The sequence below is a fragment of the Viridibacterium curvum genome, from assembly GCF_039544165.1.
Lineage (GTDB): Bacteria > Pseudomonadota > Gammaproteobacteria > Burkholderiales > Rhodocyclaceae > Viridibacterium > Viridibacterium curvum.
The window spans coordinates 56,727-170,766 of sequence record NZ_BAABLD010000017.1 but is presented as its reverse complement, the minus strand read 5'-3'; the positions used below and the strand labels follow the sequence as shown (position 1 = coordinate 170,766).

The window sequence follows — 114,040 nt, the reverse complement described above, 5'->3', positions numbered from 1 at the left end:
ATCGCTGCGATGGCGCTTGAGTCGAACAAGTTCAAGCCCGGCAGCCTCATCGACACACAAGGCGGTCGCATGACGCTGGATGGTGCGACCATCAACGACTCGCATGCACATGGCGCGCTGACTGTCGCCGAGGTCATCGAGAAATCGTCGAACGTCGGTGCCGCGAAAATGGCGCTGACCTTCCCACCCGAACACATGTGGAAGCTGTTCGACAACCTGGGCTTTGGGCGTCCGCTGCAGATCGGTTTCCCCGGGGAAGCCGGTGGTCGGCTGCGCGCCTGGAAGACCTGGCGCCCCATCGAGCAGGCCACGATGTCCTATGGTCACGGCATCTCTGTGACGCTGATGCAGATGGCGCAGGCCTACATGGTGCTCGCGCGACAGGGCGAGATGGTGCCGCTGTCACTGACTCGCGTTGATGCGGCACCCATGCATGGCCAGCAGATCTTCAGCCCCGAGGTGACGCAGCAGGTGCGCAGCATGCTCGAGCTGGTTGTTTCAGACGGCGGCACCGCACCGCAGGCGCGTATTCCCGGCTATCGCGTGGCGGGCAAGACCGGCACCGCGCACAAGCTCGAAGGTGGTCGCTACGTGAACAAGTACGTGTCGTCGTTCATTGGCTTCGCGCCGGCGTCCGACCCGCGTCTGGTCGTCGCCGTGATGATCGATGAAGCGAGTGGTGGGCAGTACTACGGTGGTACGGTTGCTGCACCGGTGTTCGCGCAGATCATGAGCGGCTCGCTGCGCGCACTGGGTGTGCGTCCGGATGCTCCCCTGGTGCCCACGCAGATCGCGCGCCAGACAGCCGTTCCTGTCAAGGAGGATATGTGAGCACCCGCCTCGCTGCAGCGATCCTCGCGCTGCTGGAGGCAGAGGGCATCACACCGCGTCGCGTCTGCGCAGACTCACGCCGCGTTCAGGCGGGCGATATCTTTCTGGCCTATCCAGGGCACGCCAGCGATGGCCGTCTCTACATCGCAGATGCCATCGCACGCGGTGCGGTTGCTGTGGTGTGGGAGCGTGAGGGCTTCGAATGGCAAGCCGGATTCGGCGTACCCAACGTGCCGGTCGACCAGCTGCGCTGGATGGCGGGCGACCTTGCAGACGAAGTGTTCGGTCGCCCCTCGCATGACATGTGGGTTGTCGGCGTCACGGGCACCAACGGCAAGACTTCCGTGTCGCAATGGCTGGCACGTGCCTTCAACGACCTGGGCCGCAAGTGCGCCGTGGTCGGCACGCTGGGCATGGGTTTCCCCGGCCGACTCGATCCCTCTCCCAACACTACCCCCGACGCCATCATCCTGCACGAGCAGCTGGCGAGCTTGCGCGGACAAGGTGCCCAGGCTGTGGCAATGGAGGTCTCCTCCATCGGGTTGGACCAAGGCCGCATTACTGGCGTGAAGATGGACGTCGCAGCCTTTACCAATCTCACGCGCGATCACCTCGACTATCACCGCACAATGGATGCCTATGCGGCCGCCAAGGCGCGCATTTTCGAGCAACATGGCCTCAAGTCCGTAGTGCTCAACTTCGACGACATCATGGGTGTGGCCCAGGCGCGCAAGCTGGAGCACAGTGATATTGAAGTGGTCGGCTATACACTCATCCCCGACAACGCCAACGCCGCACCCGCTGCACGTGTGCTGGTGGCTGAGCACCTGCGCAGCATGCCGCAGGGCATCCGCGTGCTGGTGGCTTGCGAAGGTCAGCGCGAGGAGCTGACGGTGGGTGTGGTCGGGCAGTTCAACGTTTCCAATCTGCTCGCCGTGATGGGTGTGCTGATGCAGTCGGGCTACAGCTTCTCGCAGGCTGCGGCGGCTGCGCGTCGTTTGACGCCGCCTGAAGGCCGCATGCAGACCCTCGGTGGCGTAGGTGCGCCGTTGGTGATCATCGACTACGCCCACACTCCGGATGCGCTGGAGCAGGTTTTGATGGCGCTGCGCCCCACCGCCAATTCGCGCGGTGGCCGTTTGACCTGTGTGTTCGGCTGTGGTGGTGATCGCGACCCGGGCAAGCGCCCGATCATGGGGGAAGTGGCACATCGCCTCGCCGACCGCGTCATCGTCACCAGCGATAATCCGCGCAGCGAGGCGCCGCAGGACATCATCAACGCCGTATTGGCTGGTGCGCCCGGTGCCGAGCAGGAGCTGGACCGCGCGGTAGCGATCGCCCGTGCGATTGCCGAATCGGTGGCCGACGACATCGTGCTGCTGGCGGGTAAGGGGCACGAGACTTATCAGGAAATCAATGGCCAGCGCGACCACTTCAGCGATGCTGAACACGCGCGCAAGGCTTTGTCAGTCTGGCGGGAACCGGAGGGGAATGCCTGATGCTCGCATTGTCTGAAGCCGCCCAAGCCTGTGGCGGCGTGCTGACGGGTAGCGATGTGACCTTCAGTTCGGTCGGCACTGATACGCGCGCCGATCTCAGTGGCGGACTCTATGTCGCCCTGCGCGGTGAACGTTTCGATGGCAATGCCTTCCTGGCTGAGGCAAAGAAGGCTGGTGCGATTGCCGGGCTGGTCGACCGTCGCGGCGTCTTCAACATCCCGCCGGACTTCCCCCTCATCGGGGTAGAAGATACGCGTCTCGCTCTGGGCACGCTTGCGGCGTACTGGCGCAACCGCTTCCGCATCCCCGTTATTGGCGTGACGGGCAGCAATGGCAAGACCAGCGTGAAGGAAATGTGTGCGGCCATCCTCGCTGCATGGGCGCAGTCCAAAGGGCTTGCACCGCAGGCCGCCGTGCTGGCGACACAGGGCAACCTCAACAACGACATCGGTCTGCCGCTGATGATGCTGCGACTGCGCGAGTCGCACATCGCTGCTGTCTTCGAGATGGGGATGAATCACCCCGGCGAGATCTCCTACCTGACCGGCCTGGCGCGACCGACCGTTGCCCTCGTCAACAACGCCCAGCGTGCCCACCTTGAAGGCATGGGCGAAGTCATGGGCGTGGCGCGCGAAAAGGGACAGATCTACTCCTCTTTGGGCGCTGACGGCGTGGCCGTGGTCAATGCCGACGATCCGCATGCAGACTACTGGCGCTCGCTCAATAATGGCCGCCGCATCGTGAGCTTCGGCCTTGGCGCACAGGCAGACGTATCGGCCAGTCACAGCATGATGGCCTTCGGCAACAAGGTGCACATGACGGCGCTGGGTGAAGTGCGTGACTTCGTGCTCAACGTGCCGGGCATCCACAATGTGCGTAATGCGATGGCCGCCGCGGCCGCAGCGCTGGCTGCGGGCATTCCGCTGGATGTGGTGGTCAGCGGGCTGTCCCAATACTCGGGAACCAAGGGCCGCCTGGAAGTCAAACGCACGGCCGAAGGGGCCGTTGTGCTCGATGACACCTACAATGCGAACCCCGATTCGGTCCGTGCCGGCATCGATGTGCTGGCCGCAACGCCGGGACGCAAGCTGCTGGTGCTGGGTGACATGGGCGAGATCGGCGACACCAGTGCGCAATGCCACGACGAGATTGGCGGCTACGCCAAGAGCCAGGGTATCGACCGCCTGCTGGCGCTGGGTGAGTACAGCGCAGTGGCTGTGCGCAACTTCGGCGCCGGCGGCGAGCACTTCGAATCGGTGGAAGACCTTGTGGCGGCATTACGCTCGATGCTTGGCGACGACGTGGTGGTGCTCGTCAAGGGCTCACGATTCATGAAGATGGAACGCGTGGTGCAGCTGATTGCGCCCGCGACGAAATAAGGAAGCTTTGAACAATGCTGCTTGAACTCGCACGCTGGCTGGGTACCGACATCCGCACGTTCAACGTGTTCGGATACATCACCCTGCGCACCATGCTGGCTGCACTGACCGCGCTGGTCATCTCTTTCGTGTTCGGTCCCGCCGTGATCCGCTGGCTCACCGCCAAGAAGATCGGTCAGGCCGTGCGCAGCGATGGTCCGCAGACCCACCTTGTCAAGGCGGGGACGCCAACCATGGGTGGCGCGCTGATCCTCATCGCCATTTCGGTCACCGTGCTGCTGTGGGGTGACCTCAAGAATCGCTACCTGTGGGTAGTGCTTTTCGTGACGCTGGGCTTTGGTGCCGTCGGTTGGGTCGACGACTGGCGCAAAGTCGTGCATCGTGATCCCAAGGGCCTCGCCAGCCGCTGGAAGTATTTCTGGACATCGCTTATCGCGGGCCTCGCCGCCGTCTATCTGGCCCTCATTGGCGGGACGACGCAAACCGAGCTGATCGTTCCGTTCTTCAAGACCGTGGCCTATCCGCTGGGCATGTTCGGCTTCGTGGCGATGAGCTACTTCGTCATCAACGGCACCAGCCACGCGGTGAACCTGACCGATGGCCTCGATGGCCTCGCCATCATGCCGGCCGTGCTGGTGTCGGCGGCGCTGGCGATCTTTGCCTACGTGGCCGGCCACGTAGGTTTCTCCAAATATCTCGGCTTGCCTTATGTGCCGGGCGCGGGGGAGCTGGCGGTGTACTGCGGTGCCATGGCAGGCGCGGGGCTCGGCTTCCTCTGGTTCAACGCTTATCCCGCCGAAGTGTTCATGGGTGACGTCGGCGCGCTCGCGCTGGGGGCCGCGATGGGTACCGTGGCCGTGATCGTGCGTCAGGAAATCGTGCTCTTCATCATGGGCGGTGTGTTCGTCGCCGAGACCCTGTCGGTCATGCTGCAGGTGGCGTACTTCAAGTGGAGCGGCGGCAAACGCATCTTCCGCATGGCGCCGCTGCACCACCATTACGAACTGAGCGGCTGGAAAGAAACCAAGGTGGTCGTGAGGTTCTGGATCATCACCATCATGCTGGTGCTGTTCGGGCTCTCGACGCTCAAACTCAGATAGCGAATGCCAAGTTTAAAAAGAGAAGTGAAAAACGCAGCGCAACGCCCACCGGTTCAGGCCGGTGGGCGTCAGCGTTTCACGGCTCCTGGAAACAAGACGTCATGACGGACTTCTACGCCAACAAGCGGTGCCTGGTTCTCGGCCTTGGTGAGAGTGGCCTGGCGGCGGCTGCCTGGTTGGCGCGCAACGGCGCGACGCTGCGTGTGGCCGATTCGCGCAGCAATCCGCCGGGGCTCGATGCCTTGCGTGCACAGGCCCCGGATGCCGAGATAATCTGTGCACCGTTCACCGACTCGCTGCTCGATGGTATCGAGCAGCTGGCCATCAGCCCGGGCCTCGACCCCCGCGAGCCTGTGGTGCAAGCGGCACGCCAGCGCGGCATTGCCATCACGGGCGAGATCGAACTCTTCGCGCAGGCGCTGATCCAGCTGGGCTGGCGGGCTGCGTGCAAGGTCATCGCCATCACCGGCACCAACGGCAAGACCACGACTACGGCGCTGACCGGCGCGTTGTGTCGCACTGCCGGTTTGCAGACCGTGGTCGCCGGCAACATCTCGCCTGCTGCGTTGAGCGAGTTGATGCGCTGCCTCGATGAGGGCGTGCGTCCCGACGTGTGGGTGCTGGAGCTGTCGAGCTTCCAGCTGGAAACCACCCGCTCGCTGGCTGCTGAAGCGGCGACCATCCTCAACATTACCGACGATCACCTTGACCGACATGGCAGCATGGCTGCCTATGCCGAAGCCAAGGCGGCGATCTTTGCAGGGCAGGGTGTGCAGATACTCAATCGTGACGACGCGCTGGTGCGTGGCATGGGCATCGCTGGTCGTGTGGTGCGCGACTTCGGGTTGCAGAAAATGGCGGGCGAGACGCATTACGGACTGGGTGAGCACGCAGGGACGACCTGGCTGATGCGTGGCGAAGAGCCATTGCTGCCGCAGGCCGAGTTGCAACTCGCGGGCTCGCACAATGCCGCCAATGCGCTCGCGGCACTGGCACTGTGTGAGGCCATCGGGCTGCCGCGCGTTGCCTTGCTTGCGGGTCTGCGCGCATTTCGCGGCTTGCCGCATCGTGTCGAACTGGTCGCACGGCGCGAGGACGACGTGCGCTTCTACGACGACTCCAAGGGGACCAATGTCGGTGCCACACTCGCCGCGCTGCAAGGCATGGGCCGCAAGGTCGTGCTGATTGCTGGCGGCGATGGCAAAGGACAGGACTTCCGGCCGCTGAGCCCGGCGCTGCGTGAGCATGCGCGCGCCGTGGTCCTGATCGGGCGTGATGCGCAGCGCTTGCAGCAGGAGACGGCCGATTGTGGCGTGCCGATGGAGCACGCTGTCGACATGGACGCAGCCGTGTTCGCCGCCAACGCGCTGGCCCAGACTGGTGATGTCGTATTGCTGTCGCCCGCTTGTGCGAGCCTGGACATGTTCCGTAACTACGCACACCGCGCAGAGGTGTTCTGCAACGCGGTAAAGGTTCTGCCCGGAGTGATTTCCGCATGAGTATCAGCAGTCTGATCGGCAATCTTTTACCGGGTGCCGGCGCCCACGTCTCGATGCCCTCGACCAGTCGTGTTGGCAACCGTTTTGCCGAACCGGCGCGCAAAGGCGAGATGGACATGCTGTTCATCTGGTCCGCACTGGGGCTGTTGCTGCTGGGCCTCGTGATGGTCTATTCCTCGTCCATCGCCTATGCCGAGGGCAGCAAGTTCACGGGCTACAACGCCAACTACTTCCTGATGCGTCACTCCGCCTTTCTCGGCATCGGCCTGACGGCAGGCTTCGCAGCCTTGCAGGTGCCCATGGCGACCTGGCAGCGCATTGCGCCGTACCTCTTTGTTGTGGGCGTGGTGTTCCTCATTGCCGTGCTGATTCCGCATGTCGGGCGTGAAGTGAACGGCGCGCGTCGCTGGCTGCCGCTGGGGCCGATCAACATGCAGCCGTCCGAGTTCATGAAGCTCTTTGCCGTGCTGTATGCCGCGGACTACACGGTGCGCAAGCTGCACGAGATGGGCAGCTTCAAGCGCGCTTTCGCGCCGATGGCTGCAGTGATCCTGCTGGTCGGCTTCCTGCTGCTGCGCGAGCCGGACTTTGGTGCCTTCGTGGTGGTGTGCACCATTGCCTTCGGCATCCTGTTCCTCGGCGGGCTGAATGCGCGCATCTTCGCGCTGTTGTTCGTCGTCGCGCTGGTGGGCTTCCTGCTGCTGATCTGGCTGTCGCCGTATCGTCGCGAGCGCCTGTTCGGCTTTGCCGACCCCTGGCGCGATGCCTACGGCAGCGGCTATCAGTTGTCGCACGCGCTGATCGCTTTTGGTCGCGGTGAGTGGATGGGCGTGGGCTTGGGCGCCAGCGTCGAGAAGCTGTTTTATCTGCCCGAGGCGCACACCGACTTCCTGCTGGCCGTGATTGCCGAAGAGCTGGGTTTCGCAGGCGTAATTGTGGTGGTGGCGATGTTCACGCTGCTGGTGCAACGCGCATTTGCGATCGGTCGCCGCGCGCTGCTGCTGGACCGTTACTACAGCGGCCTTGTCGCACAGGGCATCGGCCTGTGGCTGGGTTTCCAGGGCTTCATCAACATGGGTGTGAACATGGGCCTGCTGCCCACCAAAGGTCTGACGCTGCCGCTGATGAGCTTCGGTGGTTCAGGCATCGTTGCCAACTGCATCGCGCTGGCCATCCTGCTGCGCATCGATCTCGAAAGCCGCCACGTCATGCGCGGGGGGGGCAGCTGATGCCGCGCCTGATGATCATGGCTGGCGGCACCGGTGGCCACATCTATCCGGGGCTGGCTGTAGCCAGCGTGGCACGTCAGCGCGGCTGGGACGTCGTCTGGTTGGGCAACCCCGAAGGCATGGAGGCGCGCCTGGTGCCAGAGCAGGGCTACGAGATGGCCTGGGTGAGTTTCGGGGGCCTGCGCGGCAAGGGGTTGGTGCGCAAGCTGATGCTGCCGGTGAACCTCTTGCGTGCGTTCTGGCAGGCTTTGCGGGCGTTGCGCCGCACGCGTCCCGATGTGGTCATCGGTATGGGCGGTTACATCAGCTTTCCCGGCGGCATGATGGCGGCCTTGATGGGCAAGCCTCTGTTGGTGCATGAGCAGAATTCGGTAGCAGGCCTCGCCAATCGCGTGCTGGCCAGCGTGGCGGACAAGGTTCTGAGCGGCTTCCCCGAGGTGATTCGCTCCGCGCGCTGGATCGGCAATCCGGTGCGCCACGAGATCGAAAGCCTGCCGGCGCCTGAACAGCGTTTCGCGGGGCGGGAGGGGCCGTTGCGGATTCTCGTCGTGGGGGGCTCGCTGGGTGCGCAGACGCTCAACGATACCGTGCCACGCGCCCTGGCGATGTTGCCGACCAATCAGCGCCCGCACGTGGTGCACCAGTCGGGTGCCAAGCAGATCGACGCTTTGCGTGCAGCCTATGCGGCCGCTGGTGTCGAGGGGGAACTGCTGCCCTTCATCGATGACATGGCTGCGCAGTACGCCAGGGCTGACCTCGTGATCTGTCGTGCCGGTGCGCTGACGGTGGCCGAGCTGGCTGCTGCGGGCGCGGCGAGTCTGCTGGTGCCGTATCCGCATGCCGTGGATGACCATCAGACGGGTAATGCGCGCTTCCTGACCGAACGCGGGGCGGGTGAGTTGATCGCCCAGAAAGATCTGACGCCGGAGCTGCTGGCAGCTCGCCTGGCGACGCTGGACCGCGGCAAGCTCTTGCAGATGGCCCAATCGGCACGCAAATGCGCCCGCCGGCAGGTTGCCGTGGCCGTGGCGGACGCCTGTGAGGCGGCGTTGAAATCATGATTGGTCGCTGCGCAAAAAATCCCGTTTCCGGCGCGCTCAGGCAGCAAGCCATGGAGGCTGTCCCGGGCCACAAGTCAAGACGTGTGCGAGTGCGGCAAATCTGTAACACTGCCGGCTTTTTTGCGCTCACTGCGCCCAGTCAAAGCATTCAGATGATCATTTGCGCAGCACACATTGAGCGGGCAGGAGGCCTGTCCGCATGAAGCACAAGATCAAGAACATCCATTTCGTTGGCGTCGGTGGTTCCGGCATGAGCGGCATCGCCGAGGTGCTGGCCAACCTCGGCTTCGGCGTCAGCGGTTCCGACCTCGCCGAGAGCGCCACGACGCGCCGCCTGCAAGCGCAGGGTGTCAAGGTCATGATCGGCCACGCGGCCGAAAACCTCGTCGACGCCGACGCCATCGTCACCTCGACGGCTGTCCGCAGCGACAACCCCGAAGTGCTGGCTGCGCGTCAGCGCCAGATTCCGGTGGTACCGCGCGCCCAGATGCTCGCCGAATTGATGCGCCTCAAGCAGGGCGTGGCGATTGCCGGCACGCACGGCAAGACAACGACGACCAGCCTCACGGCTAGCATCCTTGCCGAAGGGGGGCTGGACCCGACCTTCGTGATCGGTGGGCGCCTCAACTCTGCTGGCGCCAATGCCAAGCTGGGCAGTGGGGAGTTTCTCGTCGCTGAGGCCGACGAGTCCGACGCGTCCTTCCTGCTGCTGACGCCCGTGGTGTCGGTCGTGACGAACATCGACGCCGACCACATGGAGACCTATGGCCACGACTTCGCACGTCTGCGCCAGGCTTTCGTGGAGTTCCTGCAGCGGCTGCCGTTCTACGGCGTGGCCGTGCTGTGCGTCGATGATCCGCATGTACGCGAGATCATGCCCTTCGTGTCCAAGCAGATCGTGCGCTATGGCACCGATGCGTCGGCGCAGGTGCGTGCCGAGAACATCCGTGCCGTGGGTGCGCAGATGCACTTCGATTGTGTGCGCCGCAACGGCACGACCACGACGCTGCCCATCGTGCTGAACCTGCCGGGTCACCACAATGTGCTCAACGCGCTGGCGGCAATCGCCGTGGCGACCGAGCTGGGCGTCGACGATGCCTCGATCCAGCGCGCACTGGCGGGTTTCAACGGCGTGGGACGTCGCTTTCAGCGTTACGGTGAAGTGGCTTTGCCGAATGGGGGCGCCTTTACCCTGGTCGACGACTATGGTCACCATCCGGCCGAGATGGCGGCGACGATCGCAGCGGCGCGTGGCGCCTTTCCGGGCCGTCGTCTGGTGCTGGCCTTCCAGCCGCACCGCTATACCCGTACCCGTGATTGCTTTGAAGACTTTGTGCGTGTGCTTGGCACCGTTGATGCCTTGTTGCTGGCGGATGTGTATGCCGCGGGCGAAGCTCCCCTCGTGGCGGCTGACGGCCGCAGTCTGGCCCGCGCCCTGCGTGTCGCCGGCCGCATTGAGCCGCTGTTCGTTGAAGACATCGCTGACATGCCTGCCCGCGTCATGGAAGTTGCCGCCGATGGCGACGTGGTCCTGACCATGGGTGCAGGTTCGATTGGTGCCGTGCCCTCAAAACTGGTGAGGAGTGAGGAGAGATGAGTAAGGAGCAAAATCTCCATTGCGCGCCGCAATATCTTTTCCGACCCAATTCGTTGTGCTTGATTGAAAGCCCCGTGCTGTGACCGACCGACTCCTCACTCCTCACTCCTCACTCCTCTCTGGGGGCATGGGCAAGGTCGCCGTCCTGTTGGGGGGCAATTCGGCCGAGCGCGAGATTTCGCTGATTTCTGGCCGCGCCGTGCTGGCCGCATTGCAGAGCCAGGGTGTTGACGCCCATGCCTTCGATCCGGCCGAGACGCCGGTGTGGGAACTGCGTGCTCAAGGCTTCGAACGCGCATTCATTGCGCTGCATGGCCGGTTTGGCGAAGACGGTACTGTGCAGGGCGCACTGGAGGCTCTGGGCATTCCCTACACTGGCAGCGGTGTGATGGCCTCCGCGCTGGCGATGGACAAGTGGCGCACCAAGCTGGTCTGGTTGTCGACAGGTGTGCCGACGCCGCGCTACCGCTTGCTGTCGCCGGGCGTCATTGCCGCTGACGTCATTGACGAACTGGGCTTGCCGCTGATCATCAAGCCGGCGCGCGAAGGTTCGTCTATCGGCGTTGCCAAGGTGAACACCGCAGCGGAATTCGGTCCTGCACTTGATGCGGCGCTGAAGCTCGATCCGTTGGTGATTGCCGAAGAGTTCGTACGCGGCCGCGAGCTGACTGCTGCCGTGCTGGGCGACATGGCTCTTCCGCTCGTGCGGATCGAAGCGCCCGAAGAAGGCTACGACTACCAGAACAAGTATTTCACCGATGTAGTGCAGTACCACTGCCCGTCTGGTATCGCGCCGGAGGCCGAAGAGGCGATCCAGCAAGCCGCATTGCGCGCCTTCCAGGTGCTCGGCTGCAAGGGGTGGGGCCGGGCCGACGTGATCCTGCGTGATGACGGCAGCTTTGTCCTGCTCGAAATGAACACGGCGCCGGGCATGACCGGACATTCGCTGGTGCCCATGGCTGCACGCGCGGTAGGCATCGGCTTTGAAGCGCTGTGCGTGCAGTTGCTTGCCAGCGCGGCGCTGGGATGAGGCCATGAGTTCGCGAGTCCCCGCCTACTCCAGTCAGCCGGCCGAGGGCAAGAAGCCTGCGGCTGGCGCGGCAGGCACGCGCGACAACGAAGGTTTCGGTTTCTGGCATAGCCCGGAGTGGATGAATCTGGTCTCGGACATCCTTTTGTTGGCCGTGTCCGTGGCGATTGGTTATGCGGCTGTCAAAGGCGTGCTGCGCATGCCCTTCTTCGAGCTGCGCCAGGTTGTCGTGACATCTCCGCTGGGTCAGGTCACCAGCGCACAGCTGGAATATGCGGCGGTGTCGTCGCTGCGTGGCAACTTCTTCACTGTCAATCTAGATCAGGCGCGACAGGCATTCGAAAAGCTGCCCTGGGTGCGCAGCGCACAGGTGCGTCGTCGCTGGCCAGCGACCATCGAAGTCAGCCTTGAAGAGCAGGAGGCCGTGGCTTACTGGCGCGTGGTCGACACCGGCGACATGCGTCTCGTCAATCGCCAAGGCGAGATCTTCGATGCCGCGAGCAACGCCAGTATGCCGATGTTCTCCGGCCCGCCGGAGCGCGCAGGCGAGATGCTGACCAGCCTGCGCAACATCAATACGTTGCTGCAGCCGATTTCGCGCACTGTTGCGAGTCTGCAGCTCTCTGAACGCGGAGCCTGGCAGCTCAAGCTCGATGACGGTTTGCAGATCGAGCTGGGCCGCGACCAGGCCAAGGCGCCGCTCGAAGATCGTCTCAAGCGCTTCATCGCTGCATGGCCCGAGGCGCATGCAAAACTGGACGGCAAGTGGGCCGTCGCGGATCTGCGGTATCCCGCCGGCTTTGCCGTCAGGGTGGCCGCATCCTCAACATCCAATCACAACGAAGCAGGGAAAAAAGGCACGCCATGAGCAGGGATAGCAAGAATCTCATCGTCGGTCTGGATATCGGCACCTCGAAGATCACCGCCATGGTGGCTGAGTTGCGGCCAGACGGCCGACTTGAGGTAGTCGGCATCGCGTCGCAACCCTCCAATGGCCTGAAGAAAGGCGTGGTGGTCAATATCGAGGCCACCGTCGACGCCATCTCGCGCGTGATCCAGGAGGCCGAGCTGATGGCCGACTGCAAGGTTCAGCACGTCTATACCGGTATCGCCGGCAGCCACATCCGCAGCTTCAACTCCAACGGCATGGTGGCGATCAAGGACAAGGAAGTGTCGCCGCTGGACGTAGAGCGCGTCATCGACGTGGCCCGCGCGATGCCCATCCCGGCGGATCAGCAGATCCTGCACATCCTCACGCAGGAATTCATCATCGATGGGCAGGACGGAGTGCGTGAGCCGATCGGCATGAGCGGCGTGAAGCTCGAAGTGAAGGTGCACATCATCACCGGTGCGGTGTCTGCTTCGCAGAACCTCATCAAGTGCGTGCGCCGCTGCGGGCTGGAGGTGTCGGACCTCGTGCTGCAACCTCTGGCATCGAGCTTCGCCACGCTGTCAGAAGACGAAAAAGAGCTGGGCGTCTGCCTGGTTGATGTAGGTGGTGGTACGACTGACCTGGCCATCTTTACGCAAGGCGCTATCCGCCATACAGCGGTCATTCCCATTGCTGGCGACCAGATCACAAACGACATCGCCATGGCGCTGCGTACGCCAACGGCCGAGGCCGAGGAAATCAAGATCAGTCACGGTGTGGCGCTGCAGGCGCTGATTGATCCGGCGGACATGATCGAAGTACCCAGCGTCGGCGATCGTCCGCCGCGCCGCCTGTCGCGTTCGTCGCTGGCCGACGTGATCGAGCCTCGCGTGACGGAGCTGTTCGAGCTGGTGCAGTCCGAACTGCGCCGCAGCGGCTACGAAGAACTGCTCTCGTCGGGCCTCGTGCTGACGGGGGGCTCCGCCACCCTGGCCGGCATCTGCGAGCTTGGCGAAGAGGTGTTCCACTTGCCGGTGCGTGCCGGTTCGCCGCAATACCAGGGCAGTCTGGCCGACGTGGTTTGCCAGCCTCAGTACGCCAACGTGATGGGGCTCGTGCTGGAGGGTGCAGCGCAGCGCAGACGCGGAATGCAGGCGCGCGAAGGACAAAGCTTCAAGCAGGTCTTCCAGCGCATGAAGTCCTGGTTCGAGAAAAATCTTTGACAGGTCAACATCTTGCAAGCGCTTGTCCGCAAGGATATGAAGTGATGCAAACCTGCCTTGAAGGGAAATGTAAAAACCTTGTGTGCGGACGGGCTATTTAGTAGTACACTTCGCCCCCAATACCATATCTAGGGGTTCAATCCGGTGACAAACCGGAGTGAATTCCAAGCAAGCAGAGAGCTGTCTGGCGCATCAACCTGGGAGTGCACGCATGATCGAGATCGTTGAGAAGGAAACCAGCGGTACGGTGATCAAGGTGGTTGGAGTGGGTGGCGCAGGCGGCAACGCAGTCGACCACATGATTCGCGAAGGCGTGCAGGGCGTGGAATTCATCTGCGCCAACACCGACGCCCAGGCACTCAAGCGCTCACTGGCGCCGACCAAGATCCAGCTCGGTGGTAGTGGCCTCGGTGCAGGTGCCAAGCCTGAAGCCGGCCGCGCAGCCGCCCTCGAATTCCGCGAGCGCATCGCTGATGCCTTGGCAGGTTCGCACATGGTTTTCATCACTGCCGGTATGGGCGGTGGTACGGGCACTGGCGCAGCGCCGGTGGTGGCCGAAGTGGCCCGCGAATTGGGCATTCTGACGGTGGCCGTGGTCACCAAGCCCTTCGATTTCGAGAACCGCATCCGTGTTGCCGATAGCGGCGTGGAAGAGCTCTCCAAGCAGGTCGACTCGCTGATCGTCGTGCTCAACGACAAGCTTATGGAAGTCTACGGCGAGGAAGCCAGCTTCGTGGATTGCTTCCGCAACGCAGACGAAGTGCTGCGCAAGGCAGTCGGCGGCATCGCCGAAATCATTAACGTGCCTGGCCTCGTGAACGTCGACTTCCAGGACGTGCGTACGCTGATGGCTGAAATGGGCCGCGCCATGATGGGTTCCGCCGAAGCGGCCGGTCTCGACCGCGCGCGCATCGCTGCCGAGCAGGCTGCCAACAGCCCGCTGCTGGAAGGTGTCGAGCTCGAAGGCGCACGCGGCGTGCTGATCAACATTACCGCCAGCCGCTCGCTCAAGATGGCCGAAGTGCGCGAAGCCGTGCAGACCGTGCGTGCCTTTGCCATGGAAGACGCCAGTGTGTTCTACGGCACCGTATTTGACGAAAGCATGGAAGACCGCATCCGCGTCACCGTGCTGGCGACCGGCCTCGGTACGCGTCGCGCCGTGGCACGTCAGCAGCCGGTCATGCAGGTCATCAACCGCACGGGTACCGACAACATCGGTACCGAAGTGAACTACGGCGACCTGGAACTGCCCGCCGTGATCCGTCGCCCCGAGCGCCGTACGGTTGAAGCCATGAGCGCCAATGGCTTCGGTACTTACGACATCCCTGCCTTTCTGCGGAAGCAGGCAGACTGAGCTTGCCGTGAGGCAAAACACCAGACGGGCCGCCAGTTAGCGGCCCGTTTTTGTTTGTAGCACCATGTATCGCCGCCTGTCAGCGCTTTGCAAGCTATTGCGTTGATAAACAGGGCTTTGATTTCAAGGGGTGTATACTTGTTGCAGCACACAAAGAAGGCTCTAGGAAGGAATTCTCGGGCATGACCATGATTCGTCAGCGCACCCTTAAATCCATCGTCAAGACTACAGGCGTCGGCCTGCACAGCGGCAAGCGCGTCGAGATGACGCTGCGCCCGGCTGCACCAGACACTGGCATCGTCTTTCACCGCGTCGATCTGGATCCGGTGGTCGATCTGCCGTCCGATCCGTATTCGGTTGTCGATACGCGCATGTGCTCGGGTCTTCAGTGTGGCAATGCCAAGGTGGGTACCATTGAGCACCTGATGTCGGCGTTGGCCGGGCTGGGCATCGATAACTGCCACGTGGACGTGGATGCGGCCGAGATCCCCATTCTCGATGGCAGCGCTGCGCCTTTCGTCTTTCTGCTGCAACAGGCGGGCATCGAAGTACAGAACGTGCCGCGCAAGTTCATCCGTGTGAAGAAGGAAGTCGAAGTGAAGGAGGGCGACAAGTGGGTGAAGTTGTCGCCGCACGATGGCTTCAAGCTGAGTTTTGCAATCCGCTTCAATCATCCTGCCATCGACAGTACGCCGACTGAGGTGAGTGTCGATTTCGCACACGACGTCTATGCTCGCGATGTGGCGCGTGCGCGCACCTTCGGTCAGGTTCAGGAGCTGGAAACCTTGCTTAGTGCTGGTCTGGCGCGTGGTGGCAGTCTCGATAACGCGATCGTGGTTGATGAGTACCGGGTGCTGAATGCCGACGGCTTGCGTTATGCCGACGAGTTCGTGAAGCACAAGGTGCTGGACGCCATCGGTGATCTCTACATTGCGGGCAAGCCCTTGTTGGCGGCCTACAGCGCCAACAAGTCGGGCCATGCGCTGAATAACCAGATCCTGCGTGCCCTGCTGGAAGACGAAACGGCGTGGGAGATTGTGAGCTTTGACGCTGCCACGCCGGTGCCCGATGCACTGCAAGAGCAGATCGCGCTGCAGCCGGTCTGAGCATGCTGATTCTGCGCGTCGTAGGTCTGTTGCTGCTGCTTGCCATTGCCTTGTGCTTTGGCGCCGCTGTGCTGACCGGGCAGAAGCACTATATGCAGTGGGCCAAGATGCTCCTGCGCATTGGCGTTGCTGTGGCTGTGGTGTTCATGGCGCTCCTGTTGCTTGAACGCCTGATCGCACCAATCCTCTGATCGTCTCGCGCCGAGGCGAGCGACCCGTCAGGTGTTCTGCACGACGATGTTCGGGAATTTGTGGCGCAGGTCGCGCTGCTTCTCTGCAATCGCTATTGCCACCTTGCGCGCAATGCTGCGGTAAGCCTCTGCAATCGGGCTCTCCGGCGCCGCAACGACGGTAGGCGTACCGCCATCGGCCTGTTCGCGGATGCGGATGTCGAGCGGCAGGCTGCCGAGGAAGGGTACGCCATAGTCAGCGCACATTTTCTCGCCTCCGCCACTGCCGAAAATGTGTTCGGCATGACCGCAGTTCGAGCAGACGTGGATGCTCATGTTCTCGACGATACCCAGGATGGGGATACCGACTTTCTCGAACATCTTGAGACCCTTGCGGGCGTCGAGCAGGGCAATGTCCTGAGGTGTTGTGACGATGACCGAGCCAGTGACCGGCACGGTCTGGGCAAGCGTGAGCTGGATGTCACCCGTGCCCGGGGGCATGTCGATGATCAGGTAATCGAGGTCGTCCCAGCGTGTGTCGTTGAGAAGCTGTCGCAGTGCCTGTGTGGCCATTGGGCCACGCCACACCATGGGTTGTTCGGTATCGATGAGGAAGCCGATGGAATTGGCTTGCAGACCATGCGCAAGCATGGGCTTCATGGTTTTGCCGTCTTCCGACTCGGGTTGCTGACCCGCTATGCCCAGCATCTGTGGCTGACTGGGGCCATAGATGTCCGCGTCGAGCAGGCCGACGCGGGCGCCCTCTTGTGCGAGTGCCAATGCCAGATTGATCGAGGTCGTGCTCTTGCCGACCCCCCCTTTGCCGGAGGCAACGGTAATGATGTTGCGTACGCCGGGTAGCAGCGGCACGTTGCCTTGCACCGTATGGGAGAGCACTTTGGAGGTGACGCGAACTGCGACTTTGGTGCCGACATGCTGCTCGACAGCGTCCGAGATCTGCTTGGCGATGATCTCGTGCTGGCTGCGTGCGGGATAGCCTAGCTCGACGGCGACCGAGGCGGCGTCGATCTTGATGGTGGCGCGGCCGTCGGCGTAGCTTTTGCCTGTGTTGGAGTCGATCAGGTCACCGACGAAGGCTTGGAGTTCTGCGGGGGAGAGGTTCATGCTGCGTGTGAATACTTGATGAATTTACTCAAGCTTATCACGCGGCTTCGTGGCAACAATCAGGCCGTGATAATCGGGGCAGGTGTGCTGAGCAGTTTGGAAAGCACTTCGCGCAGGTGTGCGCTTGGCGTGGGTTTCTGCAGAAGCGGGAAGCCGCTGGCGCGCGCTTCGGCAATGCGGTGCGGGTCGGTGTCGCCCGTGATGATGGCGGCCGGAATCGAACGGCCGAAGCGCCTGCGTACCCCTTCGATGGCCTCTATGCCGGTGCGGCCTTCTAGCAGGCGATAGTCGGCCAGTATGGCGTCGGGTGCCGTGTCGAGCTGTGCCAGTGCATGTTCCAGCGATTCCGCTGCTATGGGGCGGCAGCCCCAGGCTGTCAGCAGCGCGGCCATGGCCTGCTGGATGACCGGCTCGTTGTCGATGATCAGCACGCGGCTGAGATTCTGCGGCAACGGGACGGGCTGGATGCGCGTGATCTCCTTGGCGGCTTCGCTGGTGTCGAGCGGCAGCTCAAGCATGAAGACCGAACCGCGGCCTTCAATGGATCGCAAGGTCAGGCGTTGGCCGATCAGGCGGGCGAGACCATCGACGATGGCAAGACCAAGACCGAGGCCTTTGCGCTGATCCCGCTCCGGGTTATCGAGCTGGTAGAACTCACGGAAGATCTCGGTCTGCTGATCGCCGGGGATCCCGACGCCGGAGTCCCAGACCTCTAGCCGCAGGTTCTTGCCGCGGCGTCTCGCGCCGACGAATACGCCGCCACGCGGCGTGTATTTGACGGCGTTGGCAACGAGGTTGCGCAGGATGCGTTCGACCATGCGTGCATCGCTCAGCACACGTGCGGGCATCTTGCGGACCGTCAGCCGCAAGCCCCGTTGGCGAGCCAGCGGGGCGAACTCGGCCTCGATACGGATGAGGATCTGTGCGACGTCGAAAGATCGGAATTCCGCCTTCAGTGACCCCGTGTCGATCCGCGAGTAATCCATCAACTCGTCCATCAGCTCGCCCATGCTGGTGCTGGCTTCGCGCATGCTGGCCAGGAGTTCTTGCGCGAGAGGGGTCAGCGGTTCGGCCTGCAGGGCATCGGCCAGCAGGGTGATGGACTGCAGGGGCTGCCGCATGTCGTGGCTGGCTGCCGCGAGGAAGCGCGTCTTGCTGGCATTCGCTGTCTCGGCGCCGAGGCGCGCCGCTTCTGCCGCTTCGGTATGCACCTGGAGCTGACGCAGCAGGGCAAGGTTTTCGAAGCGCAGCCGGATGCTGTCACGCGTGAAGCGATTGGAGATGCGGCCAAACATCAGCGTACAGAGGTAGTAGCTGACGGCGATGAAGCCCATGCCGTAGGCGAGCTCGTTCGACTCAAGGAAACAGCGCAGGGCAAAAGGCAGCAGAGCCGTGCTGGCGTAACAGAGGTATGCAAAAAAGAAAGTGCCCAGTGCCGGCACTGCGCCGCCTAGCAAGCCCGCGAGAATCATGCCGATGGCAGCCAGGGTCATGGTGTCGGCGTCAGGGATCAGCCAGGCCAGCACACCCCAGCAGAAGCCGGATACACCCGTGCCGGCTACGAACAGCCAGCCCCAGCTCTCCACGCTGAGGCGGTCATGCATGGCGCCGTTGTGGGCGCGGAACATTGCGATGCGCGCGAGGCTCCAGATTGCCACGACGCTCAGCCAGATCAGCAGGATCGTGCGATCCATCGTGTTCCACAACAGTGCCGTGGTGGCAACAACACCGAGCGTGTTGCCCAATAGAACGGAAGAGCCGTGCGAGTAAAGCAGCTCTATCTGCTCTCTGCGTATCTCCAGCTCATCGGGATTGGGGCTCGTTGGGACGGCTTGGGGGCGATTCATGGCGCACCACGACTAGTTTGTGCCGAGTTTGCCTGCAGGAAGAGGGGCGCACCATATGGATCTTCGGGCAGTTTTCGGGTTTGCTAGAATCACGGGCCTACGAAGAAGCCGGAAATTCCATGTCCCAGCGCAAGATTTTTGTCACCAACGCCCTTCCATACGCTAACGGGGATATCCACCTCGGTCACCTGGTGGGTTACATCCAGGCCGACATCTGGGTGCGTTTCCAGCGCATGTGCGGCAACGAGGTGCATTACGTTTGCGCCGATGACACGCACGGCGCACCGGTGATGCTGCGCGCCGAGAAGGAGGGCATTACCCCCGAGGCGCTGGTGAATCGTGTGCGCGTCGAACATTTGCGTGACTTCACCGACTTTGGCGTGGTCTTCGACAACTACCACTCGACGCACAGCGAAGAGAACCGGGTGCTCGCCGAGGACATCTACAGAAGGCTACGTGCGGCCGGCATGATCGCGACGCGTGCCATCGAGCAGTTCTATGACCCGGTCAAGCAGATGTTCCTTGCGGACCGTTTCATCAAGGGGGAGTGCCCCAAGTGTGCGGCAAAGGATCAGTACGGCGACAGCTGCGAAGTCTGCGGTGCGGCCTATGCGCCGACCGAGCTGAAGAATCCGTATTCGGCGGTGTCGGGTGCGACGCCCGAGCTGCGTTCGTCCGAGCATTATTTCTTCAAGTTGTCCGATCCGAAGGCTGTGGCTTTCCTGCGTGAGTGGACGCAATCGGCGAATGCTGATGGCGCGCGCCGCATGCCGCCGGAGGCGTCGAACAAGATGCGCGAATGGATTGGCAGCGAAAGCGAGAACAAACTGTCGGACTGGGACATCTCGCGCGATGCGCCGTACTTCGGCTTCGAGATTCCGGACGCGCCGGGCAAGTATTTCTATGTCTGGCTGGATGCACCTATCGGGTACCTCGCGAGTTTCAAGAACTACCTCGATCGCACCGGCAAGGCGGACATTGCGGACTATATCGATCCCGCACGCGCCGCGGCGGCCGGTACCGAGATGGTGCACTTCATCGGCAAGGACATCCTGTACTTCCACGCGCTTTTCTGGCCGGCGATGCTGCACTTTGCCGGGCTGCGCACGCCGAACTTCCTCAACGTCAACGGCTTCCTCACCGTTGATGGCGCGAAGATGAGCAAGAGTCGCGGCACCTTCATTACCGCGCGCTCCTATCTTGAACAGAAGCTCAATCCGGAGTGGCTGCGTTATTACTTCGCTGCGAAGCTCAATTCGAATATCGAAGACCTCGATCTCTCGCTCGACGATTTCGTCGCCAAGGTCAATTCGGATCTGGTCGGCAAGTTCGTGAACATTGCCAGTCGTTGTGCAGGTTTCATCAGCAAGCGCTTTGAAGGAAAGCTCGCGGCAAGTGACGCTGCTGCGCTCGCGCCCTTTGTGGCCACCGAAACGATTGCTGCGCTGACCCGTGCGTTCAATGATCGTGACTACAGCACGGCGCTGCGTGAAGTGATGCGTCTGGCCGATGTGGCCAACGTCTACGTAAATGACGAGAAGCCCTGGGAGCTGGCGAAGGACCCCGCACAGGTCGACCGCCTGCATCGTGCCTGCAGCACGGCATTGAATCAGTTCCGCGCGCTGACCATCATGCTCAAGCCCGTATTGCCTGCTTTGGCTGAACAGGTCGAAGCCTTCTTCGGTGTGCAGGCTTTCGTGTGGAGCGATCTGGGTTCGCCGCTGGCGGCAGGGCATGCCATCAACATTTATGCGCACCTCATGACGCGCATCGAACGCAAGCAGATCGATGCACTGATCGACGCCAACAAGGAAAGCCTCGTGACCGAAGCGCCCAAGGTGGCCGCCGCGCCAGCCCTCTCCCCCAGCCCCGCTCCCGCAAGCGGGCGAGGGGAGCAGGATGCGGCCTCGCCGGTTATCAATATTGACGACTTCGGCAAGGTTGATCTGCGCATCGCGAAGATTGTCGCGGCCGAGCATGTCGAAGGCGCTGCCAAGCTGATCAAGCTGCAACTCGATATCGGTGAAGCCCAGCCGCGTCAGGTTTTCGCGGGCATCAAGTCGGCATACGACCCGGCTTTGCTGGTTGGTCGCTTGACCGTCATGGTGGCCAACCTGGCGCCGCGCAAGATGAAGTTCGGCATGAGCGAGGGCATGGTGCTGGCGGCGTCCGACGAGTCGGGCGAGGTGCCGGGGCTGTTCATCCTGTCGCCCGATTCGGGCGCCCAGCCTGGCATGCGGGTCAAGTGAGCGCGTGGCGATGAGCGGGCGCTCAGGAAAGTCGCAGGGCCGTCCCAAGACTTTCCTGGCCCCCTTGGGGGGCGGGCTGGACTCGCCGAGTCCAGCCGGGGGGGGGCTTTCTCCGCGCCGTCGTTGGTTGATTCAGCATCTGCACGCGCCTGACCGACGCTGAAAGAGATTTTCTCTTTCCGTGTCTGTCAGGAGCGTTCATGAGCATTGCATTCCGATTCAAACCCAAACTGCTGGAAGCCCTCAAGGGCTACGACCGTCCAGCTTTTCTGCGCGATGCGTCGGCAGGCTTCACCGTCGGTGTGCTGGCGCTGCCGCTGGCCATGGCATTCGCGATCGCCAGTGGTGTCAGTCCGGCGGCCGGGTTGTGGACGGCCATTGTTGCCGGTCTGATCATTTCGGCCTGCGGGGGCTCCCGTGTGCAGATTGGCGGCCCCACCGGGGCTTTCATCCCTATTCTGTACAGCATCGTCGTGGCTTACGGCGTAAGCAACATGCTGGCAGCCACCTTCCTGGCTGGCTGGCTGCTCGTTGCGCTCGGGCTGGCAGGGCTGGGCAGCCTGATCCGCATGATCCCTGTTTCGGTGGTGATCGGCTTCACCAACGGGATTGCAGTTGTCATTGCCATCTCGCAGCTGCGTGATTTCTTCGGCCTTCCCGTCGATAGCGTGCCGGCCGAGTTCTTTGCGCGCTGGCGCGTGTTGTCGCAAGCGGCGCCGGATCTGGACCCGCTCACTACGCTGCTGGCCGCTGGCACCTTTGTCTTCATCCTGCTGTGGTCGCGAGTCGTGAAACGCATTCCGCGTCTCGGCGTGATGCCGGCGCAGCTTGCGGGGCTGCTGCTGGGCACGCTGGTGGCGAGCCTCTGTGGGCTGGAAGTCGAAACGCTGGGCAGCCGCTTCAATGGCATTCCCCAAGGCTTGCCGGCGTTCGGCTTTCCTCTGCCCTCATTGGAGCACGTCGGCAAGCTGCTTGCCCCGGCGATAACGATTGCCTTGCTGGGCGGCATCGAATCACTCTTGTCTGCGCGCGTGGCCGATGCGCAGATCAATGATCGCCACGACCCCAACCAGGAGCTCGTGGCGCAGGGCCTGGCCAACATCGTCTCTCCCATGGTGGGTGGCGTTGCTGCAACCGGAGCCATAGCTCGCACGGCTACAAACATCCGCTCTGGCGGACGCACACCGGTGGCGGGTATTGTGCATGTGCTGACCCTGCTGATCATTGTGCTCGTAGCGGCGCCGCTGGCTGCCTATGTGCCCGTTTGCGTGCTGGCCGCCATCGTGATGGTGACGGCCTGGGGGATGGGGGAGTGGCACGAGTTCGCGCGGTTGCGGCACTTCTCCTGGAACTACCGCATCATTCTCGTCAGCACATTCCTGCTCACAGTGCTGTTCGATCTCACGATTGCGGTAGAAATCGGCATGGTGCTGGCCAGCCTGTTCTTCATCTACCGCATGCAGGACCTGACCGCCGTGCGACGTCTTCATGACGGTGATGGGATTGCGATGTTCTCCCTGCATGGCTCTTTGTTCTTCGGCTCAGTGGTGAAGCTCGATGCGCAGATGGCTGCGCATCAGACGGTAGCGCAGGTCACCGTGCTGGATTTGCGTGATGTCCTGAACATCGATACTTCGGGCGTGGACTGGTTGAATGGTCTGCGGCGTGACCTGCATGGGCGGGGTGGGAAATTGTTGCTATGTGCCGCCGGTGAGCAGCCGCGGTCCTTGTTGCAGAGGTCCGGTTTCATTGACTTGCTGGGAGCGGAGAATGTCTTGAGCGATCGGGAAGCCGCTCTGCTGCATGCGAGCCTGTTGATCGCTCAGCGCGAGGCCGGGGGCAGCGCCAGACAGAATGGCGCTGAACCGTCCGGCGACGGGCCTGGAAAGAGTGGGGAAAACGCATGACGCAACGGGTGATCCGCCGGCTACGTATCCGTGGCCTGGTGCAAGGTGTTGGATACCGCTGGAACATGGTGCAGGCCGCCAACGACCTGAGCTTGCAGGGATGGGTGCGGAACCGCAGCGACGGCAGCGTGGAGGCCCTTGTCGGCGGTACGCATGCTGACGTTGTGGCGCTGATTCATTGGGCTGGCAGAGGTCCGGCCGGAGCGCGTGTAGAGAGCATCGAGGTGGAAGAGGGGGCCTTGGCGGAACTGGCAGCGCTTGGCGGGGCTTTTGCGCAGGCCGCAACGCTGTAATCGTTTACCGTGTGATGTGTCGCGATGCTGCAATGCCACAATGATGCACAGCCGTCCTGATGAGGTATTCTGGACGGACAAAACTATCCCTGAAGTATCAATGAGCTGCGTAATAAACAGGGCCTGGGTGTTGCAGGGTCCGGATAGCTGATAGCAGGGGTATGCAGGGCGCATGATGACTCTGGCATCGTTGTGGCGATGACAATGCACGAAGGGGGCGTGAGTGAGTAAACGGTTTCCCGGTCTGGCACTGCTGCGCGCATCCGTAACCGCGGTTGCGCTGGCCGTGCCGTGCTGTCCTGAAGCTGTGGCCCAATCCTCAGAGGACGCCGCCTTGTCACCCGGTGTGGTCGGCCTGACTTCGTTTGTCGCAGCTATCGTGCTGCTGGTTGCCGCACTGGCCTATCGACGTCAGCTGCGTGGCATGCGCTCACGCGCCGAAGCATTGGAGCTGTCGGAGCAGCGTTACCGGCTCCTGATTGAGGGCACCAACGTCGTTGCCTGGGAGTACGAGGCACGCACCGATTCCTTCACCTATGTTTCCGCGCCGGGGGCGCGCTTGCTCGGCTTCAGCATTGCGGACTGGAAGTGCCCCGGGTTCTGGCGCTCACGCCTGCATCCTGAAGACGTAGGCATCGCAACCAACTTCCTGCTCGAGCGCTCCATGATGAGCGGCTCGCACGAATGTGAATACCGCATGCTGCATGCTGATGGCAGCGAGGTCTTCGTACGCGATCTGCGCACGCTGGTCTCGGGTGATCGTGGACATGTCACGACCATGCGCGGAATATTCATCGACATCAGCGCGCACGGTGCTTCGGAAGCTGCGCTGGAAGACAGCGAGGCGCGCCTGCGCAGTGCATTCGAGCAGGCCGCTGTGGGTATGGCCTTGTGTGCAATCAACGGACGACTGCTGCGCGTCAATCTGCGTTATTGCGAGATCGTCGGTTACACCGAGGCCGAGTTGCTGCGTCGGGACTTTCGCGAGATCACCTATCCGGACGACATCGAGCCGAATGAGAGCCTGCTGGATCAGCTGGTGCTGGGCGAAGAGAAAAGCGTTTCGATGGAGAAGCGCTTGCGCCGCGCCAACGGCGAGATCGTGTGGGTAAACCTGACGCTGTCGCTGGTGCGCACGCGTCGTCAGGGCTCCAGTCAGTTCGTCGAGGTTATCGAGGACATCACGGCGCGCAAACAGGCGGCGGCCGAGTTGCGCGAGAGCGAAGGGCGGATGCGTCTGATTCTTTCCGCAATGCGTGAGGGCGTCGTGATGCGCGATGCGTCCGGTCAGGTGATCATTGCCAATGCCGCGGCACGGCGCACTTATGGTCTGGCGCCGGACGAAACCTTTCCGCCTCTGTTCGACCCCATGGGTCTGCGCTACTTCCATGAGGATGGCTCGCCATGTCCCATCGACGAGCTGCCTGGTGCACGCGCGATGCGCACCGGGCGCTCGACCTCTGCGGTGGTCGGTGTAGAGCGGCGGGACGCTTCTCGGGTGTGGTTCGTGGCGCGTGCCGAGCCTTTGGCGCGTGATGATCGCACCGGCCTGCACCCGGTCGTGTTCACCATGAGCGACATCTCGGCCCAGCGTCGTGCCGAAGAAGAGCTGCGCCTGGCGGCGACTGTGTTCGACAACAGCGTCGAGGCCATCATGATTACCGATGCGCAGCGCCGCATCCTTTCGGTCAATCGCGCCTTCTGTGAGCTCACCGGCTTTGAGGCCAGTGAGGCCGTCGGACAGATGCCGCAGATGTTGTCGGCAAGCCGTTTCGATGCCAGTCAGATCCAGCTGGTGTGGAACAGCACGGAGCGCAATGGTTCGTGGCAGGGTGAGTCAATGATTTCCCGTTACGACGGGACGGAGTTCCCCGGCTGGCAGTCGATCAGCGCGGTGCGCGATCGCGCCGGTACGCTGACCAATTTCGTGGCCGTGTTCTCTGACATCACCGAGCGCAAGGCCAGCGAGGCGCGTATCGCGTTCCTGGCCCACCACGATCCATTGACTGCCTTGCCCAACCGCACCTTGTTTCAGGATCGCCTTGAACAAGCCCTCGCGCGTGCCGAGCGCAGCGAGCAGAAAGTCGCGCTGCTGTTCCTCGATCTCGATCGTTTCAAGACCATCAACGATTCGCTGGGGCATATCGCCGGCGACCGCCTGCTGCGCGCGGTGGCCGAGCGGTTGAGCTTCTGCGTGCGTGATACCGACACAGTCTGCCGGCAGGGCGGCGATGAGTTCCTTATCGTTCTCTCTGACCTGCTGGATGCCGAGGTGCCCGCGCGCATTGCGGAAAAGATCCTGCGCAAGCTGGCTGAGCCTTTCGACCTCGAAGGTCACACGCTCGGCACCTCGTTCTCGATCGGCATCGCGGTCTATCCGGACGATGGCCGCAGCGCCGACGTGCTGATGAAGAACGCCGATACGGCGATGTATCACGCCAAAGAGAGCGGCCGGAATACCTACCGCTTCTTCACCGAGCAGATGAATGCCAATGCGCTGGAGCGGCTGCAGATCGAAAACCATTTGCGTCTGGCGCTCGATCGCGGCGAGCTGTTGCTGCACTACCAGCCGCAGGTTGATCTCACGAGTGGCGAGATCGTGGGTGCCGAGGCGCTGATCCGGTGGCAGTCCGACACGCTGGGCTTTGTGCCGCCAGGCCGCTTCATTCCGATTGCGGAAGAGTCCGGCCTCATAGTGCCCATCGGCCGCTGGGTTCTGCGGCAGGCTTGTCTGCATGCGCGCGCCTGGCAACTGGCGGGCCATCAGAACGTGGGTGTGGCGGTGAACATTTCTCCCCTGCAGTTCCGCCGCGATGACATCGTCGCGACTGTGCGCGAGGTGCTGCGCGATACGGGACTGCCCGCGGCGTTGCTGGAGCTGGAAATCACCGAGTCCCTGATCATGCAGCATGCCGAAAGCGCGCTGGAGACCATGCAGAACCTCAAGGCGTTGGGCGTGCGGCTGTCGATCGACGATTTCGGCACGGGCTACTCCTCGCTGTCCTACCTCAAGCGTTTCGCCGTGGATCGTCTCAAGATCGACCAGAGCTTCGTGCGCGACATTGCGGAGGATCCTGATGACGCTGCCATCGTGCGGGCCATCATCCAGATGGGCAAGAGTCTCAAGCTGGATGTAGTGGCTGAAGGTGCCGAGGCGCGCGCCCAGGTTGACTTCCTTGTGCGCGAAGGCTGTCGCACCGCGCAGGGTTATTTCTTCTGTCCGCCGGTGACCTTCGACGTGTTCAGCCGCGTGATGCAGACCGGCATGCACGTGCGTGCCGAAGACTTTCGCCAGCCACCCGCGCTGCGCGTCGTCTGATCACCACCAGCGCAGCACCCCCTCGTCAAGGCGGAATGCGTGGGCCAGCATCACGTCGCCATCAATACCGGCGGGTGCCTCTGATGTCAGGGCCGCAGCATCGCTGCGTAGAAACAGCCATTGGCTGCGCGCCGGCAGTGTGGGCGTGGCTTCGTCCAGCCAGCCCAGGAGGATGTCCCCGCCGCACGTAGCCTGTTCGCAGAGGGCCAGCCGGATCAACGCAATCGGGTCGCGCTGAGTGACGATGCGGGCATCCCCTTGCCAGTGCAGCGCCGCAGCCAGCCGTGCCAGCAACTGTGAAGGCTGGCTCTGCAGGAAACTGAAAGGCATGGGTGTGCCGCTATCCAGGCTCTCCGACAAGGCTTTTTCTATGGCCTGACGCGGGCCATCCAGTGACGAGATGCGGATGATCAGGTCGTCGCCGGGCTCAGGAACCCCTGCCTGACGCATGCAGCGTAGCGCGCCCCACAGACCGAGCTCAACCCAGCTGCCCAGGCGTCGCGGGCGGCTGCCCAGCATCGTGTAGAGCTCGTTCTGCCAGTCTGCTGACTGTGCGTCGGTCTGGCGACCAATCACTTTGTAAGTGCGTGTCGGGATAGGTGGAGACGGGGTTGTGACGTCCGCGTCTTCGAGCCGCACTGCCGCATGGCTGCCACCAAAGCCGATGATGCTCAGCAGTGCCCTGCGCACACTGGCTGCCGGGGCAGTCGTCAGCGTCAAAGGGAGTGTTGTGTCCAGTGGGTAGTCTGGCGCGGAGCAGGTGCCGGCTTCGAGGCATGCGCTGAGCAGGGCGAGCTCCGCCGCACCCGATGCGCCCAGACTGTGGCCCAGCAGGGCCTTGAGGCTGGTGAGCTCCGGCGTGGGCTTCAGCCCCAGTCTGGTGACGGCGTCGACCTCTTTCTGGTCGTTCATCGGGCTGCCTGATGCCTGAAGCTTGATGAGGTCGACGGATTCGACCGGCGTGCCGAGAGCGTCCTGCCAGCAGCGCACGATGGCGTCTACGCTGGCTCCCGTCGAGTCGGCGCCGTCGACGATATGCGCACCGGGTCCGATCTGCCAGCGGGCCGGGGCGCTGGATAGATGAAGGGCCGCAATGGCTTCGCCGAGGACGAGGCCATCGCGCGCAGCCCCCAGTGGTTGTGGCCGGGTTGGCGACAGCAGCTGCATGGCGGCAAAGCCGCGCGTCGTGAAACGATTGGGTAGCTCCAGGCCCAGCACCATCACGTCGTCATGCAGGCCATTGGCAATCAGGCTACGGGCGGCAAGCACTGCATTGAGTGCACTCGTGCAGGCGGTGTTGATCCAGTACAGCGGCCCTTGCCAGTCGAGTGCTTTGGCAAGCTCTTCGAGCTCCGCGAAGGCGCTGTCGCGTTGCCAGCGAGAGCCCAACTCTAGTGCGCCGATGTTGATCGACGAGCTGGCGATGAAGAGCGGTGCGTCTGGCTTGTTCGTCAGCCCTGCTTCGGCCGCTACCTGCCGTATCTGTACGCGCGTCTGCAGATGCCATTGCTCGGCGTCCTGCGCGGTGTTGTTGCTGAGGCTGAACAGAGGGAGCGTGCCGAGGTCGCCGCAATCGACCAGGGTCCTCAGCGCCGGCTGCGTCAGGCGGGCGAGGCTTTCAGCAAGTGAGGCACCGAGTGGGCACGAGAGACCGCGCCCGGCGAGCCAGACCGGCCGCATGGTGGTGCTCATGGCACACGTGCGCCTTTGGTGTGCAGATACTCGGCCATATCCTGCAGCGTGGCGAGCGCGCGGCGCGTTTCCTTGCTGTCGGTGATGCGGATACCGAAACGTTTCTGGATCGCCATCGAGATCTGCAGTGCGTCGAGTGAATCGAGCTGCAGGCGCGACTCGCTGCTGAAGAGGATCTCATCGGGCGCGAGGCCACCTTCGGGTTCGCTCTTTTCGCTGGCGTCCAGCACCAGCACGCGCAGGGCTTCGCGCAGGGAAGTCAGTTCGTCGATCATGCGCGAGTCCGTCGCGAGAAGAGGAAGGTCGCCAGCGCCAGCATGACAACTCCGAAGAGAGCGAGGCGCAGAATGTCGCCGCCGATCTCGGCGACGCTGGCGTGACGCAGTATCACGGCGAGCAGGCCTTCCAGCGCCCAGTTCATGGGCGACAGCGCGGCGATGTCCTGCATGAAGGGCGGCATGATGAAGCGCGGCACCATGACGCCGCCAATGGCGGCCAGCAGCACGTTGACGACAGGGCCGATGGTGCTGGCTTGCGCGTGGGTCTTCATGAGGCTGGCGAGGGCCAAGGCCATGCCGATGGCTGCGAGACTGATCGCAGTGATCATGACGATGAGCGCGAGCCAGTTGATGCCGGCGAGTGACAAACCGTCGCTGCCGAACAGCGGCATTGCCCATACACCTACCGCCAGCATCAGCGCGGCTTGCAGCGCATTGACGCCAAGGTAGGGCAGTCCCTTGGCCGCAAGTTGGGTAAGTGGTGAGACGCCGAGGCTGATGAGGCGTGACAGGGTGCCGTTGTCGTGCTCCTGCACCAGCAGGCTGGCGATGGCGCTGAGCACGAAGAACATGCCGAAGACCAGCCAGGCCGGCACGTTTTGCTGGACTGCCGTGGGGCGACCACCGAAGGCCAGTCGTTCGGCTGCAACCAGCAGACGGATCGATTGACCACCTTCTCGGCTGATGCCGGTGAAGCGCTCTTGCAGTGCTTCGGCGCGCAACTCACCGACCATCGCAGCAAGCTCGGCCTCTGTGCCACGGAAGATGCTGTATTCGAGTGCCGGGTCGGCGATCACGCGTGCGCGCACGGCCTTGGGTGTCTGTGGTGAAGCGAGATCTTCCGAGAAGCCCCTCTCGATGACGATGAGATAGCGCAGCTTGCCCTGGCGAAGCTGTTCTATGGCCGCATCGCGTGTGGCGGGTGAGGCTTGCGGTGTGCCGCGCACTTTCGTCCAGCGCTGCGTGAAGGCGCTGCCGAGCTCGCCCTGATCCTGCTGGTCGATGGCATAGGGCAGGTTGCCGATCTTGGGGCTGTACACGTCCTTGAGCGCCAGCGACATGATGATGATGAACAGCACGGGCATCAGGAACAGTGACACCAGCGCGTGCATGTCGCGGCCAAGGGCCAGCAATTCCTTGCGAACGAGGGCGAGGAGAATGGTGGCGCGCATCGTCAGTCGTCTCGCAACGAGCGTTGGGTGAGTGCCATGAACAGATGTTCAAGGTTGTAGTGGCCGTAGTCGATCTCGCGGATCGTCGCACCGCTGGCGGCGACACGGTTGATGGCCAGCTCGGGCGTCGTGCCGGCAGCGAGGCTGATGACCAGGCATTCGCCTTCCGCATGGCATTCGCCCATTGCCTCAAGCTGGCTCGCGAGCCTTGTTGCGCTGTCCTTGCCGATCAGCAGACGCAGACGCGGCGCGCCTTGCGATATCAGCTCGCTGAGCGTGCCGGCGCGCAGCACCTTGCCGTGATCCATGATCACCACCTGATCCGCTATGGCCTCGATTTCTTCCATGTAATGCGTCGTGTAGATCACGGCCGTGCCGTTGCGTGCGAGGCTCTTCACTGCATCGATGATGAAAGCGCGCGATTGCGGGTCAACGCCGACCGTGGGCTCGTCGAAAAGCACCAGCTCGGGTTCCGGCAGCAAGGCGATGGCGAGGTTGAGGCGACGCTTGAGACCACCGGAGAGCTGGCTGGCACGCTTGTCGCTGAAGCGTTCGAGCTGGGCGAAGGCGAGGCAGTTGGCGATACGTTCATCGCGCTTGCTGCCACGCAGACCACAGACGCCGGCGAAGCATTCGAGGTTCTCGCGTACGCTGAGGCTGGGGTAGAAAGCGTACTCCTGTGGTGCGATGGCAATGCGCGTGGGGCGCTGCCGGCGTGCGGTATCGAGTGCCGCACCGTCGACGAGGATCTGTCCTCGCTGGATCGGCAGCAGACCGGCGAGGTGCGAGATCAGTGTGGTTTTGCCAGCGCCGTTAGGACCCAGCAGGCCCAGCACTTCGCCACGCCGTGCGGTGAGCGAGACGCCATCGAGCGCAGCACGCTGGCTGCCTGCGTAGAGGTGGGCGAGGTCGCGCAGTTCCAGCATCAGGCGGCGAGCTTTCGCAGATCGCGGAAGAAGGCTTCTTCCCTGTCGGCCTGCGCGCGCAGCAGATCGGCCATGTGCTGCGGGTTCATGGCGTCACGGCCGCGCAGCATGCGTGCTGCGGCGAGTGCGAAGGCACGCCAGTCATCGCCGATGGCGAGCATGCGTTCGGCCATGTTTTCCAGGGCTGTGCGCTTCTCGGCAGGTGCGAACTGCGCGGCTTCCTGCAGAAAGGCGGCATACAGGAAGCGGAAGCCACCGCCGCCGGTGCCGATCTCTTCCTGCATGCGAATGACGTTGCCGATGAAGTGCCCGGTGTTGCTGTGTTGGGCATCCAGTTTTGCGAAGCGCCCCGCCAGCAGTCGCATGCCGCGCACGCCGACGAGGGGGAAGGGGGCGAGCATGCCGCGGCAGGTTTTCTTGAGCGCACGTTGCACGGCGGGCCAATCGGCCTGTGCGCGTGGCGTGTTGTCGGGGTAGTAAAGCAGGCCTTTTGGGGCCAATGCACCCTTCGCGAAGCGCGCGCGGTTGAGGTCGGCTGTCGCGCAGCGCACGGGCACATCGCCGATGGGGTCAGAGATCAGGTACTCGTCACCCTCCTTGCCGTACACGAGCAGGTTGTGTGCGTTGAAGTGGAAACGCATGTCCTGCGGGAAGTAGGGCAGCCAGAACACCGAGGTCTGCAGGCCGACGATGGTGCCCTGCGCAAGCAGATCATCCAGGCGTGCTTGTCCAGCTTCGACCGAGCGGAAAGTCTCGAAACGGAAGCGGATGGCGAAAGCCTGGCGGATGCCCTTGATGATGGCGCGCGGCGGCATGCGGTACGACACGAGCGGCAGGCCGCCTACCTTGATGAAGGGCAGGTAAGCAAAAGCCAGTGCGGCAGAGAGGCCGAACACCATGGGCTCGCTGGCATTCGCGCCATGGTGGCGCAACAGGCTGCCGATGACGCCGCTCTCGCAATGCGCAGCGTGGCTATGCTGGAATGTTTGTTGCGGAGCAGGAGCGCTCATGGCAGGCGCACCAGTTGTGCGACGGGAATGTTCAGTGCGCTGGCGTAGCGTTCGAGCATGGCTGGCGACAGGGCGGCGAAGCGTTGCGGCTTGAAGTGGCGACGCACGCGCCAGCGCCACAGGCCGGCGTTCTGAGCGAGCAGGGTGAGATCCATGCGTCGTACGTGCATCCAGTATTCCAGTGGTGATGTCAGACCAGCTTCAACACGCGTACGGGTTTCGTTGGCCAGGGCATTGAGCTGCTCGACGGCGTCCTGGTTGGTGATCTCTTCGACCTCCCAGCCCGTGCTGGCGGCGAGCACCATGCGGCCATCCGCATCGCGCGCATAAACGGCGCGGCGATAACCGCCGAGGCTGGGGTTGTCGTCCTGCGGTACCTCATCGATACGCATCTCAGACGGCTGTGAGCATCACGAAACCGCTGGAGAAGCGGCCGCTCTCGGGCACGAACATGAGGATGCGCTGGCCACGCTGGATGCGGCCGGAGCGGAAGAGTTCGTCGAGCATGATGTAGGGCGAGGCCGAGCCGGTGTTGCCGTAACGCGTGAGGTTGGTGAACCAGCGCTCGCGCGGAATCGGCAAACCGATGTCACGCAGCGCCTGTTCGACGGGCTCTGCGAAGTACAGCGACGAGAGGTGCGGAAGGAACCAGTCGATCTTGTCGGCCTTGAGGTCGCGCTTGGCGATGACGGCCAGCAGCGGCTCCTTGAGCGTGGCGCGCACGATGTGTTCATTGAGCAGCTTGACGTCCTGCTTGATCGAGAAGATCGACTTGTCAGCCCATTCCTGTGCGCTGTAGCTGAGCCAACCGCGAAAGGTGCCATCGGCATCCTTGTCGGCGCCCACGTACATGCAGGGCGGCAGTTCGTGCGCGGCAGACGAGAGGTCGATCCAGTCGATACGCAGGCTCAGTGGCGCGCGCGGCTGGTTTTCGAGCAGCACGGCGCCGGCGCCATCGGACAGCATCCAGCGCAGGAAGTCCTTCTCGAACGCTATCTGTGGCTCGGCTTCCAGTGCGCGGATCTGGTGATCGGTTTCGGCATCGAAGAATTCGCCACGCAGGCCGGGCGAGGCCACTTCGGAGCCCGTGGCGATGGCACGTTTTGCCTCGCCGCTCTTCACGTCCAGCCAGGCGTGCTTGAGTGCAGCAGTGCCAGCCAGGCAGATGCCGGCGAAGGAGACGGCTTCGAGGCGTGGCCAGCCGAGCTCTCCATGCACCATGACGGCATGGTTGGGCATCATCTGGTCGGGCATGGCGGTGCCGGTGGCAAGACATTCGACATGCGAGATGTCGTCGCCGAGCGCGCGGATGGCCTGCGCGGTGAGCTGCGCGTTGCTCATATTCTGCTTGCCGGTATTGCGGTCCAGTGCGTAGTAGCGCGTCTGGATGCCATTACTGCGCAGGATCAGCCTGCGCGCGCGCGAGGGCTTGCCGCCCACCATGCCCAGTACGGTCTCGATGGACTCGTTATCGACGGGCTCGTTGGGCAGGGCTGCTGCGGTGCGGGTGATGAAAACTTCAACGCTCATGTCGGGAAAGCCGTTCCGTGCCGGAGCCGGAAGGTTGTTCGTAGTGTTCCTTGATACGCGCCAGCCGCTTGGCCAACAGCGGACGCAGTGCGCGCTGCAGCAACAGGCTGACGGGGACGACGGTGATGATCAACGCCACCAGAAAGACCGCATAGAGTACCAAGAGCGGCATGCGCTGCGGCGATCCGGCCGGGCCGGCGGTGTGAAGCAGTTTGCCCCACAGGAAGAAGCTGCGCGTACCGGCTTTCTCGCTGGTCATCAGATGCGGATTGACTTCGACGGCGGCCAGCCCAGTCAGCAAGGGGGCCGTGCCGCGTTCGAGGTTGCTTGCCAAGGCGTCACGCAGGACCGGGCCGAAGCGCGCGGCATCTGCGATATCAGCATCGCTGATGCCGGCCGGTGGCAGGCTGCGCAGCACATCGCGGCGGCCGGTCAGCATCCATAGCGGCGTGGTCAGCAGGGTGGCGAGTGTCGGCGCGCGGTCAGTGAAGACGACGTTGTCGATGAGGCGTGCCCCAGCGGCAGCCAGTAGTCCCTTGAACTTCTCATGCGCCATGATCCACATGTTGCGGCAGGCGATGACGCTGACGACCGGTGTGTCACGCAGCACGCGCTGCGCCGCCGGGTGCTGCAGGAAGGCTGTCATGGGCTGGCTGGGAGCGAGGAACCAGACTTGCCAGGGCAGGATGATGAGGTCGAAGCGCTCGTCACCCGTCAGCGCAAGCGGTGCGATGGGCGCGGGCTTGAGCAGGGCAGATTCAGGGAAGGTGTCGAAAAAACGGCGCAGCGACCACGGGAACGGGAACGGTGTCGCGGGATGCAGCGTTTCGACTTGCAGCGCTATGCGCGGATCGTCGCGCAGGGCTTCGAGCATGCGCTCGACGATGCGCGACAGCTGCCCGGTCTGCGAGTACATGACGACCAGGACTTTCTTGCGGACGTCATCGGCAGTCGGCTGGATGCTCACGAGACAGGGCTGCTGGAAGGAGTGCCGGATTGTAGCACCCCCGGCAGCTCTGCCAGCCGCATACAGCCTAGTTGGCGGGCCTCTTCGGGCGACCGGTTTTCGGCGCTTCAGCCGCTTGCAGCAAGGCGTTGAGGTAGATCTCGAGGTTGGTGTAGCCGCTTTGATCCTTGCCCGGGAGGGCGCCATCCTTGCCGTCCCTGGGGTTCAAGCCGTTGGCCCGTTCCCAGGTGTCGGGAATGCCGTCGCCGTCGCTGTCGACTGGAGCCGGCGGCGAGGGCAGGACAGGCCAGCCACCAACGTCGTCCTGTGAGTCGATGAGTTTGCCAGTGTTGTCGGCCACTTGTTTGACGATGCGGGCATCGACGCTGTCGCGCAGGGGGAAACTGGCGCCGACCTTGTCCAGCACGCGCTCCATCAGTTCGCTCGTGGGCCAGGTGGTGACGCGCGGAGTCGCAAAGGGTTCGGACATCAACAGGAACTTGCCTGGGGCAGTCGACAGGGTTTTCGGCGGAGCTCCCCAGGCTGCGAGCTTGTTGTTGTCCCCCGTCCAGGCTGCGTTGCCCGGTACGAGGTTTCCCGCGATGTAGAGCTTCGTATCTTCGCTGCCCTTGTCCGTCATCACAATTGGTTCGACCGTCGAGCTGAAGGCGGCCGGGCGGATGATGTTGTCGACGTAGTTGATACGCATGCTGCCGTCGTTGGTGCCCGAGGCATAGTCGCCCCAGGAGGCAACGATGTTGTTGCGGAAGTCGTAGATCGCCGGTTCGCTGTTGCGACCGTAGTTGTCACCGAAGCGCGGATTGCGGCCACGGTGGAAGGCCCACACGTTGTGATGGAGCGAGACGCCGCCGGTGGCGCGCAGCAGGCTACCGTAGCCATGCGCGCCCTTCAGATGCACGCTCTTGTTGAGGCTCTCGGCGATCAGGCACCACTGGATGGTGACGTTCTGGATATCACCGGAGGGGGACAGCGCTTCGTCGGTGGACCAGGTTGCGGTGACGTGGTCGAGGATCACATTGCGTGCGCCGTCGCGGATGCTGATCGCATCGTCTTCAGATTTGGTGGTGCTGCCCAGACGCGATCGGATGTAGCGGATTACCACGTCCTGCGCATCAATGCGAAGGGAGTGGTCGCGCAAGGTGATGCCGCCCCCCGGTGCGGTCTGCCCGGCGATGGTGATGTTGGGATTCCTGATGGTCAGGGGCGAGCGCAGCGCAATGGTGCCGCTGACGGCGAACACCACCATGCGTGGGCCGTTCGCCTCGATAGCCGCGCGCAGACTGCCTTCGCCACTGTCTTCCAGCGTCGTGACTGTAAACACCTGGCCGCCACGACCACCGGGGGTGGCGGCACCGAAGCCTTCTGCGCCCGGAAAGGCAGGCAGGGCGTGGGCGTTGTGGGCAAAGGCCAGCAGGACGCTGACAGCGATAACGTTGAGGGCGCGAAGCGGCATGGATATGGGGCAGTCGGCAAATGAAAGGGCGCACCCCGACCGGGGTGCGCGGCAGGTCAGGCGCAAATCAGCAGTCGGAACTCAGACGCAGCTGAGGTTGGCGCTGTCGATGACGACAGTTGAGGCGGAGTCGGCACGGATCTGCATGAAGGACTCCCCCGTGAAGCTAGCCTTGGGGATGGACCATTTGAAGATGTTCTGGCCCTCGGTCAGCGAGCTCGCACCAACGTTGACGACGCGAGACACCTTGCCATGGGGGGAGTTGTCCTGCGAGGTCGTGTTGTTGTCGACATATACGTAGAAATTGCCTGTGCCGGACACGCTGCGAACGTTGAGCGTCAGAGCACAGGTCTTGCCGACCATGTTGAATACGCCGCCGGGGGTTGCTGACGAGGTAGGTGTGGAGCCCAGAGCGCCAACCGTGAACCGGGCGTTGGAGAGCGTAAGCGCGCCATCGGCCACACGCAGGCTTCCGGGAGAGGGTGTGGCATAGAGAGGTTTGCTGCTGTCGGTCGGGATGGCGGCGTAGGCGGGGGTCAGGAAGAACGTGCTGTCTCGCGCCGAGAACTGCTCGCTCCAGGTTGTCGCTGTCAGGGACGTGCTTGCGCCGTTTGCTGAGGCCGGCGCTGTAGCAGCCGGTGTCGCCACAGGTTTGACAGGGGTTGCTGTTGCCACCGGGGTGGTCGGGGCAGGTGCAGGCGACGTGACGACATTTGCCGATGCTACGGCCGGCGGGACATTGAGGTTGACGGTGCAAGCCGACAGGGCCAGCGCCAAGCCAGCAAGGGATACTGCCCCGTTGAGACGGGACGGAACGGAATGGGACATCTGACTCTCCTCCATTGAAACCTTGTTTTTATGCTGTCCGCAACGATGTGACCGTTATCAGTCCATCGAAAATGGCCTAAAGGCGATATTTTCGGAATAACAGCGCGCAATAATCGCACGAGTTACCGGGAACAGGCTATTCGCAGTGCAGAAGAATCTGGGTGTGAGGACTTGTGGCTTCGCGGGCGGTTGCAGGCGGCGAACGGAGACTTCGGTGCGTGGCTCAGAACTTCAGTTCAATACCCACGTTGGCTTGCGGGGCACGCTTGCCACGGTTAAGCATGTCGGCCAGTTTTTCCTGGTCACTCTGCAGGTCGGCATTGGTGTCGCAGGCATCGCTACCCGTCTTGGTGCAGGCACCGAAAAGGGCGCTTTTGGGGGCGCCGGGGACGCTACGGGAGAGCTCGAAACGGAACAGGACGTCGCTGCGTTTCGTTTGCTCGCCGATACCAAGGCAAGGCGTAATGCGGCCACGTGTGCGACTACAGCCGTCGTCCAGTAAGCCCGGGGCATCTGCCGGGGGCGACTCACTGCTTGCCTGCAGGTCGGCGCGCTTGTCTGCGGGTAGCTGGTTCAGGCTGCTGATCAGTTTCTTGGGCGGCGCAGCGGGCGCTACTTTGGTGGCAGGTGTCGGTTTGCGGTTTTTCTTTTTCGTACTGGTTGTGGCGGCGTCCGCTGCGTGCAGGGCAAAGAGCAGGCAAAGGCCCAGGAGAATCGCCGGTCGGGCTGCCATGTCTGATCAGTAGAAGAGGCTGGCGCCGATGCTGATATAGGGATTCCAGCGGATACCTTCGCCGCTGCCGCCCGGTCGCAGGCCGGCGCCGCTCTGGCTGGCGCATTTGCCGTAGCGGCCGCAATCGCTGAACAGGCCACGGCTGGCGCCGACATCAGCGTTCAGCTGCCAGCCGCTGCCCGTGCTCGAGCTGCTGGCCGAGGCTGTCCAGCCCAGACCGAGAAAGGTTTCGTTGCGCCAGTTGGCAGTGGTGTTGCCCGAGATGCCTGGGTCCGCCCAGAGCATGCCGGCCGAGGTGCGCAGGCCGCTGCCGAAGGGGTACCAGTCCGCGCGCAGCGTCGGCTGGACGAGGTTGATGTCCGTTGTGCGACCAATTGTGAAGCTGCTCCAACGGTCGTTCGAGAAGGGGTAAGTGCTGTCCAGCGCGGAAACGCGTAACTTGCCCGGGAACCCGTCATCAGCCGGGCGGGTCGTGAGGCGGAGTCCGCTGTCGGCGTGGGCGTAGGCGCTCAGCCAGAGCGTGGCAAGGAGGGCGATGCCGGATCGGGTGCGCAAGGTCATCATCGACTGTCGTCCGTTTTGGGGCCGGGCCCACTCAGGGTGAGCGTGCTTCTGCAGAACGTGCCTCGGCCAACGAATTAGTAGAGTTTCGCAATTTTCCTGAACTGGCAAGTGCCTGCCAGGAAAGTGTTGCATCCACGCATCAGGCGTAGAGGATTTCTACGCTTTCTGAGGATAGCCAATCCCGCAGGGATTCCAGCAATTTGTCGTCCAGCCGGACGCACCACCGGTCGCCCAGTGGCAGGTCGGCCTCGGCCTGGCCATTGCGGTAACGCAGACGTACCGGGGCAGCCCCGTCGGCCGGTGCGCCACGGTAGGCGGCCAGCAAGCCCTGTAGTTTGTCTGCTGCAGCCCGCGGGCCGCCACTGCTGGCGACCTCGCCGTTGATCTTGACGGCCAGGCCACGGGCGTAGCGGCCACGCGCTTCGGCAAGGCTCAGTACCTTGTCGACCACGACGCGCAGCCCACCCGAGAAGTCGTCGTGGCTGATCTTGGCCTCGACGACCAGTACTTCGTCGGGCTGGATCTTGTTCTTCGCGGCTTCCAGGGTCTCGGAATAGACGGTCACGTCAAGCTGGGCGCTGCCATCGTCAAGGGTCAGGAAGCACATCTTGCCGCGCTGGCCAATCTTGGTACGGATGCCCGAGACGACTCCAGCGAGCATTTGCGGCTCTTTTTTCGGCTCGGCCTTCACAAGGGGGGTGCGCACGAAACGTCGAACTTCGTCGCGATAGGTGTTGAAGGGGTGGCCGGACAGGAAGAAGCCGATGGCTGTCTTCTCCTCCATCAGCTGCTGTTTCTCGGACCAGGGCTTGACTTCGATGTATTCGGGGGCAATGGCCGAGGGCCCGTCACCCATGTCGAACAGGCCCCCCTGGCCTGCGCTGGCTGCGGCCTGATCAGCGGCCTCCATGGCCACGCCAACGCTGGCAATGAGCTTGGCGCGGTGGGCCTTGCCGTCGGGTTTCTTCGGTGCGATTTCGTCGAGCGCGCCAGCACGGATCAGGGCTTCGACCGAGCGACGATTGACTGCACGGCGGTCGATGCGGTTGCAGAAATCGAAAAGATCCTTGAACGGGCCGCCGGCTTCACGCGCCGCGATGATGGATTTGACGGCGGGCTCGCCGACGCCCTTCACGCCTCCAAGTCCGTAGCGGATGGTTTTCGGATCAGTGGGCTCGAAGCGGTAGGCGGAGAAATTGACGTCGGGCGGCAACACGACGACACGGTTGGCAATGGTGTCTTCAAAGAAGATCTTCACCGTGTCCGTGTTGTCCATGTCAGACGACAGGGTGGCGGCCATGAAGGACGCGCAGTGGTGCGCCTTGAGCCAGGCCGTGTGGTAGGTGACCACGGCGTAGGCGGCGGTGTGCGACTTGTTGAAGCCGTACTCCGCGAACTTGGTCATCAGGTCGAAGAGCTGCTCGGCGAGCGCCGGGTCGTAGCCCTGCTTGGCCGCGCCCTCGGCGATGGTCGCGCGGTGCTTGGCCATTTCCTCAGGCTTCTTCTTGCCCATTGCCCGGCGCAGCATGTCCGCGCCACCGAGCGTGTAGCCGCCGATGATCTGCGAGATCTGCATCACCTGTTCCTGATACACGATGACCCCGTAGGTCGGTTCAAGGCAGGCTTTCAGGTCCGGGTGAAAGTAATCGATCTCCTGTTTGCCCTGTTTGCGCAGGATGAAGTCGTCGACCATCCCGGAACCCAGCGGGCCGGGACGGTAGAGCGCGAGCACGGCGATGATGTCCTCGAAGCGGTCGGGGCCGAGCTTCTTGAGAAGCTTCTTCATGCCGTCCGATTCAACCTGGAATATCGCGGTGGTGTTCGCGTCTTTCAGGATCTGGTAAGCCGCCGGGTCTTCGAAGCCCAGCGCCATGAGATCGAGTCGTTCGCCGGTCAGTCGCTCCACGTAGTCGAGCGCGAGATCGATAATCGTCAGGTTGCGCAGGCCGAGGAAGTCGAACTTGACGAGGCCCACAGCCTCGACGTCGTCCTTGTCGAACTGCGACACCGTGGTCGCGTCGGCGCCATCGGCGAGGTAGATCGGGCAGAAGTCGGTGATCTTGCCCGGCGCGATGAGCACGCCACCGGCGTGCATGCCGACGCCGCGCGTCATGCCTTCGAGCGGCAGGGCCAGCTCCCACAGCTCGCTGACCGATTCGCCGTCGCCTTCCTCGCTCATCATCTGGTTGATGGCGGGCTCCTGCTCACGCGCTTCTTCAAGGCCCAGTGGCTTGTTCTGTACCACCGGGATCAGCTTGGAGAGCCGGTCGCACAGGCCGTACGGCAAGTCGAGCACGCGGCCCACGTCGCGCACCACGGCTTTCGAGGCCATGGTGCCGAAGGTGGCGATCTGCGAGACGGCGTCGTGGCCATAACGGTCGCGCACGTAGTCGATCACCATGTAGCGCTTTTCCTGACAGAAGTCGATGTCGAAGTCGGGCATCGACACGCGTTCGGGGTTCAGGAAGCGCTCGAACAGCAGGGCGTAGGCGGTCGGGTCGAGATCGGTGATCTTGAGCGAGTAGGCCACCAGCGAGCCCGCTCCCGAACCCCGGCCCGGACCGATCGGCACGCCGTTGTTCTTGCCCCACTGGATGAAGTCCGCAACGATCAGGAAGTAGCCGGGGAAGCCCATCTGGATGATGGTGTCGGTCTCGAACTTGAGACGCTCTTCGTAGCGCGGGCGCTCGCGGTTGCGCGTTTCTTCATCGGGGTAGAGTTGTACAAGACGCTCCTCCAGCCCGCGTTTTGCCTCGAAGACGAGGAAGTCGTCCAGCGTCATGCCCTCGGGGGTCGGAAACTGCGGCAGGAAATTCTTGCCCAGCGTGATGGTCAGCGAGCAGCGGCGGGCGATCTCGACGGCGTTGGCGAGCGCTTCCGGCAGATCGGCGAATAGTTCGACCATTTCGGCCTGGGTCTTGAAGTACTGCTCGGGTGTGAAGCTCTTGGGACGGCGGTTGTCGGAGAGCACGTAGCCCTGTGCGATGCAGACACGCGCTTCGTGCGCCTTGAAGTCATCGCGTTTGAGGAACTGCACCGGATGCGTGGCGACCACCGGCAGTTCGAAGCGCGCGGCAACCTGCAGGGCGTCGTTGATGTAATTCTCGGTGCCCGGGTGGCCGGCGCGCTGGATCTCGATGTAGAAACTGCCGGGGAAGCGGCTTGCCCAGTCTGCCGTCAGCTGCTCGGCGAGCTTTTGATTGCCGGCGGCCAACGCAACGGCAATGTCACCCTGCATGGCGCCCGAAAGGCAGATCAGGCCCGAGGCAGATTCCGCAGTCAGCCACTCCTTCTTCAGCTCTGCGTGGCCGTGGTGTTTGTTCTCGAGGTAAGCGCGCGACAGCAGTTCGCACAGCTGCTGGTAACCCGCGCGGTGCTTGACGACGAGCATGACGCGGGTGGGCTTGTTCCGGTCTGTCTCGTTACTGATCCAGGCGTCTATCGCAACGATGGGCTTGAGGCCCGCGCTGCGACAGCCTTTGTAGTGCTTGACCATGCCAAACAGGTTGCCCAGGTCCGAAATGCCGAGAGCAGGCATGCCGTCGCTGGCGGCTGCGGCAATGGCGTCGTCAATGCGCGTGATGCCGTCCTCGATCGAGAATTCGGTATGCAGGCGCAGGTGGACGAAGGCGGGCTGATGTGGGGCGATGGGCGTGTCCGGAAGCATCGGGCGATTTTACCGGTTTGGCGTCCGTGGAGCGGAGGAGATCCCGGTCAAAACCTTTCGCAGTTATTCACTGTATGTTCCATCCGGTAACACGCTTCATGAGACACTACGCATCCTTCATGAGACCTGCCCCGATGTCAGACACGCCTGTAGTGCCGGACAGCAGCAATTCCCGCCTCGCTTTGTTGATGCTCGTTGCTGGCGCCATGTGCATCGCGTTCGCGCCGATCTTCGTGCGTCTGGCCGATGTGGGCCCTGTCTCGGTTGTGGCCTGGCGCCTGGGTTTGTCGATTCCCTTTGCCTTGTTCTGGTGGTGGCAGATCCGTCACCGCCCGGTCACGCCGGACCGCCGACGTGATGGCGGGCGACCCGGTCGGTTCTGGCTCGTCGTATCAGGCGTGTTGCTGGCCATCGATCTGGCGCTGTGGCACATCTCGGTGCACTACACCTCGGTTGCCAATTCGACCTTCATTCTCAACCTGGCCCCCATTTTCGTGACTATCGGAGCCTGGATGCTTTTCGGCGAAACCATAGGTGGGGGCTTCGCCTTGGCTCTGGCGGCGGCCATTGCCGGTGCGGCCTTGTTGGTGCGTGCCAGCTTCGATGTGTCGATGCGCGATCTCACCGGCGATCTCATTGCCCTTGCAGCTGCGGTCTTCTATGCGGGCTACCAGCTTTCGGTGAAGCACTGTCGCAAGTACTACGCGACGGCGCACATCCTTGCCGGTACGGCCATCGTCACCCCGCTGGTGCTGGCGCCCGTGATTTTTCTGCTGGATGAAAAGGTGATCCCCACCTCCCTGCAGGGCTGGGTGGCTGTCATCGGCATCGCCCTGATCTGCCAGGTCATCGGTCAGGGGCTCATCACCTCGGCCGTACGCCATGTCCGCGCCAACCTGGCCTCGGTGGTGCTGCTGGTGCAGCCAGTCACGGCTGCCTGGCTCGCTGTCATTCTGTTCAACGAGCAGATTACCCTGTTGCGGCTTATTGGCTGTGGATTGGTGCTTGCAGGCATCGTCCTGGCCAGGCGCAGCAACCGCTGATCTGCACCAGGCGACGCCCGGCGCCCCGGCAGTCCACCGGCTGCTCCTCAGCGGCCATTCATCCACGGCCGAGAAAACCTTTACCAGGATTTACCTAGAATCCGTGCGGACGCAATGGCACCGTGCCGGTCATTGCCAACAGAGAGCATGGAGTCGGCTGTGAAAACAATACTATCTATCGGGCTGCTGCTGATGCTCGCCGCGTGCGGAGGCGGGGGCGGAGGCAAGAGCGGAGGCGATGCGGCGGCGCCGGCCTGTACCTACAGCGCCTCGGTTGAGGTCGATGTCACGGACAGTAACGCGCATCCCACGGATGCCGAGGCGTCACGCTTCCTGCATCAAGCCAGTTTCGGGCCTTCGTCCGCCTCGATCACGGCGCTCAAGAAGGGGAGTTTCCCGACCTGGCTGGCTCGCCAGATGGAGCAGCCTCAGGTGTCGCACCTGGACTGCGTGAAGATGGAGCAGGCGCGACTCGGTGCTGTAGACCAGACGCACTTTCTGCAGAGTTTCTGGGGGCAGGCCATCACGGGGCGTGACCAGCTGCGTCAGCGCGTCACTTTTGCATTGTCGCAGATCCTTGTCGTGTCATTCGAGGGCGTGTTGTCGGAGGATGTCCGCAGCGTCGCGTCCTACTACGACATGCTCGGAAAGAATGCCTTCGGTAACTACCGCAACCTTCTGCAGGACGTCTCGATGCATCCGGCAATGGGCGCCTATTTGTCGCACCTGCGCAACCAGAAGGAAAACAGCAGTGGCCGCGTGCCGGACGAGAACTACGCACGCGAAGTGATGCAGCTGTTCTCGATCGGTCTGTATCAGCTCAACAACGACGGCACGCTCAAACTCGACGGCAACGGCAAGCCCATCGAGACCTACACGAATGCTGACGTATCAGGGTTGGCGAAGGTCTTCACGGGCTTCAGCCATGGCGGTGCCGATACGACCAACAACCGTTTCTGGGGCAGCGTGCGTGATCCCAACTACAACGTCATCCCGATGCAGGGCTATCCGCAGTATCACTCGGTGTCGGCCAAAACTTTTCTTGGGGTGACGATTCCTGCCTCGGGCACGGCAACCACTGCGAACATCGCGAGTGAGCTCAAGACGGCACTGGATACTTTGTTCAACCATCCCAACGTTGGCCCCTTCATCGGCAAGCAGCTCATCCAGCGCCTAGTGAAGAGCAATCCGTCGGCAGCCTACGTCAATCGCGTCGCGACAGCATTCAACACAGGCTACACGGCACTGGCGCCGACCATCGGCAGCGGCCAGCGTGGCGATATGCGCGCCACCATCGCAGCCATCCTGCTGGATGCCGAAGCACGTCCGGCTTCGCTGCCGAGCAATGAAGGCAAGTTGCGCGAGCCTGTTGTCCGCCTCGCCAACTGGGCACGTGCGTTCGACGTTGCTTCGAGCACGGGACTGTGGCGCATCGGCAATACGGATAGCACGACCAACTCGCTGGGGCAGAGCGCCATGCGTTCGCCGTCGGTGTTCAACTACTACCGACCTGGCTACGTGCCGCCGAACACGCAGACAGCAACGCTGGGGATGGTATCGCCGGAAATGCAGATCACGCACGAGACTTCCGTCGCGGGTTACCTGAACTACATGCAGAGCACGGTCCAGAACGGTGTAGGGCCCACGGTGAGCGGGGCACGCGAGAACCGCACAAACTACGTGAACGAGCTGGCTGTGGCGGATGACTCGACCGCGCTCATCAACCGCGTGGACCTCTTGCTGACGCGTGGTGCGATGAAGGCGCTGACGCGCACAAGTATCAAGAATGCAGTGGATGCGGTGGCTATTCCGACGGGTTCGACGAGTAGCGCATCCAGCGCAGCTAACCTTGCGCGCCAGCGGCGTGTCTGGCTGACGGTGTTCCTCACCATGGCCTCTCCCGATTACCTCGTGCAGAAGTGAGGACAAAGCCATGACACCTACCCGTCTCTCACGTCGTGAATGTCTCAAGCGTCTTGGTGCCTTGTCTGCGTTAGGCAGCGCTGCGCCGTTTGCCCTGAATCTCGCCGGTCTTGGTGCTGCCAGCGCGCAAAGTGCGCCGGCGGATTACCGCGCTATCGTCTGTCTGTTCATGTTTGGGGGCAACGATCACCACAACATGATCATGCCCTACGACCAGACAGCCTATGACACCTATGCGGCTGCGCGCGGCGGAGCCCGTTCGGTTGGTGGTATTGCTTACGATCGTGCCCAGCTTACCGCCACGAAGTTCAGTCCGCTGACGCCGCAGGCCATCGGTAGCGAGTTTGCGTTCTGCCCCAGCATGGCGGCCCTGCACAGCCTGTATGGCGCGGGCAAGCTTGCCGTGCTGCCCAATATCGGTCCGCTGATTACACCTACCACGCGCACGACCTTCAACGCAGGCAGCGTGCCGTTGCCGCCCAAACTCTTCTCGCACAATGACCAACAGTCTGTCTGGCAGGCCTTTGCGTCAGAAGGGGTCAAGCTCGGCTGGGGCGGTCGCATGGGTGATCTGCTGGCGAGCAGCAATTCGCAGAGCATCTTCACGGCGATTTCGGCATCAGGGAACGCCGTGTTCCTTGCTGGCCAGAGCATCTTCCAATACCAGGTGGGTACCAGCGGCGCGACCGCCATCAACGGCATTACCGGTTCGTCGATGTTCGGCCTCAGTGGAACAGCCAATACTGCGGCGAAGCAGGCGTTGACTGAACTGTCGACAGACAGTATCAACGCCTCGACACTGGCCGTCGAGGCCGACCATGCCGACGTTGTCGAGCGTTCAGTGGGGGCTCAGAGTACGGTGACCGCGGCGCTCGCGTCCGTGCCGACGTCGACCTCCGGCATCACCTTGCCGACGAATCTGGCCAACAATCGTCTGGCGCAGCAACTGCAGGTTGTGGCGCGTCTCATCGGCGCACGGGCGACGACGGGCGCCAAACGTCAGGTGTTTTTTGTCAGCATCGGTGGATTCGACACGCACGACAACGAAATCACGACATTGGAAGACAATGCGAATGGCGCGCTCGGCCTGCATGGTCAGGTGTCGCGTTGCATGGACTACTTCTACAACGCGACGGTGGCGCTGGGAATCCAGAACAATGTGACTTTGTTTACCGCATCAGATTTCGGCCGCACGCTCACCTCGAACGGCGACGGCTCTGATCACGGCTGGGGCGCACATCACTTCGTGTTGGGCGGTGCGGTCAAGGGCGGGGACATGTACGGCACCATGCCCGATGTCCGTTTGCATACGACGGCGAATCCCAATCTGCAGGACTCGGGCTCGGGGCGTCTCATTCCGACGACATCGGTCGACTCGCTCGCCGTGACGCTGGCGCGCTGGTTCGGCGTGTCGGGCAGCGACTTCGGGTTGATCGCGCCCAACATCGCCAATTTCACCAACGACCTCGGTTTCATGAGCTGAGGTCGAGCCTGCAGTGCCCGGCCTGTTGTGCCGGGCACCAAATCAGGCCGCGTTGGCTGCGGCGTTCGGAACTACCTTGCCGGCGGCTTCTGCCGCGCGTGCGGCACGGGCTGCGCCGATGTGTCCCAGCATCGCAGCCGTCAGCGCTTGCAGGTCGTACTGCGGCTGCCAGCCCCAATCACGGCGTGCGGCACTGTCGTTCAATCCCTCTGGCCACGAAGCGGCAATGGCGTCGCGATGATCCGGCACGTAATCGATAGCGAAATCCGGCATGCGCTGCTGGATGGCTCCCGCAAAATCGGCCGGTGCGCCAGAGAAGCCGCCAAGGTTGTAGCCACTGGGCTGCAGGATTTTTTCTGCGTCGGCTTCCATGTATTCGATGGTGCCGCGTACGGCATCAGCCATTGCCAGCATGGGCAGGGCGCGTTGCGCTGAAAGTGGGCAGCGGAAGCGTTGTCCGTCGACCGCAGCGTGGTAGATCTCGACCGCGTAATCGGTGGTGCCACCGCCCGGCGCGCTCTCCCAGCCGATGATCCCGGGGTAGCGCAATACGCGCACATCGAGGCCGTGCTTCTTGCGGTACCAGGCGGCAAGATTTTCGCCAGCCGCCTTGGCAATGCCGTAGATCGTCGTCGGGCGTGTCGGTGCATCGTCCGGCGTGGCTTCACGCGGGGCGTCCGGGCCATACACCGCGATGGTACTGGGGAAAAACACGCGCTCCACCTTGCACGCCACAGCGGCTTCGAGCACGTTGAAGTAGCCATTGAGGTTGACCTGCCAGGCGCGCACGGGGTCGCGCTCTCCGGTTGCGGAGAGCACGGCGGCCAGGTGGTAAATCATGGTCGGGCGGATTTCCTGCACCAGCTTGAGCAAGGCCGTCGTGTCGGTTACGTCCAGATGGATAGGTACATCACCCCGGACGTCGCTGTGAAAGACATTTTGCTTGCCGTAGCGCTGCTGCAGCGCTGGCACGAGGACCTGACCTATCTGGCCATTGCAGCCGGTCACCAGAATGCGTTGCTGTACCTGCATGGAATCTCTCCCTGAAGACTGTCGCTCTCTTCAGCAAATGCTGATGGAACGGGGAGATTTAAAGCGTTGGTGTTGCAGTTCTGCCAGCCGATAAGAGGCAGAAATTCCGGCTATTCGGGTTTCCCCGTTAAAAGCGCACAAATTTTACAAAGTCATAGTCGAATTCATTGAATTCGTCCGCCTTGCCAACCATGCGTTCGGCCTCTTTCCAGCGTCCGGGGTCCGGCGCCGGGAAGAATGTATCCCCCTGCGGTGCACAGTGCACATAAGTGCAGTGGATGCATTCGGCGAGAGGAATGGCCTGTAGGTAGATTTCGCCACCACCAATGACGAAAACACGATCCTCGGCGCTGCAGCTTGCCAGGGCCTCGTCCAGGGAGCCGACGCGCTCGGCGCCTTCTGCCACGTAATCGGTCTGGCGTGTGATGACGATATTGCGGCGTTGGGGCAGGGGGCGACCGATTGACTCCCAGGTCTTGCGACCCATGATCACCGGGCTGCCCAGTGTCAGCGCCTTGAAGTGGCGCATGTCTTCACGCTGACGCCACAGAAGGCGGTTGTCGCGGCCGATCACGCCGTTGTCGGCCACGGCGACGACGATGGAGATCGGCGGGTTGTGCAGCGGGCCGTTCATACCGCGATGGGAGCCGAGATGGAGGGGTGGGGGTCGTAGCCTTCGAGCTTGAAGTCTTCGAACTTGAAGGCAAAGATGTCTCGCACCGCCGGGTTGAGATGCATCGTCGGCAGCGGACGGAAATCACGCGACAGCTGCAGGCGGGCCTGATCGAGGTGATTGAGATAGAGGTGCGCATCGCCCAGCGTATGTACAAATTCGCCCGGCGCCAGATTGCAGACCTGCGCAATCATCAGCGTCAGCAGCGCGTAGCTGGCGATGTTGAAGGGCACACCCAGAAAGATGTCAGCACTGCGTTGGTAAAGCTGGCAGGACAGCTTGCCGTCAGCCACATAGAACTGAAACATCGCATGGCAGGGCGGCAGAGCCATGTTGTGGACTTCGCCCGGATTCCAGGCACAGACCAGGTGACGGCGCGAGTCAGGGTTCTTCTTCAATCCTTCGATCAGTTGGGTGATCTGATCCACTGTGCGGCCATCCGCTGTCTCCCAGCGGCGCCACTGCTTGCCATAGACGGGGCCGAGGTCGCCGTTTTCGTCCGCCCACTCGTCCCAGATCGACACGCCGTTTTCCTTCAGGTAACGGATATTGGTGTCGCCCTGCAGGAACCACAGCAGCTCATGAATGATGGAGCGCAGGTGCAGCTTCTTGGTCGTCAGTACCGGGAACCCCTCAGCCAGGTCAAAGCGCATCTGCCAGCCGAACACGGATAGCGTGCCCGTCCCGGTACGGTCCGTCTTCTTGTGGCCGTGCTCAAGCACGTGGCGCATGAGGTCGTGATACTGGCGCATGGAGTTTCCGTGTGGTGGTTACTTGAAGCAGATGGCTTGAAACAATGGTTTGGCAGGATGCCGGGTGTCCGGCGACAGGCCACTGAAGCACCGTGATAGCCCACCGATTCTACAGCCTGCTGCCCTCCGGGGCAGTTCCGCGGGGGGGCGGGGCGTCGCTGCTTGGCAAGCGCGAAGTCACGGGTAAAATGGAATTTGTTGATTTACATAAATTAACCAGGAGTGGGGGGAGGTGCTGGTGCAGAACATGCCGACGCTCAACGTGCCTCGACAGGACGAAACCCTGCTCGTCGGTATTGCGCAGATGGAGCCCGCCCGGGCGCTGGGCGCAGTGGCCGAGCTCGTAACTGCGGTGCTTGGGCGCCGCGAGATCAGCGAACAGGAGCGCCTGCGCACCCTCTTTGCGGCAGATCAGGCCGTGCAACGCCAGGCACGTGCGTGTATCGAGCACTACCTTTCCGCCGTCAACATCGGATCGGCCGCGCGCCATAGCCTGTGGCGCTGTGCCCACGACCACTGGACCCTGATGTTCGACACGTATGGCGCCTGTCTGGCCAAGGCCGAGGGCAGCCCGGACCCACTGGGCGATGCCTTGATGGCCGAGCTGGGTGTGCGCGCCATCCGCGCTGGTGCCCAATGCGTCAAATGGGACGCTTTCCGCCACGGTCCGGTTACAGATGCGCTGTGGGGGCGCCTCAACCGTGCCTATCGGCTGGCGGCCGAATGCCGGGTTGCCCGCAACAACGTTCGACTGCGGACCGATCGCGCCACCGAAACGACGGTGGAGCGCGAATTCCTGCGCGTCTTTGCGCTGCACAGCCTGGGCGTAGACCAGCTCGACCCTTACCGGCTGGAGCTGGCGTCACGGCTGATCCAGTACGTTCTACCCTGGCTGGAACTGACAGTGCATCCCGACGCTGCCAGCCTGCACTGGATCGACGTGGCGACACGCAATCCGCCGGCGCGGCTGGTCCGCACGCCCGAAAACGCCGGTCTGCCACGCTTCTTCAGTGGCATGGTCGCAACCCAGCCCCTGCAGGAAATGCTCGAACTGGTGGTCGCAGGCGACATTCCCGCGCCCCTGCTGGGCATTGGTGAGAAAGATGCGGACGAAAGCGTGGCTGGCAAGGTGGCCAGCGTGCTGTCGCACATGGTGCGTAGCTGGTCCAGCGAGCCGCCCGTACGCCGCAATCGCCGCCACGGCATGCTCGGTACTCTGTACGTCGTGGAAGGTCTGATGCAGTTCGCCAATCGCCTCGCCGGTGGAGGCCAGCATGGACAGACCACCTGGCAGATGCGCGACGCCAGCCTGCGAGGCGTGGGTGCTGAAGCCCGCCTGGATGATGACGATGATCTGGCGGTTGGCATGCTCGTGGGCATGCACCTGCCGGATGGCAACAAATGGTGTATCGGTACGATCCGCCGCCTGTGGCGCACATCCGAACATTCCGGCCAGGTGGGTGTCGAGTTGCTGGGGGGGGACCCCGTGGTGGCGCTGGCCGAGGATGGTTCCGGCGAGTCCCGCGTCATCGTGATGGATACCGTCAAGCGCGGCCACCCCTTACGCCTGCTGGTGCCGACGCCGGGTTTGCGGGGCGGCGTGCCGGTCTATCTGCTCTCAGGCGCGGCGCCGCTCAAGCTCACGCCTCTGAGTACCCTTGAATACGCGACGGATCACGAGATCCGCATGTATCTGTGCGGCTGAGCGGGCTGGCATCCAGCGTTTGAAACGCTGTGCAGGGGAGTGGATTGGGCCTCAAAGACCAATCGGTTACAATGCCGGCCTCCGCATTCCGGCCGTCAGGCATTTCGTTACGTGAAAACCACCTTCCTTGAATTCGAACAGCCCATCGCCGATCTGGAAGCCAAGATCGAAGAACTGCGTTTCGTGCAGGACGAGTCGGCTGTCGACATCTCCGAAGAGATCGCCCGTCTGGAAGTCAAACGACAGGCATTGACGAAAGACATCTACGCCAAGCTGTCCCCTTGGCAGATCGCCCAAGTCGCGCGCCATCCCCAGCGCCCCTACACCTTCGACTACGTGCAGCACATCTTCACCGACTTCCAGGAACTGCACGGCGACCGCTCCTTTGCCGACGACAAGGCCATCGTCGGCGGTCTCGCCCGTTTCAACGGCAACAGCTGCGTCGTCATTGGCCACCAGAAGGGCCGCGACACCAAGGAAAAGATCCTGCGTAACTTCGGCATGCCGCGCCCCGAGGGCTACCGCAAGGCTTTGCGCCTCATGAAGCTGGCCGAGAAGTTCAACATTCCCGTCTTCACCTTCGTCGACACCCCGGGCGCCTACCCCGGCATCGACGCCGAAGAGCGCGGGCAGTCCGAGGCCATCGGCCACAACCTCTACGCCATGGCCGAGCTGCGCGTACCCATCATCTCCACCATCATTGGTGAAGGTGGCTCCGGCGGCGCCCTCGCTATCGCCGTGGCCGACCAGCAGCTCATGATGCAGTTCTCCACCTACTCGGTGATCTCGCCCGAAGGCTGCGCTTCCATCCTCTGGAAGAGCGCCGACAAAGCCTCCGAAGCGGCCGAAACCATGGGCATTACCGCCGCCCGCCTCAAATCGCTGGGTCTGATCGATAAGATCATCAACGAGCCCGTCGGCGGCGCCCACCGTGACCACCGCGCGACCGCACAAACCCTCAAGCGCGCGCTGATCGATTCGCTCAAGCAGTTCTCGGAACTGCCTGTGGATGAGCTGCTTGAGAAGCGCTTTGAGCGACTCATGGCCTACGGCAAGTTCAAAGAGCTGAATACGGCCTGAACGTGGCATGAAGCTACTGCGCGGGCCGATCTTGCGCCTCCGGTGCTCAACGTACTGACGTACGCCTCCGCTCCTCGGCGCAACCTCGACCCGCTCGCTACGCTTCCTGCCGCATTCAACTGAACCTGTCGATTGATGGCTTGTTTTCTGTAGGGCGGAGCAGGACTCCGCTTTTTGCTTCGCGGAGATAACTCGGCATGCCGAACTTCAAGAATTTCGCGTGGTTGGTAGCGCTGCTGTGTTGTCTGACTGGCTGCGCTAGCAACGCACTGCGATTTCCGAAGTCTTCCCCTGTTTGCATTGATATCGACACCAAAGACACTCTTTGGACTGCGATAGTGACTCCAGAAATCATTCAACGGATATCGCTACGGATCGAGAAATATGTCGTTCAGTACTTGGCTGATGAAAGCATCTCAACTGCTGTTGGCGACAGGTGCAAGGCAACTGACGTCAAATTGACGATTGCGCTACCAACGGTAGAAAGCTCCGTGCGAAGCAAAATTGGAGTCTTCGCGAATAGTAGTTACAACAGCTATGAAATTCGCCCTTTGGTGACATTGCGTGCCCCGGACGGCTCAGTGCTGTGGACTGATAGTCATGGCTTCGACAATGAAAGCCTTGATAACGTAGCTTCGTCGATAGCTAGCCGCGCGGCCTCTCGCGTGTCAAAGCACTATCGCTCGAAGTAGGGGCGGCGTAAGGCGCATTTGCCACAGTACTTTGCGCCGGACGCTTGAGGGTTCAAATGCTCACCCCACAATCCTGGCAACTACTCGCCAACCTCACCCTCATCCTCCACATCGCCATCGTCCTGTTCGTAGTCGGTGGCCTGTTACTCGTCCTGGTCGGCAATTTGCGCGGTTGGCGCTGGGTCAATGCTTTGTGGTTTCGTCTTGTGCATCTGGCGACCATCCTGTTCGTAGTGCTGGAGTCCTGGGTTGGCGTGGTATGTCCGCTGACGACGCTGGAGATGTGGTTGCGGCGGCAGGCGCGGCAGGAGGGCTATGCCGGGGGCTTCATCGAGCACTGGTTGCAGAGCCTGCTGTACTTCAATGCGCCGCCCTGGGTGTTCACGCTGGCTTATTCCCTGTTCGGTCTGGCTGTGCTGGCGAGCTGGTGGTACTTTCCGCCGCGTAGCGGGCGCAAGGCGCCGCGCGCCTGAGCCTACTCTTCATGCCCCCTGAAAATCTGAGTTCGCGTTTGCAAGCTGCGCTGGCAGTGCATGCCGAACAGCGGCTTTGCGTCGGTTTCAGCGGAGGGCTGGATTCTTCGGTGTTGTTGCATCTGTTGGCGAAGCTTGCGCCGGTTTGCGGCTTTTCCGTTTCAGCCTTGCACGTGCATCACGGCCTGAGTCCGCATGCCGATGATTGGGCTGCGCATTGCGAGCGCGTGGCGCTGAGCCTGAATGTGTCTTTGGCGGTGCAGCGTGTTCAGGTGACGGTGGCGGGAGAGGGGCTGGAGGCCGCAGCGCGGACGGCGCGGCATGTGGCCTTCGCGGGCGTGGATTGTGACTGGATCGTGCTGGCCCACCACCGTGGCGATCAGGCGGAAACCGTGCTGCATCGATTGATGCGGGGTACGGGCGTGCATGGTGTCGGGGCGATGCGGGCGAGGGATGAAGCGCGACGCCTCCTGCGTCCGCTGCTCGATGTGCCGCGCAGTGCGCTGGAAGCGTATGCGCGGGCGCGGGGTCTGCACTGGATCGAGGATGAGAGCAACACCGATACGGCGCTGACGCGCAATTTCCTGCGGCGCGAGGTGTTGCCCGTGTGGTCGGCGCGGCAGCCCGCGCTGGAGGCGAATCTGGCGCGCGCTGCGGGCCTGTTTGCCGAGGGCGCGCTACTGCTCGACGAGCTGGCTGCGGAAGATGCCCTGCGTGTGGCACCGGGCGAGGCTGATTCGCTGCTGCGTCTGCGGGCGTTGTCAGTGCCGCGTGCGCGCAATCTGTTGCGCCATCTGCTGGTCCGCGCTTGCGGTTTGTCGCCGGAGGCGGATCGTTTGGGCGAAGCGTTACGCCAGCTGTGCGAGGCGCAGGAGGGGGTGCGTCTGGTGCTGGTGGAGCAGGCTTTGTGCGCCTGGCGTGAGCGCTTCTGGCTGGAGGCTGCGGTGCAGGCAGAGCCCGTGCCTCAGGTCTGGCAAGGTGAGGCCAGTCTGCCTTGGGGAGCAGGCGTTGTGCGCTTCGCGCAAGACCGCGGACCACGTGCGCTGCGTATCGCGCCGGGCGCCGTACGTATTGCAACGCGGGCTGGAGGCGAGCGATTGCGCCCCCTGATGGACGGGCCTTCGCGAGCCTTCAAACAACTGGCGCAGGAGGCGGATATTCCACCCTGGCAGCGCGATGGCTTGCCCTGTTTGTGGCAGGGCAATGACTTGCTGTGGATTGGTGGGCTCGGCGTCGCAGCAGAGCATTGCTGCGCGCCAGACGAGCAGGGCTGGCAAGTCGCCTGGGTGCCCTGGTCAGACCAGGGCCAAAGAAAAAGCCCGGGGCGCAGGCTCTGACTGCCGCAACAGCAAATCGAGCTGCTGTGCGGCTAAGTCATTGTTTTATTGAAAACACATTGGTTTTCAGAGGGGCCAGACCATCATCAGCAGCGGCAGGACGAGGGAGGTGAAGATGCCGTTGAGGCTCATGCCAAGGCCAGAGAACGCACCGACACGCGTCGAGATCTGGAAGGCGCGCGTCATGCCGATGCCGTGTGAGGACAGGCCGATGGCAAAGCCCTGCATGGCCTCGTCGCGGATGCCTAGCCAGCGCATCAGGGGGCTGGCGCTGAGAGCGCCGATCACGCCGGTGACAATGACCACAGCGGCAGAGAGCGAGACGTTGCCGCCCAACTGACCCGACAGTGCCATCGCGATGGGAGTGGTGACTGACTTCGGCGCCAGGCTCAGCAGGGCCTCGCGCGGCAAGCCGAACAATTGGCCGATGAGCAGCGCCGAAGTAATGCCGCACAGGCCGCCCACCACCAGTGCGATGAGCAGCGGCTTCAGCATGCTGCGGGCATGGGCGAGGTTGGCGTAGAGCGGCACGGCGAGGGCCACGGTTGCTGGCGCCAGCAGCAGGTGGATGGGGCGAGCGCTGTCGAAGTACTGCGGATAGCTGATGCCGCTGAGCCACAACAAAGGCAGTAACAGCGCGACGGCAATGATCAGCGGGTGGCTCCAGGCGCTGCGCTGGCAGCGTTTGTGCATGGACAGGCCGACGAGGTAGGCCAGCAGTGTCAGGGTCAGCCAGCAGGCAGGGTGGGTCAGCAAGGCGTGCATGTCAGTCTTCGGCCTTCCGGCGCCCGAGCAGCCATTTGAGGGTCAGGGCCGTGATAGCCATGGTGATGCCGGTGGACAGAACCAGGGTGGCCAGCAGGCCTGGCCCATGCACGCTGAGCAGTGGCCCCTGGTCGATGAGACCGACGGCAGCGGGGACGAACAGCAGGGATAGATGATCCAGCAGGCCACGGCCGGCCGCCTCTATGGGTTTGGGAACATGGCGGCGAATGAGGCAGAACGCCAGCAGGAGCAGCATGCCGGCCACTGCGCCGGGCAGGGCGAATGGCAGCAGGGTGCTGACGACTTCGCCCAGCAGCCAGCACGCCAGCAGGATGGCGAACCCGGTCAGGACCTGGTCTGTGGTGGGGCCTTCAGGCGGGGAAGGTGGGGTAGAGGTGTTGGACACGGGACAGGGGGGCGGGGCAAACGGTCTGGGTTGGCGGGAAAGGCGTGAAAAAAGATCGAAAAGTCTAACGCGGCGCACCAGACAGGGGTTCGGAATGCAGCAAAGTGCTGATAAAATTAAAAGTTATCTTTTCACAAGCCTAACCAACGGAGTCTTTCCATGGCCATCGAACGCACCCTTTCCATCATCAAGCCCGACGCCGTCGCCAAGAACGTGATCGGCAAGATCTACCAGCGCTTTGAAGATGCCGGCCTGAAGATCATCGCTGCCAAGCTCGTGCAGCTTTCGGAGCAAGAGGCTGGCCAGTTCTACGCCGTGCACAAGGAGCGCCCCTTCTTCAAGGACCTGGTCTCCTTCATGATCTCCGGCCCGGTGATGATCCAGGTGCTGGAAGGCGAAGGCGCCATCCTCAAGAATCGCGACCTGATGGGGGCAACCGACCCGAAGAAAGCTGCTCCCGGCACGATCCGCGCTGACTTTGCGGAATCCATCGACGCCAACGCTGTCCATGGCTCTGATGCCGCTGAAACCGCTGCGGTGGAAGTCGCTTTCTTCTTCCCGGGCATGAATGTCTATTCGCGCTAAGGCGCGGTGAGGAGAAATGGGTGGGGAGTCATGCGCGGGGCGTCTCGCTCCGCTGGTTTGGCTCCTCCCTTTTGACTCCTCTCTCCTCACTTGAAGTGAATGCAAAACCTCCTTGACCTTGATGCACAAGCGCTGACTGACTGGTTCGCTGAACGCGGCGAGAAGCCTTTCCGCGCGCGCCAGGTCTTGCGCTGGCTGCACCGTTTTGGCGAATCGGACTTCGATGCGATGACCGATGTGGCCAAGAGCCTGCGCGCCAAGCTCAAGGATGAGGCCTGTGTGGTGGCGCCGACTCCGGTGCGCGATTCGGTGTCGTCCGACGGCACGCGCAAGTGGCTGCTGGACGTGGGTAATGCCAATGCTGTCGAAGCGGTGTTCATCCCCGAGACCAATCGCGGAACACTGTGCATTTCGTCGCAGGCCGGGTGCGCGCTGGACTGCGCTTTCTGCTCTACCGGCAAGCAGGGCTTCAACCGTAACCTTACGGCGGCCGAAATCATAGGTCAGCTGTGGCTCGCGAACCGTTTGCTCGGAGCCGCAACGGACGGAGAGCGCGTCATCTCCAACGTCGTGATGATGGGCATGGGCGAGCCGCTGGCGAACTTCGATAACGTGGTGTCTGCGCTCAACCTGATGCTCGACGACAACGCCTACGGCTTGTCGCGGCGTCGCGTGACGGTGTCGACCTCAGGCATCGTGCCGGCCATGGATCGATTGCGTGACGCCTGCCCGGTAGCGCTCGCCGTGTCGCTGCATGCACCGAATGATGACTTGCGCGACAAGCTGGTGCCAATCAATCAGAAGTACCCGCTGAAGGAATTGCTGGCCGCCTGCAACCGCTATCTGGACAAGGCGCCCCGCGACTTCATCACCTTCGAATACGTGATGCTGGATAGCGTCAATGACTCGGATGAGCACGCTCGCCAGTTGATTGACATCGCCGGTCAGGTGTCTTGCAAATACAACCTCATTCCGTTCAATCCTTTCCCGAATTCCGGCTTCAACCGTTCGAGCGCGGCACGCATCAAGCGCTTCTCGCAGATCCTGATGGATGCCGGCATCGTCACCACCACGCGCAAGACGCGCGGCGACGACGTGGATGCCGCCTGCGGACAGCTCGCAGGTCAGGTCAAGGACAAGACGCGTCGTACCGCCTCGCGGATCGTGCCCATCAATGAGGTTCGTCAATGAGTGCTATCCGGACGTTGTGCTTTCTGCCTGCATGCATGGCGGTTTTGCTGTTGGCTGCCTGTGGCGGCATACCCTTGAGCAGTGGTGGAGGCAAGGAGACCAATCCGGTCGTGTCAATAGACCGTCCCATGTCGGAGCAACCGGCAACGACTGAATACCGCCGCAACGCCAAGGTGCACGTCGAGCTGGGTACGGCATATGTCGAAGGGGAGCAGCTCGGTGTGGCGCTGGACGAAGCACGCCATGCGATTGCCTACGACAAGGGCTATGCGCCTGCTCATGTGCTGATGGGTAAAGTGTTCGCGTTGCTGACGCAGTACTCGCAGGCCGAAGCCGCGTTTGCCGAGGCAGTGCGTCTTGCTCCCGGAGATCCTGAGGTCAATAGCGAGTACGGCTGGTATCTGTGTAGTCGTGACAGATTCTCACAAGGTGTGCAGCGTCTCGAAGCCGCGCTGGGGAATCCGTATTTCAAGAATCCCGCCCGCGCCCTGGGGCTCCTGGGCTTCTGTCATATCCGTGCCAAGGATTACGTGGCAGCCGAACGGGCACTGTCTCAGTCCTACCAGAGAGATCCTCAGAACCTGCGCGTGATTTATCAGCTCGCTGAAGTGGCCTTGCGTGCAGACGCTTTGCCACGCGCACGCGAGTTCGCCAATGAGCTCGCTGCCAAACTGTCGCCGGGCGCGACGCCGGAAAGTGTCTGGCTGTCGCTGCGTATTGAACGGAAGATGGGCAATCGCGTCGCAGAAACCAAGCTGGCAAACCAGCTGGCGCGTGATTACCCGGCATCGGCCGAGTACCAGTCCTATCTGCAGGGAAAATTCGAGTGAGCGAAGAACAACAAGTCAGCGAATCCGTAGCGAGTGCCGAGGACAGCAGCGCGCCCACCTCCCCGACCTCGCTTTGGGTAGCCTTGCGTGAAGCGCGGGAAGCGCGTGGTTTGACGGTAATGGATGTGGCGCAGCACCTCAAGCTGACGCCGCGCCAGATCGAGGCAATCGAGGCTGGCGACATGGCTCAGTTGCCGGGGCCTGCGTTCGTCAAAGGTTTCGTGCGCAACTATGCCCGCTTCCTGAATCTGGACATCACGCCTTTCACCGCACTGACGACCCTGCAGCGCGAAGAGCCGGCGTCTGGCTTTGAAGCAATGCCGCTGGGCAGCATGCCCGCCCCCGGCGGCTGGAAATTCTCGCCCTTGCCTGCACTGGGTATCGCAGCGGTCCTGCTCGGACTGGCTGTTGCCGGTTGGCATTACTCGTGGTTTGAGCAGCGTGACGAGCAATACATTGCAGAGTGGATGGCCCAATCGGAAGCGATGCTGGCTGGACGTTCCGCCCCGGCATCCGAGTTGCTGCAGGCGGCGCCCGAAGTGATTGTTGCTGCGGGCTCCGAGCCCACCAGCGCACCGCAGGCCGCGTCCGAACCCGCGGTCTCGGCTCCGCTGGCCATGTCCGCTCCCGCTGCCGTGTCGGCACCCGTTGCGATGTCCACTCCGGCGGCGGCATCCGCTGCGGCAGCCGTGCCTGTCAAGGCTTCCGCACCTGTGGCGAGCCCCGTCCCCAAGGCGTCTGCGCCGGTTGCGGAAAAGGCTCCCGTTGCCGCGTCCCAGCCAGCAGCTCAGCCTGCGCCCAAAGCGGCCGAAGGCGCCTCGCGCCTGTTGCGATTCAGCTTCAAGGGAGAGTCCTGGGTCGAGATCCGTGATGGCAGCGGTATCGTCATTTTTTCCCGTGTGAATCCAGCCGGCTCGACGCAGGAGGTGCGTGGTATGCCGCCTATTGATCTGGTTGTCGGCAATGCTGCACAGGTCGAGTTGAACCAGGACGGCAAACCCGTTGCCCTCAAGGTTGCTACCGGCAGCACGGTGGCGCGCATGCGCCTGCCTTGAAATCCCCCGATTCTCTCCAGTCTCGTTACCCGAATCGCTCATGAGCCAGAACCTTCCCGCATCCGCGGCGCCCCGTCACACCACGCGACAAGTCCGTATCGGCAAGGTTGTCGTGGGGTCGGCTGCACCCATCGTCGTGCAGTCGATGACCAATACGGATACGGCAGATCACATCGCCACTGCTTTGCAGATTGCGCAGCTGGCACGTGCGGGTTCCGAGCTGGTGCGCATCACCGTCAACAACGACGAATCGGCCAAGGCTCTGCCGAAGATTCACGAGCAGTTGCTCAAGATGAACGTGGACGTGCCCATCATCGGTGACTTTCACTATAACGGCCACAAGCTGCTGACGGACAACCCTGCCTGCGCCGAGATTCTCGCCAAGTACCGCATCAACCCCGGCAATGTGGGTCATGGTGCCAAGCGCGACACGCAGTTCGCGCAGATCGTCGAGCTGGCTTGCAAGTACGACAAGCCTGTGCGTATCGGCGTGAACTGGGGCAGTCTCGATCAGGCGGTGCTTGCGCGCATGATGGACGACAACGCCAAGCGCGCCGAGCCCTGGGATGCCGGTGCGGTGATGCGGGAGGCGTTGATCGTCTCTGCACTCGAATCTGCGGCTGCGGCTGAAGACGTGGGTCTGGCCGGTGACCGCATCATTCTGTCGTGCAAGGTTTCCAGCGTGCAGGACTTGATCGCGACTTATCGCGAACTCGCGCGCCGCTCCGACTACCCGCTGCATCTCGGCCTTACCGAAGCCGGCATGGGCAGCAAGGGCATCGTGGCGTCGACTGCTGCACTGGGTGTGCTGCTGCAGGAAGGCATAGGCGACACCATCCGCATCTCGCTGACGCCCGAGCCCAACGGCAAGCGCACCGAAGAAGTCATCGTTGCGCAGGAAATCCTGCAGACCATGGGCCTGCGTGCCTTCACGCCGATGGTGACGGCTTGCCCCGGCTGCGGCCGCACGACCAGCGTCTTCTTCCAGGAGCTCGCGCAATCGGTGCAGGAATATGTGCGCGAGCAGATGCCCGTCTGGCGCAACCAGTACGACGGCGTCGAGAACCTGACGCTGGCCGTGATGGGTTGCGTGGTGAACGGACCCGGCGAGAGCAAGCACGCCAACATCGGCATCTCGTTACCGGGCACGGGCGAGAGTCCGGCCGCGCCGGTCTTCATCGACGGCCAGAAAGCTGTGACCCTGCGCGGCGACAACATCGCCAACGAATTCCGCGACATCCTCGACACCTACGTCGCAACGAAATATCCGAAGAAAGGCGTCGCTGCCTGAGCGACGCGTAGAAGACATATGGCAAGCAACAAGATTCAAGGCGTTCGTGGCATGAACGACTTGCTCCCTGATGAAGCGGAGCGCTGGGAAGCATTCGAAGAGATCGTGCGTGACTGGCTCAAGAGCTACGGTTATCGCCCGATCCGCACGCCGGTGCTGGAGCCGACTGCGCTGTTCGTGCGCGGTGTGGGCGAGCACACCGATATCGTCGAGAAGGAGATGTACTCCTTTGAAGATCGTCTCAATGGCGAGAAGCTGACGCTGCGTCCTGAAGGTACCGCGCCCTGCGTGCGCGCGGTGACCGAGCACAACATGCTCTTTTCACAACCGCAGCGTCTCTACTACACGGGCCAGATGTTCCGTCACGAGCGTCCGCAGAAGGGCCGCTACCGCCAGTTCCACCAGGTCGGTGTCGAAGCGCTGGGCTTCGCCGGCCCGGATGTCGATGCCGAGCACATCGTGATGTGCGCGCGGTTGTGGGATGACCTCGGGCTTGAAGACGTTACTCTGGAAATCAATTCGCTGGGTGATGCGGCCGAGCGTGCGAATCACCGCACCGCCCTCATCGCCTATCTCGAAGGCCACCAGGACAAGCTCGACGAAGATGGCAAGCGCCGCCTCTACACCAATCCTCTGCGCGTGCTGGACACCAAGAACCCGGACCTGCAGGCGATTGTTGAAGCAGCGCCGAAGCTGATGGATTTCCTGGGCGAAGAATCGCTGAAGCACTATGAAGGCGTGACCGCGCTGCTGCGCGAAGCTTGCGTGCCCTACAAGCTCAACACGCGTCTTGTGCGTGGACTGGACTACTACAACCGTACCGTGTTCGAATGGACGACCACCCGCCTGGGGTCGCAGGCGACCATCTGTGCCGGTGGCCGCTACGACGGTCTCATCGAGAGTCTCGGCGGCAAGTCCGCGCCGGCCTGCGGTTTTGGCATGGGCATCGAGCGCGTGATGATGCTGTGGACGGAAGGCATGGAAGAGGGGCCGCTGTCGCGTCCCGACGTCTACATCGTCCACCAGGGAGACGCAGCGGCGAAGCAGGCTTTCCGCGTGGCAGAAGAGTTACGCTCGGCCGGCATGTCGGCGATCTATCACTGTGGTGGGGGCAGTTTCAAGTCGCAGATGAAGAAGGCTGACGGCAGCGGTGCCAGCTACGCCATCGTGATCGGTGAGGACGAAGTGGCGGCGCAGGCTGTGATGCTCAAACCCTTGCGTGAAGAAGTGGAACAGCGCCGCGTAGCGCTGGCGGATATAGCAGAAGAACTGTCGGGCCAGTTGTACGGTCAGGCTTGAAAACAGAAACTTACCGGAAGACACGAAAATGGCTGTGTACGATCTCGAAGAACAAGAACAACTCTCCGCACTCAAGGCCTGGTGGGGCAAGTACGGCAACATCATCAGTACTGGTGCAACCGTGGTCGCCATCGGCGTAATTGCCTGGACGGCCTGGTCGCGTTACCAGGGTTCGCAGTCCGAGAACGCAAGCGTGCTGTACGCCGAAGCATTCCGTGCTGCGCAGGCCAACGACGTGCCCAAGCTGCAGCAACTTGCCAACCAGCTGACCAAGGATTACCCGGGACACTTGCAGGCTGCGCTGGCCACGTTGCTGTCCGCTCGTGCTGACGTCGAGAAGAACGATGGCAAGGCGGCTCGCGTGAAGCTCGAATGGATCACGGCTAACGTCAAGGACCCGCTGATCAAGGACGTCGCGCGTCTGCGTCTGGCTGCTGTGCTGCTTGACGACAAGCTGCTCGACGAGGCGCTGACCCAGGCCAACGCCGGCACGACCAAGGAATACGCCGGCCGCTTTGCCGAGATGCGTGGCGATGTGCTGATCGAGCAGGGCAAGACGGAGGATGCGAAGGCCGCGTTCAAGCAGGCGCTTGAGAAGTACAGCGAAGGTGGCGAGTTCGCTTCGTTGAAAAACGTGGTGCAGACCAAGCTGGAAGCCCTCGGAGGCAACTGAGATGTCGCGTATCGAAGCTCTGCGTGGCGCTTGCGGCGCCTTGCTCTGCCTGACGCTGGCGGGCTGCTTTTCCAGCAGCAAAGCGCCTGAGCCGATGGCCTTGGCGCCGTTCAAGGCCACTGAGACCCTGGTAGAGGACTGGTCCCTGCGCACGGGTAACCTGGCGCACACCGTGCTGCGTCCGGTGACGGGAGGTGCTTCGGTGTTTGCAGCATCGGCACGCGGGGAGCTGGCGCGCTACGAAGCGGGTCGTGAGCTGTGGTCCATCCGTGCGGCGAAAAGCCTGAGCAGTGGCGTGGCGGTTGATGGCCGCGCTGCGGTTGTCAGTACCTCGGACGGCAAGCTGCTGGCTTTCGACAGCACTCAGGGCAAGCCCTTGTGGAACGTGCAGCTCAGCGGCGAAGTGTCGGGTCAGCCCCTGATTGCAGATGAGCTCGTAATCGTGCGCGTGGGCGACAACCAGGTGCTGGCGTTTGACGTCGCCGACGGCAAGAGACGTTGGGTTTATGAGCGCGCGCAGTCCTCGCTGAACTTGCGCACTTACTCCGGTGTGACGCGCCTGGGCGATGCAGTGCTGGCGGGTTTCTCGGGCGGCAAGCTGGTGTTGTTGTCGTTGGCGGGTGGTTTCCCGCGGTGGGAAGCAACCGTGGCGACACCACGTGGCGCCAATGAGCTGGAGCGCATGACCGATATTGTCGGTGAGCCGCTGGTGCGTGGCGACCAGGTGTGTGTGGCGGCCTATCAGGCGCGTGTGGCCTGTGTGGAGGCCGCGCGTGGCACTGTGCGCTGGACTCGCGATATCCCCTCGGGAGTTGGTGCTGACGCGGATGACACCTTCTTTTATGTCACGGATAGCAGCGGCGCAGTGCACGCACTGGATCTGAAGACCGGTACGACCGCCTGGAAGCAAGACAAGTTGCTGTGGCGTGGCGTCGGTCGCCCGCTCGTGTTCGGCGAGTACGTTGTAGTGACCGATACCTTGGGCTGGGTCCATCTGCTCAATCGCAAGGACGGTTTGTTCGCGGCGCGCCTGCGTGCCGACAGTACGGGCTTCAGCGCGCCCATGGCCAAGCTTGGCAGCGGTTTTGTGGCCCAGGCTCGCGATGGCACCGTTGTGGCACTCAGTATCAAACCGGCAGTCAAGTGAAACCTACTCTCGTTCTTGTGGGACGGCCCAATGTGGGCAAGTCCACGCTGTTCAATCGTCTGACCCGCACGCGCGATGCGCTGGTAGCTGATATGCCAGGCCTGACGCGTGATCGACACTACGGCATCGGGCGCGGCGGCAGCAAACCCTATCTGGTCGTGGACACCGGCGGCTTCGAGCCGCTTGCCAAGGAAGGCATCGTGGCCGAGATGGCCCGTCAAGCCGAATCGGCGATTGCGGAGGCAGACGCGTTGCTGTTCATCGTGGATGGCCGCACGGGACTGACGCCGCATGACAAGCAGATCGCCGAGCGTTTGCGTCGTAGCGGTCGCCCGGTGTTTCTTGCGGTGAACAAGGGCGAGGGCATGAACCGCGCGATGGTCAGCGCGGAGTTCCACGAGCTGGCATGCGGCGAGCCCTACGTCATTTCGGCAGCACACGGTGATGGTGTACGCGAACTGCTGAACCTGGTCCTCGACACCTTCCCGGACGATCCTGAAGACGATTCTGAGACGACTGGACCCAGGGTAGCCATCGTCGGACGCCCCAACGTCGGCAAGTCCACGCTGATCAACGCCTTGCTCGGCGAGGATCGCGTGATTGCCTTTGACATGCCGGGTACGACGCGTGATGCGATCTCCGTGCCTTTCGAACGCAATGGCCGGCAGTACACCCTTATCGACACGGCGGGTCTGCGTCGTCGTGGCAAGGTGTTCGAGGCCATCGAGAAGTTCTCGGTGATCAAGACGCTACAGGCGGTCGAGCAGGCCAACGTGGTCGTGCTGGTGCTCGATGCTAGCCAGGATATTTCCGATCAGGACGCCCACATCGGTGGTTTCGCGCTGGAAGCCGGGCGTGCGTTAGTGGTGGCCGTCAACAAGTGGGATGACGTCGACGAATACCGGCGTGATCGTGTGAAGGTCGATATCGCCCGCAAACTGCAATTCCTCAGCTTTGCCCGCTTCCACCATATTTCGGCTCTGGAAGGCATGGGTATCGGTGCCCTCCTGAAATCGGTGGACGGAGCTTACGCCGCCGCGATGGTCAAGCTGCCGACGCCCAAGCTCACGCGGGTGCTCGAAGCTGCGCTGGCGCGCCAACAGCCTCCACGCCATGGCCTGTTCCGGCCAAAGCTGCGCTACGCCCACCAGGGCGGCCAGAACCCGCCTGTCGTGGTGATTCATGGCAACGCACTGGAGCATGTTCCTGACGCTTACAAACGGTATCTGGAACATTCCTTCATGGAGGCGTTCAAACTCCAAGGCACGCCCATGCGCGTGGAATTCCGCTCGACATCGAACCCGTTCAAGGGCAAGGATTGAGCGGGCGCAGGCAGGCGAACCTTTCAAGTCTGTAAGTTTTTTAACCCGATTCTGCGCTATGCTGGCAGCTTGTTGCGCTGCGGTAGCGGCGTAGCGTTGTCCCTTAATCAATAAGAAAACGAGGCCCACACATGAGTAACAAAGGCCAATTGCTTCAAGATCCGTTCCTGAATATTTTGCGCAAGGAACATGTGCCGGTGTCGATTTACTTGGTCAACGGCATCAAGCTGCAAGGACACATTGAGTCGTTTGACCAGTATGTCGTCCTGCTCAAGAACACTGTCACCCAGATGGTGTACAAGCACGCCATTTCCACCGTCGTTCCCGCGCGTCCGGTCAGTATTCCGCACGAAGCGCCCGAAGCGAAGGACTGAGTGCGGCAAGCGATGAAAGGCTGCGGGCGCCATGTTTGAGCGTCCGGCCAGCGGGACGAGGGCTGTTCTCGTTCAGGTAGATTTCGGTGACGCCAGCGTCGCTGACCGCATCGCAGAATTGACCCTGCTGGCCGAGTCGGCGGGCGCGGAGTGCGTCGCCCTTGTGCAGGGCAAGCGCCAAGCCCCCGACGCTGCCCTGTTTGTCGGTAAAGGCAAGGCAGAGGAGATAGCAGCTGCCGCCAGCGAGCATCAGGCCGATATCGTCATCTTCAATCACGAACTGGCACCCGGTCAGCAGCGTAACCTTGAAGGTCTGCTGCAGAAGCGGGTTGTTGATCGCACCGCGCTGATTCTCGATATCTTTGCGCTGCGCGCCAAGAGTCACGAGGGCAAGCTGCAAGTGGAGCTTGCCCAACTGCAGCACCTGGCTACGCGCCTTGTGCGCGGCTGGACTCACCTTGAGCGCCAGAAAGGTGGTATCGGCCTGCGTGGTCCGGGCGAAACCCAGCTCGAGACCGACCGCCGTCTGCTGGGTAATCGCGTCAAGTTGCTCAAAGAGCGGCTGCGCAAGCTGGAAAAGCAGCGCGGCGTGCGCCGGCGGGCCCGTGAGCGGCAGGAGGTCCCTGTCGTCTCTCTGGTCGGCTACACGAACGCCGGCAAAAGCACCTTGTTCAACGCCATGACCAAGGCCGGCGCCTATGCGGCCGATCAGCTGTTCGCGACGCTGGATACGACTTCACGCCGGGTTTTCCTGCGCGATGCCGGACGCAGCTTCATTCTGTCCGACACTGTGGGCTTTATCCGGGACCTGCCGCACTCGGTGGTGGCGGCCTTCGAGGCTACGCTGGAGGAGACTGCAAGAGCTGATTTATTGCTGCATGTTGTCGATGCCTCGTCTTCCGAGCGCGAGGCCCAGATGAGGGTAGTCGACGGGGTGCTGGAGGAGATCGGTGCGGGTGATGTGCCACGCGTCGTGGTGTGGAACAAGGTCGACGCTACTGCCGGGGCGCCGGGCGTCGAGCTGGACGCATGTGGTAATATCCACCGCGTTTTGCTGAGCGCTCGCACGGGTGCAGGGTTGGACGATTTCCGGACGGCGTTGGCTGCCCGGATATTTCCGGAAACCTTACCGCATACCGCGCTGTCACACTCGTCCCGTTCTTCCGATCCAGAACATTCCCCGCAGAGCGAGTCATCGTGATTACCGGCATTCTCATGTCCCTTAACGACCCCCGCTGGGGCGGCGACAAACAGGGCGACGACAAACGTGGCCCCGATCAGGGCCCTCCGGATCTTGAAGAGATCTGGCGCGACCTCAACCGCAAGCTCTCGAACGCCTTCGGCCTCAAGTCGGGCGGGGGTGGCAATGGCTTTGGTGACGGAAACGGCCCGAGCCCGCGCGCCATCGGTGGCGGCGCATTGTTGATCATCGGCGTCGTGGTGGTGTTGTGGCTGGCAACTGGCTTCTACACGGTGGATGCCTCGCAGAAAGCGGTCGTCCTGCGCTTCGGCAAGTTCCAGGAAACGACTTCGGAAGGTCTGCAGTGGCGACTGCCATACCCCTTCGAGTCGCACGAAATCGTCAATGTCACGCAAGTCCGTACCGTTGAGGTTGGCTTTACGGGCAACGAGCGCAACAAGGTGCTGCGCGAAGCGCTGATGCTCACGCGTGACGAGAACATTGTGAATATCCAGTTCTCGGTGCAATACACGCTCAACGATCCCGCTTTTTATGTGTTCAAGAACCGGAACCCCGAAGAGTCGGTCAAGCAGGCCGCCGAGACGGCCATGCGCGAGATTGTTGGCAAGAGCGATATGGATGTGGTGCTCTACCAGGGCCGTGAAGCCATCGTCAAAGAGGCTCAGCGTCTGATTCAGGCCATTCTGGATCGTTACCAGACGGGCATCCAGATTACGCAGGTGAACTTGCAGAACGCGCAGCCGCCGGAGCAGGTTCAAGACGCATTCAATGACGCTGTCAAAGCGGGTCAGGATCAGGCGCGAGCCAAGAACGAGGGCGAGGCCTACGCTAATGACGTGATTCCGAAGGCGCGGGGTACGGCCTCGCGTCTGCTGGAAGAGGCGAACGGCTATGCCGGTAGCGTGGTTGCAACCGCAGAGGGTGATGCCAGCCGCTTCAAGCAGGTCTATGCCGAGTACGCCAAAGCCCCCGAGGTGACGCGCAATCGCATGTACATCGAAACGATGCAGCAGGTTTTCAGCAATGCCAGCAAAGTGCTGGTGGATTCCAAGGGCAACGGCAACATGCTCTATCTGCCACTCGACAAAATCCTGCAGCAGAATACGCCGCCCGCCCTGGCTCCGATGGAAGCTGCTCCCGTGCCGCGGCCTGCTCCGGCTGCCGAGACGCCTTCGGTCAGTCGCGGTCGTGAACGTGGGGGAGAGCGCTGATGCGTGATCGTTTGCCTCTGTTGGTCGGCATGGTGCTCTTCGTGATCACCGTGCTGTTCATGTCCGTCTATACCGTGGATCAGCGTCAATACGCGCTGGTGTTCCAGCTCGGCGAGATCAAGCGCATCATCACCGAGCCCGGCATCAAGCTGAAATGGCCGATGATTCAGAACGTGCGCTACTTTGACCGCCGTATCCTCACCATGGACACCCCGGATCCCGAGCTCTTCCAGACTTCGGAAAAGAAGAATGTGCTCGTAGATCTGTTCATCAAGTGGCAGATTTCCGACCCTCAGCTCTACTACAAGTCATTCAATGCCGAGGAAGCCAAAGCGACTAACCGTCTTGCCCAGACTGTGAACTCGGGGTTGCGCGAAGAGTTCGGCAGGCGCACCGTCAAGGATGTGGTGTCGGGAGAGCGCAAGCAGATCATGGACGACGTGCGTCGCAAGGCGGACGAGGATGCGCGCAAGTACGGCATGACTGTCATAGATGTGCGCCTCAAGCGTGTGGATCTGCCGACCGAGGTGAGTGGCTCGGTCTACAGCCGCATGGAGGCCGAGCGTAAGCGTGTCGCCAATGAACTGCGCTCGACGGGTGCTGCCGAGCAGGAAAAGATCAAGGCGGATGCTGACAGGCAAGCCCTGTTGATCCGCGCCGAGGCGTACCGCGAAGCGCAGAAGATCAAGGGTCTGGCCGACGCCAAGGCTTCCGCGATCTATGCCGAAGCCTTCGGCAAGAGTCCGGAGTTCTATCGCTTCTATCGCAGTCTGGAAGCGTACAGGCAGAGCTTCCGCAGCAAGAGCGACGTGCTGGTCGTGGATCCCAGCTCGGACTTCTTCAAGTATCTGAAGAGCGGCGGTCAGGGCAAGTAATCATGCTTGTGACGTTGTTGACAGCACTGGCTGTGATGCTGGTGCTGGAAGGCCTCTTCCCGCTTGCTTTTCCGTCGCACTGGCGCAAGATGTTTGAGCGCCTGACGCGCCTTGCAGATGGCCAGGTGCGCTTCATGGGGCTGATGTCGATGCTGACTGGCCTCATCCTCCTTTTCGTCGTGCTCTGATTTCGACCATGGTCATGCCGCGCTGGGCGCTGCCCGAACATTTTGAAGATGTCCTGCCTGCCGAGGCGCAGCGCATGGAGCGTCTGCGTCGTGTGCTGCTTGATGAGTTTCGCTTGCACGGTTTCCAGCTGGTGATTCCGCCCAGTGTCGAACACATGGATGCGCTGGCGTCGGGTACGGGCCACGATATGGACGACAGCACCTGGAAGTTCGTCGACCGCATTTCTGGCCGGACGCTCGGATTACGCGCCGACATGACGCCGCAGATGACACGTATAGACGCGCACGTGCTGAATCGTCGTGGCGTCACCCGTTTGTGCTACGCCGGAGCCGTGGTGCACACCATGCCGCGCAGCATGACGGCGAGCCGTGAGCCACTGCAGATCGGTGCCGAACTGTTCGGTCACGCGGGCATCGAGGCGGACGTGGAGGTCTTGCGACTGGTAGCGCGCTCTCTTCAACTGGCGGGTGCCCGGACAGTACGTATCGATATAGGTCACATGGGCCTGTTCCGCGCGCTGGCGTCTCATGCTGGGCTCGACGCAGCAGCAGAAGAGGTGCTGTACGCCATCCTGCAGGCCAAAGACGTACCAGCCTTGCGTGAGTTCGTGGCCGCGCGTCCTGCCGCAGCAGTCTTGCTGCCGCTACCGGGCCTGTACGGCGGAGCTGATGTACTGGTACGGGCGATGGGCGAACTGCCCGATGTGCCCGCCGTTCGCGATGCCTTGGGCGAGCTGCTGCATCTGGCCAAACATTTGCCGGATCTGCCCTTGTCCTTCGATCTGGCGGATTTGCGTGGCTATCACTATCACACCGGCATCGTTTTCGCGGCCTACAGTGGCAGATCCCCTGCAGCAGTGGCCCTGGGTGGCCGCTATAACGAAGTGGGCAAGGCATTCGGTCGCGCACGTCCGGCGACCGGCTTCAGCATGGATCTGCGTGACCTGATCCGTCTGGGGCAGGAGGCTCTGCCTGCTGGTGCCGTACTGGCGCCGTGCGAGGGTGATGCAGTGCTGCAGGCGGCCGTGGCCGCGCTGCGGACACAGGGTGAAATCGTCATGAGTGAGTTGCCGGGGCATGCCGGCAGCTGGCGTGAAGCTGGTTGTGACCGGCGTCTGGAATGGAAGGACGGCGCATGGCGCGTCGTGCCGCTTGGAGAATGAAGGCAATGGTTGCAAAGGCAAAGAATGTCGTCGTCGTCGGTACGCAATGGGGCGACGAAGGCAAGGGCAAGATCGTCGACTGGCTGACCGATCACGCGCAGGGCGTGGTGCGCTTCCAGGGTGGCCATAATGCGGGTCATACGCTGGTCATCGGCGACAAGGAATACAAGCTCAACCTCGTGCCCTCCGGCATCGTGCGTGAGGGCGTGCAGTGCTATATCGGCAACGGCGTGGTGCTGGACATCCATCACCTGCTGTCCGAGATCGCGGTGCTGGAGAAGGACGGCATCGATGTGCGTTCGCGTCTGAAGGTCAGCCCCGGCTGCCCGCTGATCCTTTCGTACCACTCGGCGCTCGACAAGGCGCGTGAGGCGAAGAAGAGTGCAGATGACAAGATCGGTACGACCGGCAAGGGCATCGGCCCGGCCTATGCCGACAAGGTCGCGCGCCGCGCGCTGCGTGTGTATGACCTGTTCAACCCCGAGCGTTTTGCCGCCAAGCTGCGTGAAGTGCTGGACTATCACAACTTCGTGCTCACCCAGTACCTCGGCGCCGAGCCGGTCGATTTCGATGTGGTTTTCAAGCAGGCCATGGCCGACGCAGAAGCCATCCGCCCCATGGTGGCGGATGTCTCCGACCTCATCCATGCCGATCACAAGGCGGGCAAGAACCTGCTGTTCGAAGGCGCGCAGGGCACGCTGCTGGATATCGACCACGGTACCTATCCCTTCGTGACATCGTCGAACTGTGTGTCGGGCCAGGCGGCCGCTGGCTCGGGCGTCGGCCCGGGCATGCTGCACTACGTGCTGGGCATTACCAAGGCGTACTGCACGCGGGTGGGTGGCGGTCCGTTCCCGAGCGAACTCGACATCGAAACGCCGGCCTGCCCGGGCTATCAAATGTCGACCGTGGGCCGCGAGTTCGGCACCGTCACGGGTCGCAAGCGTCGTTGCGGCTGGTTCGATGCTGCGGCCCTGCGTCGTTCGGCGCGCATCAATGGTCTGACGGGTCTGTGCATCACCAAGCTCGACGTGCTCGACGGGCTGGAAGAACTGCAGATCTGCACGGGCTACAAGCTCAATGGCAAGGTGCTGGATCTGCTGCCGATCGGTGCGGACGAAGTGGCGGCCTGCGAGCCGATCTACGAGACCATGCCGGGCTGGAGCGAGACCACCTTCGGTGTGAAGCGCTGGGAAGACCTGCCTGCTAACGCACGGGCATATCTGGACCGTCTGGAGCAGCTCTGCGAAGTGCCGATCGCCATCGTGTCGACTGGCCCCGAGCGCGATGAAACCATTCTCAAGCAACATCCTTTTGCTGCCTGAGGCGTTCATCGAGGCCGGCGCAAGCCGGCCTTTTAACTTGCGCCGCGAGAGCGGTGTTGTGAGCCACTGCGCTGTGCTGGCAACATGCAGCCGTAGTGGAGTGAAGCCGGCCGAAACAGGGCCGGCTGACAAAGCGGAATCCGGAAAAGAAAAAGGCCGGTTCTTTCGAACCGGCCTTCATCCCGAATTTGGTGCCCAGGAGAGGACTCGAACCTCCACACCTTGCGGCACTAGTACCTGAAACTAGCGCGTCTACCAATTTCGCCACCTGGGCAAGAGGCGCGCATTATAAAGCACTTTTTGAATGAGTCAAGATAAAAAGAAAACTACGAAAACAGCCGCGGCGACCAAGCCGGCACCGCGCAAAGCAAAGTCAGCCGAAGTGGCTGCCAAGGTCGTTGTGAAGGCACCGGCCAAAGTGCCAGCCAAAGCGCCAGCGAAGACCCCCGCCAAGGCCCCTGCAAAGGCGCCAGCCAGAAAAGCTGTGAAGGCAGCGGCCGTGGTCGCTGCGCCAGCGCCTGCTGCGCCCAAGCCGGCGAAGCAAGCTACTGCAAAGTCCAAGGCGGTGTCCGCAAGGGCTGCCACATCCAAAGCGCCAGTAGCACCCAAGGCGTCCACTGCGTCCAAAGCGGCGCCAGCACCGAAGACGCCGGCAGCACCGAAAACACCTGCGGCACCCAAGGCACCTCCCGCGCCCCGCGCGCCGGCCAGGCGCCAGCCGAAACTGTCGAAGGTCCGCAGCCTCGACCCCTTCCTCGAGCGCGAGCGCGAGAAGTACGAAGATCCGCTCCCTTCGCGTGAGTACGTGTTGCAGATCCTCACCGAGGCCGGTCGGCCCATGTCGGGTGAAGATCTGATCGCGGCGCTGGATATTCGCGAGTACGAGGTCGATAACTTCTCGCGTCGCATCTTCGCGATGGAGCGTGCCGGGCAGTTGCTGCGTAACCGCGCTGGCGATTACATCGTGCCGGCCAAGGCCGATCTCATTCGCGGCAAGGTCGAAGGGCATCCGGACGGCTTTGGCTTCCTCGTGCCCGACAACGGCGGGGAGGACCTTTTCCTCGGGCCGCGAGCGATGCGAGAGGTCATGCATGGCGACAAGGTACTGGTCAGCATCATGGGCACCGATCAGCGCGGTCGTCGCGAAGCCAAGATCGTCGAGGTGCTGGAGCGCGGCACGAAGGAACTGGTCGGCCGCGTGCTGGTGGAGCAGGGCGTGGCACTCGTGCAGCCCGAGAATCGCCGTATCGCGCACCGCATCCTGCTGACCCCTGAAGCGGCGAAAACCAAGCCGCGCGACGGCCAGATCGTGACCGTCGAGATCACGCAGCAGCCCGGCCCTTACAGCCAGCCCATCGGCCGCATCGTCGAGACGCTGGGCAACTACGCCGACCCGGGTATGGAAATCGAGATTGCGCTGCGCAAGCACGATCTGCCGTTCGAGTTCTCCGCCGCCACCGAGGCTGAGGCCAGGAAGCTGCCGGACGAGGTGCGAAAGAAGGACTGGACCTGGAACACCGCCAAGGCGCAGCGCGAAGACATCCGCCATCTGCCGCTGGTAACCATCGACGGTGAGACCGCGCGCGACTTCGATGACGCCGTGTATTGCGCGAAGCAGGGCAAGGGCTACCGCCTGATCGTGGCGATTGCGGACGTGAGCCACTACGTCACGCCGGGCTCGGCGCTGGATGCCGATGCACTGGCTCGTGGCACTTCGGTGTACTTCCCGCGCCGCGTGATCCCCATGCTGCCGGAGAAGCTCTCCAATGGCCTCTGCTCGCTCAACCCGCAGGTCGAGCGCCTGTGCATGGTGTGCGACATGGCGATCAATGCGCAGGGCGTGATCAAGCAGTTCCGCTTCTACCCGGCCGTGATGTATTCGCACGCGCGCCTGACCTACAACAAGGTCGCTGCCGCGCTGTACGAGAAGGAGCCCGGCATCCGCCGCGAGCTGGCAGAACTGCTGCCGCATCTCGAAAACCTCGACGCGCTGTTCCGCGTGCTGCTGCAGGCGCGGGGCAAGCGTGGCGCCATCGACTTCGAGACCGTCGAGACCAAGATGGTGTTCGATGAACAGGGCAAGATCGAACGCATCGTGCCGGAGAAGCGCAACGACGCGCATCGGGTCATCGAAGAGTGCATGCTCGCCGCCAACGTGTGTGCGTCCGAGTTTCTCATCGGCAACGAGCATCCGGCGCTGTATCGCATCCACGAAGGGCCGACGGCCGAGAAGCTGGAGCGCCTGCGCGAATTCCTTGCCGAGTTCGGCTTCTCGTTGGGCGGTGGTGATTCGCCCAAGGCGGGCGATTTCGCGCGCGTGGTCGAGAAGCTCAAGGAGCGCCCCGACGCACAACTGATCCAGACCGTCATGCTGCGTTCGCTGCAACAGGCGGTGTATAGCCCCGACAACGTCGGCCACTTCGGTCTGGCCTACGAGGCTTACACGCACTTCACCTCGCCGATCCGTCGCTACCCCGATCTGCTGGTGCACCGTGCGATCAAGGCGGTGCTGTCGAAGAAGCCCTACAGCCCCGACAAGGGCCCGGTCGAGTTGCTGATGGACACGCGTCGCAAGCGCAACCGCTCCGGCCGCGATGACGACAAGCGCGGCAAGCGTCCTGCGCCTGCGCCCAAGCCCGTCGAAGAGAAGGTGAAGACAGGTGGCATCTGGGAAGACATCGGTGTGCACTGTTCGGCCACCGAGCGCCGCGCGGATGAGGCCAGCCGCGACGTCGAGACCTGGCTCAAATGCTTCTACATGCAGGACCGCGTCGGCGAGATCTACACCGGCAACATCACCGCCGTGGTGGGTTTCGGCATCTTCGTGACGCTGGACGAATTGTTCGTCGAAGGCCTCGTGCACATCTCGGACCTTGGCAAGGATTACTTCCACTTCGACGAAGCACGCCATGAACTGGTGGGCGAGGCGACGGGCCAGCGCTTCCGCCTCTCGGATCGCGTGACGGTGCAGCTCGTGCGCGTCGATCTGGAATCGCGCAAGATCGACTTCAAGCTCGTCGAAGGCGTCGAGCGCGCGACGACGCGCACTGGCAAGACGGCGAAGGATGCCGCCAAGCGCGCTGTGCCCGTTGTCGAGGTGCCCGCCGCACCGGCACCCCGCTCGCGTGGCAAGGCAGAGGCGCCGGCTGCCGCGCAGAGCAAACCCAAGGCCACAGCCAAAGTGAAGGCTGCTCCTGTCGAGACGAACCAGGCTGTCGTGGCCTCTCCCACAACCACCGCACCGGCAGCCAAACGCAGCAAGCAGAAAGCCGCTTTGCTGACGCCCAAAGCGCCTGCTGCGCCAGCCCGGCAAGATGACGACGAGGTTGTCAGCTGGCGCGCCCTGGCTGGCTTGCCGGACCGCAAGGGCCCGCCACCGCTGCATGATCTGCCACCGCCTGAACGTGCGCCAGCGCAGAGCAGGGGAGGCAGTCGCGGCAATTCCGGCGGCCACAAGCCTGCTGCTGGGCCGCGTGGCAATGCCAATGCCAAGTCCAGTTTCAAACCGGGCTCGGGCAAGTCGCCAGCAAAGTCGGGTGGCAAGTCTTCCGCACGCAAGGGAGGTCGCCGTGGCTGATCAGGGTGCTCGTTACCTGCATGGTTTTCATGCCATTGCCTCGCGTCTGCGCACGGCGCCGGACAGCATTCTTGAACTCTTCATCGCCATGGGCCGGCAGGACGCACGCATGCGCGATCTGCTCGAACGTGCCGAATCAGCCGGCGTGCGCATCATCGCCACCGAAGGCAGCCGCCTCGATGGCATGGCCGGCACGCATCGTCACCAAGGCGTGGTCGCCCGGGTTGATGGCAAGCAGCGCGACATCAAGCTCGACGACGTGCTCGACACGCTGACCGAGAAGGCGCTGTTGCTGGTGCTCGACGGCGTGCAGGATCCGCACAACCTCGGTGCCTGTCTGCGCGTGGCTGATGCGGCCGGGGCGCATGCTGTCATCGCGCCCAAGGATCGCGCCGTGGGCCTGAACGCTACGGCCATCAAGGTTGCCAGCGGTGCGGCCGACACCGTGCCCTACATCACCGTGACCAATCTGGCGCGGAGCTTGCGAGAGATGCAGGAAGCAGGCGTCTGGTGTCTCGGCGCAGCGGGTGAGGCAACGAAGTCCTTGTACGAGATTGATCAGACGGGGCCCGTTGCCTGGGTACTTGGTGCAGAAGGCGACGGTTTGCGCCGCCTGACGCGCGAGACCTGCGACGAGCTGGCGAAGATTCCCATGCTCGGCACGGTCGAAAGTCTCAACGTCTCGGTGGCATCCGGCATCTGCCTGTTCGAAGCACGCCGCCAGCGCGGCATGGTGTCTGCCTAGCCGTCTGCGACAGGGTGGCGAGTGCGGATCGGGGCGCTGGTAGCGCCCCGTTTCTTTTCTGGAGAGCACGCATGACGCCCGAGCAAGTCACCCTGATCCAGCAGTCCTGGCAAAAGGTCGTACCGATTGCAGACACCGCTGCCGGCCTGTTCTACAACAAGCTGTTCGAGCTCGACCCCGAGCTCAAGCACTTGTTCAAAGGCGACATGGCGGAGCAGGGGCGCAAGCTCATGGCCATGATCAGCACGGTGGTAGCCAAGCTTGGCGTTCTGGGTGAAATCGTGCCAGCTGTGCAGGATCTGGGGCGTCGCCATGTGGGCTACGGCGTCGAGGACAAGCATTACGACACGGTGGGCGCGGCCCTGATCTGGACGCTGGGGGCGGGGCTGGGCGAGGCATTTACCGACGACGTGAAAGCCGCGTGGCTCAGTGCCTACACGATCCTGGCGGGGGCGATGAAAGAAGCTGCCGCGTCGGCCGTGTGAGGCAACGCGCGAGGGTGGCGCCGCTCAGGCGCTGCCGAAGATGCGCGAGCCGGGTTTGACGCGCGAGACGCCATCCTTGCCGTAGATGGCAGGCTGGTCGGCATGGGCCATCAGCACTGCAAGTGCCTGATGGTTGTGTTTGAGGCGTTCGGTGATGATGCGGCCGTTCTCGAGGTTGGTGTTGCGCGCCTCGGTGGCTACGGCAAGGTAGTCCTGCCAGATCGGATCGCTTTTCGGACCCAGCAGTTTCTGCACGCTTTCGCGCTCGTTTGGCAGGCCGGATTGGGCCAGCAGGGCGGTGCGTGCAGTCGCCAGTTGTTCGAGCTGGCGGACGATCTGACCCTTGCGCTCCGAGAGGGCGAACAGTGGCTCCATGTCGGTTTTCGACAAGGCTTCGCGCTCTTCGACGAGCACGTTGATGAACGTCTTTGCGAGGTCGCGTTCCGCGCCCAGCAAGGCGATCAGGCGCTGGCGAGGCGCGCCGGAGTCCCCTGCAATGCTCATGCAGTCGTCTTCAGGCGGCGGTGCCAGGCTGTGCCGACAGCATGCTGCGCACGCTTTCGATCAGGCCATCAGCGACCTTCTCGGGATTGACGCTGAAGCTGCCATTGGCGATGGCGGACTTGATCTCTTCGACCTTGGCGGAATCGACGACAGGCGACTGCGCGAGCACGGCTTCGTACTTTTGCAGGCCGGCCGACAAAGCCACCTGAGTGCCCGACTGCGCGGGAGCGGTGCTGGCGGCACGTGTCTCTCGCGTTCGGTTTTCGCCCGACACCTGGCCGGTCGACTTGATTGAATTATCGATTTTCATGGCGTTCCTCAAACTTTCTCAAGCGGTTGGTGTTCAATCCTGCGCTGACCGGAATTTTCTTGTAGGAAAAAACCTGACGCACGCTGCACACCGGCCATAACGACAGCTCCGGAGGGAACTTTAGGCCTTTTTTGCCGGGGCGAGTAGCAGGGGTCTCCAAAACAGGAAATTTCTGCCGCCAGCCCATGTCTCTCTTAGCGGCCGGAGGGCAGAATGCTTGAATACTTCCTGCAATCAAAAGGACGAGTGGCGTGATTTGTGACCTGAAAAGCCTGCCGGAGAGCCTGTTTTGAGCCGTGTGCTGGTGCTTTACGCCGGGGGAACCGTCGGCTGTGCCGGCGTGCCACTGGCGCCGATGGCGGGCGCTGACTTTGCGGCATTGCTTGCCGGGCGTGGCTGGTTGGGGCCTGACGACCGCTTCGAGGCGCTGGCAACACCGCTCGACAGCGCCAGCATGCAGCCTGCTGACTGGCTACGCATCGCCGGGCTCCTGCTGGAGCACTGGAGCGACTTTGACGCCTTTATCGTGCTGCACGGCACCGACACGCTGGCCTGGACGGCGGCTGCCTTGTCGTATCTGCTCGCCGGGCAGGACAAGCCTGTAGTGCTGACGGGCTCGCAACGCCCTTTGGTCGCTGAAGACAGCGACGCCGCGCGCAATGTTGCCGATGCCATCCGTGTGGCGCGGTCTGGCAGATTGCATGAGGTGGCGGTCTGCTTCGCGGGCCGCATTCTGCGGGGCAATCGCTGCAGCAAGCGCAGCGCGCAGCAGGACGATGCATTTCACAGCCCACGCTGGCGGCAATTGGGGGCGGTGTACGCGGACACCATCGACTGGCAGACCGGGGCAGGTCTGCCGGCGCCATCCACTGCGTTTGACCCGGTTAGGCAGCAGGCGCTACTGGCGCGCATCGCGGCTGGGGCGGCCGACGTCCGTGTTGCCATGCTGACCCTGCACCCGGGCATGCCCGCCGAACTCCTGCATGCCGTGGCGCAACTACCGCAGGCCCGCAAGGGCTGTGTGCTGCAGTGTTTCGGGGCGGGTAACGCGCCTGAGGAGCCGGCATTCGTGGCCGCGTTGCAAGACCTGGCGGCTGCCAGCGTGGCGATGCTGGCGATCACCCAGGCCCCGCATGGCGAGGTACGCCATTCGCCCTACCAGAGTGCCACGGCTCTGCAGGCCGCCGGGGTTGTGGAAGGCGGTGATCTGGGGCCGGAGGCTGCACACGCCAAATTGTGGCTGGCGCTGGCTTTGGCTCTGCAGGGTGCGGCTTTGCGGACCTACCTGACGACCGATTTGGCGGGCGAGCTGACTGGTACGGATTGAACGCGAAGTAAGGATTCCCTGTCGTGGCCGGTCTTCCCGGGTGTTGCGGAAAGCGATGATAGGCATCGCGCCGCGATATGCCGAAAGTAGTAGTCATCACCACAGCAAGGAGCCTGGAATGTCAGTCGCGCGTTCAGCTGCACGAGAACAAGGTGAAGCGGTCAAGGCCGCTGGCAGCACGAACAGCGGAGCCTTGCGCAGAGGCGCATCGGGCGCAGCGCGTTGCCTGGCGATCAGTCTGGTCGTTGTTGCGTGCGCCGGTTTGCCGGCCGTGCAGGCGGCCACCCCGCCCAAACCGGTCGCCGCCAAGCCGGTGGCGGGGTCGACCCTGCCGCAGCGACTTATAACGGCTGAGCAGCTCAAGATGCTGGGCGAGCGGCTGACGCGCAATTGGGCCATGACCGGGCTGGGTGCCCTCAAAGTGCGCGCAGAGAACCAATTCGAGATCGACAGCAAGCGCTACGAGCGTCTGCTCAAGCAGATGCAGGAGAGTGCCGACTCGCAGGACCTGCGCGACAACTATGCCCTGCTGGGCCAGCTGTACGGCGACTTCGTCGAACTCCACAAGCTGGGCGCGACGCCTGACAACGTGAAGGCACTGGCCGACCAGAACGAAGAGCTGGTGTGGATCGCCGAGAAGGGCGCGCAGATGCTGCGCGAACGTGTTGGCGCGCAGCAGACCGAGGGGCTGCGCCTGGCCAGCGAGGCGCGGGCGCTGTCGCAACGCATCGCCAAGCTGTACTTCTTCCGCAGCCTGGGAGCGACGGCCCCCTTCGTGGCCAAGGACCTTGCGGCGGCGCAGAAGGCCTATCGCGATGCCATCAAGAACCTCGACACACTGGTGCAGGACAAGCCGCGACAGGAGGCCATCCTGCGGCTCGCCGAGCTGCAATGGCAGTTCTTCGCCGAGGCGCTCGGCACCACGCCACAGCCGTGGGACCGGCAAGCCACCTTCGAGTCGGTGGCCAAGGCCAGCGACAGCTTGCTGGTGGCGCTGGACGACCTGAGCAACGCCTTCGACAGGTAGGTCTCATGCTGCCGGGATCCAGCCGGCATCCATCAGGAATAAGGGGGCGACAGCAGGGAAGGGCGAGACTGCGGCAATCCACAATATCCGCCCCGTGGGCATGCGCAGGATGATGCGACTACAAGACTGGTATCTCGCCGGTTGATGACATTGCTGACCACGATCAGCGCATGCCCCAAGGAGACCTCACATGAATGACACCCGTCGCAAGCTGATGCTGGGCGCTGGCCTTGCCCCGCTGGCCGCCATGCTGCCGCGCATGGCTTTTGCCGCGCCGCTGTTTGAATCGATCAACATGTTCGTGCCCGCAGCTCCGGGCGGTGGTTGGGATGGCACTGCGCGCGCGATCGAGGCGGCTGCTCGCGCCTCGGGTCTGGTTGGTACCTTCCAGTTCGAGAACGTGGCCGGCGCAGGCGGCATGGTGGGCTTGCCGAAGTTCGTGAACCAGCGCCGTGGCCAGGGCAACTCCCTGATGGTGGGAGGCTCGGTGATGGTGGGCGCAGGCATCGCCAACAAGAGCCCGGTGACCATCAAGGACGTGACGCCGATCGCGCGGCTTACCGAAGAATCCAGCGTCATCGTTGTGCCGGCCGCGAGCCCGCACAAGACCTGGAAAGACCTGTCTGCGGCCCTCGCCGCCAATCCCAAGTCGGTCAGCGTCGCTGGCGGCAGCGCGGGCGGTACCGACCATCTGCTGCTGGGTCTGCTGATCAAGGCGCTCAAGGGCAATCCGAAAGATGGCGCTTACGTCGCCTTCTCCGGCGGCGGTCAGGCCGTCGCGGCGGTGCTGGGCAACCAGGTTGCAGCAGGTATTTCGGGTTACTCGGAGTTTGCCGAACACATCAAGTCAGGCCGTCTGCGCGCGCTGGCGGTGTCGGGCAACAAGCGCATTCCGGGTATCGATATTCCTACCCTCAAGGAGCAGGGCACCAACGTCGTTGCGGCCAACTGGCGGGGCGTATTCGCGCCCCCCGGCATCACGCCTCAACAGCGTCAGGCGCTCACCGACCTGATGGCCGCGATGGTCAAATCGGCGGCTTGGCAGGAGCTGCTCGACAAGCGCGAGTGGAATGACGTGTTCCTCGCAGGCACGGCTTTCCAGACCGAGCTTGAGCAGGACATCGCCGAGACCGAAGCGGTGATGAAGAGCCTGGGTCTCGCTTCGTGAGCACACCGCGCAAGCACTTTGCGGTCGCGGCGGGCATCGCGATGTTTGCGTCGGCGGTCGCCATGCTGGTGGCCGTCGCGCAGATTCCCAAGCCTGTCATCGACGACGGGCTTGGGCCGCGCCTCATGCCGGCCATCCTCGCAGGCTTCCTGATGTTGCTGGCCATGGGCTTCACGCAGGCCGCTTGGCAGGGGCGTGTGCCAGACGTGGTCAACGACCCGGAGGAAGCGCCAGATCCCGGCAGCAGGCAGCGTGCGCTCTGGCTGGTTGCCGGGCTGGTCGCACTGTTCGTGTTGCTGGCTTATGCCGGCATCGGCCTCGCGGGCGTCGTCAGTTTTGCGTTGTTCGCGCGGGCTTTCGGCAGTGACTCCATGCCGAAGGCGGCACTGATCGGGCTGGGCACGACGCTGGTGATCTGGCTGCTGTTCGACCGTTTGCTGGGCGTGCAGCTGGGTGGCCTGATCCACTTCGGCGAGTGGCGCCTTGGCTGAGCGCTGAGCCGACAACCGAGCCGACAACAGAGCTGACAACAGAGCTGACAACAGAGCTGAAAACAAGAGGGCGGCGCACGCAGCCGCCACGCAGGAGGAAACACGCATGTCGACTTTCGACGCCTTGCTGGGCGGCTTTGCCCACGCACTCTCGCCCGGCATCCTTGTGTGGGGTTTCGCAGGCTGCTTCATCGGTACGCTGGTGGGTGTGCTGCCCGGCATCGCACCATCGCTGACCATCGCGCTGCTGCTGCCGCTGACCTTCAAGGTGCCGGCCGAAGCGATGTTCGTGCTGTTCGCCGGCATCTACTACGGCGCCATGTACGGCGGTTCGACCACCTCCATCCTCATCAACACGCCGGGGGAATCGGCCACCATCGTCACCGCTCTGGAAGGCAACAAGATGGCGCGTCGCGGCCGTGCTGGCCCCGCGCTGGCGACGGCGGCCATCGGCAGCTTCATCGCCGGCACCATCGGCACTGTGGCGCTGACCTTCTTTTCCCCCTGGGTGGTCGACATCGCCCTCAGTTTCGGCCCGGCCGAGTACGCCAGCATGATGGTGCTGGCCCTTGTTGCAGTGTCCGCCGTGCTGGGCAGCTCGGCATTGCGTGGGCTCATCGCGCTGGTATTCGGCATGATGGTCGGCTTCGTCGGTGTCGACCTGCAGACCGGGCAGCCACGCCTCACGTTTGGCAGCCTCGAACTGCTCGATGGCATCGAGGTGACCGTGGTACTGGTCGGCCTGTTCGCGGTCGGCGAAGCGCTATTCCTTGCGTGGCAGGGGCACTTCAATCGCGCTGAGTTGATGAAGATGTCGGGCAGCCTGTGGCTGTCCAGATCGGACTGGAAGCGCAGCTGGAAGCCCTGGCTGCGCGGCTCGTTCTTCGGCTTCCCGATCGGCGCCATGCCGGCGGGCGGTGCCGAGTTGCCGACCCTGCTGTCGTACTACACGGAGAAGAAGCTTTCGAAGCACCCGGAGGAGTTCGGCAACGGTGCCATCGAGGGTGTGGCCGGCCCTGAAGCGGCCAACAATGCCTCGGCAGCCGGCGTGCTGATGCCCTTGCTGACGCTGGGCATTCCTACCTCGGCGACAGCTGCCGTGATGCTTTCTGCGTTCGAGAGCTATGGCATCCAGCCAGGCCCCATGCTGTTCGCCACGCAATCCGACCTGGTGTGGACGCTGATCGCCAGCCTCTACGTCGGCAACGTCATCCTGCTGCTGCTCAACCTGCCGCTGGTGGGTCTGTGGGTGCAGTTGCTCAAGATTCCGCCGCGCTGGTTGTATGCCGGCATCCTGCTGGTCTCGACCGCGGCCGTGTATGGCGCCAGCAACTCGCTGTTCGACGTGGGCCTGCTGTTCGTCTTCGGCCTCGTCGGCTTCATGATGCGGCGCCTCGACATCCCCGTCGCGCCGCTGGTCGTCGGCATGATCCTCGGCCCCATGCTGGAGCGCTCCCTGCGTCAGGCACTCGTCATCAGCCAGGGCGACTGGAGCACCTTCTTCTCGCGCCCGCTGTCGGCCAGCTTTCTGATCATTGCCGCTGTGCTGTTGATCCTGCCGCGAGTGGTCGGCCAGCTGCGCAAGCGCGGTCAGATGACGGAGCACGAGGAAAGCGACTGACGAGCCGCCGCGGCAGATAGCCATGCTGCCGCGAAATCAAGCAACCGCCTCTTGTCGGCAAGTCCGGCAAGCCCGGACGGGCGGCAGGCCTCGCCGCTGCCGCATCGATATGCTTTCCTGATAGCGGAAAGCAGCCGAATGTGCTTCTCGCTTCGGTATGGCGCCCGCCATACCGACAGTACAAGAAGACATCGATGCGTTCTCATTCTCACTTCGATAGCACGCGGCAGTTGCCGCGTGCCGATTCAGATCCTTGTTCGGCAGTTTTCTCCACCGTGCACGGGCTGATTTGCACGGGGCTGCTGTGTTTCCTGCTAAATGCCTGTGGTGGCACTGGCAGCGCTGCCGGTACGTCGGCGACAGGGGCTTCCGCAAGCGTTGCAGCCAGCAGCGCGGTAAGCAGTGTGGGTGCCAGCACATCCAGTAGCGCCGGTTCGAGTAGCACAACTTCGAGTGCAGCGAGCAGCTCAGCGGCCTCGGGCGCGCTTGTCGTGCGTGTTCAGGGCCTCGCTCTGGGTGGTCAATTGACGCTCAGGCACGGCAGCGAGAGTGTGTCGGCGACGCTTAACCAGCCCTATGCGTTCGCCACATCCGTGGCGGGCAGTGCCCTCAACCTCAGCGTGACGGCGCAGCCGGTGGGCCAGCTCTGTGCTGTGTCGGCGCTGGCGCCGGCGACGGTGCCGACGGATGGCGCGCCGGTTTTCGTGCGCTGCGTGAGCCAGCCTGCGGCGCGCATCACCCTGCCGGACACCTTGCCCAATGATGCGCTCACGGTGCGCATCGGCTTGCGCGACGTGGCATACCCCGGCATTCCCTACGAGAGCCGCCCCGGCGTGGCGGGCGGCATCTTTCCGTACGAATATCGAATCAAGAGCCTCACTCTCGGTGGCGTAGCGCAGAGCACCGCCGGGGTGTCGCTGGACTTCCGGCGCGGCACGGTGCGTTTCACGCCTGCCAGCGAGGGCACGTATGTGCTGACGCTGGAGATCCGCGACAGCGGCGCGACGCAGAAGACGCTGGAGCAGAGCTTCACGATCCAGTCGGCTGCGGCGCGCTTCCTGTTTGTCGCGACCGATGGTGTTGATGCTGCAGGGCGGGGCACGCGCACCACGCCGTTCCGCACGCTGGCCTACGCGCTGGCCAACTCATCGTCCAGTCAGGCCATCGTGCTGCGCAAGGGCAGCTACCAGACTGGCCTCATCATCTACGACGACAAGGCCAAGCAGTTCCTCGCCTACCCGGATGAAGTGGTGACGCTTGACCTCAACAAGACCTACGACATCAGCGTGCGCAGCGACGCGGCGCCAACAGCGCGCATCGAAGGCTTCGACGTGACGGGCGTGCGCCAGTGGGGCATCGTCAGCGACCCGAGCAAGGCCGGCGTGGTGATCCGCAACATGCGCTTCCTCGATGGCGAGGCCGCCAACAATGGCGAGAACCCGGCCTTCATTCATGGCTGGGGCGACTCCGGTCCGGCCTGGCGCCACAAGTTCCTGATTCAGGATAACGACTTCGGCACCTATGTCGGCAATGGCTATGCAACCACCTTGTTCGATGCCGGCGAATCGATCATCGAGAACAACCAGCTCAATCTCGGCAAGGTTTTCGGTGGTTTCCATGACAAGGACAACTCGCAGCACAACACCTATCGCGAGAACTACATTGTCTTTTCGGATGCCAACCGCACCGGCATGGGTATCCAGATTTCGGCGCAGGACAATTCGGCCAACCTGCACATCCACCACAACCTGCTCATCAACGCCGGCATCCATCTTGGCCTGCAGTGCTTCCAGTCGAGCTGCTACATGCGCGACCACGATGTGCATCACAACACGGTCGTCAGATCCGGCATCGGCGTGAACTGGGGGCCGTTCAACCCGACGAGTTACGGCACGCGCATCTCCTACAACCTCATCAGCAACGGCAGCCAGGCGCCCTACGGCGGCCTCTCCTGCCAGAGCCGCCCCGCCAATCTGGCGACCCAGATGAGCGTGGCGGCCAACCTCATCGAGAGCAGCAACAGCCTGGCCTTCAAGGACAGCGAGTGCACCGGCAACGACATGAACTGGGCCGTGTGGCAGGGCACTTATGGCTTCGATACGACGGCGTCGGGCAGCAGCGTCAGCAGCACCAGCGCGCTGACGGGGAGCGGAGCGCTGACGGGTTTGCCAGCGAGCGATGCGCGACGCGGCACGCGCGGCCACCAGTATTGAGAACCGCCATGCATAGAACTGATCTCGATAGGTCTTTGCGCCGCCTTGGCCCGATAGTCTTGCTGCTGACCGCACTGCTGCTTGCTGCGTGTGGCGGAGCAGGGGGTGGAAGTACCCACGGCAGCACTTCGTCCGTCAGCAGTGCGGTGCAGTCTTCCAGCAGCGCCAGCAGCAAGGCAGCCTCCAGCGCCAGTGCCGCAGCGTCCAGCAGCTCGGCAGCGAGCAGCGCCGTGTCGAGCAGTGTGGCGGGTTTTGCAATCAGCGCTGCGAGCGTCAGTGCGGGCAACGTCACCGTAACGGGTGCGGGCTTTGGCAGCCGGGCACAAGCCGCACCGCTGAAGTTTGAAGACTTCGACAGCCGCACGGTCGGCGCAGCACCCGTGAGCTTCGGGTACTACAACTACGGGGGCTTCGGCGGCACGACTACGGTGGATGCCTCGGCAGCATTCAGTGGCAGCAAGTCCCTCCTGCATCAGTCTCACTCCGGCCCGGCTTCGCCAGAGGGCGCGGTCGAGGAGTCGTTCCCGCACATTGCCGTGCGCGGCTTCAGCAGCCAGGAGCTTTACCTCAGCTATCGCATCAAGTTCCGCACCAATGGTGGCCGCATCGCGCAGCTCAAGTTCAACCGCAGCGGCATGGAGGTGAATGGCGACTGCTATGGCGGCAGTCCCAAGTTCTATTCGAGCTATTACCCTGTCGGTCCGAGCGTCAATCGGTACGACAGCGACAAGACGCTGGCGGGTGGGGTGCAGGGCGGCATTCTGCGCCGTGACGGCACGCGCGACGAGGGCTGGGCGGGCGAGGCCAGCATGGGCAGTGGTACCGTCATTCCCTTGCAGGAGGAAGTCTGGTACCAGGTCGAGGAGTACTACCGCCTCAACGACATCGGCCAGAGTAATGGTCAGCACCTCACCTGGGTGAATGGCAACCTGCAGATCAACCGCAATGCCCTGCAGGTGCGCAGCGATGCCACGCACATGCTCAACTGCAGCTACCTTGTGATCGGCATGGACTACTGGCTCAACCCCGGCAGCACGAACGGCGTGAGTGTCTGGTACGACGACCACTACCTCGACACCAGTCGTGCACGTGTCGTGCTGGCCAACGCTGCGACATGGTCTGCCGCGACCCTGCGCGCGCCATTGCCGGCGAGCGCCTGGTCAGGCAGCAGCATTACAGCCCCGCTGCTGCGCAGTGGTTTTGCCGCCGGGCAGGCATGGCTCTACGTGGTGCGCGACGACGGCGCGGTATCGAACAGCTGGCCCATCAGTCTGCCCTGATGCCTCAGTGAGGCTGCGTTGAAGCGGCGTTGAGGCGCACAACAAGATGCGCAAGTGGCCCGCTTCGCGCATCATGCGCGCTTCGATTCCCCAGGATGCCTCATGAACCCCTGCCAGACCTGCGGCGTGTGCTGTGCTGCTTTCCGCGTCAGCTTCCACCGCAGCCAGCTCGACACCGAACCCGGCGGCTACGTGCCGGAGATGCTGGCCGACGAAGAGACTGGCAGCACATGCCGCATGCGCGGCACCGACCGCAGCCCGCCACGCTGCGTCGCCCTCGTCGGCAAGATCGGTGAATCAGTGAAATGCGGCATCTACGAGTTCCGCCCTGATCCCTGCCGCGAGTTTGCTGCACATGGTGTGCATGGCATTGGCAACGAGGCCTGCAATCGGGCAAGGGCGCGGCATGGGTTGGCACCGCTCGGCATGGCGGGGAATGTGGCCTGAGGTTACAGTGAGATGCCCGGTCGGACGCCGGCACCGCAAGTGCTCCGGCTTGTGGTTCGTGTCTTGGCATCCGGAACGACATGTCTTATGGTTGCCGGGACGGATGGCCAGATGTTGGAACGCGGCCGTCCATTTCTGAATGGCGACACTCGGTGTGTTGTCGACATCTCGTTATGCCCTACCCACTTAATTCCATAGCGACGGGAAAACAATGAAAAAAGAAATTTACTTGCCGCAAAACAGTGCCGGGATATCAAAAATCGAGTCGTCAAAAAGTTTGATGGTGGTAGGTGCAAATGGTGCAGGGAAAACCAGACTCGGAACCTGGATCGAATTTAGCTCACCGCACAGTGCAAAGGTGCATCGGATTTCTGCTCAAAAATCATTATCAATGCCTGACTCAACAACGCCAAAATCAATTGATTTAGCAACTTCCGAGTTGTGGACGGGGTATGAGCGAGCAATCGAACAAAACAATATAATCGGGCACAAACAAGGAAGCAGATGGCAAAGCAAGCCAGCAGTAAGCCTGCTCAATGACTATCATCAGCTAATGGTTTTTCTTTTCTCAGATCACACTGAGGAAAGCGCCAAATATCTAGCAGCCTCAAAATCAACCACCAACAGAGTTGAACCGCCAAAGACAAAGCTAGATGTAGTCAAAGAAATTTGGGAAAGAATTCTTCCACATAGAGAGCTGGTGATTGGCGGTCTCCGAATTCAAACAAAAACTAGGGACTCGCAAGGAAAAATATACAACTCATCAGAGATGAGTGATGGTGAGCGGGTTATTTTTTATCTCATCGGTCAATGTTTGGCAGCACCTTCAGGCGCGATAGTCATCATTGACGAGCCAGAGTTACACCTTCATAAATCCGTGCAAGCTCCCCTTTGGGGTCAGATCGAGCAAGCAAGGCCTGATTGCTTTTTTATATATCTGACTCATGACGTAGATTTTGCTTCGGCAATGGAAGAGGCAACAAAAGTTTGGCTAAAGTCTTACGACGGTGAAAAGTGGGATTGGGATTTAATAAAGCAAGACGATAGCATCCCTGAAGGTCTTTTGTTGGAAGTGCTCGGCAGCAGGAGGTCTGTCGTATTTGTTGAAGGAGTGGCCGGCAGCTTTGATTCTGCTCTTTATGCGGCAATTCTAAATAACTACTTGGTCATACCGGTTGGTAGCTGTAGCCAAGTAATACAATCAGTTAGGGCGATGAAAGCCAATACGCAACTTCATCACCTAAACGTATTTGGCATCATTGATAGAGACAGGCGAGTTCCCGCTGAAATAGCAAAGCTCGAGCAAGATTCAATATTCGTCCTATCCGTTGCAGAGGTAGAAAACCTATTTTGCACTAAAGAAATCCTTGAACTAGTTAGCATTCGACTGGAGCGTGATGTCAATGCCGACTTCCAATCCGTTTCGTCTGCAATATTCTCTCGCTTACAGGGTGAGCTAGAGGTTCAGGCTTCGCTTCGCGCCGCAGGTGAAATAAAGTTTCAGCTCAACATGTTTGACGAAAAAGCAAAAGGTTCTGCTGGGTTGGCTTCTGCTCTTCATTCGCTTACTACAGGAATTGACGTCAACGCCATCTACACTCAGTCACTTGCAGATTTTAATGCTGTATTGTCTGCAAGAGATTTTGACGGCCTATTGGCTATATACAATCGTAAGTCGCTATCCGCGCAAGCAAGCTCAGCGCTCGGCCTTGCCAATGGCAGTCTTCCTGAATTTGTAGTTCGCCTCGCAAAAGGTAGCGGCCGTGATGAAATAACAGAGTCGTTGAAGAGATATTTTGGGAATTTTGCGCATCATATGGCGTAGTCTCAACGTTGAAGTGCAACGATCATCTGGAACCATAATAAATCTCCTTCGGGGTTTTGAACTGGTGTCTTTTTCTCGGCCGGGTATTTAATTCGTTAGCGATCCAGTCGCACTGTTTCTGCGTGAGTGTGCTCATGCAGGTGCCTTTGGGGATGTACTGCCGGATCAGGCCATTGAGGTTTTCGTTGGCCCCACGCTCCCAGGAGTGGTACGGCGTGGCGAAGTAGCAGGTGAGCGGGAAGCGCTCTTCGAGCGCCTTGTAGTCGTGGAACTCGGTACCGTTGTCCAGTGTGAGCGTATGGAAGCGGCTGGCATGTTCACGCAAGGCGATGCTGGCTGCCCAGTTCACTTGTCGGGTAGTCCGCGAGCTGATCTTCTTGATCACGGCGTAGCCGGATTTGCGTTCAAGCAGTGTAAGGATGCAGTGATGCTTGTCCTGACCAATGACCGTGTCGCCTTCCCAGTGCCCCAGCTGCTGGCGCTGTTCTATCGCCGCTCCCCTTTCGCTGATGTGCCGCTTGCCTGCCAGCACGCCCCGCGAGTCCTTGCCCGCGTACCGCTTGCGGCACACCTTGGCCATGATGCGCATGTGTTTGTAGAGCGTTCCGCCTTCGCGTTTGTCTCGCAGGATGTACCGGTAGATGGTCTCGTGACTCATCCTGCAGACTGCTTTTTGTCGCAGTACCGCGCTGATCTGTTCAGGGCTCCACTTCTTGCGCAGCAGCGCCTCGACGGTCTGCCATTGCAAGGCGCTGTACCAGGAGCGTCGCCGTGCTCGTCGGCGTCTGGCGCTGGCGTATCTCTGCGCTTTCTCCGCACGGTAGCGCCCGTCGTGAGTCGTGCGGTTGCGCCGCAACTCGCGGCTGATCGTGCTGGCCGCACGCCCCATGTGCCGGGCAATCGCGGCTTGAGACAGCCCCGCACTTTGCAGCCCCGTTATGCAGTATCTTTCCTCTCGGGTGAGCTGGTGGTACTTATTCATGAGTACTTCCTCTTTCTTCGCGGGAAATGGAAGCTCTCAGTATCTCAGCTCGCCCTCCAGCTTCGCGGGGCGTTGCACTTCGTTTGTGAATCCGCGGCGTCTAACCCTACAGGCAAGCGGACCGGGGCAAGATCCTCTCTGCAAGCTGGCGATTGCGGTTTCCTTCGCCTTGAGCCGCCCTTCATCTCCACGACAAGGGCGTAAGGCGCAATAACCGAAGGGACTCGATCCGGATGGGTCTCAGGCGATCAGCCTGACTGCCATCAACCCGCGCAGCGCATTACCAACGAAGAGCTTTTCCGCCGTATCAAGATCCTTGCGCGTCAGCACTCCTTCCTGCGCGCGTCCTTCGGCAATCAGCTGCGCGCGCAGCACGCCGGGCAGCAGGCCGCTGCTGAGCGGGGGCGTGAGCAGCACGCCGTTGCGTTCGATGAAGACGTTGCTGCGGGCGCCTTCGCACAGTTCGTCTCGGGTGTTGAAGAACAGCAGGTCGAAATGGCCGGCGGCGATGGTGCGTTCCAGCGCGGTGTCGTAGAAGCGGCGCGCGGTTGTCTTGTGTTGCAGGCGCAGGTCGTCGGGGTCCAGGCGTTCGCTGGCGATGGTGACGGTGAGTACGGGCGGCAGCGGTGCGAGCACGGTGCTGCTGGCCTCGCAGCGGCCGTCGCGCGCCAGGGTGAGGCGCATGCGGTAGGTGCCGTGTTGCAGCGTCGCAGCTTGTGCGGCGAGTGTGGCGAGGATTGCGCTCTTGCTGAACGGGATACCCAGGGTTCGCGCCGATTTTTCGAGCCGGGCGATGTGGCCGGGCAGCATGGGGTAGCGGATCTGCGGGCCGACTTCGCAGCGCAGGGTTTCGATGAGCTGCAGGCCGTCGTCGCGGACGAAGCGGGCCTTGGTAAGGCATTCGTCATACTCGGCAGCGGGGTCGGAGTCGGCGACGATGCCGCTGCCGACGTCGAGCCGTGCGTGGCCCTGTGCGTCGATGAGCAGGGTGCGGATGGGGACGTTGAAATCGGCGTCGCCATCGGGGGCGAGCCAGCCGATGGCGCCGCAGTAGGCGCCGCGCGGGCCAGCTTCGAGTTCGTCGATGATCTGCATGGCGCGCAGCTTGGGGGCGCCGGTGACGGAGCCGCAGGGGAAGAGGGCGCGGAATGTTTCAGCCGTGGAGGCGGTGACGCCGCTGGCTTCGACGGTGGAGGTGAGCTGGTGCACGGTGGCATAGGTTTCCAGCGCGAAGAGGCTGCTGACGCTGACTTTGCCGGCGGGGGCGAGGCGGCCGAGATCGTTGCGGATGAGGTCGACGATCATCAGGTTCTCGGCGCGGTTCTTCTCGGAGCCTTGCAGTGAGCTGGCGATGGCGGCGTCTTCGGTGGCGTCGGCCGCGCGGGGGGCCGTGCCTTTCATGGGGCGGCAGCTGAGGGTGTCGCCGTGGCGCGTGAAGAATCGTTCGGGCGAGCGTGAGAGCAGCCAGTTCTGCCCGTCGTGGATGAGGGCGCCGTGCTGCACGGGTTGGCGCTCGCGCAGCTGTGCGTAGAGCGCGAGGGGGTGGCCGAAGCTTTGCCCGGTCAGCGGGAAGGTGAGGTTGGCCTGGTAGCAGTCGCCGGCGCGGATGTAGTCGAGGATGCGCGAGACGCGCGTGGCGTGTTCATCAGCCTGCCACTGTGGCGCGAGGTGCAGCAGGCCGGCTTCGCGTTGTTGGCCGCTGAGTTGGTCGAGGGCTTGCTGCCACCAGTCGGCGAGGGCGTCGCCTTCGAGTGTCCGGTTGTGTTCGAACACCAGGGCGCGTGCCAGTGGTGCGGGAGTTGCCGTGTCGCGGTGGTCGCTCAGGCGGGGCTCGAAGGCGCTGGCGAGTTCGTAGTTCGCGATCAGTGCGACCCAGCGTCCACGTGCGGTCTGCGCGTCGATGGCGTCGAAAAAGGTGGGTGCGTCGTTGGCCAGCGGGCAATCGAGCGTGAGCAGATGGCCGTGCAGCAGGCGCGCGCGGGCCGGGCTGCCGAGGTTGTCTTCAAACAACGCAAAGGGCGAGAAGGGCGAGGGGGCCGCCTTCGCCCTGCGCGACGCAGGGTGGTGTGGGGACATGCAGAGAATGGGCGCGAGCCCGACGGCGGATCAGCCTTTGCGGCGGTTGCCGCGCACAACGCCGCGCTTGGGGGCTTTGTATTTGGCTGGCTTGGCAGAGGGCGTCTGGCCGAGGCGGGCAAGGGATTCCGGCAGGGGTTCGGAGATGCTGGATGGCACCAGCAGTTTGTAACCGGCTGCCAGCAGTGCGCGGGCACGCAGGCCGTTGGCGACGCACAGCGATTGCACGGCCATGCCGAGTTCCTTGGCGATCTGCTCGATGCGTGAGGTCTTGGGTACAACCCAGGTTTTCCAGGTCAGCAGCGGCGGGCTGTCACTGGTGGCGACGTGGCGCGCGAGGTTCTCTTCGAACTTGCGGGCGTTGTCGAGCGGCAACACGATGCTCGTGTCCTTGGTGCCTGGCAGCACCGGGCGGTTATAGCCGGGGTTGAGCATCAGGAATTCGGTGGTGGGCAGCTCGGCCAGCTTGGCGGCGACAGCGACGTCCATGCGCTGCACGCGTTCGACGCGCGTGAAGTAGGGCTGGTTGGGGATGTCGGGCAGGTCGACCTTGTAACGCTCGGGCTGGGCGATGATGTTCTTGATGGCCTGCAGCTTGGGCACGTAGTAACGCGTCTCTTCCGGCATGCGCAGGCTGGCGTAGTCGGTGGGCAGGCCGGCGGCCTTGTTGCGGGCGACGGCGCGGGCCACGGCGTTCTCACCCCAGTTGTAGGAGGCCAGCGCGAGATGCCAGTCACCGTGCATTTCGTAGATGGTCTGCAGGTAGGCCAGCGCGGCATCGGTGGAGGCGATGATGTCTCGGCGCTCATCGACCCACCAGTTCTGTGCGAGCGCGTAGCTCTTGCCGGTGGAGGGGATGAACTGCCAGAGGCCGGCGGCCTTGGCGGACGACAGGGCCTGCGGGTTGTAGGCGCTCTCGACCACGGGCAGCAGGGCCAGTTCGGTGGGCATGCCGCGTTTTTCGAGCTCGGTGACGATGTGGTAGAGGTACTTGCGGCTGCGTTCCAGCATCACCTTGATGGCCGTGGGGCGCGCGAGATAGTAGTTCATGCGGTCGTCGACCACCGGGCCACTGAGATTTCGCATGGCGAAACCAGCTCGGATGCGCTGCCAGATGTCCTCGGTTTCGGCGGAGTGGTCGACGCTGGTGATGTTGCTGTTGCGATTCTCGGTCTCGGATGGGCCAAGAACCGGGGCGACGACGGGCGCGACCAGCGGCATGGCTGCAGGAGTGGTCGAGCCTGAGGGCGCCGGTGCGGGGGCGACTTCGCGCTGAGCGCTGCCCAGTGCCGTGGCTGCCTGCAGGGCGAAGGCGCCCTCGGCGGCCTGCAACAGGGGGGCGGCGATCAGCAGGCAGGCGCCCGCGAACGCCGGCAGAGTCTTGCGGTGCAGCCCGATGCGGTGCGCTAAAGCCTTCATGGATTCCTGCCGTTCATGTAACTGGACGGATTTTAGCCATTTCGGCGCTGATAGCCAGCCTGAATTTTCAAGGACTTGTCTCACAGCAACGTGGGAGCGATGGGACCCGGATGAAGGCACTGGTGGTGGATGACACCCTGACGAGCGTGACCCTGGTGGCCCATCAGCTGCGCCGTATTGGCATTGAGCCTTTGACGGCGCGCAGCGGGGGGGAGGCGATCGAGCTGTTCAAGCAGCATCACCCCGATCTGGTGATGCTGGACGTGAACATGCCCGACCTCAACGGCTTCGAAGTGGCCAAGCGCCTGCGCCAGCTGGAGCGTGACGGGGAGTGGACGCCGATCATCTTCCTGAGCGCACGGGCGAGCGACGAAGATGTGGAACGCGGCATCGCCGTGGGAGGTGACGATTACCTGGTCAAGCCGGTGTCGGAGATCGTGCTGACGGCGAAGGTGCGCGCCATGCAGCGCATCGCGCAGATGCGTTACTCGCTGGTGGTGCTGACGCGTCGGCTGGATGACGCCAATCGCGAGCTGACGCGCCTGTCTTCGGTGGACGGGCTGACCGGCGTGGCGAATCGCCGCATGTTTGACGAAGCGGTGGTGCGGGAGTGGGCGCGCGGCGTGCGCCACGGCTCGCAGCTGTCACTGCTGATGTGTGACGTGGATTACTTCAAGTCTTACAACGACAGTCTGGGGCATCAGGCAGGGGACGAATGCCTGCGTGCGGTGGCACAGGCCCTGGCAAGCCGCGTGCGGCGGCCGACTGACCTGGTGGCGCGTTACGGCGGCGAGGAGTTCGCCGTGCTGTTGCCGGACACGGACGCTCTTGGGGCGGCGACGCTGGCCGAGGCGATGCGCCGTGATGTGATGTTGATGGACGCACGCCACCCGGAGTCGCCGATGGGGCGGGTGACGATGAGCTTCGGCGTCGCAAGCCTGATTGCCGACCGCAGCATGGCGGGTCCAAGCGGCCTGATCAAAGCGGCTGATGAGGCGCTGTATCGAGCAAAAGAGGGCGGCCGCAATTGTGTCGCCCTGAGTGAAGTAACGGATGAGGTGAATTGCGATGAGTGACGAACGCGTATTGAACGGCATTTCGGTGGTGGTGGTCGATGACAACGACACCACACGCGCCATGCTGCGCGGCATCCTTCGGCAGGAGGGGGCGGAAGTGCTGGGCGAAGCGAAGGACGGCGAGTCGGCGGTGGCGGCCTGCAAGAGGCTCAAGCCGAGACTTGTCTGTCTGGACGTCATGATGCCTGGCGCCAACGGGGTTGAGGTCTTGCGTGAGGTGCGCGCCGAATTGCCTGAGACCCGCGTGCTGATGGTGACCGGCTCGACGGACCGCGATACGGTGCAATCGGCCATTTCGGGAGGCGCGAGCGGTTACGTGGTGAAGCCCTTCAATGCGGCACGCGTCATCGCGGCTGTCCAGCAGGCATTCTCGCGACCCGTGCCGCCTGCAGCAGGCAGCTGAACTTCTGCTTGCCTGGCCCGACGGGTCAGGCGATGTCTTTCCAGGCCCGCAAGGCAGCGAATACTGCCGGCGGGCTTTGCATTTCCTGCCCGGCATGTTGCGAGACGCTGGCTTGAATGGCTGGTTCCGCCGTGCGCAGGAAGGGGTTGATGGCGAGCTCGGCCTCCAGCAGCGCCGGGACGGTGGGCAGGCCCTGTTCGCGCAACCCTGTGCAGCGCGTGGCGTAAGCCGCCCGGGCGGCATTTTCGGGCTCGACCATGGCCGCAAAGCGCAGGTTGGCGAGCGTGTATTCGTGCGTGCAGTAGAGGCGGGTGTGGCCCGGCAGGCTGGCCAGACGCGTCAGCGAGGCGTGGAACTCGGCCGCTGACGCTGTGCCGAGGATGCGGCCGCAGCCCGCTGAGAAGATGGTGTCGCCGCAGAACACGAAGTCTTCACCAAGGTAGGCGATGTGTTCTTCGGTGTGTCCCGGCACCGCCCATACCCTGAGCTGTGCGCCGGGCACCTGCAGTGTGTCGCCCTCGCGCACGGCGTGGCTGACTACGGCGATGCTGGGCGGGCCATAAACGGGGACAGGCCGGTCTTCGAGCAGAGCGGGGATGCCGCCGATGTGGTCGTTGTGGCGGTGTGTGACGAGGATGCCAACGAGCTCAAGCGCGTGTTCGGCGAGGTAGGCGCGCACCGGTGCCGGGTCACCGGGATCGACGACGACGCACTCTTTGCCCTCGCGCTGCAGCCAGATGTAGTTGTCGCGGAGGGCGGGAAGCGGAACAATCTCCATCCGCATCATTCTCGGTTGTTCGCCATACATGTCAATTCCCGGATTCCAGGACTGGCTGGCCAGTCCCCGAGGTCAGTATCTGCTGGCCTGGGAGCAGCGGCAGTGCGACAACATCGTGGCCGACATCTTCGGCTACAACGCCGTGCAGATCGGTCTGCCCGGCACGGACTACCTGCGCGCCAACCGCATGCCCAGCCGCTTCCATTGTTGCGACGGGAGCCTTGGGGACGTGCTTTGCGACGCGGAGGAATTGCCCTTCGCCAGCCAAAGCCTCGATCTGCTGGTGTTGCCGCATGTGCTGGAATTCGCCGCGCATCCGCACCAGTTGCTGCGCGAAGCCGAGCGCGTGCTGGTGCCCGAGGGCAGCCTGGTACTGACCGGCTTCAACCCATACAGCCTGTGGGGCGTGCGGCGTGCGTTTTCGGGCAACCTCGGGCCGATTCCCTGGCAGGGGCAGTACCTGGCCGTGCATCGCCTCAAGGATTGGCTCACGCTGCTGAGTTTCGAGGCGCATACCAGCAATTTCGGTTGTTACGCCCCACCGGTGTCGTCCGATGTGTGGCTGCGGCGCTGGTCGTTCATGGAGTTCGCGGGTTCGCGCTGGTGGCCCTTCGCAGGCGGCGCCTACCTCATTCACGCGGTCAAGAAGGTGCGCGGCATGCGCCTCATTGTGCCCAGCTGGCGCCGCGCGCCGCGCAGCAAGAAGGCCATGGCGCCGGTGCCGCAACGGGTCCAGCGTGGTGTATCGTCCGCCCCCGACTCCCCACCCAAGCGTCTGCCGGACGCCAGCTGAACACCCATGAGCGATCAAGCCCAAGTTGTCGAAATCTTTACCGATGGTGCCTGCAGCGGTAATCCCGGCCCCGGCGGCTGGGGGGCCATCCTGCGCCTGGGCGACAAGGAGAAAGAGATGTGGGGCGGCGAGCCCGCCACTACCAACAACCGCATGGAGATGCTGGCCGTCATCCGCGGCCTGCAAGCTCTCAAGCGGCCCGTCACGGCGCGTATCTACACCGACTCGCAGTACGTGCAGAAAGGCATCTCGGAGTGGATCCACGGCTGGAAGAAGCGCGGCTGGAAGACCGCTGACAAGCAGCCTGTGAAGAACGAAGACCTGTGGCGGCTGCTCGACAGCCTGGCCGAAGCGCACAAGATCCAGTGGCTTTGGGTCAAGGGCCATGCCGGCCATGTGGAGAACGAGCGCTGTGATGCGCTGGCACGGCGAGGGGTCGAGGCCGTGCGTGCGTCGGGCAAGGCGGTCGAAAACTGAATCGCTCGCCGCTGACCGGGTCAGCCGGCCAATAGCTCCCGCAGCAGCGGCAGGGTCACCGGGCGGCCCAGACTCAGGCTGGCTTCATCCAGCGCATCGAGCACCGCCATAAGCCAGGGCAGGTCGCGGCGGCCGTGGCGCAGCAGGTAGTCAACGATGTCCTCGCCGAATTGCAGGCCACGCGCATGGGCGTGCTGCAGCAGGGCGGTTTTCTTCTGCGCATCACTGAGCGGGCGGATCTCGAACACCAGCCCCTGAGCCAGTCGGCTCGCGACATCATCGCGAAAGCTCAGTGCCGAGGGCGGCGTGCCGCCTGCCACGATGAGGCTGCGTTGCCCCTCGCGGGCGCCGATCAGCAGGCGGAACAGATCGGCGAGAGCGGCTTCGGGCAAGGCCTCTACGTCATCCAGACAATGCAGCGCAGCGGGCCCGCGTGCCACGGCATCGCGATACACGGGGCGGTCAGCCAGCCCGGCCGCAGCGGCAAGCAGGTGTGAGCGCCCGCTACCGGCCGGACCCCACAGGTACAGCACGCTGCCGTCGTGACGCTGGACCTGCTCGCGCAGGGCTGCGACCAGGGCGGCGTTGTCGCCGGCCACGAAGTTGTCCAGCGTGGGCACGAAGTCGGGGCGAACGTCGAGGATGAGCTGTTTCAAGGTGCAGGACGGCGGAAAGGAGGCTGCCGGGGCGAAGCGCGACGGGCCGCAATCTTACCGCGCGGGAGGCAGGGGCGCCCCGAACAGGTAAAATGCGCGGTTTTCGCTTTACGCCGGAATTTCCATGTCCCAGAAGCCCCTCGACTACACCGCCGCAGGCGTCGATTACAGCAAGATCGACCCGCTCAAGATCCTCGCCCAGCAAGCCGCCAGCAGTACGCGCGGCAACCTTGCGTCGCATGGCGTCAGCGAGATCCCGGCGTCGCGCGGTGAATCGGCTTATGTGATGGAAGTCGGCGGCGTGCTGATCGCGTCGATCACCGAATGCCTGGGTACCAAGGCCCTGGTGGCGGATGCAGTGCGCCCGATCACGGGCAAGACGCACTACGACGCCATCGCGCAGGACACCATTGCCATGGCCGTTAACGACCTGATCACGGTGGGCGCAACACCGCTGTCGGTGCACGCCTACTGGTCCGCTGGTGGCAGCGAGTGGTTTGCCGACGAGCAGCGTATGCGCGACCTCGTTGCCGGATGGCAGAAAGCTTGCGACGTCTGCAAGGTGAGCTGGGGAGGTGGTGAAACGCCGGCACTTGCCGGGGTGGTCGAAGCCGGCCGCATCGATCTGGCTGCGTCATCTGTCGGCATCATCCCGTCGCGCGAGCGCCTGACGCTGGGTGACAAGATGGGTGATGGCGACGAGATCGTGCTGCTGGCTTCCAGCGGTATCCACGCCAATGGCGTGAGTCTTGCGCGCAAGCTGGTCGAGCGCCTGCCCGATGGCTACGCCAGCAAGCTCGCCGATGGCCGTCTGTACGGCGAAGCGCTGCTGGACCCGACCGTGCTCTACGTGCCGGTCACCGAGGCGTTGTTCGCCGCCGGTATCGTGCCGCATTACTCGGCCAACATCACCGGTCACGGCTGGCGCAAGATCATGCGTCATGGTGGCAACTTCACCTATCGCATCCATACGCTGCCCGACGTGCCTACCGTGCTGTCCTTCATCCAGCATCACGCCGGCATCGACGACCGCGAGGCCTATGGCAGCCTCAACATGGGCGCCGGGTTCGCGTTCTACGTCAAGGCCGGGCAGGGCGCAGAAGTCGTGCGCATCGCCGAATCGCTGGGCGTCAAAGCCTGGCTGGCGGGGCGTGTCGAAGCTGGCACCAAGCAGGTCGTCATCGAGCCTTTGTCACTGACTTACGCGGCGGATGAACTGCATCTGCGTGCGTGATCAGGTGGTGGCAGGCGCGTAAAAGCGGATGGCTTCGCGCAAGGCGTTCTCGGCAGCGCGGTCCGGTGACATGAAGGCGATGCCGTAGGTCAGGCCCTTGCCGCTACGCTCGCCGCTGGCGTCGATGCGTGTCACGCGGCCTGTCATGTGGAAGGGTGGGCGTTCAATATAGCCGTCAAGCTTTTCGGTCGGCATCTTGATTTCCAGCTCCAGCGATGCACCGACGTCGACGGGCAGTCGTGACGGACAGACGAGGCGCATGCCGCCCATGCTGAAGTCTTCGGCGATGCCCGTGACGCTGGGCTGATCGGGCAACATCACCGAAACAAACAGGGTGTGTTGCAGGCGTGCGTGACGACGTTTGCTCTGCTCGGGCTCGTTGAGCGTGGTCTGCAGATCGAGCTGGAAGAAGTTGATCTTCTGCTGCAGACCGTCGACCGTGACGTGCAGAGACCGGCTGATGGTGTGGGTCACCCCGAGCGTGGATTCGCTGCTGCGCAACGTGGTGAACAGACTTTCGAGGCGAGTGTGGAGGCCCATCAACTGACTGACCTGCTGTTGCGAGGCGTCGGCAATGCGGCGGGTCGATTGCGTGCTTTCCAACGCCTGTGTGGCCATTTCGCGGATCGCGCTGCTGTTGTCCTCGGCCCTGGTGCGTGCGTCGCTGACGACCTGCGCGACGCTCTGCATGTTTTGACGGGTCGCGCCAAGCTGGGTATTGAGCCCGGCAACAATCTGCTCGATACAGGTAGTGGCATCTGCCGTGCGCTGTGCCAGTGCGCGGACTTCGTCAGCGACGACGGCGAAGCCTCTCCCCTGTTCGCCGGCCCGGGCTGCTTCGATGGCGGCGTTGAGGGCCAGCAGGTTGGTCTGATCCGCGATGCCCTTGATGCTGGCAACAATGGTGTTGATCTCGGCGCCTGATTTCACAAGCTCTTCAACGGCCTCACCGGTCTGGTGCACGCGGGCAACCACGTCGCCCATTTCGCGCTGGATGTTGCCGATGGACGTGAGGCCGGCCTGGGCCAACTGTTCGACACGTTGGTTGTTGTGCTGAGCATCGCCAGCGAGGCCGTTGACTTCGTCCGAGATGGCACGCAGTCCGGCGGTGGCGCTGGCGACCGCAGCAGCCTCGTTTTGCTGATCGGCTGTGACACTGGCGATTTCACGCGATACGGAACTGATCTGGAAAATCGATTGCCCGACTTTGATATTGGTGTCGTGGATGCCGCGCAGCACGTCACTGAATTTGTCGGCCATGTTGCGGATGTCACCCAGCAGACTGTTGCCCGCATGTTGTGGCTGGATGCGGACGCGCATGTCCCCGCTTGCAAGCTGGCGCATGATGTTTGCGGCTTCGGCGGGTTCGCCGCCCAGCATGTAGAGCAACCGGCGCGCCACCCACGTGGCGGCCACGCTGGCCAGCACGAATGACAGGGCGTAGATGGCCAGCAGCGAGAGACGGGCCGTGCCGAGCGAGGCCTCTGCCTTTTGTTCCAGCCCGGCGTTGTCCCGGTTGGTGAGCGCCACCACGGTGTTGACGGCTTCGCGATGGCGGGCATAGGTGACCTGCATCGCCTGAAGTGCGGAAGCAACTCCTTGTGCATCTCCGCGCTGTGCGGCGGGCAACAGGGCTTCGCGTCCCTGGCGGAAGAACTCGCGGCCGGAGTCGGCCAGATCCTGCTGAATCAGCTTGCTGGTCGTGGCGGGCAGCGGTTCATCCTTCCAGAAGGCGATGCGCGTTTCGAACTCTTTCTCCAGCACTCCCAGCTTTTCTGCCAGCTTGCGACGTTCGGTCTCGTCATTGGCACGTAACAATTCATGTGCCGTGAGATTGGCTTCGACCACATAGGCCGGGGGCGGCAGAATGTCGGCGATGAGATCCTTGCCCCGGACGACGTCGCGGTACAGCGGACCGTTGACGCGCATCGAGTCGAGAAAGTGCCAGGAGATCAAGCCGTAGAGGGAAAAGCCACAGAACAGGGTCAAGACAAGACCCGCGAACAAGGCTTTCAGGCTCAGGCCGGCAAGGCGGTCCTGCAGTGACAAGGGAGTGGTGCTCATGCTGGGTGCCCATGCGGTGCTGTGGTGGACAAAGGGGCGTCAGCCATGCCCCGGGCTTGAGCCTTTAACGGCGTCATGGAGAAATGGCTTGAATGCGACTGCGCCGGTTCGTTTGCACCGTTGCGGGTCAATGCACCGCCGAAGTGCCTGGGCTGGTGCCAATGCGGGGCCAAATGGGGCGGAGCTGTGCAGGATCAACGATTTTGCTGCGGCCGCACACGGGTGGCATGTGTTTCGCTTATGCTTTGCACAAGATTGAAGGAATGCACGAGGGCCGCACATGACAGTGAAGCAATTCTTCAACGAGATGAACGACGCTGCGGGTGATATCCGCCCGCACTACGCGAAGTTCCAAGAGTGGCTGCAGTCCACTCCGCCCCAGCGACTCGCCGACAAGCGTGAAGCTGCCGATGCGCTGTTCCATCGGGTGGGCATCACCTTCGCGGTGTATGGCGAAGCAGAGGGGACTGAACGCCTGATTCCCTTCGATGTGATTCCGCGCATCATTCCCGCGAAGGAATGGCTGGACATGGCTGCTGGCTTGCGCCAGCGCGTGAAGGCTCTCAATGCCTTCATCCACGATATCTACCACGACCAGGAAATCCTCAAGGCCGGGCGCATCCCCGCCGAGCAGGTGCTGGCCAATGGACAGTACCGTCGCGAAATGCAGGGCGTGGATGTACCGGGGGGCATTTACGCGGCCATCGCGGGCATCGACGTGGTGCGTGCGGGGGCGGGCGAGTACTACGTGCTGGAGGACAACCTGCGCGTGCCGTCCGGCGTCTCCTACATGATCGAAGACCGCAAGATGATGATGCGGCTCTTCCCCGAGCTCTTTGCCAAGTATCGCGTGGCACCGGTTGAGCACTATCCGGATCTGTTGCTCGACACGTTGCGCGCGCTGGGGCAGAAGGGCGTTTCTGGCCCGACAGTGGCTGTGCTGACGCCTGGCGCATTCAACAGCGCGTACTTCGAGCATGCCTTCCTCGCGCAGCAGATGGGCGTGGAACTGGTCGAGGGGCGTGACCTCTTCGTCCGCGAAGGTCGTGTTTTCATGCGCACCACCCAGGGCCCCAAGCAGGTCGATGTGATCTACCGCCGCATCGATGATGATTTCCTCGACCCGCTGGCGTTCCGTCCCGACTCAATGCTGGGCGTGCCGGGCCTGCTGGATGCCTACCGTGAGGGCGGCGTGACGCTGGCCAACGCGATTGGTACCGGGGTCGCCGACGACAAGTCGATCTATCCCTATGTGCCGGAAATGATCGATTTCTATCTCGGCGAGAAGCCCTTGCTCAACAACGTGCCGACCTACATGTTGCGCAAGAAGGAGGACCTCGAATACACGCTGGCCAATCTTGCCGATCTCGTCGTCAAGGAAGTGCATGGCGCCGGTGGCTACGGCATGCTGGTCGGCCCGGCCTCAACCAAGGAGCAGATCGAGGACTTCCGCAAGCGCATCCTCGCTTCGCCCGAAAAGTACATCGCCCAGCCCACGCTGTCGTTGTCGGCCTGCCCGACCTTTGTCGAGAGTGGTATCGCGCCGCGCCACATCGATCTGCGGCCTTTCGTGCTGTCGGGCAAGGATGTGCGCTTCGTACCGGGCGGCCTGACGCGCGTGGCCTTGAAGGCCGGTTCGCTGGTGGTGAATTCCTCGCAGGGCGGGGGTACGAAAGATACCTGGGTGCTGGAGAGCTGAATTGCTGAGTAGAACCGCTGACCACCTGTTCTGGATGTCGCGCTACATGGAGCGCGCTGAGAATGTCGCGCGTATGCTCGACGTCAATTACCGCATGAGCCTGCTGCCGCAGGACCCGCAAAGCATCGAACGCCAGTGGCGAGCAGCCCTTGATGCGATGGGCTTGCTGGGGCAGTACGAAGCCACCGGCGGCGCTTACCAGCCGCAGGAAGTGATGCGTTTCATGGTGCTGGAGCGCAATAACCCGTCGAGCATCTACTCCTGTCTGCGCTCGGCGCGCGAAAATGCGCATGCGGTGCGTGGCACGCTGACATCGGAGCTGTGGGAGACCACCAACTCCACCTGGATCGCCATGCGCAGCTTTGACGAAACCGGGCTGGATGGCGATGGCGCCGGTGAGTTCTTCGAATGGGTGAAGTTCCGTTCGCACCTGTCACGTGGCGTAACGGTTGGGACCATGCTGCGCGATGAAGCGCTGCACTTCATCCGTTTGGGCACTTTCCTGGAGCGTGCCGACAGCACGGCGCGTCTGCTGGATGTGAAGTTCCATGAGTTGAGTTCGGTCGAAAAGCAGGATGCAGCGGCCGAGTACTACCAGTGGAGTGCCTTGCTGCGCTCGGTGTCGGCCTTCGAAATTTTCCGCAAGGTGTATCGCGATTCGATCACGCCAACTCGTGTTGCGGATTTGCTGATCCTCAACCGAGGCATGCCGCGTTCGCTTTCGGGTTGCATGGACGAGGTGTACGGCCTGTTGCAGGGGGTGGCCAACCAGCGCTCGTCCGAAACCGAGCGTCGCGCCGGCGAGCTGGCCGCCGAGCTGCGTTTCGGCCGCATCGAGGACATCCTGCAGTATGGCCTGCACGACTGGCTGACGCAGTTCATCGAGCGCGTCGCGGATCTGGGCAACCGCATCTCCAATGACTTCCTGGTGCCCGTGAGCTGAGTAACGGTTGCCCGAGGGGCCCGGATCGCAATCGGGGCCGCTCTGGCATTGGTTTTCAAGCTTTTTTGTGTCTTTTCCGCTTCGCGCCGGATGCGGCTGCGGGCTACACTTCAAGCTGTTGGCCCCTGCCGGAAGGCAGGTACAGGCTACTTCCTGAACAGAGATTACGGGTGTTTGCATGACCTATTGTGTTGGCATGCTGCTGGACGCAGGCATGGTTTTCCTCTCCGACTCGCGCACCAACGCGGGGGTCGATCACATCAGTACCTTCCGCAAGACCTTTGTCTTCGAGCAGTCCGGCGAGCGTGTTCTGGTGCTCATGACTTCGGGCAACCTGGCGGTGACGCAGGCCATGGTGTCCATGCTCAAGTCGCGCCTCAATGCGGGAGACGATATCGAGAGTCTTTACAACGTGCCCGACATGTTTGCCGCTGCGCGCCATGTCGGCGATACCTTGCGCGCCGTGCATCAACGTGACGCGGAAGGGCTGGCCGCATTCAGCATCGAGTTCAATGCTTCGATCATTCTGGGCGGACAGATCAAGGGTGAGCCGCCGCGACTCTTTACGGTGTATGCCGCAGGCAATTTCATCGAAGCGACGACCGAGACGACCTATTTCCAGATTGGTGAGTCGAAGTATGGCAAGCCCATCATCGACCGCACCATTACACGCAAGACGGCGATGGATGATGCGGTGAAGTGCGCCCTGATCTCGATGGACTCGACAATCAAATCCAACCTGTCAGTCGGTCTGCCGCTGGATCTTGTCTGTGTGCATACCGACCAGTACACGGTCGCATTGCATCAGAGCATCGATGCCAGCAATCCCTATTTCGCCGCACTGCGCCAGCGTTGGGGCGATTCGCTGCGACATGCTTTCGATGAGCTGCCCAAGCCAGACTGGCTGACAGGGGTCTGATCCGGGCAAATCTCGCTCAGGCTTCCCGCAACACGCAGACGCTCAGGCCGTAGCAGTACAGCGCGGCCTTGCCCGTCGCGGGATCAGCGCTGATCTGCGCAGTGCCGTGAAAGCCGGCATAAACATGGCGCTCACCGAGCGCGCCCGTAATCGAAGCGACTTCGTCCTTGCGCTGCGAGACGAGGGTGGCTTTGCGCCGCACGTCGCTGACCAGCAGGACCAGTCCCGGCTCGTTGCCGTTCACTGCAATCGCCTGCAGCACGTCCGTCGCGTCGTCGAGCAGCGCCGTGGCGCGCAGGTCTGGTGCTGAGGCGCCGTCCTGATCGTCCTTAGTGGCGAGTTTTGCTGCAGGGCCAATGGCGACCTGAGCTGTGAGACGGCTGTTGCTGAAGCCGATGGCAACAATCTGGTCTGCGGCCACCACGAGGTTGTGCAAGGTGCAGGCGTTTTCGTCCGCACTGTAGATCCCGGCCATGCCCCCCGCCACCTTGGCGCCTGGCAGGCTACGGGCCAGCGCCTGTACGAGTTCGGCACCGCGGATGCCACGGGGTACGAAGCACAGCACACTGCGTACGCCCAGGGGGCGCAGCGCGTTGCCGAGCCGTTCGCCGGCTTCCCGGGCATCGTCCGCGTTTGCGACGCGGGTGCTGATGATGCGCATGCCCGGGTTTTCGAAGGCGAGGGCGGTGAGCAGCAGGGATTGCTCGTGGCAGCCATCCGAACTGATTTCTCCGCCCGTGCTGCAGCCGACCAGTTCCGCTGTCGGGAACGCGACGCGCAGGCGGCTGCTGAGGTCGGAGTGGGCGAGCAGAGACGGCGGGGCGAAGACCAGCAGCAGGTGTGGTTCGATGGCTTGCAGCGGCGCGAGCGATGCGGATGTTGCCGCTTCAATGCCCGTCAGACGTACCTGCCTTGCTTGCATGGATTCCCCTGTTGCCGTTACCCGTTACCCGCACGCCAAGACGTGCGCAGCAAGGGTTAACGGTGAAGGGGGCGCGGGCTTGAGGCGGCCGGCTTACCTGTGCCGGGCGGTGCGGGCGGCGCGTTTTTCAGCGAGCAAGGCGCATAGGGCGAGATGGCGGCGTGGATGCATGCGGCCTTCGGTAACGGCCAGGCGTACGGCACAGTCTGGCTCGTTCTCATGACGGCAATCGCGGAAGCGGCAGGTACCGAGGATCTCGCGGATTTCGCGGAAGCTGGCTTCCACTTCGCCCGTACCGAGTTGGGCGAGGCCGAAGACTTGCACGCCGGGGCTGTCGATCAGCACGCCCCCTTCAGGCAAGGGGTAGAGGCGCGCATGTGTCGTCGTGTGCTTGCCGGAATCCAGTACTTCGGAAATCTCGCGGGTGGCGGCCTGCGCCTCGGGGATCAAGGCATTGGTGAGTGTGGATTTGCCCATGCCGGATTGCCCGACGAGCAGGCTGGTCTGGCCCACGAGTCGCTCACGAAGGATCTGCGCATCGCTCAGTGCGGATAGCTCCAGAACGGGATAGGGGATGCGCGTGAATTGCTCCAGCCGCTCGCGCGCTTCCGCCAGCTTGTCGCCAAGGTCACACTTGTTGAGCACGATCAGTACGTCGATGTCCTGCGACTCTGCGGCGCTGATGCAGCGTGAGACCAGTTCGTCGCTGAAGCCCGGCTCGGTCGCCACGACGATGATGATCTGTGTGAGGTTCGCCGCGAGCAGCTTTTCCTTGAAAGCATCGGCGCGGTAGAGCAGGTTGTTGCGCGGCAGCAGCTCGTCGATGGCGTCGCCGTTCTCGGACAGGGCAACGCGATCACCGCAGGTGAACTGGCTTTTCTTGGCGCGCGGAAAGCACAGTGCAAGCTGGCCATCGTCCCGCAAGACCTCGTACTGGCGCCCGAAGGCTGCGACGATCTGGCCGTTCACGCTTGCAGGCGACCGATGCGGATCGACGCGGGTGGGTGCGAGTCGTAGAACAGCGAATGAAGTGGGTCCGGCGTCAATGTCGCCGCATTCTCCTTGTAAAGCTTTACCAGTGCCGTCACCAGGTCTGCTGCGTTGGTCTGCTTGCGGGCATAAGCATCGGCTTCAAACTCGTGTTTGCGCGACCACATGCTGGTCAGTGGCGTGAGAGGGAAGAGCACGATGGGCAGAATCAACGAAAACAGGATCAGCGCGTTGGCATTGCTTTGTGCGGTCACACCCAGGCCTTGATAGAACCACGGCTGCTGCATCAGGAAGCCGAGTGCCCATAGCAGTGCGAGCACAGCCAAACCCATTACGGCAATGCGCTTCCAGAGATGTCGGTGCTTGAAGTGACCAAGCTCGTGCGCGAGCACAGCTTCCGTTTCTTCGGGAGTCAGAGTGGCGAGCAGGGTGTCGAAGAACACGATGCGCTTGCCCGCACCAAAACCCGTGAAATAGGCATTGCCGTGCGCCGACCGCTTTGAGCCATCCATGACGAAGAGGCCCTTGGAGCGGAAGCCGCAGCGTTCCAGCAGTGCCTCGACGCGAGCCTTCACCGCCTCGTTTTCAAGTGGCGAGAATTTGTTGAACAAGGGGGCAATGAAGACGGGAAAGATCACCATTCCCAGCAGGTTGAAGCCCAGCCAGAAGGCGCAGACCCACAGCCACCAGTTTGCTCCCATGCCCTGCATGAGCCACAGCACGACCCACAGTACCGGAGCGCCAATCGCTGCCGTGAGCCCGACCTGTTTGAGTGTATCGACGACGAAAAGCCCCGGCGTCATGCGGTTGAAGCCGAACTGCGCTTCGAGACGGAAGGTGCTGTAGAGAGACAGCGGCAGGTCGATCACGAAGCCTGCCACCGACAACAGACCGAACAACACGACGCCATGCCACAGGCTGGTTTCCGGCACGAAGCTAGTAGCCAGATTGCTGAGCGATTGCAGGCCGCCGCCAAGCGTCAGGATCAGCAGCCACAACGAAGACACCGCAAGGTCGATGCGACCGAGGCGCCCCTTTGCCAGTGTGTAGTCGGCAGCCTTCTGATGATCGTCGAGCGTAATGCTCGCCGCGAAGGCGGCAGGAACTGCAGCGCGGTGAGCTGCCACATGGCGAGCCTGGCGCAAGCTGAGCCACAGGCGCAAGGCGACGCTGACGACCAGCGCAACGATGAAAAGGGTACTGAAAAGCGATGGAGTCATGGCGCGTCGGGGCTGTGCTGCGTGCGACAATGCCGCACTTTCATCTTGAAAAATCAGCGAAAGATTATGGCACAGGACCAGAACTACCTCGTCTGGCTGGACATGGAGATGACCGGCCTTGAACCCGACCGCGACCGCATCATCGAGGTTGCGATGATCGTCACGGATGCTGAGCTGAATACGATTGCTGAAAGCCCGGTGATTGCTGTGCATCAGCCTGATGCCGTGCTCGATGCCATGGATGAGTGGAACAAGAACACCCACGGCCGCTCCGGCCTGATCGACAGAGTAAAAGCCAGTTCGCTGGATGACGCGGCGACGGAACAAGTGCTGCTGGAGTGGATGAAGAATTACGTGCCGGGGCGTACTTCGCCCATGTGCGGCAATACCATCTGCCAGGATCGTCGTTTCATGGCGCGCTGGATGCCGCAACTGGAGGCGTACTTCCACTATCGCAATCTGGACGTCAGCACGCTCAAGGAACTGGCGCGCCGCTGGAATCCGGAAGTCTTCAAGGGCGTGCAGAAACGGGGCGCCCACACTGCGCTGGCCGACATCCAGGAGTCCATCGAAGAGTTGCGCCACTACCGTACGCACTTTCTTCGCATGCCGGACTGACAGCATTTGTTTGACAGATCGCCGCAAGCCTCTATAATGGCGAGCTCTTCAGGCGCGTAGCTCAGCTGGTTAGAGCACCACCTTGACATGGTGGGGGTCGTTGGTTCGAGTCCAATCGCGCCTACCAACACATTGATCGGAGTACTGAAATGACGTTCCGAACTTGCACGCAGCAGCAGCTGTAATCAAGCCGACGTCATTTGCTTTCTTACTTCGTCATCTGAAGACAAAAAAGTGCGGCTTGTCCGCACTTTTTTTTTGCCCTTTCGAATTGCCCGATTGCTTCTTGCCGGTTATCACCATGCCCAACATCACGCTTCCTGACGGTTCAGTTCGCAGCTTCGATGCCCCGGTTTCCGTGTTCGACGTTGCCGCGTCGATTGGCGCCGGCCTTGCCAAGGCCGCATTGGCCGGGCGGGTGAACGGCAAGGAGGTCGATACCAGCCACGTCATCAGCAGCGATGCGGCGCTTGCAATCATTACGGACAAGGATGCGGATGGTCTCGAAATCATCCGTCACTCCACGGCGCACTTGCTGGCCTATGCGGTGAAAGAGTTGTTCCCGGAAGCGCAGGTCACCATCGGCCCCGTCGTCGAAAACGGTTTCTATTACGACTTCGCCTACTCACGTCCCTTCACACCTGAAGATCTCGCAGCGATCGAGAAGCGTATGGGCGAATTGGCGAAGAAAGATATCCGTGTGACGCGCGAAGAATGGGATCGCGACGAGGCGGTCAGGTTCTTCGAGGGCCTCGGCGAGCACTACAAGGCTGAGCTTATCGGTGCGATTCCCTCAGGCGAGACCATCTCCCTCTATCGCGAAGGTGACTTCATCGACCTTTGCCGCGGCCCGCACGTGCCGTCGACCGGCAAGCTCAAACATTTCAAGCTCATGAAGGTGGCTGGCGCCTATTGGCGAGGTGACGCAAAGAATGCGCAGTTGCAGCGCATCTACGGCACTGCCTGGGCAAAGAAGGAAGAGCTCGACGCTTACCTGCATATGCTCGAAGAGGCCGAGAAGCGTGATCATCGCCGCCTCGGCAAGCAACTCGACCTGTTCCACATGCAGGACGAAGCGCCGGGTATGGTGTTCTGGCACCCCAAGGGCTGGACGTTGTGGCAGCAGGTTGAGCAATACATGCGCAGCCGCCTCATCGAAGCCGGTTACGACGAGGTGCGCACGCCCATGGTCATGGACCGTGTGCTCTGGGAGAAGTCAGGCCACTGGGACAACTACCGCGACAACATGTTTACGACAGAGTCGGAAAAGCGCGACTACGCCGTGAAGCCCATGAATTGCCCGGGCCATGTGCAGATCTTCAATCACGGTCTGCGTTCCTACCGCGACCTTCCGCTGCGCCTTGCCGAGTTCGGCTCATGTCACCGCAATGAGCCTTCTGGTGCTTTGCATGGCCTGATGCGCGTGCGTGGTTTCGTGCAGGACGATGCGCACATTTTCTGCACCGAAGCGCAGATCGAAGAAGAGGCCAAGGCCTTCGACCAGCTGCTGATGAGCGTCTATCAGGACTTCGGTTTCACTGATGTTGCCGTCAAGCTCGCGTTGCGTCCCGAAAAGCGCGCCGGCTCGGACGACACCTGGAATCGCGCCGAAGACGGCTTGCGCGCGGCGCTTCGTGCTTCTGGCAAGGAGTGGGAAGAATTGCCCGGCGAGGGCGCGTTCTATGGGCCGAAAGTCGAATATCACATCAAGGACGCTCTGGGCCGTTCCTGGCAGTGCGGCACGATCCAGCTCGATTTCGTTTTGCCGGAGCGTCTCGACGCCGAATATGTAGCCGAAGACAACAGCCGCCATCGCCCGGTCATGCTGCACCGCGCGATCCTTGGTTCGCTGGAGCGCTTCCTCGGCATCCTCATCGAAAACTTCGGCGGCGCGTTGCCCTTGTGGCTGTCGCCGATTCAAGTCGTGGTGATGAACATCTCGGAAGGACAGGCTGATTACGTGGCCGAAGTCACGCAAGCCCTGCGTGCAGCGGGCCTGCGCGTGCAGTCTGATTTGCGGAACGAGAAAATTACCTATAAAATCCGCGAACATAGCTTGCAGAAGCACCCCTACCTGTTGGTGGCCGGCGATAAAGAAAAGGCTGCCGGTGCCGTTTCCGTGCGAGCACGGGGCGGGCAGGATCTGGGCGTCATGCCTGTAAGCGAACTGATCGAGCGGCTCCGTCGCGAAGTTTCAGCACGCGGCGCAGGCGCTTGATTTTTTATAATTTTCGGAGAACTGACCATCGCTCAGGATAAGTCGCATCGCATCAATCGGGAGATCACTGTTCCCGAGGTGCGGTTGGTAGGACCGGATAGCGAACCGCTTGGCATCGTTTCGATTCAGCAGGCGCTGACCATGGCTGAAGAAGCGGAAGTTGATCTTGTCGAGATCGCCCCGCAGGCCAAGCCGCCAGTCTGTCGTTTGATGGACTACGGCAAGTTCAAGTATCAGGAGCAGAAGCGGGCGCACGAAGCCAAGCTCAAGCAGAAGCAGATCCAGGTCAAAGAGGTGAAGCTTCGGCCGCAGACTGATGAGAACGACTACCAGATCAAGATGCGCAACATGGTGAAGTTCCTCGGCGAGGGCGACAAGGTCAAGGTGACCTTGCGTTTCCGTGGCCGGGAAATGGCTCACCAGGAGTTCGGCATTCGCCAGCTTGAGCGTATCAAGGTCGATCTTGAAGAGCTGGCTGTTGTGGAGCAGTTCCCCAAGCTGGAAGGTCGCCAGATGATCATGGTGCTGGCGCCCAAGAAGAAGGTTTAAGAATTACGGGCGATTTGCCCGCAACGGCTCGCAGTGCTGCCGCAAGGTGCTGCAAAACAAGTGATTGTCCGGTCAGCAAGCGTCCGTCAGTTCGCAGACCACCGGCTGTCATGTCAAAAACTGGAGTATCAAATGCCGAAGATGAAGACCAAATCCGGCGCGGCGAAGCGATTCAAGATCCGCGCGGGTGGCAGCGTCAAACGCGGTCAAGCGTTCAAGCGCCACATCCTGACCAAGAAAACCACCAAGAACAAGCGCCAGCTGCGCGGCATGACTGCCGTGCACAGCACGGATACTGATCGTATCCGCGCCATGATGCCCTACGCTTAATCAAGGAGAAGAAACATGCCCCGAGTTAAACGTGGTGTAACGGCTCGCGCCCGTCACAAAAAAGTTCTTAACCAGGCCAAGGGTTACCGTGGCCGTCGTTCCACGGTCTACCGCATCGCCAAGGAAGCGGTGATGAAGGCCGGTCAGTACGCTTACCGCGACCGTCGTCAGCGCAAGCGTCAGTTCCGCCAGCTGTGGATCACCCGTATCAACGCCGCTGCGCGTGAGCTGGGCCTGACCTACAGCCGCTTCATGAATGGCCTCAAAAAGGCTGCCATCGAAGTCGACCGTAAGGTTCTGGCCGACTTGGCTGTGTTTGACAAGCCTGCTTTTGCAGCGCTGGCCGAACAAGCCAAGGCCAAGCTGGCCTGAGTTCTCAGGACGGAAAAAGGGAGGCTGCGGCCTCCTTTTTTTTCGTCCCTGATCAGCAGTTGCGGGGTGCAAATGCGATGGACTTCCGATAAAATTCAAGGTCTTGTGTCGCATTCTTCACGTAGTTCTGTTTGCGCGACGGCGTTCCGCAAGCGCTTTCTTCCGGTTTGAATTTCCGTGACTCAACTCGAACAAATCCTCTCTGACGCCCGCGCAGCCTTTGCCGAAGCGGCAGACCTGCCGGCGCTGGATCAGGTCAAGGCGCGCTTTCTGGGCAAGAGTGGCAGCCTCACAGAGCTGCTCAAAGGCTTGGGCAAGCTGGACGCCGACGCGCGTCGTGCCGCCGGTGCAGAAATCAATCAATGCAAGGCTGCCGTCGAAGCGTTGCTCGAAGCGCGACGCGACGCACTGCGTAACGCCCAGCTGGCAGCCCAGTTGCAGGCAGAGGCGCTGGACGTCACCTTGCCTGGACGTGGTCAGCAAAGTGGCGGGCTGCATCCGGTAATGCGCACACTTGAGCGCTTCGAAAACCTGTTTCGCGCAATCGGCTTCGAAGTGGCTGATGGTCCCGAGATCGAAGAGGACTGGTTCAACTTCACCGCTCTAAACACACCCGAGAATCACCCTGCGCGTTCGATGCACGACACCTTCTACCTGAAGGATGCGCCAGGCGTGCTGCTGCGTACGCACACCAGCCCCGTGCAGATCCGTGCGATGAAGCTGCATGCCGCGAAGCACGCGGGTGGCGCCATGCCCGAGTTGCGCATCATTGCGCCAGGCCGTGTGTATCGCGTTGATTCGGACGCTACGCACTCGCCGATGTTCCATCAGGTCGAGGGACTGTGGGTCGGTGAGAACATCAGCTTTGCGGGCCTCAAGGGCGTGATCATCGATTTCCTGCAACGTTTCTTCGAGACCGATGAATTGCAGGTGCGTTTCCGCCCGTCGTTCTTCCCCTTCACCGAGCCGTCAGCCGAGATCGACTTCGCTTTCATGAGCGGGCCTAACAAGGGGCGCTGGCTGGAGATTGCGGGGTGCGGCATGGTGCATCCGAATGTGCTCACCAATGGTGGCATTGACGCATCGTGCTACACGGGTTTTGCCTTCGGCATGGGGCTCGATCGTTTGACCATGCTCCGTTACGGTATCAATGATTTGCGCTTGTTCTTCGAGAACGACCTGCGCTTCCTGAATCAATTCCAAAACTGATATGCAGTTCTCTGAAAAATGGTTGCGCAGCCTGTGCAACCCCGCGATCGATAGCGATGCGCTGTGCCATCTGCTGACCATGGCTGGCCTCGAAGTCGAGGAGGTCGAGCCTGTTGCGCCGGCTTTCAGCGGAGTCGTGGTGGCGCAGGTCGTCTCGTTCGAAAAACATCCTGACGCTGACAAGCTCAAGGTTTGCCGCGTTGATGTGGGGCAAGGAGAGCCCTTGCAGATCGTTTGCGGTGCCCCGAACGTCGTGATCGGCATGAAGGCGCCTTGCGCCATGGTCGGCGCGAACCTGCCCGGTTTTGCGATCAAGGCGGCCAAGCTGCGTGGTGTCGAGTCCTTCGGCATGATGTGCTCGGCCGAAGAACTGGGTATGACCCAGGATCACGATGGTCTGCTGGTGCTGCCGGATGATGCGCCGGTCGGCGCGGATATCCGTGACTATCTAGCGCTGGATGACCGCAAGATCACCATCAAACTGACTCCCAACCGTGCCGACTGCCTCAGCCTTGCGGGTGTGGCGCGCGAGCTGGCTGCTTTGACGGACACCCCGCTGACTCTGCCGGCTACGCCCGCAGTGGCGCCGGTTCATGATGCCGTGCGGCCGGTGCGGCTGGATGCGCCGGAAGCCTGCCCACGCTATGCTGGTCGCATTGTGCGCAACGTCAATGCTGCTGCGGCAACGCCTGAGTGGATGCGTCAGCGCCTCCTGCGCTGCGGTGTGCGCAGCATCAGTGCCGTCGTCGATATCACCAACTACGTGATGCTCGAGCTGGGCCAGCCGATGCATGCTTTCGATAACGACAAGCTGGCAGGCGATATCCATGTGCGCATGCCGCGCGCGGGCGATTCGCTGGAGCTGCTCAATGGACAGACCGTCGAGCCCACTGCAGGTTCGCTGTTGATTGCGGACGAGGCGCGTTTGCTGGCGCTTGCTGGTGTGATGGGCGGCGAGCAGAGTGGCGTGACGAACGCGACGCGCAACGTGTTCCTGGAAAGCGCTTTCTTCCAGCCGGATGCGATTGTCGGTCGCGCCCGTGCGCTGGGCTTTTCCTCCGATGCCTCGCATCGTTTTGAGCGCGGTGTGGATTTCGCGCTGGCACAGATCGCCATGGAGCGCGCTACTGCGCTGCTCGTCGAGATCTGTGGTGGTGAGCCTGGCCCTGTGCAGGTCGCTGAAGTGGCGGATAAGGTGCCTGTACGCCAGGCAGTGGCTTTCCGTCCGGCCCGTGCGCGCCAGGTATTGGGTATCGAGGTTGCCGATGCGGCCATGCAGGCTGGCTTCGAGCGCCTTGGCATGTCGGTGAAGGGCGATGGTGCGCAGATGTGGGTGACCGCGCCGTCATATCGGTTCGACATCGCAATCGAAGAGGACCTCATTGAAGAGGTGGCCCGCATTGTGGGCTACGACAATATTCCGCCGGTGGCGCCGCAAGCGGGTATCCGCATGCTGCCTCTGCCTGAGGCAAGCCAGAGCCCGAGCCGTGTGCGTCGTACCGTGGCGGCACGCGGCTATCAGGAGGTCATCACCTATGCCTTTGTAGAAGAGGTGTGGGAGAGGGATTTTGCTGGCAATACCGAGCCGGTGCGTCTGGCAAATCCCATCGCCAGCCACTTGGCCGTGATGCGCTCTTCGTTGATCGGTGGCCTGGTCGGCACGCTTGCCAGCAATCAGCGGCATCGCGCTGATCGCGTGCGCTTGTTCGAGATTGGCCGCTGTTTCGTGCGTAATGCAGCCGCTGTGCCCGTAGCGGGCTACGAGCAGCCGGTCCGTCTGGCCGGTCTGGCCTGGGGGCCAGTCGCGCACGAGCAGTGGGGGCAGGCTTCGCGCAAAGTGGATTTCTATGACGTGAAAGCCGATGTCGAACATTTGTTGGGCGACGGGGCGTCTTTCGAGGCAGCCGTTCATCCGGCGCTGCATCCGGGGCGCAGTGCCCGTGTGTCGTTGGGCGGCAAGACCGTTGGTTTCGTCGGCGAACTACACCCGGCATGGGTGCAAAAGTACGATCTTGGCACTGCGCCGATAGTGTTCGAGCTGGAGCTTGATGCGGTGCTGGCGCGGCAGGTGCCGCAATACAGCGAGATTGCCCGTTTGCCGGCCGTGACGCGGGACATTGCGCTGGTGCTGAACTCTGATATCCCTGCGGCCCGATTGCTGGCTGTGCTCAAGGGGGCGTCGGCTGAAATCGTGCGATCAATCGAAGTTTTCGACGTCTATTCGGGCAAAGGTCTCGAACCCGAAACCCGGAGTATTGCGTTGCGCGTGGTGCTTCAGCACACTGAGCGAACGCTGGAAGAACAGGAAATCGATCAGGCCGTCCAGGCCCTGATTACCGCTGCCGGCGAGCAGTTGGGTGGGCAACTGCGGGCATGACTGAAGCGAGAACAAGAACATGACTCTGACCAAGGCCGAACTGGCCGACCTGCTCTTTGACAAGGTCGGGCTGAACAAGCGCGAAGCGAAGGA

Annotated in this window: 101 protein-coding genes and 2 tRNA genes (2 of these 103 only partly in view); 71 read left to right on the top strand and 32 right to left on the bottom strand. The window is 62.5% G+C overall.

Annotated elements, in window-relative coordinates; genetic code table 11:
• The 14 genes from ABEA02_RS17160 to ABEA02_RS17095 all read left to right on the top strand — a co-directional run.
• On the top strand, positions 1-831 hold the 3' portion of the coding sequence (locus ABEA02_RS17160; RefSeq protein ID WP_345534323.1) for a peptidoglycan D,D-transpeptidase FtsI family protein. The gene continues 909 nt to the left of window position 1, outside the view; only the last 831 of its 1,740 coding nucleotides appear in the window; its start codon lies off the left edge, out of view; the stop codon is at positions 829-831.
• Positions 828-2,330 (top strand): UDP-N-acetylmuramoyl-L-alanyl-D-glutamate--2,6-diaminopimelate ligase, encoded by a 1,503-nt coding sequence (locus ABEA02_RS17155; RefSeq protein ID WP_345534322.1) that lies wholly within the window; start codon positions 828-830, stop codon positions 2,328-2,330. Before ABEA02_RS17160 ends, ABEA02_RS17155 begins: the two co-directional genes overlap by 4 nt.
• Positions 2,330-3,709 (top strand): UDP-N-acetylmuramoyl-tripeptide--D-alanyl-D-alanine ligase, encoded by a 1,380-nt coding sequence (locus ABEA02_RS17150; RefSeq protein WP_345534321.1) that lies wholly within the window; start codon positions 2,330-2,332, stop codon positions 3,707-3,709. The genes ABEA02_RS17155 and ABEA02_RS17150 overlap by 1 nt, the downstream gene beginning before the upstream one ends.
• A 14-nt stretch (positions 3,710-3,723) precedes the next feature.
• A complete protein-coding gene (mraY, locus tag ABEA02_RS17145; protein WP_345534320.1) occupies positions 3,724-4,809 on the top strand; it encodes a phospho-N-acetylmuramoyl-pentapeptide-transferase in 1,086 nt (361 codons plus the stop codon).
• A 101-nt stretch (positions 4,810-4,910) separates the two neighbouring features.
• Positions 4,911-6,308 (top strand): UDP-N-acetylmuramoyl-L-alanine--D-glutamate ligase, encoded by a 1,398-nt coding sequence (gene murD / locus ABEA02_RS17140; protein ID WP_345534319.1) that lies wholly within the window; start codon positions 4,911-4,913, stop codon positions 6,306-6,308.
• Positions 6,305-7,537 (top strand): putative lipid II flippase FtsW, encoded by a 1,233-nt coding sequence (ftsW, locus tag ABEA02_RS17135; protein ID WP_425584688.1) that lies wholly within the window; start codon positions 6,305-6,307, stop codon positions 7,535-7,537. Before murD ends, ftsW begins: the two co-directional genes overlap by 4 nt.
• Positions 7,537-8,598, top strand: a complete 1,062-nt coding sequence (gene murG / locus ABEA02_RS17130) for an undecaprenyldiphospho-muramoylpentapeptide beta-N-acetylglucosaminyltransferase (RefSeq protein ID WP_345534318.1) — start codon at positions 7,537-7,539, stop codon at positions 8,596-8,598. Before ftsW ends, murG begins: the two co-directional genes overlap by 1 nt.
• Before the next feature lie 199 nt (positions 8,599-8,797).
• Complete coding sequence (gene murC, locus ABEA02_RS17125; RefSeq protein ID WP_345534317.1) at positions 8,798-10,195, top strand: UDP-N-acetylmuramate--L-alanine ligase; 1,398 nt, start codon at positions 8,798-8,800, stop codon at positions 10,193-10,195.
• A 127-nt stretch (positions 10,196-10,322) separates the two neighbouring features.
• Complete coding sequence (locus ABEA02_RS17120; protein ID WP_345534316.1) at positions 10,323-11,225, top strand: D-alanine--D-alanine ligase; 903 nt, start codon at positions 10,323-10,325, stop codon at positions 11,223-11,225.
• A gap of 4 nt (positions 11,226-11,229) precedes the next feature.
• Positions 11,230-12,093: a cell division protein FtsQ/DivIB gene (locus tag ABEA02_RS17115; protein ID WP_345534315.1), complete on the top strand. Its 864-nt coding sequence runs from the start codon at positions 11,230-11,232 to the stop codon at positions 12,091-12,093.
• On the top strand, positions 12,090-13,319 hold the full coding sequence (gene ftsA / locus ABEA02_RS17110; protein ID WP_345534314.1) for a cell division protein FtsA: 1,230 nt from the start codon (positions 12,090-12,092) through the stop codon (positions 13,317-13,319). The genes ABEA02_RS17115 and ftsA overlap by 4 nt, the downstream gene beginning before the upstream one ends.
• 211 nt (positions 13,320-13,530) lie before the next feature.
• Positions 13,531-14,673 (top strand): cell division protein FtsZ, encoded by a 1,143-nt coding sequence (gene ftsZ, locus ABEA02_RS17105; protein ID WP_345534313.1) that lies wholly within the window; start codon positions 13,531-13,533, stop codon positions 14,671-14,673.
• A gap of 188 nt (positions 14,674-14,861) precedes the next feature.
• Positions 14,862-15,779: a UDP-3-O-acyl-N-acetylglucosamine deacetylase gene (gene lpxC, locus ABEA02_RS17100; RefSeq protein ID WP_345534869.1), complete on the top strand. Its 918-nt coding sequence runs from the start codon at positions 14,862-14,864 to the stop codon at positions 15,777-15,779.
• 2 nt (positions 15,780-15,781) lie between these two features.
• Positions 15,782-15,970 (top strand): hypothetical protein, encoded by a 189-nt coding sequence (locus tag ABEA02_RS17095; protein WP_345534312.1) that lies wholly within the window; start codon positions 15,782-15,784, stop codon positions 15,968-15,970.
• Positions 15,971-15,997: 27 nt separating this feature from the next.
• Here ABEA02_RS17095 and apbC read toward each other — a convergent pair whose 3' ends face one another.
• A complete protein-coding gene (gene apbC, locus ABEA02_RS17090) occupies positions 15,998-17,074 on the bottom strand; it encodes an iron-sulfur cluster carrier protein ApbC (RefSeq protein WP_345534311.1) in 1,077 nt (358 codons plus the stop codon).
• 59 nt (positions 17,075-17,133) lie between these two features.
• On the bottom strand, positions 17,134-18,921 hold the full coding sequence (locus tag ABEA02_RS17085) for an ATP-binding response regulator (protein ID WP_345534310.1): 1,788 nt from the start codon (positions 18,919-18,921) through the stop codon (positions 17,134-17,136).
• A gap of 119 nt (positions 18,922-19,040) precedes the next feature.
• Here ABEA02_RS17085 and metG point away from each other — a divergent pair, with 119 nt between their 5' ends.
• The 4 genes from metG (at position 19,041) to ABEA02_RS17065 (ending at position 26,689) form a co-directional block, all read left to right on the top strand.
• A complete protein-coding gene (metG, locus tag ABEA02_RS17080) occupies positions 19,041-21,170 on the top strand; it encodes a methionine--tRNA ligase (RefSeq protein WP_425584687.1) in 2,130 nt (709 codons plus the stop codon).
• Positions 21,171-21,370: 200 nt separating this feature from the next.
• On the top strand, positions 21,371-23,077 hold the full coding sequence (locus tag ABEA02_RS17075) for a SulP family inorganic anion transporter (protein ID WP_345534308.1): 1,707 nt from the start codon (positions 21,371-21,373) through the stop codon (positions 23,075-23,077).
• On the top strand, positions 23,074-23,370 hold the full coding sequence (locus ABEA02_RS17070; RefSeq protein ID WP_345534307.1) for an acylphosphatase: 297 nt from the start codon (positions 23,074-23,076) through the stop codon (positions 23,368-23,370). The genes ABEA02_RS17075 and ABEA02_RS17070 overlap by 4 nt, the downstream gene beginning before the upstream one ends.
• Positions 23,371-23,593: 223 nt before the next feature.
• Positions 23,594-26,689: an EAL domain-containing protein gene (locus tag ABEA02_RS17065; RefSeq protein ID WP_345534306.1), complete on the top strand. Its 3,096-nt coding sequence runs from the start codon at positions 23,594-23,596 to the stop codon at positions 26,687-26,689.
• On the opposite strand, the gene ABEA02_RS17060 is transcribed toward ABEA02_RS17065, so the two are convergent.
• The 13 genes from ABEA02_RS17060 to dnaE all read right to left on the bottom strand — a co-directional run bounded on the left by ABEA02_RS17060 (position 26,690) and on the right by dnaE (position 41,509).
• A complete protein-coding gene (locus ABEA02_RS17060; protein ID WP_345534305.1) occupies positions 26,690-28,381 on the bottom strand; it encodes a beta-ketoacyl synthase N-terminal-like domain-containing protein in 1,692 nt (563 codons plus the stop codon).
• Positions 28,378-28,656 (bottom strand): acyl carrier protein, encoded by a 279-nt coding sequence (locus ABEA02_RS17055; protein ID WP_345534304.1) that lies wholly within the window; start codon positions 28,654-28,656, stop codon positions 28,378-28,380. The genes ABEA02_RS17060 and ABEA02_RS17055 overlap by 4 nt, the downstream gene beginning before the upstream one ends.
• Positions 28,653-29,831: an ABC transporter permease gene (locus tag ABEA02_RS17050; protein WP_345534303.1), complete on the bottom strand. Its 1,179-nt coding sequence runs from the start codon at positions 29,829-29,831 to the stop codon at positions 28,653-28,655. Before ABEA02_RS17050 ends, ABEA02_RS17055 begins: the two co-directional genes overlap by 4 nt.
• 2 nt (positions 29,832-29,833) lie before the next feature.
• Entirely contained in the window at positions 29,834-30,757 is a 924-nt protein-coding gene (locus ABEA02_RS17045) for an ABC transporter ATP-binding protein (protein ID WP_345534302.1), read from the bottom strand.
• Positions 30,757-31,767 (bottom strand): BtrH-related acyltransferase DarH, encoded by a 1,011-nt coding sequence (gene darH / locus ABEA02_RS17040; protein ID WP_345534301.1) that lies wholly within the window; start codon positions 31,765-31,767, stop codon positions 30,757-30,759. Before darH ends, ABEA02_RS17045 begins: the two co-directional genes overlap by 1 nt.
• Positions 31,764-32,159, bottom strand: a complete 396-nt coding sequence (locus ABEA02_RS17035) for a DarG family dialkylresorcinol biosynthesis protein (protein ID WP_345534300.1) — start codon at positions 32,157-32,159, stop codon at positions 31,764-31,766. Before ABEA02_RS17035 ends, darH begins: the two co-directional genes overlap by 4 nt.
• 1 nt (position 32,160) lies before the next feature.
• Entirely contained in the window at positions 32,161-33,297 is a 1,137-nt protein-coding gene (locus ABEA02_RS17030; RefSeq protein WP_345534299.1) for a beta-ketoacyl-ACP synthase III, read from the bottom strand.
• Entirely contained in the window at positions 33,287-34,264 is a 978-nt protein-coding gene (locus ABEA02_RS17025; RefSeq protein ID WP_345534298.1) for a dialkylrecorsinol condensing enzyme, read from the bottom strand. Before ABEA02_RS17025 ends, ABEA02_RS17030 begins: the two co-directional genes overlap by 11 nt.
• Positions 34,265-34,331: 67 nt before the next feature.
• Positions 34,332-35,717 carry a pectate lyase family protein gene (locus ABEA02_RS17020; RefSeq protein ID WP_345534297.1) on the bottom strand — a complete coding sequence of 462 codons (1,386 nt, stop codon included), beginning with the start codon at positions 35,715-35,717 and terminating at the stop codon, positions 34,332-34,334.
• Positions 35,718-35,798: 81 nt separating this feature from the next.
• On the bottom strand, positions 35,799-36,545 hold the full coding sequence (locus ABEA02_RS17015; protein WP_345534296.1) for a hypothetical protein: 747 nt from the start codon (positions 36,543-36,545) through the stop codon (positions 35,799-35,801).
• A 223-nt stretch (positions 36,546-36,768) separates the two neighbouring features.
• On the bottom strand, positions 36,769-37,278 hold the full coding sequence (locus tag ABEA02_RS17010) for a hypothetical protein (RefSeq protein WP_345534295.1): 510 nt from the start codon (positions 37,276-37,278) through the stop codon (positions 36,769-36,771).
• 6 nt (positions 37,279-37,284) lie between these two features.
• Positions 37,285-37,842: a hypothetical protein gene (locus ABEA02_RS17005; RefSeq protein WP_345534294.1), complete on the bottom strand. Its 558-nt coding sequence runs from the start codon at positions 37,840-37,842 to the stop codon at positions 37,285-37,287.
• 139 nt (positions 37,843-37,981) lie between these two features.
• A complete protein-coding gene (gene dnaE / locus ABEA02_RS17000) occupies positions 37,982-41,509 on the bottom strand; it encodes a DNA polymerase III subunit alpha (protein ID WP_345534293.1) in 3,528 nt (1,175 codons plus the stop codon).
• Between the two features lie 134 nt (positions 41,510-41,643).
• Here dnaE and ABEA02_RS16995 point away from each other — a divergent pair, with 134 nt between their 5' ends.
• The 3 genes from ABEA02_RS16995 (at position 41,644) to ABEA02_RS16985 (ending at position 45,958) form a co-directional block, all read left to right on the top strand.
• Positions 41,644-42,552: a DMT family transporter gene (locus ABEA02_RS16995; RefSeq protein ID WP_345534292.1), complete on the top strand. Its 909-nt coding sequence runs from the start codon at positions 41,644-41,646 to the stop codon at positions 42,550-42,552.
• Positions 42,553-42,711: 159 nt separating this feature from the next.
• Complete coding sequence (locus ABEA02_RS16990; protein WP_345534291.1) at positions 42,712-44,475, top strand: DUF1800 domain-containing protein; 1,764 nt, start codon at positions 42,712-42,714, stop codon at positions 44,473-44,475.
• A gap of 10 nt (positions 44,476-44,485) precedes the next feature.
• Positions 44,486-45,958 (top strand): DUF1501 domain-containing protein, encoded by a 1,473-nt coding sequence (locus ABEA02_RS16985; RefSeq protein ID WP_345534290.1) that lies wholly within the window; start codon positions 44,486-44,488, stop codon positions 45,956-45,958.
• A gap of 42 nt (positions 45,959-46,000) precedes the next feature.
• On the opposite strand, the gene ABEA02_RS16980 is transcribed toward ABEA02_RS16985, so the two are convergent.
• The 3 genes from ABEA02_RS16980 to ABEA02_RS16970 all read right to left on the bottom strand — a co-directional run bounded on the left by ABEA02_RS16980 (position 46,001) and on the right by ABEA02_RS16970 (position 48,415).
• A complete protein-coding gene (locus ABEA02_RS16980; protein ID WP_345534289.1) occupies positions 46,001-46,990 on the bottom strand; it encodes an NAD-dependent epimerase/dehydratase family protein in 990 nt (329 codons plus the stop codon).
• 127 nt (positions 46,991-47,117) lie between these two features.
• A complete protein-coding gene (locus ABEA02_RS16975) occupies positions 47,118-47,624 on the bottom strand; it encodes a dihydrofolate reductase (protein WP_345534288.1) in 507 nt (168 codons plus the stop codon).
• Complete coding sequence (locus ABEA02_RS16970) at positions 47,621-48,415, bottom strand: thymidylate synthase (protein ID WP_345534287.1); 795 nt, start codon at positions 48,413-48,415, stop codon at positions 47,621-47,623. The genes ABEA02_RS16975 and ABEA02_RS16970 overlap by 4 nt, the downstream gene beginning before the upstream one ends.
• Before the next feature lie 232 nt (positions 48,416-48,647).
• Here ABEA02_RS16970 and ABEA02_RS16965 point away from each other — a divergent pair, with 232 nt between their 5' ends.
• From ABEA02_RS16965 to tilS, 5 genes are all read left to right on the top strand, one after another.
• A complete protein-coding gene (locus ABEA02_RS16965) occupies positions 48,648-50,120 on the top strand; it encodes a hypothetical protein (RefSeq protein WP_345534286.1) in 1,473 nt (490 codons plus the stop codon).
• Between the two features lie 111 nt (positions 50,121-50,231).
• Positions 50,232-51,200, top strand: a complete 969-nt coding sequence (locus ABEA02_RS16960; protein WP_345534285.1) for an acetyl-CoA carboxylase carboxyltransferase subunit alpha — start codon at positions 50,232-50,234, stop codon at positions 51,198-51,200.
• A gap of 197 nt (positions 51,201-51,397) precedes the next feature.
• Positions 51,398-51,892, top strand: a complete 495-nt coding sequence (locus ABEA02_RS16955; protein ID WP_345534284.1) for a hypothetical protein — start codon at positions 51,398-51,400, stop codon at positions 51,890-51,892.
• 56 nt (positions 51,893-51,948) lie between these two features.
• Positions 51,949-52,365, top strand: a complete 417-nt coding sequence (locus ABEA02_RS16950; RefSeq protein ID WP_345534283.1) for a DUF2784 domain-containing protein — start codon at positions 51,949-51,951, stop codon at positions 52,363-52,365.
• 11 nt (positions 52,366-52,376) lie between these two features.
• Positions 52,377-53,702, top strand: coding sequence for a tRNA lysidine(34) synthetase TilS (tilS, locus tag ABEA02_RS16945; RefSeq protein WP_345534282.1), 1,326 nt, complete (start codon positions 52,377-52,379; stop codon positions 53,700-53,702).
• A 66-nt stretch (positions 53,703-53,768) separates the two neighbouring features.
• On the opposite strand, the gene ABEA02_RS16940 is transcribed toward tilS, so the two are convergent.
• Positions 53,769-54,467, bottom strand: coding sequence for an LrgB family protein (locus ABEA02_RS16940; RefSeq protein WP_345534281.1), 699 nt, complete (start codon positions 54,465-54,467; stop codon positions 53,769-53,771).
• Between the two features lies 1 nt (position 54,468).
• Complete coding sequence (locus tag ABEA02_RS16935) at positions 54,469-54,873, bottom strand: CidA/LrgA family protein (protein WP_345534280.1); 405 nt, start codon at positions 54,871-54,873, stop codon at positions 54,469-54,471.
• 159 nt (positions 54,874-55,032) lie between these two features.
• On the opposite strand from ABEA02_RS16935, the gene ndk reads away from it, so the two are divergent.
• From ndk to ABEA02_RS16855, 16 genes are all read left to right on the top strand, one after another.
• Entirely contained in the window at positions 55,033-55,458 is a 426-nt protein-coding gene (gene ndk / locus ABEA02_RS16930) for a nucleoside-diphosphate kinase (RefSeq protein WP_345534279.1), read from the top strand.
• A 99-nt stretch (positions 55,459-55,557) separates the two neighbouring features.
• Positions 55,558-56,649 carry a dual-specificity RNA methyltransferase RlmN gene (rlmN, locus tag ABEA02_RS16925; RefSeq protein WP_345534278.1) on the top strand — a complete coding sequence of 364 codons (1,092 nt, stop codon included), beginning with the start codon at positions 55,558-55,560 and terminating at the stop codon, positions 56,647-56,649.
• A complete protein-coding gene (gene pilW, locus ABEA02_RS16920; protein WP_345534277.1) occupies positions 56,646-57,479 on the top strand; it encodes a type IV pilus biogenesis/stability protein PilW in 834 nt (277 codons plus the stop codon). Before rlmN ends, pilW begins: the two co-directional genes overlap by 4 nt.
• On the top strand, positions 57,476-58,534 hold the full coding sequence (locus ABEA02_RS16915; protein WP_345534276.1) for a RodZ domain-containing protein: 1,059 nt from the start codon (positions 57,476-57,478) through the stop codon (positions 58,532-58,534). Before pilW ends, ABEA02_RS16915 begins: the two co-directional genes overlap by 4 nt.
• A gap of 40 nt (positions 58,535-58,574) precedes the next feature.
• Positions 58,575-59,825: a flavodoxin-dependent (E)-4-hydroxy-3-methylbut-2-enyl-diphosphate synthase gene (ispG, locus tag ABEA02_RS16910; RefSeq protein WP_345534275.1), complete on the top strand. Its 1,251-nt coding sequence runs from the start codon at positions 58,575-58,577 to the stop codon at positions 59,823-59,825.
• 51 nt (positions 59,826-59,876) lie between these two features.
• Positions 59,877-61,124, top strand: coding sequence for a histidine--tRNA ligase (hisS, locus tag ABEA02_RS16905; RefSeq protein WP_345534274.1), 1,248 nt, complete (start codon positions 59,877-59,879; stop codon positions 61,122-61,124).
• A 28-nt stretch (positions 61,125-61,152) separates the two neighbouring features.
• Positions 61,153-61,797 (top strand): YfgM family protein, encoded by a 645-nt coding sequence (locus tag ABEA02_RS16900; RefSeq protein ID WP_345534273.1) that lies wholly within the window; start codon positions 61,153-61,155, stop codon positions 61,795-61,797.
• A gap of 1 nt (position 61,798) precedes the next feature.
• Positions 61,799-62,944, top strand: a complete 1,146-nt coding sequence (gene bamB, locus ABEA02_RS16895) for an outer membrane protein assembly factor BamB (RefSeq protein ID WP_345534272.1) — start codon at positions 61,799-61,801, stop codon at positions 62,942-62,944.
• The gene (gene der / locus ABEA02_RS16890) at positions 62,941-64,266 is read left to right on the top strand and encodes a ribosome biogenesis GTPase Der (protein ID WP_345534271.1); all 1,326 of its coding nucleotides are present in this window, start codon (positions 62,941-62,943) and stop codon (positions 64,264-64,266) included. Before bamB ends, der begins: the two co-directional genes overlap by 4 nt.
• A 131-nt stretch (positions 64,267-64,397) precedes the next feature.
• Positions 64,398-64,640, top strand: coding sequence for an RNA chaperone Hfq (hfq, locus tag ABEA02_RS16885; RefSeq protein WP_345534270.1), 243 nt, complete (start codon positions 64,398-64,400; stop codon positions 64,638-64,640).
• Positions 64,641-64,671: 31 nt separating this feature from the next.
• On the top strand, positions 64,672-65,841 hold the full coding sequence (gene hflX / locus ABEA02_RS16880) for a GTPase HflX (RefSeq protein ID WP_345534269.1): 1,170 nt from the start codon (positions 64,672-64,674) through the stop codon (positions 65,839-65,841).
• A gap of 14 nt (positions 65,842-65,855) precedes the next feature.
• A complete protein-coding gene (hflK, locus tag ABEA02_RS16875; protein ID WP_345534268.1) occupies positions 65,856-67,052 on the top strand; it encodes an FtsH protease activity modulator HflK in 1,197 nt (398 codons plus the stop codon).
• Complete coding sequence (hflC, locus tag ABEA02_RS16870) at positions 67,052-67,927, top strand: protease modulator HflC (protein WP_345534267.1); 876 nt, start codon at positions 67,052-67,054, stop codon at positions 67,925-67,927. Before hflK ends, hflC begins: the two co-directional genes overlap by 1 nt.
• A gap of 2 nt (positions 67,928-67,929) precedes the next feature.
• A complete protein-coding gene (locus ABEA02_RS16865) occupies positions 67,930-68,115 on the top strand; it encodes a DUF2065 domain-containing protein (protein WP_345534266.1) in 186 nt (61 codons plus the stop codon).
• 8 nt (positions 68,116-68,123) lie between these two features.
• Positions 68,124-69,278: an ATP phosphoribosyltransferase regulatory subunit gene (locus ABEA02_RS16860; RefSeq protein ID WP_345534265.1), complete on the top strand. Its 1,155-nt coding sequence runs from the start codon at positions 68,124-68,126 to the stop codon at positions 69,276-69,278.
• A 5-nt stretch (positions 69,279-69,283) separates the two neighbouring features.
• Positions 69,284-70,603, top strand: a complete 1,320-nt coding sequence (locus ABEA02_RS16855) for an adenylosuccinate synthase (protein ID WP_345534264.1) — start codon at positions 69,284-69,286, stop codon at positions 70,601-70,603.
• A gap of 189 nt (positions 70,604-70,792) precedes the next feature.
• On the opposite strand, the gene ABEA02_RS16850 is transcribed toward ABEA02_RS16855, so the two are convergent.
• A tRNA-Leu gene (locus ABEA02_RS16850) sits at positions 70,793-70,877 on the bottom strand.
• Positions 70,878-70,907: 30 nt separating this feature from the next.
• Here ABEA02_RS16850 and rnr point away from each other — a divergent pair.
• The 3 genes from rnr (at position 70,908) to ABEA02_RS16835 (ending at position 75,410) form a co-directional block, all read left to right on the top strand.
• The gene (gene rnr / locus ABEA02_RS16845) at positions 70,908-74,180 is read left to right on the top strand and encodes a ribonuclease R (protein WP_345534263.1); all 3,273 of its coding nucleotides are present in this window, start codon (positions 70,908-70,910) and stop codon (positions 74,178-74,180) included.
• On the top strand, positions 74,173-74,925 hold the full coding sequence (gene rlmB, locus ABEA02_RS16840) for a 23S rRNA (guanosine(2251)-2'-O)-methyltransferase RlmB (RefSeq protein ID WP_345534262.1): 753 nt from the start codon (positions 74,173-74,175) through the stop codon (positions 74,923-74,925). Before rnr ends, rlmB begins: the two co-directional genes overlap by 8 nt.
• Before the next feature lie 71 nt (positions 74,926-74,996).
• Positions 74,997-75,410 carry a globin family protein gene (locus ABEA02_RS16835; RefSeq protein WP_345534261.1) on the top strand — a complete coding sequence of 138 codons (414 nt, stop codon included), beginning with the start codon at positions 74,997-74,999 and terminating at the stop codon, positions 75,408-75,410.
• A 24-nt stretch (positions 75,411-75,434) separates the two neighbouring features.
• Here ABEA02_RS16835 and ABEA02_RS16830 read toward each other — a convergent pair whose 3' ends face one another.
• Complete coding sequence (locus ABEA02_RS16830; protein ID WP_345534260.1) at positions 75,435-75,914, bottom strand: flagella synthesis protein FlgN; 480 nt, start codon at positions 75,912-75,914, stop codon at positions 75,435-75,437.
• 10 nt (positions 75,915-75,924) lie between these two features.
• Positions 75,925-76,224: a flagellar biosynthesis anti-sigma factor FlgM gene (flgM, locus tag ABEA02_RS16825; protein ID WP_345534259.1), complete on the bottom strand. Its 300-nt coding sequence runs from the start codon at positions 76,222-76,224 to the stop codon at positions 75,925-75,927.
• 298 nt (positions 76,225-76,522) lie between these two features.
• Between flgM and ABEA02_RS16820 the strand changes: the two genes are divergently transcribed.
• The 9 genes from ABEA02_RS16820 (at position 76,523) to ABEA02_RS16780 (ending at position 87,623) form a co-directional block, all read left to right on the top strand.
• Complete coding sequence (locus tag ABEA02_RS16820) at positions 76,523-77,551, top strand: asparaginase (protein WP_345534867.1); 1,029 nt, start codon at positions 76,523-76,525, stop codon at positions 77,549-77,551.
• 118 nt (positions 77,552-77,669) lie between these two features.
• Positions 77,670-78,578, top strand: coding sequence for a hypothetical protein (locus ABEA02_RS16815; RefSeq protein WP_345534258.1), 909 nt, complete (start codon positions 77,670-77,672; stop codon positions 78,576-78,578).
• A 190-nt stretch (positions 78,579-78,768) separates the two neighbouring features.
• Complete coding sequence (locus ABEA02_RS16810; RefSeq protein ID WP_345534257.1) at positions 78,769-79,746, top strand: Bug family tripartite tricarboxylate transporter substrate binding protein; 978 nt, start codon at positions 78,769-78,771, stop codon at positions 79,744-79,746.
• Entirely contained in the window at positions 79,743-80,237 is a 495-nt protein-coding gene (locus ABEA02_RS16805) for a tripartite tricarboxylate transporter TctB family protein (RefSeq protein WP_345534256.1), read from the top strand. The genes ABEA02_RS16810 and ABEA02_RS16805 overlap by 4 nt, the downstream gene beginning before the upstream one ends.
• A 106-nt stretch (positions 80,238-80,343) precedes the next feature.
• Positions 80,344-81,858, top strand: coding sequence for a tripartite tricarboxylate transporter permease (locus ABEA02_RS16800; RefSeq protein WP_345534255.1), 1,515 nt, complete (start codon positions 80,344-80,346; stop codon positions 81,856-81,858).
• 194 nt (positions 81,859-82,052) lie between these two features.
• Complete coding sequence (locus tag ABEA02_RS16795; protein WP_345534254.1) at positions 82,053-84,071, top strand: right-handed parallel beta-helix repeat-containing protein; 2,019 nt, start codon at positions 82,053-82,055, stop codon at positions 84,069-84,071.
• An 8-nt stretch (positions 84,072-84,079) separates the two neighbouring features.
• Entirely contained in the window at positions 84,080-85,351 is a 1,272-nt protein-coding gene (locus ABEA02_RS16790; RefSeq protein WP_345534253.1) for a hypothetical protein, read from the top strand.
• Between the two features lie 102 nt (positions 85,352-85,453).
• A complete protein-coding gene (locus ABEA02_RS16785; protein WP_345534252.1) occupies positions 85,454-85,798 on the top strand; it encodes a YkgJ family cysteine cluster protein in 345 nt (114 codons plus the stop codon).
• Positions 85,799-86,009: 211 nt separating this feature from the next.
• A complete protein-coding gene (locus tag ABEA02_RS16780; protein ID WP_345534251.1) occupies positions 86,010-87,623 on the top strand; it encodes a DUF4435 domain-containing protein in 1,614 nt (537 codons plus the stop codon).
• 22 nt (positions 87,624-87,645) lie between these two features.
• Here the strand turns inward: ABEA02_RS16780 and ABEA02_RS16775 are convergent, their stop codons facing one another.
• The 3 genes from ABEA02_RS16775 to ABEA02_RS16765 all read right to left on the bottom strand — a co-directional run bounded on the left by ABEA02_RS16775 (position 87,646) and on the right by ABEA02_RS16765 (position 92,100).
• On the bottom strand, positions 87,646-88,605 hold the full coding sequence (locus tag ABEA02_RS16775; protein ID WP_345534250.1) for an IS30 family transposase: 960 nt from the start codon (positions 88,603-88,605) through the stop codon (positions 87,646-87,648).
• A gap of 240 nt (positions 88,606-88,845) precedes the next feature.
• Positions 88,846-90,681, bottom strand: a complete 1,836-nt coding sequence (gene pabB / locus ABEA02_RS16770) for an aminodeoxychorismate synthase component I (protein WP_345534249.1) — start codon at positions 90,679-90,681, stop codon at positions 88,846-88,848.
• A gap of 30 nt (positions 90,682-90,711) precedes the next feature.
• Positions 90,712-92,100: a transglycosylase SLT domain-containing protein gene (locus ABEA02_RS16765; protein ID WP_345534248.1), complete on the bottom strand. Its 1,389-nt coding sequence runs from the start codon at positions 92,098-92,100 to the stop codon at positions 90,712-90,714.
• 110 nt (positions 92,101-92,210) lie between these two features.
• On the opposite strand from ABEA02_RS16765, the gene ABEA02_RS16760 reads away from it, so the two are divergent.
• Both ABEA02_RS16760 and ABEA02_RS16755 read left to right on the top strand, forming a co-directional pair.
• Complete coding sequence (locus tag ABEA02_RS16760) at positions 92,211-93,176, top strand: diguanylate cyclase (protein WP_345534247.1); 966 nt, start codon at positions 92,211-92,213, stop codon at positions 93,174-93,176.
• Positions 93,169-93,579 (top strand): response regulator, encoded by a 411-nt coding sequence (locus ABEA02_RS16755; protein ID WP_345534246.1) that lies wholly within the window; start codon positions 93,169-93,171, stop codon positions 93,577-93,579. The genes ABEA02_RS16760 and ABEA02_RS16755 overlap by 8 nt, the downstream gene beginning before the upstream one ends.
• A gap of 25 nt (positions 93,580-93,604) precedes the next feature.
• On the opposite strand, the gene gloB is transcribed toward ABEA02_RS16755, so the two are convergent.
• Complete coding sequence (gene gloB / locus ABEA02_RS16750; RefSeq protein ID WP_345534245.1) at positions 93,605-94,387, bottom strand: hydroxyacylglutathione hydrolase; 783 nt, start codon at positions 94,385-94,387, stop codon at positions 93,605-93,607.
• Between gloB and ABEA02_RS16745 the strand changes: the two genes are divergently transcribed.
• On the top strand, positions 94,386-95,150 hold the full coding sequence (locus ABEA02_RS16745; protein ID WP_345534244.1) for a class I SAM-dependent methyltransferase: 765 nt from the start codon (positions 94,386-94,388) through the stop codon (positions 95,148-95,150). The genes gloB and ABEA02_RS16745 overlap by 2 nt on opposite strands.
• 6 nt (positions 95,151-95,156) lie before the next feature.
• A complete protein-coding gene (rnhA, locus tag ABEA02_RS16740) occupies positions 95,157-95,627 on the top strand; it encodes a ribonuclease HI (protein WP_345534243.1) in 471 nt (156 codons plus the stop codon).
• Between the two features lie 20 nt (positions 95,628-95,647).
• Here the strand turns inward: rnhA and hda are convergent, their stop codons facing one another.
• On the bottom strand, positions 95,648-96,283 hold the full coding sequence (hda, locus tag ABEA02_RS16735) for a DnaA regulatory inactivator Hda (protein ID WP_345534242.1): 636 nt from the start codon (positions 96,281-96,283) through the stop codon (positions 95,648-95,650).
• 124 nt (positions 96,284-96,407) lie between these two features.
• Between hda and ABEA02_RS16730 the strand changes: the two genes are divergently transcribed.
• Complete coding sequence (locus tag ABEA02_RS16730) at positions 96,408-97,517, top strand: AIR synthase related protein (RefSeq protein ID WP_345534241.1); 1,110 nt, start codon at positions 96,408-96,410, stop codon at positions 97,515-97,517.
• Here ABEA02_RS16730 and ABEA02_RS16725 read toward each other — a convergent pair whose 3' ends face one another.
• Positions 97,518-99,581: a methyl-accepting chemotaxis protein gene (locus tag ABEA02_RS16725; RefSeq protein WP_345534240.1), complete on the bottom strand. Its 2,064-nt coding sequence runs from the start codon at positions 99,579-99,581 to the stop codon at positions 97,518-97,520.
• A gap of 280 nt (positions 99,582-99,861) precedes the next feature.
• On the opposite strand from ABEA02_RS16725, the gene ABEA02_RS16720 reads away from it, so the two are divergent.
• The 3 genes from ABEA02_RS16720 (at position 99,862) to ABEA02_RS16710 (ending at position 103,142) form a co-directional block, all read left to right on the top strand.
• Complete coding sequence (locus ABEA02_RS16720; RefSeq protein WP_345534239.1) at positions 99,862-101,280, top strand: circularly permuted type 2 ATP-grasp protein; 1,419 nt, start codon at positions 99,862-99,864, stop codon at positions 101,278-101,280.
• 1 nt (position 101,281) lies between these two features.
• Positions 101,282-102,223 carry an alpha-E domain-containing protein gene (locus ABEA02_RS16715; RefSeq protein ID WP_345534238.1) on the top strand — a complete coding sequence of 314 codons (942 nt, stop codon included), beginning with the start codon at positions 101,282-101,284 and terminating at the stop codon, positions 102,221-102,223.
• A 178-nt stretch (positions 102,224-102,401) separates the two neighbouring features.
• Complete coding sequence (locus ABEA02_RS16710; protein WP_345534237.1) at positions 102,402-103,142, top strand: proteasome-type protease; 741 nt, start codon at positions 102,402-102,404, stop codon at positions 103,140-103,142.
• A 16-nt stretch (positions 103,143-103,158) separates the two neighbouring features.
• On the opposite strand, the gene ABEA02_RS16705 is transcribed toward ABEA02_RS16710, so the two are convergent.
• The 3 genes from ABEA02_RS16705 to ABEA02_RS16695 all read right to left on the bottom strand — a co-directional run bounded on the left by ABEA02_RS16705 (position 103,159) and on the right by ABEA02_RS16695 (position 106,274).
• Positions 103,159-104,064: an FIST N-terminal domain-containing protein gene (locus ABEA02_RS16705; RefSeq protein ID WP_345534236.1), complete on the bottom strand. Its 906-nt coding sequence runs from the start codon at positions 104,062-104,064 to the stop codon at positions 103,159-103,161.
• Positions 104,065-104,157: 93 nt separating this feature from the next.
• Positions 104,158-105,033 (bottom strand): ribosome small subunit-dependent GTPase A, encoded by an 876-nt coding sequence (rsgA, locus tag ABEA02_RS16700; protein WP_345534235.1) that lies wholly within the window; start codon positions 105,031-105,033, stop codon positions 104,158-104,160.
• On the bottom strand, positions 105,030-106,274 hold the full coding sequence (locus ABEA02_RS16695) for a M48 family metallopeptidase (RefSeq protein ID WP_345534234.1): 1,245 nt from the start codon (positions 106,272-106,274) through the stop codon (positions 105,030-105,032). Before ABEA02_RS16695 ends, rsgA begins: the two co-directional genes overlap by 4 nt.
• A gap of 66 nt (positions 106,275-106,340) precedes the next feature.
• On the opposite strand from ABEA02_RS16695, the gene orn reads away from it, so the two are divergent.
• The 9 genes from orn to ABEA02_RS16650 form a co-directional block, all read left to right on the top strand.
• Positions 106,341-106,892: an oligoribonuclease gene (orn, locus tag ABEA02_RS16690; protein ID WP_345534233.1), complete on the top strand. Its 552-nt coding sequence runs from the start codon at positions 106,341-106,343 to the stop codon at positions 106,890-106,892.
• 50 nt (positions 106,893-106,942) lie between these two features.
• A tRNA-Val gene (locus ABEA02_RS16685) sits at positions 106,943-107,019 on the top strand.
• Positions 107,020-107,193: 174 nt separating this feature from the next.
• Positions 107,194-109,110 carry a threonine--tRNA ligase gene (thrS, locus tag ABEA02_RS16680; RefSeq protein WP_345534232.1) on the top strand — a complete coding sequence of 639 codons (1,917 nt, stop codon included), beginning with the start codon at positions 107,194-107,196 and terminating at the stop codon, positions 109,108-109,110.
• Between the two features lie 6 nt (positions 109,111-109,116).
• Positions 109,117-109,659: a translation initiation factor IF-3 gene (gene infC / locus ABEA02_RS16675; protein WP_425584690.1), complete on the top strand. Its 543-nt coding sequence runs from the start codon at positions 109,117-109,119 to the stop codon at positions 109,657-109,659.
• 132 nt (positions 109,660-109,791) lie between these two features.
• Entirely contained in the window at positions 109,792-109,989 is a 198-nt protein-coding gene (gene rpmI, locus ABEA02_RS16670) for a 50S ribosomal protein L35 (protein ID WP_345534231.1), read from the top strand.
• Between the two features lie 15 nt (positions 109,990-110,004).
• On the top strand, positions 110,005-110,361 hold the full coding sequence (gene rplT, locus ABEA02_RS16665) for a 50S ribosomal protein L20 (RefSeq protein ID WP_345534230.1): 357 nt from the start codon (positions 110,005-110,007) through the stop codon (positions 110,359-110,361).
• A 177-nt stretch (positions 110,362-110,538) separates the two neighbouring features.
• Positions 110,539-111,570, top strand: coding sequence for a phenylalanine--tRNA ligase subunit alpha (gene pheS / locus ABEA02_RS16660; RefSeq protein ID WP_345534229.1), 1,032 nt, complete (start codon positions 110,539-110,541; stop codon positions 111,568-111,570).
• 1 nt (position 111,571) lies between these two features.
• The gene (gene pheT / locus ABEA02_RS16655) at positions 111,572-113,947 is read left to right on the top strand and encodes a phenylalanine--tRNA ligase subunit beta (protein ID WP_345534228.1); all 2,376 of its coding nucleotides are present in this window, start codon (positions 111,572-111,574) and stop codon (positions 113,945-113,947) included.
• 19 nt (positions 113,948-113,966) lie between these two features.
• On the top strand, positions 113,967-114,040 hold the 5' end (the start) of the coding sequence (locus tag ABEA02_RS16650; RefSeq protein WP_345534227.1) for an integration host factor subunit alpha. Its footprint extends 241 nt past the window's final position; only the first 74 of its 315 coding nucleotides appear in the window; the start codon lies at positions 113,967-113,969; its stop codon lies beyond the right edge, outside the window.

Excerpts from the sequence above, each read along its gene's own strand:
- ABEA02_RS16980 (WP_345534289.1), bottom strand. The coding sequence starts at position 46,990 with ATGCAGGTACAGCAACGCATTCTGGTGACCGGCTGCAATGGCCAGATA.
- ABEA02_RS16725 (WP_345534240.1), bottom strand. The coding sequence starts at position 99,581 with ATGAGCACCACTCCCTTGTCACTGCAGGACCGCCTTGCCGGCCTGAGC.
- tilS (WP_345534282.1), top strand. The coding sequence starts at position 52,377 with ATGCCCCCTGAAAATCTGAGTTCGCGTTTGCAAGCTGCGCTGGCAGTG.
- hflK (WP_345534268.1), top strand. The coding sequence starts at position 65,856 with ATGTCCCTTAACGACCCCCGCTGGGGCGGCGACAAACAGGGCGACGAC.
- bamB (WP_345534272.1), top strand. The coding sequence starts at position 61,799 with ATGTCGCGTATCGAAGCTCTGCGTGGCGCTTGCGGCGCCTTGCTCTGC.
- ftsA (WP_345534314.1), top strand. The coding sequence starts at position 12,090 with ATGAGCAGGGATAGCAAGAATCTCATCGTCGGTCTGGATATCGGCACC.
- apbC (WP_345534311.1), bottom strand. The coding sequence starts at position 17,074 with ATGAACCTCTCCCCCGCAGAACTCCAAGCCTTCGTCGGTGACCTGATC.
- ABEA02_RS17035 (WP_345534300.1), bottom strand. The coding sequence starts at position 32,159 with ATGCGTATCGATGAGGTACCGCAGGACGACAACCCCAGCCTCGGCGGT.
- ABEA02_RS16760 (WP_345534247.1), top strand. The coding sequence starts at position 92,211 with ATGAAGGCACTGGTGGTGGATGACACCCTGACGAGCGTGACCCTGGTG.
- ABEA02_RS16745 (WP_345534244.1), top strand. The coding sequence starts at position 94,386 with ATGTCAATTCCCGGATTCCAGGACTGGCTGGCCAGTCCCCGAGGTCAG.
- rnr (WP_345534263.1), top strand. The coding sequence starts at position 70,908 with ATGAGTCAAGATAAAAAGAAAACTACGAAAACAGCCGCGGCGACCAAG.
- ABEA02_RS17060 (WP_345534305.1), bottom strand. The coding sequence starts at position 28,381 with ATGAGCACCACCATGCGGCCGGTCTGGCTCGCCGGGCGCGGTCTCTCG.
- ABEA02_RS16810 (WP_345534257.1), top strand. The coding sequence starts at position 78,769 with ATGAATGACACCCGTCGCAAGCTGATGCTGGGCGCTGGCCTTGCCCCG.
- hisS (WP_345534274.1), top strand. The coding sequence starts at position 59,877 with ATGAACGACTTGCTCCCTGATGAAGCGGAGCGCTGGGAAGCATTCGAA.
- hflC (WP_345534267.1), top strand. The coding sequence starts at position 67,052 with ATGCGTGATCGTTTGCCTCTGTTGGTCGGCATGGTGCTCTTCGTGATC.
- ABEA02_RS16695 (WP_345534234.1), bottom strand. The coding sequence starts at position 106,274 with ATGACTCCATCGCTTTTCAGTACCCTTTTCATCGTTGCGCTGGTCGTC.
- ABEA02_RS16940 (WP_345534281.1), bottom strand. The coding sequence starts at position 54,467 with ATGCACGCCTTGCTGACCCACCCTGCCTGCTGGCTGACCCTGACACTG.
- rnhA (WP_345534243.1), top strand. The coding sequence starts at position 95,157 with ATGAGCGATCAAGCCCAAGTTGTCGAAATCTTTACCGATGGTGCCTGC.
- ftsW (WP_425584688.1), top strand. The coding sequence starts at position 6,305 with ATGAGTATCAGCAGTCTGATCGGCAATCTTTTACCGGGTGCCGGCGCC.
- ABEA02_RS16830 (WP_345534260.1), bottom strand. The coding sequence starts at position 75,914 with ATGAGCATTGCAGGGGACTCCGGCGCGCCTCGCCAGCGCCTGATCGCC.
- ABEA02_RS16730 (WP_345534241.1), top strand. The coding sequence starts at position 96,408 with ATGTCCCAGAAGCCCCTCGACTACACCGCCGCAGGCGTCGATTACAGC.
- ABEA02_RS16995 (WP_345534292.1), top strand. The coding sequence starts at position 41,644 with ATGTCAGACACGCCTGTAGTGCCGGACAGCAGCAATTCCCGCCTCGCT.
- ABEA02_RS17030 (WP_345534299.1), bottom strand. The coding sequence starts at position 33,297 with ATGAGCGTTGAAGTTTTCATCACCCGCACCGCAGCAGCCCTGCCCAAC.
- ABEA02_RS17005 (WP_345534294.1), bottom strand. The coding sequence starts at position 37,842 with ATGATGACCTTGCGCACCCGATCCGGCATCGCCCTCCTTGCCACGCTC.
- gloB (WP_345534245.1), bottom strand. The coding sequence starts at position 94,387 with ATGTATGGCGAACAACCGAGAATGATGCGGATGGAGATTGTTCCGCTT.
- ABEA02_RS16950 (WP_345534283.1), top strand. The coding sequence starts at position 51,949 with ATGCTCACCCCACAATCCTGGCAACTACTCGCCAACCTCACCCTCATC.
- pheT (WP_345534228.1), top strand. The coding sequence starts at position 111,572 with ATGCAGTTCTCTGAAAAATGGTTGCGCAGCCTGTGCAACCCCGCGATC.
- ispG (WP_345534275.1), top strand. The coding sequence starts at position 58,575 with ATGAGCCAGAACCTTCCCGCATCCGCGGCGCCCCGTCACACCACGCGA.
- ABEA02_RS17085 (WP_345534310.1), bottom strand. The coding sequence starts at position 18,921 with ATGAATCGCCCCCAAGCCGTCCCAACGAGCCCCAATCCCGATGAGCTG.
- ABEA02_RS16765 (WP_345534248.1), bottom strand. The coding sequence starts at position 92,100 with ATGAAGGCTTTAGCGCACCGCATCGGGCTGCACCGCAAGACTCTGCCG.
- ABEA02_RS16855 (WP_345534264.1), top strand. The coding sequence starts at position 69,284 with ATGGTTGCAAAGGCAAAGAATGTCGTCGTCGTCGGTACGCAATGGGGC.
- rplT (WP_345534230.1), top strand. The coding sequence starts at position 110,005 with ATGCCCCGAGTTAAACGTGGTGTAACGGCTCGCGCCCGTCACAAAAAA.
- ABEA02_RS16985 (WP_345534290.1), top strand. The coding sequence starts at position 44,486 with ATGACACCTACCCGTCTCTCACGTCGTGAATGTCTCAAGCGTCTTGGT.
- hflX (WP_345534269.1), top strand. The coding sequence starts at position 64,672 with ATGTTTGAGCGTCCGGCCAGCGGGACGAGGGCTGTTCTCGTTCAGGTA.
- darH (WP_345534301.1), bottom strand. The coding sequence starts at position 31,767 with ATGAGCGCTCCTGCTCCGCAACAAACATTCCAGCATAGCCACGCTGCG.
- ABEA02_RS16975 (WP_345534288.1), bottom strand. The coding sequence starts at position 47,624 with ATGAACGGCCCGCTGCACAACCCGCCGATCTCCATCGTCGTCGCCGTG.
- dnaE (WP_345534293.1), bottom strand. The coding sequence starts at position 41,509 with ATGCTTCCGGACACGCCCATCGCCCCACATCAGCCCGCCTTCGTCCAC.
- orn (WP_345534233.1), top strand. The coding sequence starts at position 106,341 with ATGGCACAGGACCAGAACTACCTCGTCTGGCTGGACATGGAGATGACC.
- ABEA02_RS16970 (WP_345534287.1), bottom strand. The coding sequence starts at position 48,415 with ATGCGCCAGTATCACGACCTCATGCGCCACGTGCTTGAGCACGGCCAC.
- ABEA02_RS16835 (WP_345534261.1), top strand. The coding sequence starts at position 74,997 with ATGACGCCCGAGCAAGTCACCCTGATCCAGCAGTCCTGGCAAAAGGTC.
- ABEA02_RS17150 (WP_345534321.1), top strand. The coding sequence starts at position 2,330 with ATGCTCGCATTGTCTGAAGCCGCCCAAGCCTGTGGCGGCGTGCTGACG.
- flgM (WP_345534259.1), bottom strand. The coding sequence starts at position 76,224 with ATGAAAATCGATAATTCAATCAAGTCGACCGGCCAGGTGTCGGGCGAA.
- ABEA02_RS17115 (WP_345534315.1), top strand. The coding sequence starts at position 11,230 with ATGAGTTCGCGAGTCCCCGCCTACTCCAGTCAGCCGGCCGAGGGCAAG.
- ABEA02_RS16790 (WP_345534253.1), top strand. The coding sequence starts at position 84,080 with ATGCATAGAACTGATCTCGATAGGTCTTTGCGCCGCCTTGGCCCGATA.
- metG (WP_425584687.1), top strand. The coding sequence starts at position 19,041 with ATGTCCCAGCGCAAGATTTTTGTCACCAACGCCCTTCCATACGCTAAC.
- thrS (WP_345534232.1), top strand. The coding sequence starts at position 107,194 with ATGCCCAACATCACGCTTCCTGACGGTTCAGTTCGCAGCTTCGATGCC.
- rpmI (WP_345534231.1), top strand. The coding sequence starts at position 109,792 with ATGCCGAAGATGAAGACCAAATCCGGCGCGGCGAAGCGATTCAAGATC.
- ABEA02_RS17050 (WP_345534303.1), bottom strand. The coding sequence starts at position 29,831 with ATGCGCGCCACCATTCTCCTCGCCCTCGTTCGCAAGGAATTGCTGGCC.
- ABEA02_RS16775 (WP_345534250.1), bottom strand. The coding sequence starts at position 88,605 with ATGAATAAGTACCACCAGCTCACCCGAGAGGAAAGATACTGCATAACG.
- ABEA02_RS17055 (WP_345534304.1), bottom strand. The coding sequence starts at position 28,656 with ATGATCGACGAACTGACTTCCCTGCGCGAAGCCCTGCGCGTGCTGGTG.
- ABEA02_RS16800 (WP_345534255.1), top strand. The coding sequence starts at position 80,344 with ATGTCGACTTTCGACGCCTTGCTGGGCGGCTTTGCCCACGCACTCTCG.
- ABEA02_RS17010 (WP_345534295.1), bottom strand. The coding sequence starts at position 37,278 with ATGGCAGCCCGACCGGCGATTCTCCTGGGCCTTTGCCTGCTCTTTGCC.
- pabB (WP_345534249.1), bottom strand. The coding sequence starts at position 90,681 with ATGTCCCCACACCACCCTGCGTCGCGCAGGGCGAAGGCGGCCCCCTCG.
- lpxC (WP_345534869.1), top strand. The coding sequence starts at position 14,862 with ATGATTCGTCAGCGCACCCTTAAATCCATCGTCAAGACTACAGGCGTC.
- ABEA02_RS16860 (WP_345534265.1), top strand. The coding sequence starts at position 68,124 with ATGGTCATGCCGCGCTGGGCGCTGCCCGAACATTTTGAAGATGTCCTG.
- ABEA02_RS16900 (WP_345534273.1), top strand. The coding sequence starts at position 61,153 with ATGGCTGTGTACGATCTCGAAGAACAAGAACAACTCTCCGCACTCAAG.
- ABEA02_RS16785 (WP_345534252.1), top strand. The coding sequence starts at position 85,454 with ATGAACCCCTGCCAGACCTGCGGCGTGTGCTGTGCTGCTTTCCGCGTC.
- ABEA02_RS17015 (WP_345534296.1), bottom strand. The coding sequence starts at position 36,545 with ATGTCCCATTCCGTTCCGTCCCGTCTCAACGGGGCAGTATCCCTTGCT.
- ABEA02_RS17075 (WP_345534308.1), top strand. The coding sequence starts at position 21,371 with ATGAGCATTGCATTCCGATTCAAACCCAAACTGCTGGAAGCCCTCAAG.
- pilW (WP_345534277.1), top strand. The coding sequence starts at position 56,646 with ATGAGTGCTATCCGGACGTTGTGCTTTCTGCCTGCATGCATGGCGGTT.
- rlmN (WP_345534278.1), top strand. The coding sequence starts at position 55,558 with ATGCAAAACCTCCTTGACCTTGATGCACAAGCGCTGACTGACTGGTTC.
- hfq (WP_345534270.1), top strand. The coding sequence starts at position 64,398 with ATGAGTAACAAAGGCCAATTGCTTCAAGATCCGTTCCTGAATATTTTG.
- ABEA02_RS16955 (WP_345534284.1), top strand. The coding sequence starts at position 51,398 with ATGCCGAACTTCAAGAATTTCGCGTGGTTGGTAGCGCTGCTGTGTTGT.
- ABEA02_RS17020 (WP_345534297.1), bottom strand. The coding sequence starts at position 35,717 with ATGCCGCTTCGCGCCCTCAACGTTATCGCTGTCAGCGTCCTGCTGGCC.
- mraY (WP_345534320.1), top strand. The coding sequence starts at position 3,724 with ATGCTGCTTGAACTCGCACGCTGGCTGGGTACCGACATCCGCACGTTC.
- ftsZ (WP_345534313.1), top strand. The coding sequence starts at position 13,531 with ATGATCGAGATCGTTGAGAAGGAAACCAGCGGTACGGTGATCAAGGTG.
- ABEA02_RS17120 (WP_345534316.1), top strand. The coding sequence starts at position 10,323 with ATGGGCAAGGTCGCCGTCCTGTTGGGGGGCAATTCGGCCGAGCGCGAG.
- ABEA02_RS16710 (WP_345534237.1), top strand. The coding sequence starts at position 102,402 with ATGACCTATTGTGTTGGCATGCTGCTGGACGCAGGCATGGTTTTCCTC.
- murG (WP_345534318.1), top strand. The coding sequence starts at position 7,537 with ATGCCGCGCCTGATGATCATGGCTGGCGGCACCGGTGGCCACATCTAT.
- ABEA02_RS16865 (WP_345534266.1), top strand. The coding sequence starts at position 67,930 with ATGCTTGTGACGTTGTTGACAGCACTGGCTGTGATGCTGGTGCTGGAA.
- ABEA02_RS17045 (WP_345534302.1), bottom strand. The coding sequence starts at position 30,757 with ATGCTGGAACTGCGCGACCTCGCCCACCTCTACGCAGGCAGCCAGCGT.
- ABEA02_RS16755 (WP_345534246.1), top strand. The coding sequence starts at position 93,169 with ATGAGTGACGAACGCGTATTGAACGGCATTTCGGTGGTGGTGGTCGAT.
- ABEA02_RS16780 (WP_345534251.1), top strand. The coding sequence starts at position 86,010 with ATGAAAAAAGAAATTTACTTGCCGCAAAACAGTGCCGGGATATCAAAA.
- ABEA02_RS17095 (WP_345534312.1), top strand. The coding sequence starts at position 15,782 with ATGCTGATTCTGCGCGTCGTAGGTCTGTTGCTGCTGCTTGCCATTGCC.
- ABEA02_RS16795 (WP_345534254.1), top strand. The coding sequence starts at position 82,053 with ATGCGTTCTCATTCTCACTTCGATAGCACGCGGCAGTTGCCGCGTGCC.
- ABEA02_RS16720 (WP_345534239.1), top strand. The coding sequence starts at position 99,862 with ATGACAGTGAAGCAATTCTTCAACGAGATGAACGACGCTGCGGGTGAT.
- murC (WP_345534317.1), top strand. The coding sequence starts at position 8,798 with ATGAAGCACAAGATCAAGAACATCCATTTCGTTGGCGTCGGTGGTTCC.
- murD (WP_345534319.1), top strand. The coding sequence starts at position 4,911 with ATGACGGACTTCTACGCCAACAAGCGGTGCCTGGTTCTCGGCCTTGGT.
- ABEA02_RS17070 (WP_345534307.1), top strand. The coding sequence starts at position 23,074 with ATGACGCAACGGGTGATCCGCCGGCTACGTATCCGTGGCCTGGTGCAA.
- ABEA02_RS16815 (WP_345534258.1), top strand. The coding sequence starts at position 77,670 with ATGTCAGTCGCGCGTTCAGCTGCACGAGAACAAGGTGAAGCGGTCAAG.
- ndk (WP_345534279.1), top strand. The coding sequence starts at position 55,033 with ATGGCCATCGAACGCACCCTTTCCATCATCAAGCCCGACGCCGTCGCC.
- ABEA02_RS16705 (WP_345534236.1), bottom strand. The coding sequence starts at position 104,064 with ATGCAAGCAAGGCAGGTACGTCTGACGGGCATTGAAGCGGCAACATCC.